Below are 115,343 nucleotides of genomic sequence, written 5' to 3'. Positions count from 1 at the left end.
CTCAATGTGCCAGGCCTCGACGGTGTCAACGAATTCCTTCCACTCGCTCCCCCTCGCCCCGTTGCCGTCGCACCGGGACTGCATCCGCAAGCGGCCAATGCTGCCCCTAATGGGGGTGGCGTAATACGCACTGTCGTTGACAGTGCGCAATGGGTTGGCGGTGCGCTCTACGATCATAAAGGGATGGCCATCACGGCCGCTCTGATCGCTGTTGGAGTTTATTGCTTAGCAACGCAATCAGAAGCAAGGACCGCAACACTGGACGTGTTAGAGGACGCAGCACATTCTGCGCATGACATGTTAGACAACGCAAAAGCCTCCGCGTACGACATGTTGGGCAACGCAAAGAGTTCCGCGTATGACACGTTGGTACAGGCAAAAGATTCGACATACGGCGCCTTGGTGAGCGCCACACAGTCTGCATATCACGGATTGGCGAAAGCAAAAGAATATCTATGGAGCTCGAGTGAAGCAACATCACCAGCAGAGTCCCGTGAACCTCGGGAAACCTCAACGCCAAAGATAGAGAAAAACGTCGACGAAACGGCTGTTCAACATTCTGGCACCGACGCCGTGGTGTCGGTGAATAACGTGCAAGAGGTCGACGATAAGACGTCTCAGAGCCACGCGGAGCCGGGTAACCCATCCGGTCCGACGGGCTCGGGGGAGCAGAATGCCGGCGAACCAAACTCCGACAATCAGGACACCAGCATCCTGAACTCAGCCAATCGGACCAACGTCACGCCAGACACAGTTAATCAGAACCCCGCCACACCGGATGAACGCGATCGGGATACCGAGACGCCAGAGCCTGAGCAGAAAGGCGATCTGAATACCGAGACGCCGGACGCCGAGCAGGTCCAGTCCATTGGGGAAGTACAAGCGCCTGTCGCCATACTGAAAGCACAGCCCTCCGTCGGCAACACCGCCATCCGCCCGGCGGCAGGCTCGTACATGAGCAACGCCTGGGCGGCCAATACGATGTTCCAGATGAATCTGAACGATCGTCTAGGCAGCTATTACCAGGGTGAAACCAGCCCCCATCAAGGCAGCGCATGGATCCGCTACAGCGGCTCGCGCGGCCACCTGAAAGACACCACGGGTGAACTGCGTACCGCCGGCGACAAAAGCACCGTCATGATGGGTGTCGACATGCTGGTGCAATCGACCAATGCTCGCGATCAATTCACGATCGGCATCATGGGCGGCTATGGCCACTACAGCGGTCATACCCAAGCGAACGGCTTTGACTATTCCACCAAGGGCAAAGTCAATGGCTACAGTGTCGGTCTGTACGGCACCTACCAAAAGGACGTCGCTACCCAGCACGGTTTCTACGCCGATAGCTCGCTGTTGTGGAACCAGTTCGACAATCGCGTCAAAGGTGGCGACCTGCCGGCTGAAAAATACGACGCCAAGGGCATGACCGCGTCGCTGGAGCTGGGCTACAACATCCCGCTGGCCGACCGCAATAACGTGAAGTATGTGCTGCAACCCCACGCACAGGTCATGTACCAGAATGTGCGCAGCGAGAACTTCCGTCAGGTCGATGGCACCAATGTCGATTTCATGAACGGCTCACATGTGCAAACGGCCCTAGGCGTACGCGCTGCCGCACACATTACGACTGGCCTGACCTCCGTCATCACACCGCACATCGAAGCCAATTGGCTGCATGCAAACAAAGGTTATGGCGTGAAAATGGACAACGTCGATGCAGCCATGAACAGCGGGCGCAATATCGGCCAAGTCAAACTGGGCGTACAGGGCGACATGAACCGCCACGTGTCGCTCAACGTCGAGCTGTTCCACAATCAAGGCAATGCGGGCTATCACGAAACCGGAGGCAATGTGACCGCGAAGTATCGTTTCTGATGCCGCCATGCGCAGCGAATCAACCGCTGCATATAGCAATCCGCACCATCGTCAAGCACCTGCCGCCATTCCCGGTCTACATCCCTATAATGCAGGCATTTTTTATGCGCGTCAGAATGAACGAAAATCTGATCGCGGCAGTGCTTTGTGTCCGATTTACGGGAGAATCTCAGCGGTAAAACCTTGCCAGCGTATGTGGGTAGTACTTATCTCTTTTGACAGTAAAGGAGACAAGTACATGAACAAACTTTCTACACCCTCATCTATCCGCCGCAAGCATGATCGTGTCGTGTCGTCGAACTTGACGAAAAACCGCAGCGCTAAAACCTTCTCGGCGACCGTACTCGGTTTAGCCCTTGCATCGCTGGTGCCGACTGCAGTAGCAGACACCAATCGCTCCCATCAACATCAAGCTATAAAACAGGATCAGAACCGTGGTTCATCCGATTCCTATTTGAATTATTTTACCTCTGGCAAGATGGGTACCGCTATCGGCACTATTACCGCTGCCGTTACCACGTATTTCGTAACCCGTTACATCCAATACGCTCGCCATAATGATGCGGCTCCCGCCCAGGCTCCCCGCAGGCCGGGTGATTATAACGTTGGCGCAGTTATTACTCCGGGAAGTGTCACCACGGCTGCTGGCGCCGCTTATTTGGCTGGGGCAGGGCTTTATCAGTCTGGGATGTTGAATAAGCTATGGAGTGCAAAGGAAGAAACACAGCAGTCCGGGCAGGACGCGGTAAAAAATGATGGTCTCGATACAGACAAGGTCAAAGAGGACGACGACACGGCGTCGGAGACAGACACGCCCGGGTCGACGAACGAGGATGGCGGCGAGCCACGATCGGCTATTCAAAGCCCCAACCCAGCGAACCCCACCAATGAATCCCGCGTCACGCCAGGCGAAGACGACCAGGAAACAGGCAAACCCAGCACGGATAGCAAAATTCTCGATACATCGGACGACAGCAATCAAAAGACAGAGACGTCAGACTCCGAACAAGCTCAGTACTGGGATGAACTGCAAAAACTTGTCAGCTGGCTGGAAGAATCGTTATCCACTCGCAGCGCCACCATCCGCCCGGCGGCAGGCTCGTACATGAGCAACGCCTGGGCAGCCAATACGATGTTCCAGATGAATCTGAACGATCGTCTAGGCAGCTATTACCAGGGTGAATCCAGCGCCCATCAAGGCAGCGCATGGATCCGCTACAGCGGCTCGCGCGGCCACCTGAAAGACACCACGGGTGAACTGCGTACCGCCGGCGACAAAAGCACTGTCATGATGGGTGTCGACATGCTGGTGCAATCGACCAATGCTCGCGATCAATTCACGATCGGCATCATGGGCGGCTATGGCCACTACAGCGGTCATACCCAAGCGAACGGCTTTGACTATTCCACCAAGGGCAAAGTCAATGGCTACAGTGTCGGCCTGTACGGCACTTATCACAAGGACGTCGCTACCCAGCACGGTTTCTACGCCGATAGCTCGCTGTTGTGGAACCAGTTCGACAATCGCGTCAAAGGTGGCGACCTGCCGGCTGAAAAATACGACTCCAAGGGCATGACCGCATCGCTGGAGCTGGGCTACAACATCCCACTGGCCGACCGCAATAACGTGAAGTATGTGCTGCAACCCCATGCACAGGTCATGTACCAGAATGTGCGCAGCGAGAACTTCCGCCAGGCCGATGGCACCAATGTCGATTTCATGAACGGCTCACGTGTGCAAACGGCGCTAGGGGTACGCGCTGCCGCACACATTACGATTGGCCTGACCTCCGTCATCACACCGCATATCGAAACCAATTGGCTGCATGCAAACAAAGGTTATGGCGTGAAAATGGACAACGTCGATGCAGCCATGAACAGCGGACGCAATATCGGCCAAGTCAAACTGGGCGTACAGGGCGACATGAACCGCCACGTGTCGCTCAACGTCGAGCTGTTCCACAATCAAGGCAATGCGGGCTATCACGAAACCGGAGGCAATGTGACCGCGAAGTATCGTTTCTGATGCCCCCATGCGCAGCGAATCAATCGCTGCGCATCGCAACAGCGACAGCGCCCCGCACCATCGTCATGCCACTTGCCATTGGGATTGGCCGCGAGTGATATCCCCGACGGTGCGTGCCAACTCATCCAAGACAGCGCAAGGCACGATCAGCGTCAGCATTGCGCCGTCGCCATCGAATTGTTCCGCGTCGATCGTTGCACCCGCTTGGCTGATACGCGCCTTCATCAACGGCAACTCTGCGTAATTGCACCGGCAGGTGACCGTACTGGTTGCGATGATCGGCGTTCGCAGCCCCAAGCGCAAACACTGCGCTGCGCAGCCGCTGTAGGCACGCACCAGACCGCCCGCGCCGAGTTTGATACCGCCGAACCAGCGCACGACCAGAACCGCGACACGGTCGAGATCCTGACCTTCGATGGCCTGCAAAATAGGCCGGCCAGCAGTGCCGCTCGGCTCTCCGTCGTCGTTGAATCGGTAGGCCTGACCAATGCGATAGGCCCAGCAGTTGTGAGTGGCTGCCGGATCGCTATGCTCTGCAAAAAAATCCATCGCTTCGCTGACGCTGGTCACGGGAGCAGCGTAGGCCGCGAAACGGCTTTTTTTGATGTCCTCTTCGTGGGCGCAAGGCGCGCTTAAGGTATCGCTCATGGGCCGCAATTGTAGACGAGCATGATCGGGAGCCGTGTGTGCCGTTGGAGGATGCGGCTTAACCCACGAAATACTCGTGCGATCTGCTCATGATCGTCCGTTCATTCGTTGCGGACACCAACAAGGCCCATGACAACGCTGCCGCCACCCTCTTCCACCGCGCCGCTTTTCAACCGTGGCAGTCTGGGACCTCTTGATCCAGATAGACATCGAATGCGACGTCGCGCGCCCATTTGTCGACCATGCCCCGGACGACACCTTCACGGCGCCATTGCTGCATAGCATCGGTCAGCCAGGCTGTTGTGGCGCGATCATTCGCGGCTACTAACCAGACGCGCTCAACACGCGGGCCCGCTTCGTTCAGCGTAGAAGAAAATTTCTTCCATTCGGGAAATTTCATGAGCGGAGCCCACGCAAGGTCATCAATGAGCCCGACGTCGCAGCCCCCCTCTCGCACCGCGACCAAGGCATCTGACGGCACACGGTATGGCCGCACCGTCGCTCCCCACTGGGTTGCTAGCGCCTGGGCTTGGAAAGCGGCGCTAGCCATACAAACGGTCAGCCCTTTGACGTCTGGCCAGTGGCGCAGCTTGGTATCGCTGCGGATGATGGCCTTTGGCCGGGCAGCATAGCCTGTGGAGATAGCGGTCGAGCCCGCACCGTCTGATGTCGCGGGATTCAGGCTTGACTCGGCCGACTGTGTGCTCGACATCGCACTACTCGCAGCCGCTTGAAGGTCCCCGGAACGCTTTGCCGCGCCCGGATCGGCTACGCGATCAGCAATCAGCACGTCCACCTCGCCATCGGCCAACGCCGATAACCGCCGCGCGGGATCGACTTGTACGACTTTTACGGGCAGCCCCAGCTGCTGACCCAGACGATCGGCCATCACCGTGTCCAGACGCTCGGGGGTACGAACCTTCGCGCCAGCGGCAGGCTCGGGCGCCAGATAAGGCACGCCCACGACCAAGCTACCTCGCACGCGTGCCCTGGAAAAAGCATCCTCCGACTGCGATGAAGCCGCACTGGCAGTCTGAGCGGAGGCGATCATCGGCACCCATAAACAGGCAATCATCGGCCCCCATAGCGCAGCCACCTGCGCACAACGGCCTGCGCGAGAAAGAACACTCCATGCCTTCATGAGCCCAGATGCGAGCGGGCCACTGCCCGCCCTCTCCCTTTATACGTACTGATAACGCAACAAGCGATGTTTGAGGTTTTCGAGTACGAATTGATCAATCAGTGCAGCGAGGATCGCAATAACCAGGATATTGGCCATCACGCCCGTCATATCGGCGATCTCGCCCGAATAGGCCAGCGAACGCCCCAGGCCTTTGCCGAAACCAATCAGCATTTCCGCCGAAATCAGGGCGCGCCAGGCATTACCGAATGCGAGCTGCGCGCCGGTAATCAATTCAGGCATGACCGCAGGCAGATACACGCGCTTGATCAGGCCCCACGGGGTGGCCCCCATCACACGCGCAGCCGACACGTGGACACGCTGCACGGATTCTGTCGCGTTCATCACGCTGAGCGCCGCCGGGAAAAACGCCGCCAGCGCCACGACAATGATAATCGGCGCACTGCCAAAACCCATCACGATCAGGAACAACGGCACCCAGGCAATAGACGGAATCGACTGCAAAATGACGATGGCGCTGCGCAGGACTTCGCGAAAAAAATACAGCACCGCCGCGATCAAGCCAAAACCCACCCCGGCCAGCAAGGCCAGCCCATAGCCTGCCCCCAGGCGTCCCAGCGTGCCCACCAGACTCTGATGAAAAGACGACTCGCCCAGCTCATTGAACAAGCGCTCAACGACGGCCGGCACGCCCGGCATCAGAAAGTCTGGCAGCGCCCACGCAGCTGCCTGCCACAAGAACAAAATGAAGACTACGCCAAGCACCCCCGCGAGGTGCTTGCGCAGTCCCGTTACACGAGTCGATGAGGTCAAAGCTTGCGAGCCTCTTGCCAGGATAGATCGATGATGCTGGACACGTCGTACGGCTTGCCGTCACGCGTCTTCAGCGACCCCTGAGCTTGCAGAATATCCGCAATCTCCTGCATGCGGGCTGCGTCCTTGTCGGTCAGCTTGGCAGTAAAGACCTGTGTCTTGATCGCGTCGGTGATGACGGTTTCGCGCGGCAGCTCGCCTTGTTTCAGCGTTTTCAAGGTGGGCTCGGCGATGAAGTATGACGCAATCAGCTTGGAGGCTTGCTCCGGATGGTCTTTCAGCAGATCGATCGCCGCTTTCTGTGCATCCAATGCTTTCCAGACATCATCTTTGCGTTTTTCGAGTACATCCCCCGAGGTAATCACGACCATGCACGGGAACGGCCACGATTCGCCCACTTCGTAGATCTGTTTGACCGGAGCAACCAGTTGCGCAATGCGATCATAGGGCTCGAACAAGAAGGCAGCGTCCACGCGCTTGCCTACCAACGATTGCACGGCTACAGCAGGGCTCACGCCCATGATGTCGACATCCGTGGGTTGCAGATTACCCTCTTTCAACACGACGCCTTTCAACACCACGTCGGCCGTACTGCCCTCTTTTTGCGAGGCCAGCGTTTTACCTTTGAGGTCCGCGATCTTGTCGATGCCCGCATCATCGCGGACGACAAGCGAATGATAGCCCTGCTGTGCGCCACCGACGACCTTCAGGTCTGCTCCCTTTGACGCCCAAGCCACCGCGTTGGTAAAGCCCAATACGCCGATATCGGCCTGGCCGCCCACAATGGCTTTGATCAGGTCAGTGCCTGATTTGAACTCGATCAGTTCGGTGTCCAGACCCGCCTTTTTGTAGAACTCTCCTTCTTGGGCAACGATGGCCTGCGCGTCGTCCATCACACGTAGATAGCCCACACGCAATTTCTCAGCGGCCAGCGCCGGAGCCGCCGCCACCAACGCCGCGACCAGCGGCAAGGACAACCATTGCTTCAATCTCATTTGTGCTCCCGGATTGGGGTATAGGTATTGATAAATTCGAATGACACGTCACGTCTGAACAGACGTATGACATCAGGCTGCCAACGCGATATCGCCCCCGTTGTCGTCGGCGCTTTCGGCGACCTGGATGCCCAGCAGGCTCAGGATTTCGCGTTTTTCTGCAGCCAGGTCCGACAGGTCATGGGTCTTGCGCCGCTGCGTCAGATTGAATTCGCGCAGCACGCGCGCCGGGCGCGGGCTGAACACCACAATACGGTCGGCCAGGAACAACGCCTCATCCACATCGTGGGTCACCAGCAGGACCGTGGGTTTTTCCTGTTTGATCAACTGCCGCAAAACGTCTTGCAGACTCAGCCGCGTCAAGGCATCCAGCGCGCCAAAGGGCTCGTCCATCAGCATGGTTTGAGGCTGCGCAATGAACGCGCGAGCCAATGCGGCACGCTGGCGCATGCCGCCGGAGACCTGTTGCGGATAGTAGTTTTCGAATCCCGCCAACCCGACGCGCGCCAACCAGGCCACGGCCTTGTCACGCGCCTCGGCTTTCGGGATGTTTTGAAACTCGAGCGCCAACGACACATTGTCGCGCAGCGTCAGCCACGGATATAAGGCGTGCTCTTGAAATACCAGCGTGCGGCTGGGATGCGGCCCGGCGATGGCTTTGCCGTCGGCCAAGACTTGGCCTTGGGTCGGGGATTCCAGTCCTGCAGCCATGTGCAACAGCGTGGATTTGCCGCAGCCTGAGGGGCCGACCAACGCCACCAACTCGCCCGTTCTGAACTCGCTGGAAAAGCCGTCGACGACATGCAAAGCGCCGAAGTTCTTGTGGACGTGATCGAAGGTCAGATTCATAGACAGGCTCGTGCAACGCAGGCGTAGGGTAAGTAGCTCCTAATCTAACAATTCGTTATATGAACTCAAACTATATTTTCATAATTGATAAATTACTTTTAGCTATAAACAGCGTTCATCGACAGCGTACGTTGGCCTGGTAGGAAATCGCTCGGGACAAACTTACACCATGCTGACACTCACATGAAAATCGGACCAATATCGAATAATGTCTTTTTATTTCATTAAATATTAAAACAAGTCCATTAATTCGGTATTATCGATGCATCGTGTGCCATAAAGCTCCCATTTGACCGGCACGACATGCCTACGGGCGAGCCATGGGGGCCATTCCGTCCTTGAGCAAAGCTTTCCATATGGGAGAAAGACCAATGCTATCGCCCCACTGACCCGCCCGATCGACTGCTGTCCCGCGATCACGTCTCCTTTTCGTCCTTTAACGATTGAACGGCTAGCGCCGCTCAAGGGGACGCTTTACGCCTATTTCAGTGCCTATCATTAATTGGAACCCTTGGTTATGACTACCCACAGCATCACGTTGTCCGACGAGACAAAGACCCTCTCTCCGAGCAACCCGGAAAATGTTCAGAACGGCGACACCGTCGACCTGAAGGTGATAAGCGGCTCCCAGCTCACCGTCGAATCTCTGGATATCGACCTCGTGGTTGACGCCACCGGCAGCGACAGCTCTGCGCCCAACGTCGTTGCCTCCGAACAGGGGGCGGATCTCACGATCACCGGCGTCACGCTCAAAGATAACCAGACCATCAAGTACGAGATTGACCACCAGTCGTCGATGACCTACATCGTCCAGGCCGGCCAGACGTCGGCGCTGAACTCCACCACGTTCCACTTCCAAGGCACCGGTGGTGAGGGCAACCCGGGTGATCTGAGCGAGTCTGTACTCAAATTCGTCATCCCCTCGGCGCTGGATAACTCGATGAATCCTGCTATTACCAATTTGCAGGTGGGCGACAAGATCCTTCTGGAGATCGACAATGGCGACGGGACATTCAGCGTGCCCGACGGCTATGAGTTCGTCTCCACGCCCGCGGGCAGTTTTCTACAACTGAGCAAGGATGGCCAAGTACAGGTCAAGTTCGCTCTGCCCCAGGGTTATACCCCCGGATTGGATTACCAAATGCAGAACGGCACCTTTGTCGTCGCGTGCTATTTGCGCGACACACTGATTGCCACCCCCGAAGGCCAGAAACCCGTACAAGATCTGCAGCCTGGCGACAGCGTCTTGACCGCCAGTGGCCGTGTTGCGACCGTGAAATGGCTGGGATACCGCAAAATGCACGCCAGCCGTATCCCGGCCGACCAGGCGATTCGTGCCTACCCCGTGCGCATCGCGGCAGGGGCACTGGCACCCAATGTGCCGACACGCGATCTGTACATTTCGCCCTATCACCATATGTACTTCAACGGCCAGCTGATCCCCGCGATGCTGTTGGTGAACGGCCAGACCATTACTCAGGATTTTTCGCGCCGTTCGTTCGAATATTTCCACGTGGAATTGGATCGCTTCGATATCCTGCTGGCCGAGGGCGCCGCGGCTGAATCCTATGTAGATACCGGCAATCGCTCGATGTTCCAGAACGTGAACGTAGTGACAATGCAAGCGGACTTTGGCCCTCCCGAGGGCCGTCAAGAGATCGAAGGCATGGAAATCGTGCGCAATGGTCCGAAAGCCGAAGCGATCCGCAAGCATTTGCTCAAACGTGCCGAAGCGTTGACAAAAGCGAAACGCGTGTCTGATCCAGACCTGCGTATCGAAGTCGACGGTCGGGAAATTCGTCCCGAGGCCACCGATCAGGCCGAAGGCGTCAAGCGCTTTGTGTTGCCGGCAGGCGTTCAAGCCAGTGACGTACGCATCCTTTCTCGCTCGTCCATCGTACGCGACACCGCGGTGCATGCGCGCCGAGACTTGCGCCGCGTAGGCGTTGGACTGGCTCGCATCACCATCGAGGATGCTGCTGGACGTCGTGAGATCGACCTGCGTGATGATCGCCTGCGCGGCCTGCAAGGCCTGCAGGACGTACACGGCGTCGCGATGCGCTGGACAACGGGCACGGCGGTTATTCCGGCCACGTTGCATGCTGCCCAAGGTCCTGCAGTGCTAGAGCTGCATGTGCTGCGCACCTACTCGTACTGGAGTCAGCCCCAACAACTCGCTGCGTAAATACTGTCACGAGAAAACGACGATATAAAGAACCCCGCGCCTGGATAGCGAATCCAGGCGCGGGGTTCTCTTTTTAGAGTGCTGCGGTATGTCCTCGGCGGTGTTCCCGGCGCGGGATCAGCCCTCGATGCCACGCGAGGACAGGTAGTCCTCGTAGCCGCCACGGTAGTCGACGATCTCGCCATCAGGCAGGACTTCGATGATGCGTGTCGCCAGGCCAGACACGAACTCGCGATCGTGCGACACAAAAATCAGGGTGCCCTGGTATTTCTCGAGCGCGAACTGCAACGACTCGATGGATTCCATATCCAAGTGGTTGGTGGGCTCGTCGAGCAGCATTACGTTATGGCGACCCAGCATCAAGCGGCCAAAAGTCATGCGGTTTTTTTCGCCGCCTGACAAGACCTTGGGCGCTTTGGGCAAATCATCCGCCGAAAACAGCAAGCGGCCCAGCACGGAGCGAATGGATTGATCGTCATCGCCTGGTTGGCGGTAGTCGCTCATCCAATCAAACAAATTGATATCCGTTTGTTGGAATTGATCGGACACGTCCTGCGCCATGTAGCCGAGATCGGCGTTATCCGACCATTTCAGCGAGCCCGAATCCGCTGCCAGATCGCCTGCCAACATGCGCAACAGCGTCGTTTTACCCACACCGTTCGCGCCGATAATCGCAATCTTTTCGCCTGCGTCGATCATCGCGGAGAAATCGCGGATGACCGGCGCATCGTAGGACTTGGAGAGCTTTTCAATGGTCGCCGCCAAGCGGTGCATGACCTTGTTCTGCTCGAATCGAATGTAGGGGTTTTGGCGCGACGAAGGTTTGACCACGACCTGTTCGGCCTTGATACGGTCAATCTGCTTCAGACGCGAGGTGGCCTGGCGGGACTTGGACTTGTTGGCGGCAAAGCGGCGCACAAAGTCCTGCAGTTCGGCCACACGCTCTTTGGCCTTGGCATTGTTGGCGACCAAACGCTCGCGCGCCTGGGTCGAGGCCAGCATATAGTCGTCATAGTTACCCGGATAAATGCGGATCTCGCCATAATCCAGGTCGGCCATGTGAGTGCAGACCTGGTTCAGGAAGTGACGATCGTGACTGATGATGATCATCGTGCTCTGATAGCCGTTGAGCACATTTTCCAGCCAGCGGATCGTGTTGATATCCAGGTTGTTGGTCGGTTCGTCGAGCAGCAGCACGTCAGGATTCGAGAACAGCGCCTGCGCCAGCAGCACACGCAGTTTCCAGCCCGGCGCGATCTCGCGCATGGGCAGTTGATGCTGGTCTACCGCGAATTCCAGGCCCAATAGCAGTTCGCCCGCGCGCGCCTCGGCGGTGTAGCCATCGTACTCGGCGAACTTGGCCTCGAGCTCGGCCGCACGCATGTAATCGTCCTCGGTCGCCTCAGGATTCGCGTAGATCGCATCGCGCTCGGTCATGGCGGCCCACATTTCGGTATGGCCCATCATGACGACGTCCAAGACGCGCAGGTCTTCGAAAGCAAACTGATCCTGGCGCAGCTTGCCCAGGCGCACGCCGGGTTCGAGCGAAACGTTACCTGCGGACGACTCCAGGTCGCCGCCGATGATTTTCATAAAGGTCGACTTGCCCGAGCCGTTGGCCCCGATCAAACCATAGCGGTTGCCTTCCCCGAACTTGACACTGACGTTCTCGAAAAGGGGTTTGGGACCGAATTGGATAGTGAGATTGGCGGTAGATATCACGGCTTTGTATAGGGGAAGACGCCCGCGAAAAGCGCGAGGCTAAACCGGATAGTGTACCAATTCCGCGTTACCGGCGCTCTCGCACGCCAGATGGCGCGCACTAGGCCGAAACCCTACACGGGCGAGCGTCAGCCGCGATAGCCCAACCGTTGAAGTATCCACCCCGACACAGCCGGATGGATAATGGACAGCAGAAAACAGCCCAAATTCAGGGGAAACGGAAAACTGATGCGCGCGCGGTTGCGGGTGAGGCCCCGCCGGATGACGCGAGCCGCCTTGGCGGCAGGCCACAAAAAGGGTTTGGGGCCGGGCATGTCGAAGCACATTTGCGATTCGACGTAGCCGGGCATGATGACATTGACCTTGACCCCCTGCCCGGCCAAGAGATCGCGCATCGCCTCGCCGTAGACTTTGACAGCCGCTTTGCTGGCGCTGTAGCTAGGGGTCTCGGGAAGGCCCCGCCACGCAGCGAGCGAGCTGATCAAGGCAATCTGCCCACTACGACGCGCCAGCATCGCCGGCAAACTGGCATGCAGGGTGGCCATGGCGGCCTTGATATTGACATCGAAAAGACGATGCATATCGTCCCAGCTTTCACTCTGTTGTTGGGGGCCGGTATTAATGTTGACGCCGGCGTTGGCGATCACCAGATCGGGGGCTTCGGTTTGACCGATCTGCATCAGCCACTGCCGCAGCGCGTCGTGGTCCCGTACATCCAGTTCGTGCACGATCACGCGCACGCCCATGGCGCCGCAATCCTGAGCCAACTCATCCAGGCGCTGACGATTGCGCCCCTGCAGGATCAATGTCTTTGTACCGGCACGGGCGTATTCCAGCGCCAATGCGCCACCGATCCCCCCTGTCGCACCGGTGATCAGGACAGACGCGGGAACATTAGCGGATAAGCCGGATGATTGAGTCATGCAGACGAGTAGATGGGTAAAGGACAAAAGGCGCCAGAGCAATCACGCGATGGCATGAATCAAAACGACACCGGCCTCTCTGGTGAGAAGCCGGCGTCATTGACTATGGAACGCAAGATCACGATTACTCGAGCAAGCTGCGCAACATCCAGGCGTTCTTTTCGTGGATGTCCATGCGTTGGGTCAACAAGTCAGCGGTGGGCTGATCGTTGGCGCTGTCGGCCTTGTCAAAGGCGGCGCGAGCGGTTTTCGAGACGGCTTCGTTGCCTTTGACCAGCAGGCGTACCATCTCCAGAGCATTGGGCACGTCGGCCGGCTCGGAAATAGAAGACAGCTTGGCGAACTCGCGATAGGTGCCCGGCGCATGGACGCCCAACGCACGAATACGCTCGGCGATATCGTCCAGCGCAGCCCATTCCTCGGAATACTGCGTCATGAACATCTGATGCAGCGTGTTGAACAGCGGGCCCGTAACGTTCCAGTGGAAATTGTGGGTCATCAGATACAGCGTGTAGGAATCTGCCAGCACCTTGGAGAGCTCGGCCGCGATTGCCTCGCGGTCTTTGTCCGAAATGCCGATATTGATGCGAACAGCGGCGGTACTACTTGCTTTGGACTTTGCCATGTAGTGCTCCTCGTGCAGGTTGTAGACGGAATAAGAATACCACTGGATTGATATAGATTGTTTATAGCCTGAGAGCCCTGCTCAAGCTCTCGCAAAACTGAAAAATATCAACTTTCTACCGCAGTCTCGTGATCCAACATGGTCACGCCCGGCAATCCACATTCGTAGACGGCTTGGGCCAGCGCTTCGATGGCGGCCAGACGCGGGAAACTGCGGCGCCACGCCAGCACCACGCGCCGCTCTGGCGGACGACCCTCAAAAGGCAAATAGCGCAATAGTGCTTTGGGCGGCGGGGATTCAGGAATGGCGGTCACCGGCAGGACGGTCACGCCTATGCCGGCCGCGACCATATGACGGATGGTCTCTAACGACGATCCCTCAAAAGTCCGCTGAATACCGTCGCTCGCGGCAGAAAAGCGCGAGAGTTCGGGGCAGACTTCCAAGACCTGATCGCGGAAACAGTGGCCCGTGCCCAGCAGCAGCATGGTCTGCTGTTTCAGGTCTTCGGAACTGATGGCTTCTCGGTCGGCCCACTCATGATCGCGCGGCACCGCGACGATAAAGGGTTCATCGTAAAGCGGTTGCGTGATCAACCCCGCCTCGGGCAAAGGCAATGCCATGATGGCGCAATCGATTTCCCCTTGCCGCAGCAGCTCGACGAGACGCAAGGTAAAGTTTTCTTGCAGCAGTAATGGCATCTGCGGCGTACGGGCAATCTGCGTCGGCACCAGATGCGGCAACAGATACGGCCCGATCGTGTGAATCACGCCGACGCGCAGCGGCCCGGCCAGCGGATCATGGCCTTGACGGGCGATTTCCTTGATGCTGGCACTTTCCTCGAGCACCTTTTGCGCCTGGGTCACGATGCGCTGACCGATAGCGGTCACGCCGACTTCGACGCCACCACGTTCGAACAGCGTCACGCCCAACTCATCCTCCAGTTTGCGAATCGCCACGGACAAGGTGGGCTGACTCACGAAGCAGGCTTCGGCCGCACGGCCAAAATGCCGTTCGCGTGCGACGGCGACGATGTATTTGAGTTCAGTCAGAGTCATCTTCTGCTCCGGGAAACCGCGGCATTCGTACCGGGAAGGAAAGGGGCGATGTTTGCCCTGAGGCGGGCCAGCCGACAAAAGCGAAGCATGAAAGATTGCATGGCGCAAAGGATTTGCATAGGTAGGCTCAGGTCCGCAGAAAGTCTTCGCGTCCACGCATCCAGCGTGCCAAGTGCGCCGCCACCGCGTCGGGATGATCGGCACGCAGCCATGCGGCGGCCTCGCGCGCCTGCTCGGCAATACCGACATCGCTTTCGAGATCGGCAAATCGCAAGAGCGCCATACCCGATTGGCGCGTGCCGAGAAACTCGCCCGGGCCACGCAGTTCCAGATCGCGGCGCGCGATTTCGAAACCGTCATTGGTCTCGAACATGGCCCGCAGCCGTTGGCGCGCAATCTGCGACAGCGGCGTCTGATAGAGCAGCACGCAAACGGACTCGGCACTGCCCCGCCCTACCCGGCCACGTAACTGATGCAATTGCGCCAAGCCAAAACGCTCGGCGTGTTCGATCACCATGAGCGATGCCTTGGGCACGTCCACACCGACCTCGATGACGGTCGTGGCCACGAGCAAATCGATATCGCCATCGCGAAAGGCCTGCATGACCGCGGCCTTTTCGGTTTGCGCCAGGCGGCCATGCACCATGCCAATCCGCAAGTCGGGCAGATCCGCGCACATGGCGTCGTACGTGTCGACAGCGGTTTGCAGTTGCAGAGCTTCGCTTTCCTCGACCAGCGGGCAGACCCAATACGCCTGCTGCCCCTGACGTACAGCGTTGGCGATATGCGCGATGACCTCCTCGCGGCGATTGTCGGACACGAGCTTGGTCACCACAGGCGTGCGGCCTGGCGGCAGCTCGTCAATGACGGATACGTCCAGATCGGCAAAAAAAGTCATCGCCAAGGTACGCGGAATCGGCGTAGCGCTCATGTTGAGCTGATGCGGGATCGTGGGAATCTGTTCTGCTTGATCAGGCGAGACCTCGCCTTTACGCGTCAAGGCCAATCGCTGACCCACGCCAAAGCGATGCTGCTCATCCACGATAGACAGACCTAGACGCTGAAACTCGACATGATCCTGAATCAGCGCCTGTGTGCCGACCAACAGTTGAATACTGCCGTCGGCCGCGCCGGCGGCGGATTCGCGCCGGGCCTTTGCCGTCTGGCTGCCGCTCAGCCATGCGACGTTCACACCCAAAGGCTGCAGCCATGACACCAGCTTATGGAAATGCTGTTCAGCCAGGATTTCTGTGGGCGCCATCAATGCCACCTGAGCGCCGCAGGCAATGGCCTGAGCGGCTGCGACAGCGGCGACCACGGTCTTGCCGCTGCCGACATCGCCCTGCAATAGACGATGCATCGGATACGGCTGTGCCAGGTCGGCCGAGATTTCCTTGATGACGCGCTGTTGTGCCGCGGTCAGGGTAAATGGCAATGCTCGATACAGGCGCGCGACCAAATCGGCAGCGTCGGAGGGACTGGCCTGTAGAGGCAATGGCACAGCCCGAATGCTGCGTCTCGCCGCGCGCGCAGCGGCCAGCGACAACTGCTGAGCGAGCAATTCGTCAAATTTGATGCGGTGCCAGGCAGGATGGCCACGTTCGATCAGGTCTTGCTCGGATACGCCAGGCGGTGGCGCATGCAAGAGGCGGATGGCTGGCGCAAACGGCATCAGCGTGTAACGTTGCAGGGCTTCGTCGGGCAGCGTATCGCTCAGATCCGCCTGATCGAGGGCCTGGGCAATGGCCTTGCGTAATGAAGGCTGGGTCAGCCCTTCTGTGCTGGGATAAACCGGGGTCAACGCCTCGGGCAAGGCGGCATCAGCACTGGTCATGCGCGGATGCACCATCTCGCGTCCAAACAGACCGCCGCGCACCTCGCCCCGGGCACGCAGACGGCGGCCCGGCGTCAGTTGTTTTTGCTGGCTGGGATAAAAATTCAGCCAGCGCAATTGCAGTTCGCCGCTATCGTCTGCCATCACGGCAGTCAACTGGCGGCGTGGACGAAACAACACCTCGCTACGCAGGATTTCGCCCTCGACCTGCGCAGGCGCACCGGGGCGCAGCGAACCGATCGGAACAATGCGCGTCTCGTCCTCGTAACGCAGCGGCAGGTGCAAGATACAGTCGTTAGGCGTGACCAGGCCGAGGCTATGCAGCTTGCGCTGCACATCGGTCAGCGACCGGGCCGGCCCCGATTTGGCGCCGGATTTCGTTTCGGGCCGCACGCTGGCCGCGCTATCGGCAGCCGCATCCACACCGGCACGCTTGAGCGCACCGGTACGATTGCGGGCAGCAGCAGTCGCCGGCATATGCGAGAAAATCAGGCGCCTTAGGCCAGAACCAGAATCGCCTCCACCTCGAATTGCGCGCCTTTAGGCAGGCTGGCCACACCGACCGTCGAACGGGCCGGGAACGGCTGCGGGATCAATTCGGCCATGATGGCGTTGGCGGCGGTGAATTTGTTCAGGTCAGTCAGGAACAAGGTCAATTTGACGATGTCGTTCAGCGTCCCGCCTGCCTCCTGGATGACCGCGGTCATGTTCATAAAAGCCTGGCGCACCTGAGCGTCGAAGTTTTCCGACACGAGATCGCCCGTACCCGGTTCCAGGCCAATCTGGCCAGACAGATAGACCGTCTTGGTACCGGTCACGGCAACGGCCTGCGAATAAGGACCAACGGCGGCCGGGGCCGCATCGGTATGGATGATTTGCTTGCTCATGAGCCGGATCCTTGAAGAATAATCGATCGTAATACTGGACTATTGAAGTTTAAACGGCAATAGGTATTTGCGAAAGCGAGGCGGACCACGTTGAGCCGCCCGGCTGACTCGGACATTGTCGACAGCGATATGACAAGAATAGTGGCGTTCGCCGCTTTTTGGCTAATTTGGCTTGATGTGGGCGCCATCAAACTCCCAATTCATTCACGTGCTCTCGCAGCAGGTCATACAGCGTTTGGGCAGCGACCGACAAGGCGCGGCCTTCGCGGCGCACGAGGTACAACGGTCGTGTCAAGGGTTTCCCTGCGAGGGGCTTGATCGCCAACTGGTCGCGCTGAAAATGAAACAGCGTCATGGCGGGAACCACGCTGATGCCCATACCGGCCAGGACCAGCCCGGTTACCGTGGCCAGATGCTCGACTTCGAGCAGGGGCTGGGGCGATTTCGGCCCGAGGGCCTCGTCGAGATAGCGGCGCACGCTGCTGCCGCGCGCCAATTGAATCAAGGGCCAGCGCGCGAGATCACGCAGACGGACCTCATCGCGTCCGGCCAAAGGATGATCCTTTCGGCAAACGAGGAAAAACCTATCGGCATGGAGAAATTCGCTCTCCAGGTCGGTCATATCTGCCCGTTGCGCCGCGACGGCGAAATCCGCCGCACCACTTTGCACCATATCCAGGCACGGATCCAGCAGAGCGTCGCGCAATTGCAAGGTGATCCCCGGATAGTCCTGATGAAAACGGGCCAATAGCGCTGGCAGCCACCCGGCGGCCAATGACGGCAAGGCGGCGATAGTGACGTGCCCGCGGCGGCGCGCGGCGTAATCGCGCAGATCCTCGACGACAAGATCGAGCTCGCCCAACAATCGACGCGCGGACGCATCCATCACCCTGCCCTCGGCCGTCAGTTCCACGTTACGGGTGTTGCGATCGAACAGACGCACCCCGGCTGCGTCCTCCAGTGTGCGGATGAGCGCACTGAACGCCGGCTGGGTCAGATGGCAACGCTGCGCGGCGCGAGTGAAATGCTTTTCATCGGCCAGGGCCACGAATGCGCGAAGTTGGCGGGTAGACAGATTCATAGAAATATTGGATGAATCGATCTTTTATTTCTATTTCACTTATTAAGCAAGCCTACCTATAGTGAGCGCCATCGGCTGCATGCCATGCCAGAGGCGCGATGGTCTCACCGTCATCAACGACGACAGCTCATCGCGACGCTGCTTTGCACGATGGCCGCACAAGAACGACAACTCATACCGGGACAAACATGACGGCTGCACCCTTTTTGATCGGCTGTGCCACCGGCTTTTCTGGCGACCGCACGGACGGGGCATTGCCCATCGTGCACGCGCTGGCCGCGCGCGGTGGGGGCACGCTGATTTTCGAAACACTGGCCGAGCGGACACTTGCACTGGCCCAGTTGGCGCGCAACGCCGATCCGGAACGCGGCTATGAACCGTTGCTGGACGACTTACTGAACCCCATCCTGGCACACTGCCTGCGGCACGACGTGCACATCGTCAGTAATTTCGGGGCCGCGAACCCGCCTGCGGCGGCGCGTCGAATTGCTGAACTGGCGCGCGCGCAGGGGCTGCCGGCGCCGCGCATTGCTGTCGTGCACGGCGACGCATTGACGGCGCCAGCGCAACATGACTTGTTGCGCGAACGCCTGGGTCCTGCCTTTGACAGCATGGATGTCGTCAGCGCGACGGCTTATCTCGGTGCAAATGAGATTGCTGCCGCATTGCGCGAAGGCGCGCACATTGTTGTGGCCGGACGGGTGGCGGACCCCTCATTGACCTTGGGCCCCGCTTTGGCGCATTACGGCTGGGCAGAGGACGATTGGGCGCGATTAGGCCGCGCGACGATGGCGGGCCATATGCTCGAATGCGGCACGCAAGTCACAGGCGGTTATTTTTGCGTGCCAGGGCTCAAAGACGTGCCGGATATCTATACAGCGGGCTATCCGATCGCAGAGATCGATGCCGATGGCGGGTTCGTGATTACGAAGCCTGACGGCACCGGAGGCGTGGTTGACGCGCGCACGGTAAAAGAACAATTACTTTACGAGGTACATGATCCGGCGCGGTACTTGACGCCGGACGTCATCGCGGACTTGAGCCAAGCCCGCGTCCAACCGATTGGCCCCGATCGCGTAGCCGTCACAGGCATTACCGGCCACCCACGCCCTGACGAACTGAAGGTCAACGTATGTCACCGCGGCGGCTGGCTGGCCGAAGCCGAGATTTCCTATGCAGGCGTGCAAGCCGAGGCGCGCGCCCGTCTCGCGGCGGACATGGTGCAAAAGCGCCTGGGCTCGGCGTTGAAAGTGCGTATGGATTTGATTGGCGTGGTCAGTATTCTGGGAGACGACAACGGTGGCATGTTGTCCGCGCGATCGCTCGGACACGCTCGCGACGTGCGCTTGAGATTGGCCGCCGAACACACGGACGCAAGCACGGCGGAACGATTGCTGCGCGAAGTGACTGCGCTCTATTGCTGCGGCCCTGCAGGAGGCGGCGGCGTCCGGACCTCGCTGCGGCCGCGGTTGAATATGGTGTCCTGCACGATTCCACGAGATGCAGTGGCAAGCGGCTGGACGATGCTGGAGGCGCAACAATGACTTCCATACTGTCTGCCAACCCGCCCGCCGCCACGGTCTCGGTACCGCTCTATCGGCTGGCGCACAGCCGCTCTGGCGACAAGGGCAATATTTCCAATCTCAGCCTGATTGCCTGGGATGAGGCGTGCTACGACGTGCTCGTCGAACAGGTCACGGACATGCGCGTGGCGCAATGGTTTGATTATCGCCATCCGACTCGCGTCACACGCTATGAGATTCCGACGCTGCAGGCCATGAATTTCGTGCTGGAGGGGGTTCTGGACGGCGGCGTGAACGACGCACTGAATCTGGACACACACGGCAAGAGCCTGTCGTTTCATCTGCTGGATCTGCCGGTCGAGGTCAGTGTAGAACTGGCGCGACGTCTGCCCGACGTGCCTGGCGACGCTTTATCGACGGCATAACCGGTGGCCTGGCCTGGCCTGGCCAGGGCCTTAACCCACCTCGGCGGTGTCTGCGGCAATGCTTTGTTGTCCACGCACCTGCCGCTTTCTGCAGCAACACACGTTTCACCACAAACCACTTAACAACAACACACGGAGACTACGATGCGCTTGACCCCTTTACGCATGATTGCCGCACTATGCACTGCCTTGCCCTTGACGGTAGCGGCCCAAAACTTCCCGAGTAAACCCATCACGTTCATCGTGCCCTTTGCCGCAGGCAGCGCCACCGACCAGATCGGCCGCGCCATCGGTCAAGGCGTCACCGAACAGACCGGGCAATCGGTGGTCATCGAAAACCGGGCTGGCGCCAGCGCGATGATCGGTGCGCAAGCCGGCGCCCGGGCTCCCGCTGACGGCTATACGGTACTGATCACTACCAACACCACGCACGCCGCCAATGAACATTTGTACAAAAGCCTGCCCTACGATCCGGTGAAGGATTTTTCGCCGGTCACCTTATTGGGTAAAGGCGGCCAGATCATGGTGATCAACCCTTCGTCGTCCGCAAAAACGGTGGGCGACTTTCTCGCGCTGGCCAAGCAGTCGCCGGGCAAGCTGAGTTTTGGCAGCGGCAGCTCCAGCAGCCGCATCGCGGGCGAGTTGCTGCAGCAGATGGCCGATATCAAACTGCTGCATGTCCCCTACAAAAGCAATCCCTTGGCCGTGACCGATTTGTTGGGTGGCCAGATCGACATGATGATCACCGACACCGCCACCGGCCTGCCGCAAGTCGCCTCGGGCAAACTGCGCGCACTCGGGTTCACCGGCAGCGAGCGTTCTCCTCTCGCTCCGGATCTGCCCACCATCTCGGAGGCCGGTGTCCCCGGATATGAAATGGGCTATTGGTTCGCCGCCTACGTCCCCGATGGCACTCCCGATGACGTCGTCGCCAGACTGCACGACCTGTTGGCCAAAGCCACAGAAGGCAAAGCCGCCAAACATTTCTACGAATCCACCGGCACCGCGCCCGCCACCTCGACACCGAAAGAACTCGCCGAGTTCCAGCACGCTGAGTCAAAGAAATGGGGCGAGATCATTCATAAGGCGGGGATTACGCCGGAATAATCCAGCCGGCAACGTGTCAGAGGCGGGCCAACGCATAACGACCGTAAACGAACAAGGTGCGCAGCGGCCGTGCGTGCGATGGGCGATGGGCGATGGGCGATGGGCAATGGGCAATGGGCAATGGGCAGACAAATGTCTGCCCATTTGCTTGTGGCTGAACACCGCAGGAGGGATATCGGCAGTCCGGAACGAAACATGATGCTTCGTTACTTACATAGCCAAGCCGCCCTCACGCAAACGCTCACCATGGAATCTGGCGGCAGTCCGGCGGCTGCTCTAGGAGATGCCGCACCGCGTTTGCCCTTCGAGTACCGTCCTATGCCGAACGACATTCATCTTTCTCAGAATCTGACCAGCTTAATGCCGGTCGATCACCCGCCCGCCAATCCCGCCCCGTCGGAAGCTGGCGGGCGATTGCTGCAGGCCATACAGACAGACGACTTGGAGACGTTCTATGCGCTGTTTAACGACGATACGGCAGATTTCGGGCAAGAGTACTACGAGAACCATGAGAATGCCCTCCATATTGCCGTAAAGTCTGGCAGCCATGCCGTCGCGATAGCGTTGGCTGAGATGTCCCATGAGATGGACCTGGATCTCCTTGACGGCCGGGACGATGCCGGATACACGCCGATCATGTATGCAGCCCAATCCGAAACCGACGACGTTGAACTGATCAACGCGTTGCTCAATTCTGGGGCTAGAGCCGGTCTGGACGAAGCCCTGAAATTCGCCGCACAGCGAGGTCACGTGGGGATGGTGGCACGCCTGATCGACAGTGACGTTGATTCAGTCCAAGTCCTGGCCGAAATCGCTCAACACGATTCCAGCGACGGCGGCGTGAGCGCTGCGAAGCTGTTGATATCAACGGGAGCAGATGCGACCAACGCATTGATCTACGCGTCTGAAAAAGGTTGGCGCACTGCGGAATCCGCGTTGCTCATGCTCGGCGCCAACGGCTCAGCTGCTTTAGTGTCAGTGGCGACGCAGGAGGCAATCAGAGGAACTTCCTCCATGTTCACCTTCGGCGGCACGAACCGCCTGATTGCCATGGGCGCCGACGCCGCCACCGCGCTGATTCAGTTAGCACAGAGTCCCCGTAGCGAAGTCAATAGCAAGGCGGCACGCGTCTTGATCGGAGCAGATCGGGACCCCGGCTCTTACTACGAACCCACTCCTGCCGAGGGGATTGCGCTGTCGCGGCTAATACGAAGCAGAGACACTGCGGCGTTGCAAATGTGGATTCCACTGCGTCCCGCTGTCCTCATTAGCGAGTTGGCAAAAGCGGGGGAAGTCGGCACACTAAAACCATTCATCGCCTCTCACCCAGACATAAGCGAACAAATCCTGCAGCGGGCTATCGAAGGCAAGAATCTGTTGCTTGCGAAAACAATGGTCGCCGCCGGCACGTCGACCTCAACGTTAATACACTCGCTGCCCGTCCACAGGGACAACCTGCCTGCATTACGCTTGGCAATCCTAGCCGGCGCCCCACGTTCCGGCCTGCCGGAGGAGGCCAGAGCAGACTTCGCCAAAAGGGAAATAAGGGTCTCGCAGTATTCACCTACCCAGAGACAGGCCGCGCTTCTGTCTGCCTTGTGGTGGAATGACGTAGGGGATGTCGCGATTTTGCTCAACACAAAGGTCGATGTCGGGGACGCGCTGAGGAAGCTGCGTGAAGATGCCAATTACCGGGGACTGAGGACATTGTTCGCCTCGGGATTACGCACGTCTGACGTGATGCTCGAAAGCGTGCGCGCGGGGGACATGAGGACCGCAAAATTCATGACCGAGAGCCGGGAGACCGATGCATCGACCGAAGTTCTCCGCGAGCTGATTGCATACGACCAACGGGAGCCAGCACGCGCGCTCCTTGGCCTGTTGAATGACAGAGGCCGGCAAGCCCTGACACACGCAGCAGCGAGTGACGATATCCCATTCGCCGTAGCCCTCATGGAACTAGGCGCCGATGGGCCAGGCGCCTTAATCGAATTGTTGAGCGACCAACACCGTGCAGCAGCACTCAGACTGATCGCTGCAGGGGTAAATATTCATACGACCCTGACGAAAACGGCCGAGATGTATACAGGGACCACACGAGATAACGTCGTGAGAGATCTCGTGACAGCCGGCGCGGATTGGCTCGTTGCACTACAACAGGCGAGTGAGCTTGACGATAAAGAAGCTATAAAGTCGCTAGCCACACGAGCTGAGCTAGGCCAAAAAATGGTGTGGGTGCTGGATCACGAAACGATGGCTACTGAGGAAAAAACGGAATGGCTGCGACTGATGATTCAGTCCGGGGTGCCGACCGACACCCTAGCAGCGACACTCGCCGAAAACGCAAAAAATGCCGGAAAATTGAGATTATTAACGGCCGCGGGAATGCGCACAGACGACCTCTTGGTGCAGATGTCCAAGCAAGGCAATCGCATAGACGCAAGGAACCTCATCCTCGGCGGTGGAAATTACATCGAGGCAATGAGATCGCTGCGGGCCGACAACCAACACCAAGCAATAACCGTGTTGGGCTTAGCGCTGACGGAGGCCAGGGATAGGATGATGGCGCCGTAGCGAGATTGGTTCACTACGCCGTCAGTCAAGCAAAGGGCATGCATCTCGTGATGCATGCCCTTTTTCATTGCATATCATAGACGGCGACACGGCCGCTCGCGCATTATTTTTCGACGAATGCGCGCTCGACCACGTAGTCGCCCGGCTCGCCTACGCCCGGTGAAACCTGGAAACCGCGAGAGTCCAGCATCGCACTGATGTCGGCCAGCATGTGAGGGCTGCCGCAGAGCATGGCGCGGTCGGTTTCGGGGTTGATCTGCGGCAGGCCGACATCGGCGCAGAGCTTGCCATTTTCGATCAACTGCGTGATGCGGCCCTGGTTGCGGAACGGCTCGCGCGTGACGGTGGGATAGTAGATGAGCTTGTCGCGCACCACATCGCCAAAGAACTCGTTGTTGGGCAGCTCGTTTTCGATGAATTCGGCGTAGGCCAGCTCGCTGACCCAACGCACGCCGTGCACCAGGACGACTTTTTCGAATCGCTCGTAGACGTCGGGGTCTTTGATGATGCTCATGAAGGGCGCCAGGCCGGTGCCTGTGCCGAACAGGAACAGGTTTTTGCCGGGCTTGAGGTCGTCGACGATCAACGTACCCACCGGTTTACGGCTGACGAGGATGGAATCGCCCTCTTTCAGGTGCTGCAAACGAGAGGTCAAGGGGCCGTCCTGGACCTTGATGCTCAGGAATTCGAGGTTTTCCTCGTAGTTGGCACTGGCGATGCTGTAGGCGCGCATCAGGGGCTTGCCTTCGACTTCCAGGCCAATCATGACAAAGTGGCCGTTGTGGAAACGCAAGGCCGAGTCACGCGTGGTGGTAAAGGAGAAAAGCGTATCGTTCCAGTGGCGCACGCTGAGTACGCGTTCGGTATTAAAAGCTGCCATGTCGTTGAAAAAGTGCAACGCACCAGGTGCGCCGAGTGAATTTCCGCGCTGTGCAAAAGGCTTGCAATAAGCTGGCGCGGGGCTCAGGGTTTTCCCGATTTTACCAAGACTACTTGATAACTCATCTCATTATTCCGTAATTCTCTTATAACTTTTTGGTAGAACCCCGGTTCAAGCCCGGAAACAGGGCTGTAGCTGACGCTAAGTTGAATGGTTGGGCGGTTCCTGGTATTGTCGCACCCACTTGATAATAATTTTCGTTAACGGGTTCTGCCCTGCCCGGCGCCACGCTCGGCCCGGGTCGAGCGGTGCCCGAGACAAACGGCATTTCAGCCAACTATTTAACGCTATATCGGAGCCTGGCCCTCTATGTCGACCCGACGCTTTTCCTTGTCCCCCCTCTTTGGCGCGCTGGCGCTCGCGGGCGCCGTGCTCGCCACGCCGGCCAATGCGGCCGAAGAAGTCAGCCTGTACACCACGCGCGAACCCAAATTGATCCAGCCGATGCTGGATGCCTTTACCAAGGAAACGGGCATCAAGGTCAACACGGTCTTTGTGAAAGACGGGCTGCTCGAGCGCGTCAAGGCCGAGGGCGCACAATCGCCAGCGGATGTGCTGATGACGGTCGATATCGGCAACCTGATCGATCTGGTCGACGGCGGGATTACGCAAGCAGTCCAGTCGGAAACGCTGAACAAGGTCATTCCGGCAAATCTGCGCGGTGCGGATGGCAAATGGTATGCGCTGTCGCTGCGCGACCGTGTGCTATATGTGGCCAATGACGTCAAGCTGGACAGTTTCCACTACGAAGACCTGGCCGATGCGCAATGGAAAAACAAGGTCTGCATCCGCTCGGGCCAGCACCCGTACAACACCGGCCTGGTTGCGGCGATGATCGCGCATGACGGGGCCGAGGCAACGGAAAAATGGCTGCGTGGGGTCAAGGCCAACTTGGCGCGCAAGGCTGCAGGCGGCGATCGTGACGTGGCGCGCGACATTCTGGGCGGGATTTGCGATATCGGTATCGCCAACGCCTACTACGTCGGCCATATGAAAAACGCCGAACCCGGTACCGACGCCCGCAAATGGGGCGACGCGATCAAGGTGGTGCGCCCGACATTCAAGAATGGCGGCGACGGCACGCACGTGAACATCAGCGGCGCGGCCGTTGCGGCACATGCCCCGCAAAAGGAAAACGCGGTCAAACTGCTGGAGTTCCTGGTTTCCGAGCCGGCACAAGCCCTGTACGCGCGCGCCAACTACGAATATCCCATCCGTCCCGGCGTGACGCTGGACCCCGTGGTGGCGAGTTTTGGCGAACTGAAGATCGATTCGCTGCCGGTGGCGGAAATCGCAAAGCATCGCAAGCAAGCCAGCGAGCTGGTGGATAAGGTCGGGTTCGATAATTAAACGGTATTGAGGTAATAGGCTGAATCAAACATGATGCAGGGCCGGGGCTGAACGACACACCATCGCCGGCCCTGTTACGGCACCAGCGGTATATCCGAATCATGTCTAACCGGTCTGAGACCTAATCAATCATCACGCCAGCACTGCCCGTTTCCGTGGCGAGTCAGCAATCCGTGTCAGGCACCGCAAGGGGCCTGACATTTGCTTTTTTCACCGGACGGCGATAACGCCGCCGGTGCAGCGTGAGGGTCTTTTTTTCTTAGTATGCAAACTGATTCTTTGCCGCGCCCCTGGCGACTACGCGGCCCCGAGCGCGGAGCGGGATGGCTGCTGGGCGCAGTCCTGATCGCATTCGCCGTGTTGCTGCCTCTGGGGGCGTTGGCGTGGCAGGCCCTGGACGCCGATCTGTCGCACTGGTCGCACTTGGCGACATACGTCCTGCCTCAGGCGCTGGCCAATACCGCCATGTTGCTGCTGGGCGTCGGGATATTGGTCACGATGCTGGGCACCGGCGCGGCCTGGCTGGTCACCGCGTACGATTTTCCCACCAGGCGGATATTGACATGGGCGCTGCTGCTGCCCCTGGCAGTGCCCACCTACATTATCGCGTTTGCCTATCTGGACTTGCTGCATCCGATCGGGCCGATTCAGACGGCGATACGTACGATACTGGGCTATGACAGCCCGCGGGATTTTCGCTTGCCGGATTTGCGCTCGATTTACGGTGCCATTTTTGTCCTGGGTTTCGTGCTGTACCCGTATGTTTACTTGAGCACGCGTGTGATGTTCATGACGCAAGCCGCGAGCCTGCTCGAGGCGGCACGTACGCTGGGCGCGGGTAAAGTCGGTGTCTTTGTCCGCGTCGCCCTGCCCCTGGCGCGCCCTGCGATCGCGGTGGGTGCCAGTCTGGCCTTGCTGGAAACGCTGAACGATATCGGCGCATCCGAGTTTTTGGGCGTGCAGACGCTGACGGTGTCGGTGTACACGACGTGGGTGACACGCTCGGACCTGGCAAGCGCAGCGCAGATCGCGTTGACGATGTTGGCCATCGTGGTGGGGCTGATTTTGCTGGAACGCCACGGCCGCAAACGGCAACGTTACGCCAACACACAGCGCATGCGGCCCATGCAGGCGCGGCGCTTGCGTGGCAGCGCCGCGTTGCTGGCCATCGTGCTGGGCTGGGTTCCGGTGTTGCTGGGGTTTATCGCGCCGGCCTGGTATCTGGTGGTAGAGACGTCCAAGCGCCTGCATCTCGTGGGCGGCGTGTCTGATCAGTTGATCAATGGCCTGACCAACACGGTCACGGTCGCGTTTGCAGCGACAGTCGTCACGCTGGGCTGCGGGCTGATCGTGGCGTGGGCGGGACGGACGCTACGGGAAAGTGCACGACTGAATCCGGGCCGTGCATGCGCCCGGATTGCCAGTCTCGGTTATGCCGTACCCGGGACCGTGTTGGCGATCGGTTTGCTGATGCCGTTTACCTGGATCGATCGTCAACTGGGCTCGGTGTTTGGTACGCAGGGTTTGCTGCTAATGGGATCGACAGGTGCGCTGGTATGCGCCTATACCATGCGTTTTCTGGCGATTTCGGTGGGCGGGATCGAAGCCGGCCTGTCGCGCATTCCGCCCTCTTTGGAGCAAGCCTCGCGATTGCTGGGTGAAAATGCGAGCGGGACGCTGCGCCGGGTCCATTTGCCCTTGCTCAAGCCGGCGTTGGCCACCGCGGCGTTGCTGGTGTTTGTCGATACGATGAAAGAACTGCCGGCCACACTGCTGTTGCGGCCGCTGAATTTCGAGACGCTGGCGACGTGGCTTTATGCGGAAGCCGCACGCGGCACGTACGAGGAAGGCGCCGTCGCGGCCTTGGCCATCGTGGTCGCGGGCCTCGTGCCGGTGATTTTGCTGGCACGTACTAATTTGAAAATGGGACATTGAACGTGGCCGATTTGCTTGAACTCGACCGCATCCGCCTGGCCTACGATACGCCGCAAGGCCTGCGCCCGGTGGTGCAGGATCTGTCGCTGGCGCTGCCGGCGGGCCATATTGGTTGTTTGCTGGGCCAGTCCGGCTGCGGCAAGACCACGATTTTGCGCGCCATCGCGGGCTTTGAGCCGGTGCGCGCCGGGCATATTGCACTGGACGGCACCATCATTTCATCCGAGTCCGTGCTAGTCGCACCGGAACACCGCCGTGTAGGAATGATGTTCCAGGATTACGCGCTGTTCCCCCATCTGACGGCCGCAGAAAATGTGGCGTTTGGGCTGCGCAAGCTGATGAACAAGGCCCAGCGTGCGGCGCGCGTCAAGGAAATGCTGGATCTGGTCGGTCTGTCGGCAGCGGCCGATAGCTATCCGCACGAGATTTCCGGAGGACAGCAGCAGCGTGTGGCGCTGGCCCGTGCGCTGGCGCCCTCGCCTGATCTCTTGCTGCTGGACGAGCCGTTTTCCAATCTGGATGTGGATACGCGCGAGCGCCTGGCGTTCGAGGTGCGCGATATTCTCAAATCCACGGGCCACACCGCCATTCTCGTCACCCATAACCAGGCCGAAGCCTTCGCCATTGCCGATCGCATCGGCGTCATGAGCGAAGGCAAGGTGGTGCAATGGGATACCCCTTATAACCTGCATCACCGCCCTGCGACGGATTTTGTACGGGATTTTGTGCGACGCGAGGCCTTGGTGGAGCAGCGGCAGCAAGCATACGCGCGCGGGCGTTGATGCGCGTTTTCATGTTCCCGTAGACAGCATCGTTGCGCAACGCATGTGCGCCCTCACCGAGAGGGTAACGGCGGCGGCTGTCGAGCAGCCGCCGCCATAGTTACCGTCACCGTCTCGGGATCAACAGGTCATCATCATCACGCCTTTGGCGCGGGCAGCGGAATATATTCCGTTTCGTCCCCCGGCACGATCTGGCTGAAACGATCACGCTGCCAGTCTGCTTTGGCCTGCTCGATGCGGTCTTTGCGGCTGGAGACGAAATTCCACCAGACAAAGCGCGGACCATCCAGCGGCTCGCCACCCAGGATGGCAAAGCGGACCTCATCCACGGCCCGCACCGTGACGGGTTGGCTGGCGACGAACACGATGAGCTGTCCGGGTTGGTAAACCTGCCCGTCAACCTCGACGGTGCCGCGGCTGAGATAGGCGGCGCGTTCTTCGTATTCGGCGGGAATCACCACGGTGGAGCCGGCCTTCATCACGATGTCGCCAAAAAACAAGGGCGATAGCGTACGTACGGAAGAGGTTTTGCCGAATAGGGAACCCGCGACGACCTGGGCACGCACGCCCTCGCCTTCGACCACAGGTTGCGCGTCGAGGCCGTAATGCACGAAACCGGGATCGGTTTCCTCATGTTGGCTGGGCAAGCCTACCCAAAGCTGCAAACCCGCAATACGCTGGCCGGCGCTGCGTTGTGCATCGGGACTGCGTTCGGAGTGGACGATCCCACGGCCGGCCGTCATCCAGTTGACTTCGCCAGGACGGATCTCCTGGACATTACCCGCGCCGTCGCGGTGCATCATGGCCCCCTCGTAGAGAAAGGTCACGGTAGATAAACCAATGTGCGGATGAGGACGTACGTCCATTCCCGCGCCCGGTTCGAACGACACCGGACCCATCTCATCCAGGAAGACGAACGGGCCGACAGTGCGGCGTTGCGCCGACGGCAAGGCGCGGCGGACGGTAACGCCGTCACCCAGATCGCTGGTGCGTGGGACGATGAGCGTTTCAACTAGGGACATGCGGTTCTCCTGGGGTGTCGCGCCGCGCGGGCGTGGTTAAAGCATTTTGGGGGATTACAGCCCGCATGGCTATCGCGGATAACCATGCGGGGACGTACCGACGGGTCCAGCTTGACCCGGTCCTGCAGCGGCCTCAGGCCAGATCGAACACCAGCACATCGGCCTGTTTGCCATCACTGATGCGTACGGCGCTCTCGTCGGTCAGGGCCAACGCGTCGCCGGCCTTCAGGGCTTGGCCATTGACGGTCACTTCGCCACGCGCCACATGCACCCAGGCACGACGGCCGGTGGCCAAAGGCAGTTCAGCAGTTTCCGCACCATCGAACAAGCCGACATACAAGCGTGCGTCCTGGTGAATGCGCATGGAGCCATCGGCGCCATCGGGCGAGATGACCTGGCGCAGGCGACCACGCTTTTCGGCTTCAGGCACCGCCTGCTCTTCGTACTCGGGCTCGATACCCGTGACGTTGGGCTCGATCCAGATTTGCAGCAAATGCGTGGCCTGGTCCTCCAGCGGGTTGAATTCCGAGTGCAACACGCCGCGGCCGGCACTCATACGCTGCACGTTGCCCGGGCGGATGGTCGAGCCGCTGCCCATGCTGTCCTTGTGCGCCACGGCGCCGTCGAGCACGTAGGTGATGATCTCCATGTCGCGGTGGCCATGGGTGCCAAAACCACGGCTTGGGGCGATACGGTCGTCATTGATGACGCGCAGCGAACTGAAACCCATGTGAGCCGGGTCGTAGTAGTTCGCAAAAGAAAAGGTGTGATAGCTGTCGAGCCAACCGTGATTGGCGTGGCCACGTTCATTGCTACGGCGCAGGGTCAACATAGTGAGCTCCTTTCGATAATCAGAATGATTCAGGGCGAGACGTTGTTGTCTGATCACCCTCCATGAAACGTATTGTGCGCGGATCAGATAGGCTTGAGACTGAATTGGTTTGATGAGATCATTCAATTTATTTGAATGACTTTTCGCCATGCAAGCCATCACCCCTGAACTGCTTTATATGATCGACGCCATTGCGCGTCATGGCAGTTTTGCCAAGGCGGCGCGCGAGCTGGGCAAAGTGCCCTCAGCCGTGACCTATGCCGTACGCAAACTCGAGGACGCGCTGGATGTGCTGTTGTTTGATCGCAGCGGCCACCGCGCTCACCTCACGCCGGCGGGGGAAACACTGCTACAGGATGGCCGGCAGGTGTTGCAATCGCTGGATGCGCTGGCGGGACGGGTCAAACGGGTGGCGACGGGATGGGAGCTGGATTTGAAGGTGGCAGTCAGTGCCGTATTGCCCTTGGCGCCGCTGTATGACTTGATTGCCGAGTTTCGCGAGTTGGCCTCGGTCACGACGTTGCGGCTGTCTACTGAGGTGCTCAGCGGGAATTGGGACGCTTTGGCGTCAGGGCGTGTAGATCTGGTCATTGGCGCGGATGCGGCGGGAGTGCCCTCTGGGGCCTATTGGTCACAGCCCTTAGGCGAACTGCAGTTTGGTTTTTGCGTCGCGCCGCATCATCCGCTGGCGCAGCTCAATCGCCCACTGACAGCGGCCGATATCGCGGCCCACTGCGCGATTGCGCTGGCCGATACGTCGCGCGATCTGCCGCCACGCACGCGCGGCCTGCTGAATCAGCAGCCCTTCGTCATGATGCCGACCATGCAAGCCAAGATCGATGCGCAGGTGCGCGGCCTGGGATGCGGCTACCTGCCCCTGTCGCTGGCCGCGCCCTACATCATCCGAGGCCAATTGGTGCAATGCGCCACGGATGACGTGGTGCCGATTACCGAACAACTGGTTTACGCCTGGCGCGAGCCGATGCCGGGACAGGCGTTGAAATGGTGGCTGCAAAAGCTGCGCTCGCCCCGATTATGCGAAAGCCTGCTAGGGGTGTGACTCCCTGTCAAAAGCCCTGCCCCTCGATGCCACTTTGCTGTCAACGGGGCAATCGCACATCATCACATATGTTTCGAGGCGCCACCGCCTCGCCCGTGGGCGGGCGGGATAGCGCCCTGCCCAGGGGGCTCGACTTAACGAGACTCCGTGCTGTACTTCAACAAATCGATCAACGCCGCATAAGGCTCTGCAACGGGTTCCACGACGAATTCCGCCATTCTGCCCGCGAGGCGGGCGGGCTGCAGGTAGCGTTCGACCACATGATATTCAGGCCGGTCCACATAATCGTCGAACAAAATGACGCAGCCCGGCGGCGCCATCAACATCGTGATCAGGAAAGACGCGACGCGGAAACGCCCATCGATCAATACCAGGTCGGGCCGCTCGCCGGTTTTGAGCAATTTTGTCCAGGGCGCGGTGCAATAACAGGGCCAGTCTCTGGCGTGGGATTCGTCCACCGGCCTGCCCCATTCCTTGGTGGCGCCGATGTCCGCATAGATGGGGATGTAGCGACGGCGCGGAATGCCTTCATCCAGCAATCGCTGCCTGACGGCTTTCAAAAACTGCTTGTCGGTATCGACGGAATAAATGCTCTTGACGCCTGCCTGAGCGACCATCAACGAGCTGCCGCCCGAACCATATTCCAGAAAGACTCTGATCCCCGTCAGGTGTTCGCCGAGCAGCGCGATGCCTTCCGCCTCCATGTGAGGCAGATCGGGAATCGTATCGGCCGACCAGACCTGCGTCGATGGCTCGGCGGCAGAGTTTGGTTTGGTCCGCTTGACTCTGGTTTGCTTGGTTTTTTTGGCGCCGGAGTCTTTTGCTTTGGCGCGCTTGGGCGTGACGTCGGCGCCTTTTGCTTTGCCGCTCTTGACCTTGATACCGCGGTCCTTTGCTTTGGCGTCTTTGGCCTTGACGTCTTTAAGCTTGAGCCCTTTGGCCTTCGCCTCTTTAACCTTGGCAGCTTTGGTCTTGGTCAACTTAACCTTGCTTGCTTTAGCGTCAGTTTGCGCGGCTGCGGCCTGTGTGGAGGCCGAGACTGGTTCAGGATGTTTGCGACGAACAACTTTAGGCACTGCGAACTCCCACAAGTCCGAAGCCCTTATTGCACCACATTATCTATACAGTCCCAAGACACTCGCCCCTGCCCTGTAAACACGGGCGAGTGCGGCATTAATCTTCAATGCCAAGTTCCCGCAGTTTACGGGTAATCGTGTTGCGGCCGATTCCCAGCCGCGACGCCGCCTCGACCCGCCGGCCTCGACTGGCGTCGAGTGCCGTTTGCAGCAAAATGCGTTCAAATTGCCGAGTCAACGTGGCCATGACCGCCGGCTCGCCGCGTTCCAGGCGTTGTTGAGTTTCACGCAACAAGGCCCCTTGCCAATCCGGGACACCGGGCACCGCCGGCATCACTGGTGCCGATGCTGCATAGGCTGGTGCTGGAGCAGTGGTTGGAAAACCGCCTCGGCCCGCCACCCCCGCTGCCATCGGAGCAGCCGCACCGCCGTTGATCACGGTGGGCGCCGCCGCACCCCCATGGTGCGGCGCCTGATGCTCCAACTCGATGGCCCGGATTTCAGGCGGCAAATCGGTTCGCTCGATAATCTGGCCCGGCGCCATGACCGTCAGCCAATGGCAAAAATTTTCCAATTGCCGGACATTGCCCGGGAAATCAAACCGGGTCAGGACGGCTATCGCGTCCGGGGTCAAGCGTTTGACCGGAACCCCCAACGAGCGCGCACTGGCAGCCAGAAAATGATTCGCCAAGGCCGGAATGTCCTCGACACGCTCACGCAACGGCGGCAAGCGCAGGCGAATGACATTCAAACGGTGAAACAAGTCCTCGCGAAACTGGCCTTGTTCGACGCGCTGCTCGAGCGGTTGGTGTGTGGCCGCGACGATGCGTACATCGACACGTACCGGTTGAGCGCCGCCCACCCGATAAAAACTGCCTTCGGCCAGGACACGCAATAAACGGGTCTGCAGCTCGATCGGCATATCGCCGATCTCGTCTAAAAACAGCGTGCCACCGTTGGCTTCTTCGAAACGGCCGCGACGCAAGGTATTCGCGCCGGTAAAGGCCCCACGCTCGTGGCCGAAGAGCTCGGCCTCGAGCAGATCGCGAGGAATCGCCGCGGCGTTCAATGCCACGAACGGGCCGCCTGCTCGCGCACCATGGCCATGCAAAGCCCGTGCGACCAACTCCTTTCCGGTACCAGACTCACCGGTGATCAATACGGTGACTTTGGATTGAGACAAACGGCCAATGGCACGAAAGACTTCTTGCATGGCGCTGGAGGCCGATTGCGTCATCATCCAGCGCTCGTTGTTTTGCAACGGGTCTGCCCCCTCGCCAACAACGGTTTTTTCCTCAGGTGCAGATTCGAGCACTGCGCGCTCGATCAAGGCAACCGCCTCGTTTACGTCGAACGGCTTGGCCAGATAATCGAACGCGCCGCCTTGAAATGCCGACACGGTGCTATCCAGATCAGCGAAGGCGGTCATGACGATGACGGGCAGACGCGGATGGCGTTCTTTGATTTGACGCAATAAGTCCAGCCCGCTGCCGCCAGGCATGCGGATGTCCGAGACCAGGGCGGACGGCGTTTCGCTTTCCAGCGCATCCAGCACATCGGCGGCCTGGGAAAAACTGCGCGTTGGCACGTCAGCGCGAGCGAGCGCTTTTTCCAGGACCCACCGAATGGCCTGGTCATCATCAACGATCCAAACAGGTTTGCTCACTGTGGCTGCTCCATCGGTAAGACCAGACGGAATTCTGTATGCCTGGGGCGGGATTCAAATTCGATAATGCCTCCGTGCTGCTGCACGAAATCCTGGGCCAGGCTCAGGCCCAACCCTGTCCCGCCTGGCCGTGCGGTGACCAGGGGATGAAAAATACGATCGCGGATCGCCTCGGGCACACCCGGCCCATTGTCGATGATCGCCAGTTCGAGCGCCAAACGATGTTGGCGATGGGCCAGCATGACCTGCCGAGCGACACGCGTGCGCAATGTAATCTGCGGCGAAGGCACATCTGCCTCGGGTTTTTGCAGAGACAGCTCCTGGGCCGCGTTACGTGCGACATTCAAGACTGCCTGCATCAGACGAGCGGCATCGCCCTGCAAATCAGGCACCGACGCGTCATAGTCACGCACCAGCGTGATCTTCTCGCGGAACTCGGCCTGGATCAACGCGCAGACGCGCTCGCAGATCTCGTGAATATTGACGGGCCGCGCATTCAAGGGAACACGTTGCGGACCGCTGAGCCGATCGACCAGGACTTGCAGGCGATCGGCTTCGGAAATAATGACCTGGGTGTATTCGGCCAGCGCCGCATCGGGCAACTCGGCCTCGAGCAATTGCGCTGCACCACGCAAGCCCCCCAACGGGTTCTTGACCTCGTGCGCCAGGTTACGCAACAACTCGCGATGCGCTTCGATTTCCTCGACCAGGCGATGATTGCGATCGGCCAGCACACGCTGTTCGATCTCGCGCGCCTCGATCAGGACGGGCCAGGCTTGGCCGCTCAGTGACACCGTTGTGACGGTGACCTCGACACACTCGCCCGCTCGGCGCAACGAAGACAATTGGCGCACATCGGCAAAATGGCCGGATACAGCACGGTCGATGGACGACTGTACGGCCTCTGGATGGCCAAACAACGTCGCGGCAGAGTGGCCGTGCAGTTGCCTGCGGGACCGACCGAAGAGGTCTTCGGCTGCAGCATTGGCCCATTCGACATGTCCTTTTTCGTTCAACAGCAGGACAGCCGTGGCCAGTAGATCAAACGCATCAACATTTATCATTTGCAGCACCGGGGTGGACGGGCCGGCGGGCCGCCCCGTCCGCCCCAACTAAGCCAAAAACATCACAGGCTGTAGTACATGTCGAATTCGACAGGGTGCGTGGTCATACGCAGACGCTGGACTTCACCTTCTTTCAGAGCCAGGTAGGCATCGAGCATCTCGTTGCTGAACACGCCACCACGGGTCAGGAACTCGCGGTCCTTGTCGAGCGCTTCCAGAGCCTGGTCGAGCGACGCGCAGACGGTCGGGATCTTTGCATCCTCTTCCGGCGGCAGATCGTACAGGTTCTTGTCGGCGGGATCGCCGGGGTGAATCTTGTTCTGCACACCGTCCAGACCGGCCATCATCAGTGCCGAGAAAGCCAGGTACGGGTTGGCCAGCGGATCCGGGAAACGCGTTTCGACGCGGCGGCCCTTGGGGTTGCCCACGTAAGGGATACGGATCGAGGCCGAACGGTTGCGTGCCGAGTAAGCCAGCTTGACCGGGGCCTCGAAGTGAGGAACCAGACGCTTGTACGAGTTGGTGCCCGGGTTGGTGATGGCGTTCAGGGCACGAGCGTGCTTGATGATGCCGCCGATGTAGTACAGGGCGAACTCGGACAGGCCGGCGTAGCCGTTGCCAGCGAACAGGTTTTGGCCGTCTTTCCAGATCGATTGGTGCACGTGCATGCCGGAGCCGTTGTCACCGACGATGGGCTTGGGCATGAAGGTCGCGGTCTTGCCATAGGCATGGGCCACGTTGTGGATCACGTACTTCATGATCTGGGTCCAGTCGGCGCGCTGCACCAGCGTGCTGAACTTGGTACCGATTTCCAATTGGCCGGGGCCTGCGACTTCGTGGTGGTGGACCTCGACGGGCACGCCCATTTGCTCGAGCAGCAGGCACATTTCCGAACGCATGTCCTGGAACGAATCGACCGGGGGCACGGGGAAATAGCCGCCCTTGACAGCGGGACGGTGACCCAGGTTGCCGCCTTCGAATTCCAGGGCGCTGGACCAGGGGGCTTCTTCGGATTTGATCTTGACGAAGGTGCCCGACATGTCGGTGTTCCAGGTCACGCCGTCGAACACGAAGAATTCGGGTTCCGGACCGAAGTAGGCGGTGTCGCCCAGGCCGGAGGATTTCAGATAGGCTTCGGCGCGCTTGGCCAGCGAGCGCGGGTCGCGGTCGTAGCCTTTCAGGTCGGACGGCTCAACCACGTCGCAGCTCAGGATCAGCGTGGGTTCTTCGCGGAACGGATCCAGGTTGGCGGTGCTCAGATCGGGGATGAGCAACATGTCCGATGCTTCGATACCCTTCCACCCTGGAATCGACGAACCGTCGAAGGCTTGGCCGCTTTCCAGCTTGTCTTCGTCTACGACGCTCGTAGGCACGGACACGTGGTGCTCACGGCCCATCGTGTCGGTAAAGCGGAAGTCTACGAATTTGACTTCGTTGTCGGCGATTTGCTTCAGGATGTCTTTCGGGCTTGCCATGTCATCTCCATTAGATAAAAGCGCCGGGGGTCTAAGCCTGGCTCCGGCTGGCATAATCAGTAGAAAGCAATATGTGTGCCAGGTTCCATTACGGGGCATAGCCACATAAAGCATCCATGGCGGGGCATTAATGCACTATATTAGTGCATAACATGGTGCAAAAAAGCACCATGTTGGTGCTTTTTGTTTACAGGAACATTTCCTGTAAGTCATTCAAAAAGCGCCAACCCAGTGCAGTGGCCTTTAATCGCGTGGGATCCGTGTCCAGCAGTCCCTTGGCACTGGCGGTTTGCAGCGAGCGAGACATCGCGGCCAAGGACAGGCCGGTACGTTCCTCAAAGGAGGCCGCGGACACGCCCTCTTTCAGGCGCAACGCATTGAGCATGAACTCGAACGGCAACTCATCGGGGCCCACCTGACGGCTCTCTGCGATATGGCTGCCGTCGCGCGCCATGGCCCCCGTCGTCCAGGTGTCGGGATTGCGCAAGCGCGCCTCTCGCACGATACGGTCATGAAATGACAGTTTTCCGTGGGCGCCTGGCCCCAGCCCCAAATAATCGCCAAATTCCCAGTAATTCAGGTTATGACGGCTGCGCGCGCCGGGTTTGGCGTAAGCCGACACCTCGTAGCGCTGCAACCCCGCCGCTGCCAAGCGCGCCTCGACCGCGTCCTGCATCGCAGCGCTGGTGTCGTCATCCGGCAACTCGGGCGGATATTTGGCGAACACCGTGTTCGGTTCCAATGTCAGGTGATACATCGATAGATGCTCTGTCCCAAAGGACAATGCCTGTTCAACATCGAGCATACAGGCCGCCAGATCCTGCGCCGGCAAGGCAAACATCAGGTCGAGATTAACCCGCGACACTGCCCGCTGCGCCATGTCGATGGCCGCCCGGGCCTGGTCCGCATCGTGAATACGGCCCAGTTTTTTCAGTTGGACATCGTCAAAACTCTGGATCCCCAGCGACAGGCGATTGACGCCGCTGGCCGCATAGTCGCGAAAACGCTCGGCCTCGGCAGTACCTGGGTTCGCCTCCATCGTGATTTCCGCGTCGGGCCAGAGATTGAGATAGGCACGCAGCATGGCCAGAATTTCGTCCATCGCCGCCGCCGACAACAGGCTGGGCGTGCCGCCGCCAAAAAATACCGAGATGACTTGTCGGCCCCAGATCGAGGGCAACGCCTGCTCCAGATCGGCGCGCAACGCATCCAGATAAGCCCGTTCGGGGATCTCGGCGGGCGCCGCATGCGAATTGAAATCACAGTACGGGCATTTGCGCACGCACCAGGGCACGTGGATGTAAACCGAGAGCGGCGGCAGGCTGGTCAGCGTGGCGCCCGGCGGCGTCACGACACGGGACGGATTGCCTGCGCCAGCGGCGCGAATGGGAATGGTGATGGCCAAGATAGAGACTCAAAATACGAAAAACGGTGATTGCAGCTCTCACACAAGACAGCGCGCCCGCGCGCAAGACACACCACGCTCATCATCGTGCCAGCGGACACAGCGTACTAGCGCGGCGCCAGCTTGCTCAAAAGCTGCTGCAACGCCCGGGCACGGTGGCTGACACGGTTCTTCTCGGCGGGATCGAGTTCCGCCGCCGTGCGGCCCAGATCAGGCAGCAAAAAATACGGGTCGTACCCAAAGCCATGATCACCTCGCGGCGTATCGACAATTTCACCGTGCCACAGCCCCTCGCCGATCAGAGGCCGAGGATCATCATGCGTACGCACCAATACGAGCAATGCCACATACCAGGCGCTACGGTCGGCCACGCCGGCCAAATTATTGACCAGCAAGGCGTTGTTGGCACTATCGCTGCGGGGAGCGTCAGGATTGGTCAACTGCGCGTAACGGGCAGAATACACGCCTGGCGCACCACCCAGGGCCGCAACGCACAGCCCGGAATCGTCTGCCAGCGCAGGCAGGCCTGTCAGCTCGCTGGCATGGCGCGCTTTGGCCAAGGCATTTTCGACAAACGTTACATAGGGCTCTGGCGCCTCGGGCACGCCCAGCTCGCCTTGCGGGACGAGTTCGATACCCAAGGGGGCAAACAAGGCCGAAAATTCGCGCAATTTGCCAGCATTGTTCGAAGCCAGCACTACTCGGCTCAGAGAGGGATGAATCGTTGTAGAGGTCATAGCCCCCATTGTATGCCGCGCTGGTTTTACTTGGCCTCGGGACGGATTTCCCGTTCGATCTCGGGAACGTCGGCCACCAGCATATCCACCAGCTCTCTCGCAAACGCCGGCAAGGCCTCTCGACTACGCACGCAGATCTGGAGCTTGCGCACTGCCCATTCGTCGGTCAGCGGCACGATGGCGATTTTCAATACCCGGGCAAAACGCATGGCGACGGATTCGGGAATCACGCCGATCCCCACTCCCGTTTCGATCATGCGGCAGACGGCTTCGAAATTGCCGACCTCGATACGGAATTTGAAGGTACGTCCCAGCGCTTCGGCTGCCTGCACTAGAAAGGGGTGAATTGCGCTCCATTCGGACAGCCCGACATAGTCGTTGCTCAATGTATCGGCAAAAGCCACCGCCGCCTCTTTCGTCAGAGGGTGATTGCTGGCGGCAACCAGCACGAGCCGGTCTTTCCGATAGGGAATGAATTCCAGATTCGGATCTGCCGTGCAGCCCGCGACGATGCCCATGTCCGCTGACCCCTCGGCCACCGCCCGCATGATCAAATAGCTGAGCCGCTCGCGCAGTTCGACGTTGACGTCCGGATGGGCCGCAAGGAATTTACCTAATACGGCAGGCATGAATTCCGTCATTGCCGTGGTGTTGGCCAATACGCGCACGTGGCCCTTTACCCCACGGGCAAACTCCTGCATATCGCCGCGCAGTTGCTCAACCTGGCGCATCACCGTGCGCGCATGACGGGTCAACGCCTCGCCGGAGGGTGTGAGCGTGACGCCCTGACTGGTCCGGTACAACAACTGCGTTCCGAAGTGCTCCTCCAGGTTTTTGATGCGCGTGCTGGCAGCCGGCAACGATAGATGAGTCTTCTCCGCAGCACGCGTCAGGCTTTGACGGTCGCCGATATGGACGATCAGTTGTAGGTCTGTCAGATCAAAATGCCCTGCCATGGTTTCCTCTGTTCTTCGGCAATTGCAAACCCGGTATTAAGCAATCATAAATTGGCAAGGGTACCCGGGTTGCGGCAAAGTGCCGGTGTTGTTTTGGCCGCCGGGCCGCCTCTAATCATAGGCGCGGCGCGGCAGGCCGTTATCTTTATTGGCGTCATCATAGACATAGAACCTGAACCATGCCCAATACGAATCACGATTTCCAGGACATCCGCGAAGCCGTCCGTGACCTGTGTTCCCAATTTTCCGGTGAATATTTCCGCAAAATCGACGAAGAACGCGGGTATCCCGAGGAATTTGTGCGCGCGCTCACCGAGGCCGGGTGGCTGGCTGCGTTGATTCCTCAGGAATACGGCGGATCGGGTCTGGGCCTGACCGAAGCCTCGGTCATTATGGAAGAAATCAACCGCAGCGGCGGCAATTCGGGCGCCTGCCACGGTCAGATGTACAACATGGGCACCCTGCTGCGCCATGGTTCGGACGCGCAAAAACGCGAGTATCTGCCCCGTATCGCGAATGGCGAACTGCGTTTGCAGTCCATGGGGGTCACCGAACCTACAACGGGCACCGACACCACCAAAATCAAGACCACGGCGGTGCGGCGCGGAGATCGCTATGTCATCAACGGCCAGAAAGTCTGGATCTCACGCGTGCAGCACTCGGACCTGATGATCTTGCTGGCCCGTACCACGCCGCTGGAACAAGTCACCCGCAAATCGGAGGGCATGTCGATTTTTCTGGTGGATCTGCATCATGCGGTGAAACACGGCATGCAGGTGCGCCCCATCCCCAACATGGTCAACCACGAGACCAATGAGCTGTTTTTCGACAATCTGGAAATCCCGGCCGAAAACCTGATCGGCGAAGAAGGCAAAGGCTTCAAGTACATCCTGGATGGCCTCAATGCCGAGCGCACGTTGATCGCTGCAGAATGTATTGGCGATGGCTATTGGTTTGTCGACAAAGTCTCTGCGTACGCCAAAGAGCGCATCGTATTCGGCCGCCCGATCGGCCAGAACCAGGGCGTGCAATTTCCGATCGCGCGTGCGCATATCAACGTCGAAGCGGCCAGCTTGATGCGCTACGAAGCCTGCCGCCTGTTCGATGCCCATCAGCCCTGCGGCGCACAAGCCAACATGGCCAAGCTGCTCGCCGCCGATGCCTCATGGGAAGCCGCCAACGCCTGCCTGCAATTCCACGGCGGTTTTGGTTTTGCCAACGAATATGACGTCGAGCGCAAATTCCGCGAGACCCGTTTGTATCAAGTCGCGCCTATTTCGACCAATCTGATTTTGTCGTATGTGGCCGAGCACGTGCTGGGTATGCCGCGCTCATTCTGATCAGCTCGATACTTTTATAAACCATCCATGACCGCTACTACTCATCCAAGCGCCGTCCTCGCCGAATTCGCCGTCAACCTGCGTTTTGAAGACATTCCGGCGCCCGTACTGCGCCGCGCCGAGGACTTGTTCCTGGACTGTCTGGCATCGATCCTGGCTGGCGCCGATACGCGCCCTATCCAGGCCATCGAACGCTATGCTGTCGCCATGGGCCCGGCCGATGGCGGTGCAGAGGTCCTGATTTCCCGTCGCCGGACATCTCCCTTATTTGCCGCGATGGTCAACGCAGCCGCAGCCCATGTGGTCGAACAAGACGATGTCCATAATGGGTCCGTATTCCACCCCGCTGCTGTGGTGTTCCCCCCTGCCCTGGCCGTTGCGCAGGCTTTGGGGCTGTCCGGCAAAGAGCTGCTGGTCGCGGCCGTAGCGGGCTACGAGGTGGGCATCCGTATCGGTGAATACCTGGGTCGTTCGCACTACAAGATCTTTCATACCACCGGGACCGTCGGCACCCTGGCCGCCGCCGTCACCGTGGGCAAGCTGCTGAATTTGAACGCCGAGCAAATGCTGCATGCATTGGGCTCTGCGGGCACGCAGGCTGCCGGCCTGTGGGAGTTCCTGCGCGATGCCGCCGATTCCAAACAGTTGCATACGGCCAAGGCCGCTGCCGATGGCATGACTGCTGCATATCTCGCCAAAGAAGGCTTTACCGGCGCTCGCCGCATTCTCGAAGGTGCACAAGGGCTGGCCGCAGGCATGTCGACGGACGCAGACCCCGCGCGCCTGCTCGATCGGCTGGGCGAACGCTGGGCCTTGTCCGAGACGTCGTTCAAATATCATGCCTCGTGCCGCCACACCCATCCCGCGGCCGATGCGCTGCAACAGGCGATGCGTGAATACAAATTGCGCGATACCGATATTGCTGAAGTCATCACGCATGTGCACCAAGGTGCGATTGACGTACTCGGGCCCGTGGTCGACCCCAAGACCGTCCATCAATCCAAATTCTCGATGGGCACCGTGCTAGCCCTGATCGCACGCGAAGGCCGCGCCGGCCTGGCCGAATTCGACGCAGCACCGGGCAACGCCGATGTGGCTGCGTTGCGCACTAAAGTCCGCATGGAACTCGACCCCGAAGTCGATGCTGCCTACCCCGAACGATGGATCGGCAAAGTGACCGTGCGTACGACTGATGGCCGCGTCCTGCATGCGCGCGTGGACGAGCCGAAAGGCGATCCGGGCAACACGCTCAGCCGCGACGAAATCGAAGAGAAAACGTTGCGGCTAGGCGTATATGCGCAAGCGGCCAACGAAGCAGAAGTCCGCGATGTGATCAACAGCGTGTGGAATCTGGAAAATGCCGCTCGCGTGACAGCACTATTGCCCAAGCGCTGATTCGATACTGAGGCGCGCTGCTCTGCAGTCGACGGACAGGCATGGCCTGTCCGTTTTTTCTTTACGGCGCGAGAGCGCAGAAGACATTCAAAACCGCCTCGCGCTGGCGGTTTCGACGTTGCACTCGCTCTGTGACGCTGAGTTCTCGCAAATCTGCTGCTGCGCTGTGCGCTGATTGCGGCATGCTCCTTGCGTGTGCTGCAGCCACGCGCGTAAGACAGGCCGCTTGTCGGCGCGCGCATACTCGATTTTCAATGCATCCAACTGTGCCTCGATTTGAGGCGCGTCCGTCCCGGCATCAATACCTCGCGCGATCACACCAAACACATCTTGCACTCGCCGCTGAAGCGGAGTCGGCTGCTCCGCGGTCAGACCTTCCAGCACGCCAAAATGGCTCCAATTCAGGCCAAAATCCTCGGCATACAGGAGATGAGTCTTGGCATGATCCAGCACCTTTCGCGACACGGACGTAATGCTGGTCCGCAATGCCGAGCCCTCTTCGGACACGAGTACAAACATTTGCCCCAGATAAGGCGAATTCATATCCAGTCTGTCCCCCACCGAGGTAAACGAAGCGGGATCGATCACGATGGGAAAATAGGATAACTGCCGGCCCGACATCTTTGCGGCGCGCGCCGTGGCGGCCACGCTGCGCACCATCAGATCCGCGCTGCCGCCCATGCTGTAGTGCAAACCAATGAAACGCGTGCCAGGATCGCGGGCCATTACCTGGGCCATACGCTCAGGGTCGCGATCGTTCAGCTCGAAAATCCGTGCGGCATAGCCTTGCCGCACCAGCCATTGCCCGCCGTCCACGGCCAAGCCTTTATCCCAGCGCGCACTGGACCACAACATGCCCGGGTGCACGAAGACGGTGTTCTTGTTGCTATTGGCGGTACTGGTACTCGACGTAGCGCTGCCAGTCGATACCATGCGGTTAGTCGAGGCAACGGGAGGACTCGATGCGGTGCCATTATCTGAGACTGCCTGCGCCACAGGCACCGCACAGGTGCCGTCGGCCAGGCTGGCAGATACCGTCGCGTCCGCTGGCGAAACTGGCACCATCAGGTCGGGGCGAGAATAATAACGGCCGCTCGAACACGCCGCCAGACACAGCAAAGACGTGACGCATAGCAGCATACGCAAGCCGCTCATCCCCTATACCCCTGATTGCAGAAACAAGAGGGTTATATCAGTGGAAATTGACTTGCGACCGCCTAGGCAATGCTATCTTTTACATCGTGACCCTTCGCAACATTCTTGTGACTTTTTAGCAGAGGATCGAGGCTAGATCCCTGATTTCAGCGCGGCGCGCTGCGCTTGCACCAATTGTGCAATACCCTGTTCCGCCAGTCCCAGCATGGCATCCAACTCCGAACGCGTAAACGTCGCGCCCTCGCCGGTGCCTTGCACTTCCACAAAAGCGCCGGCGCCTGTCATCACCACGTTCACATCAGCGTCGCAGGCCGAGTCCTCCTGATAATCCAGATCAAGCACGGGCCTGCCGTCGACCATGCCCACCGACACCGCGGCCACCGCATCACGTATCGGGTTGACCGCCAGATCGCCGCGCTGCATCAACAACGCCACCGCGTCTGCCGCGGCCACCCAGGCGCCTGTGATGCTCGCGCAACGAGTCCCGCCATCGGCCTGCAGCACATCGCAATCCAGATGCAGCGTACGCTCGCCCAAGGCCTGCATATCGAACACAGCACGCAAACTACGGCCGATCAGGCGCTGAATTTCCTGGGTGCGGCCGCTTTGTTTTCCGCGCGCGGCCTCGCGATCGCCGCGCGTATGGGTTGCACGCGGCAACATGCCGTACTCAGCGGTGACCCAGCCCTCGCCTCGGCCTTTCAAAAACGGCGGCACTTTATCCAGCACACTCGCTGTGCACAGCACATGCGTGTTACCAGCGCGCACGAGCACCGATCCCTCGGCATAGCGCGTAAAGCCACGCTCGAGACTAAACGGTCGCAGTTGATCAACCGAGCGGCCGGACGGACGAGAAACGGTGGCAGACGAGGACACAATGGGCTCCAAACAAAATTAGCAATTCGCCGCATTGTACGGGGCTTGCCCCGCGCATTCGAGAAAACGCAACGGACTCATATATTCAGGGCCCCCTTGGCTCGCCGACAACGCATCGGTGCTCGCCGTCAGCGTCACCAGGGATCTTTCACAAAGCGCCGTCGATCTGCTTGAGTTATCCTGCCGGAATACGGCTCCTGGCAGCCAGTTTTCTAGATTTCATCAGGACACCCCATGATTCGCAGCATGACCGCCTTCGGCAACGCCCGCGTCGATCTCGAGCAAGGCACTTTGGCGCTGGAACTGCGCAGCGTCAACAGCCGTTATCTGGATCTGTATTTCCGTCTGCCCGACGAACTGCGGCACGCGGAAACCCCGCTGCGCGAATTGCTCACCACCAATCTGGGCCGCGGCAAAGTCGAAGTGCGAGCCTCATTTGCTCGCAGCGCGGGCGCTGAACTGGCCACGCTGGATCCCGCGTGGCTCCAACATCTGGCCACGCAACTCGAGGCCGCCCGCAGCATTCTGCCCCAGATCGAAGCCCCGCGTCTGGCGGAGCTTTTCAACTGGCCCGGCCAGCGTGGCAATGATGCGCTGGACCCTCAGGTCTGGGGAGCAGCCTGCATCCAGGCCGCCAAACAAGCGTTGACCCAGCTCCAGGAAGGCCGCGAACGCGAAGGCCAACGCCTGGCCGCCATCATGCTCGAATGCGCCGATGGTGTTGCCGGTATCGTGGAATCGGTCGAAACGCATCTGCCACAGCTTCTGGAAGACCATCGGGAAAAACTGGCCAACAAACTGCGCGAATCCATGGAAACCGCCTTTCCCGGCGGATTCACGCATATTTCCGGCGCAGAACTCTCCGAGCGCGTGGCTCACGAGGCCAATCTATTCGCCCTGCGCATCGATGTCGCAGAAGAACTCGCCCGCTTACGTTCGCATCTGGAAGAACTCCGTCACCTGCTAGGCGGCGGGGAAGGCACAAGCACCAAGAAAGGCAAAGCCGACGGCAAACGCGGCCACACCAGCGGCAGCGCCGGCAAACGGCTCGACTTCCTGTTCCAGGAAATGAACCGCGAAGCCAATACATTAGGATCCAAAGCCGGCAGCATGGACGTCACGCGAGCCGCGATGGATTTGAAATTGCTGATCGAGCAGATGCGGGAGCAGGCGCAGAATATTGAGTAATTGAAGCTAGAACGAACAAGGGCTCCTGGATTAACCCGGGAGCCCTTTATCCATCCTGATACTCAAACCTCAGCCTTTCGTGCAACCCATCACCGGATCATCGAACTCGTGCGTATTCTGATGCGTGTTTTGCCAGTACCGCACGATCGACCCTTTGCCGTGCTGGACGATCTCCGCCACATGCGCGGGCCCGATACGATCAGGGTCTTTGGTGTAAAGCCGTTGTCCGCCAGGTATGGCGGACGACTCCACTGTTGCCTGCAATACCCAGGCGCTGTTGATGCAGTCAAGCACATCGCTCATCGAGCGAGCCGATTCAATCGTAGCTGAGGGCGGTGAATCAACGGTTTCGTCCAGAGTCGTGCAGGCAGTCAATATCAGGCTGGCGGATAGCGTAGCAATTAATTTCATGGAGTCTCCAATCGTGTGGCAGCTATGTCGCACGATTCGGCCCGCCGAGTCAAGCACTACCGCACTGATCTGCCCTACGCCTGCTTGCCCCCGATCAACGCGGAGTGCTCCATCCAGTCGCGTTGCGGATAAAAATTAAATAGGAATGCCTGCTCCGCCAACGTATCGATCAGCGGGCGCGCAACAGGCACGCGTACCGCCGGACAGCCGAAACTACGCCCCAGCCGCCCGTGCGTGCGTATCATCTCGGCACTCACATACGGCGCGCCATGAATGACGATGGCGCGATCAAAGGCCAGGTCGTTGAACCCCGGCTCTAATCCGTGCAAACGCAAGGAATAGCCGTTCTTTCCCGTATAGATCTCGCCCGCCTGATAAGCCCCCAGACTGGACATATGGCTTTCCGGGCGATTCGAGAACTCGCGCGCGAAATTGTCGCCGGTGTTGCGGCCGTGGGCGACCCATTCCTCGAACAGGACCGCATGACTATTCAAATCGAATACCCACAACCGCTTGGCAGTGGAAGGCAGACTGAAATCCACCAACGCCAGCACGCGCGGGTTGCCGCCGGGCAAGGCCTTGTCGGCACGAGCACGCTCCAGCGCCTCGGTCGCGAGTTGCACGGCCAGCATCGACGCATTGGGTGCTTTGGCAGCCAGCGACAACGCCAACTCGTTGGCGGCCGTACGGGCCTGGGCCGCGCTGGACGAGCCATTACGGCAGAACTCGCTGCCGGCGTGCGCCCCGCCAGCACTTCGCGCCTCACATGGCAACGTGGAAAGGGCCGAGGTCTGCTTGAACGCGGCCTCAGAACGCGCAAACGCAGCGGGCACCGCCCCACCCAAAGCCAGGCCGGCCAAGGTACGCAAAACACGACGACGGGAAGGATGATCAATCATGGGCAACTCTGACTTTCTCAAGGACACAACGGGAACCCGTGTCTCCTTGCCCCTAGCGGGGATGGCGATTCCTTGCCTCCTGTGGGAGCTCGGCCAGATGCGGCCGGGCCGCAAGGAATGTCTATCTAAAAAATGCCGGGCCAACGCCGGCATTATGTCCCCTCTTTCAGGCGGGCCATGTCAAGCCCAGGAGACATTAATCAACGTCAGATTCTAATACACGTTCCGTCTGACCCGGTCCAGGGACGTCAGGCGCCGGCCTCACCGCAGGCACGCTCGTGATCAGCATGGTGGTTCCAGGCTTGAGCAAACTGTACACACGGCGGATGAATTCAGGCTGTGCTTTGATGCTGTTTTCCAGGCTACTCAAAGACGGCGGCGAGCCGAACAATGTATAGCTGGCCCATTGATGCCGCAGCTGCGTAGGATCAAAAGGACTAGGCTCATTGACCGTCCCCGCCCCCATCACCAGCAGCAGCGCACCGTCAAAATGGGCGCCTGAATCAGCATGCAACCATGACGAACCAATCGCGATCCCGTTGCGCAGGACGTAAAACCGCTGCTCGCTCAAGCTGACGACAATACTCAGCGGTCCTGAGGGTGAAATACTCTCATCCCAGAAGTCTCCCTTGCCACGCTGGGCAATCTGGTCAACGGGAGACACCTCCGCCCCCGGCGCTACCGGCGCCAGCAACGCGGGAAAGGCAATCCGGGAGGGATCCACCCGGGCATCGGCCACCACCACCGTATCGCCGTTCTTCGTCTCTGCAAACAACCGTTGCGCAAACGCATTGGGCAGCCTCACGCAGCCATGCGAAGCCGGATGGCCCGGAATCGCCCCGCCGTGCAATGCGATCCCGCTCCAGGTCAGCCGCTGCATATACGGCATGGGCGCATTGTTGTAGATATTGGACCGGTGATCACGGTCTTTTTGCAGGATGGTGAACACGCCGGGAGGCGTCTCATACCCTGGCTTGCCGGAACTGATGGTCGACACCCCTATCGCCACGCCATTGCGGTAGACGTACACGCGCTGCTCGTCCAGGCTGACCAGGACGACCAATGGGCCCGCAGGCGCCGCCTCGGGATGCCAGATGAAATCACCTGGGCTCATGTCCTTCACATTGATAGCCAGCGCGTCCGCGCTGGCAACAAGAGCGGTCGAAAAGCACACGCCAAGAAAAGCGCGACGCGAATACACGGCATTCGATGTCAAAGGCATAGGGACTAAGAAACCGTTAAGAAAACACAACTCCCACTGTAGCCCGTTTATTCAGTGCAAGTGAGCGTTATCCCGTTATCGGGAAAACCATGATTGGAACTTTAGTTTCATAGAAATATAGTCTTGAAACTATAGTTTCACAAACATCACTATGACCCAGTCCCTGCACGACCGAATCCTCGGTCTACACGACCAGTTGACAGACAGCGAGCGCCGCCTCGCTGAGATCATGTTGGAGCACCTGAGTCAACTCGCCGCCTACACAGGCGCCGAACTGGCGCAAAAGGCGGGGGTGTCCAAAGCCACGGCAGGCCGGTTCTTTCGCCGCCTAGGTTACGACAATTTCAATGAGATACGTGCCGTGGTGCGTGAACAGGCGGATCTGGGCTCGCCGTTGCAACTGCTCGCGGGCGCAAATGCCGAGTCTCCCAGCGACGATGCGCTGGCTCAGCATCTGGCGGGCGATCTCCAGAACCTGGTTCATACCTTCGAACGCATCGAACGCAAAACGATAGACGAGGCGATTCAACTGCTGGGCCGCACGCGCCGCGTTTTTGTAGCAGGGTTCCGCAATGGCCGAGTATTGGCCCAGTACGCCTGGGCCCTGCTCACCCAACTGCGTGATGGCGTGGCACTGGTGCCCGGCGCGGGGCTGAATCTGGCAGAAGATCTCGCTGATCTCGGTCCGGACGACCTGCTGCTCGTGATGGACTTTCGCCGTCGCGTGGCACTGCTGCGCCCCATGGTGGAACATGCCAATCGCGCCGGCGCGAAAGTCATTACGCTCACCGATCCCACTGCCACGGAGCTGCCTGCGCGCTCCGACGTCGTCCTGCGCTGTACGACTCAGGGCGCACAGATTTTCGACTCGTATGTCGCACCCATCAGTCTGATCAATCATTTGTGTTCCAGCCTGGCCGCGACGCTGGGAGCCACGGCACGTAAACGGCTGGAAAACATCGAATCACTGCATAACCATTATGGCGATCTCCATCGCTAAACTTTCTCGGGAGACCGGCTTGAACACACCTCTTTCCAACGTAAAGCTGCAGTACACATTGAATCCGGCAGCCCGACCCGATGCTCCCTATGGTGCAGAACAACAGTCCGTGCTCGGCGGCGCCGCGTTCACGCGGGCGGCCACGCAGATCCGGCAATGGCCCGGCTACGCCCCTACCCCGCTGCACGATCTGACGGGCCTGGCGCAGGCGGCTGGCGTCGCGCAGATTCTGTATAAGGACGAAGCCGACCGGTTCGGATTGGGCAGCTTCAAAGCCCTCGGCGGCGCTTATGCCGTCAGCCGCTTGCTATTGAAAGAGATCGCAGCGCGTACGGGCGAGCAGAACGCGACAGTAGAAGACCTGCTCTCGGGCCGCTACGCCGCCATCACGCGCGACGTCACCGTCACCTGCGCGACCGATGGCAATCATGGCCGCTCGGTCGCCTGGGGCGCGCAGCGATTCGGCTGCCAATGCGTCATCTACATTCACGCCACCGTCAGCGAGGGGCGCAAGGAAGCGATCGAGAAATACGGCGCACAGGTGGTGCGCACCGCCGGCAACTATGACGATTCCGTACGCCAGGCCGCCCGCGATGCCGAGCGCCTGGGGCGTTTCGTCGTATCGGATACCTCGTACGAAGGGTATATGGACGTACCCAAAGACGTGATGCAAGGCTATGCGGTCATGGCCGACGAAGCCCTGCAGCAGATCGGCGCGGACCCGTTGCCCACCCACGTATTCCTGCAAGGTGGCGTCGGCGGCCTCGCCGCGGCCGTATGTGCGCATTTCTGGGAAACCTTGGGCGCCAAGCGGCCGAAATTCATCGTGGTCGAACCCGACAAAGCCGCCTGCCTGTATGAAAGCGCACGCGCCGGCAAACCCGTCGCCGTACATGGTGATCTGGACACCATCATGGCTGGCCTCGCCTGCGGCGAAGTCTCGCTGCTCGCCTGGAAAGTCCTGCACCCAGGCGCGCAGGCGTTTCTCTGCATCGATGACGACTCCGCGTTGAATACGGTGCGCTTGCTGGCCGAGGGCGGTTATGGCGATACGCCTATCGTCGCCGGTGAATCGGCAGTGGCCGGCTTGGCGGGCATGCTGGGCGCGATGAACGATCCGCAAGCTCGCGCTGCGCTTGGCCTGGATGCCAAGAGCCGTATTCTGGTGTTCGGCAGCGAAGGCGCGACAGATCCCGAGCTGTATCAACGCATCGTCGGTAAATCGGCACAGGCCGTGCGCGAATCCAGCAGGACCCCGGCATGAGCGACTACACATCACCTCAATCGGCGGCGGCGCCCGCGTCAGAGCACGACCCGTTGCGCATCAACACGCAACGTCTGCTGGGCCGCATCGCAGAGTTGGGAAAAATCGGCGAAATCGATGGTGGCGGCGTATGCCGTTTAGCGTTGACCGACGAAGACGGCCTGGGACGAGACCAAGTCTGCAACTGGATGCGCGAGCTAGGGCTAGACGTGACCGTCGATGCCATCGGCAACGTCGTCGGCATACGCCGAGGCAGCGAGGATCTGCCTCCCGTCATGACTGGATCGCACATCGACACCGTGCGTACCGGTGGCCGCTATGACGGCAATCTCGGCGTGCTCGCCGGCCTCGAAGTCGTGGCGACACTGAATGACGCCGGCATCACGACACGGCGACCGCTGGCCGTGGCCTTCTTCACCAACGAAGAAGGTGCGCGCTTTGCGCCGGACATGATGGGCAGCTTGGTCTTTCAAGGCGGCTTGCCGCTGGAAACCGCCTTGAACACAACAGGGATCGACGGCACGACGGTGCGTGAAAATTTGCAGCGCATCGGTTATGCGGGCTCCTATCCCGTAGCCAGCAGACCCGTCCATGCCTTTGTGGAATTGCACGTAGAACAAGGCCCGGTGCTCGAGCACGAGAATGTGACCATCGGCGCGGTCACCGGCGTGCAAGGCATCCATTGGACCGAATTCACCATCGAAGGCACATCCAACCACGCTGGGACGACGCCCATGCGGCTGCGCCATGATGCAGGCGTGGTCGCCGCCCGCATCGCCTGCTTTGCGCGCGATCTGGCGGTCGAACTGGGCGCGGGCCAATTAGCCACTGTCGGGCATATTCAGATTGCGCCGAACCTGGTGAACGTCATTCCCAACCGCGCCGTCTTCACTCTGGATTTGCGCAACACCGATGGCGATGCCCTGGCCAACGCCGTGCAACGCGTTTTCGAATTCGCGCAACAGGCCGCCGACGCAGAAGGCGTACGGTTGCGCCATCGATCGCTGGCGGACTTCGAACCGGTCAGCTTTGACCCTCGCATCATCGAGCGTGTGGAAGCCATCGCGCGTCAGCATGGACACCGCGTGCAGCGCATGCCTAGCGGCGCAGGCCATGATGCACAGATGCTGGCGCGCATGTGCCCATCGGGCATGATTTTCGTGCCCAGCGTCAAAGGGCTGTCGCACAACGTCGCCGAATTCACCCACGACCACGATATCGAAGCCGGCGCCAACGTCCTGTTGACGTTGCTGACTGAGCTTGCAGAACAACACTAGGAGACCACTTTGTCACGATTCATCAATGTCGCTGCTGCTCAACTCGGCCCCATACAACGCAGCGATACACGCAGTGAAGTCATCGAGCGTCTGCTGGCCCATCTGCGGCAAGCCCACGCCATGGGTTGCCAGCTGGTGGTGTTTCCCGAGTTGGCATTGACCACGTTTTTCCCGCGCTGGTACATGGAAGACCCGGCCGAAGTCGACGCGTTCTATGAAAAAGAAATGCCCGGACCGACCACCCGCGTTCTGTTCGACACCGCGGCCAAACTAGGCATCGGTTTCTACTTGGGCTACGCAGAACTGACGATAGAGAACGGCCGTGCGCACCGCTACAACACGTCCATCCTGGTCGGACAAGACGGCAGGATCATCGGCAAATATCGCAAAGTACATCTGCCCGGCCATGCCGAAAACGAGCCCTGGCGTGCCTTTCAGCACCTCGAAAAACACTACTTTGAACCCGGCCAGTCATTCGATGTGTGGCGGGCGTTTGGCGGTGTCATGGGCATGGCGCTGTGCAACGACCGGCGCTGGTCCGAAACCTATCGCGTGATGGGCTTGCAAGGCGTAGAGATGATCATGCTCGGGTACAACACGCCCGTGCATAACCCGCCCGCGCCCGAGCATGACGACCTGTCGATGTTTCACAATCAGCTCGTCATGCAGGCAGGCGCCTACCAGAACGGCACATGGGTGGTGGGCGTGGCCAAGGCGGGTGAGGAAGAAGGCTGCGAGATGATCGGCGGCACCTGCATCATCGCGCCCTCCGGTGAAATCGTCGCGGCCTGCTCTACCAAGGGCGATGAGCTCGCGATAGCCCGCTGCGATCTGGACCTGTGCCATTCCTACAAGAGCACGACCTTCAACTTTGAGCGTCATCGACGCCCCGAGGCCTATGGATTGATCACCTCGCGTCGCGGCGCCATCGCGCCAGCCGACGTGGAGATGTCCCCAGCTTAACCCCGCGCTTCCCTCTTCTGGCTAGGTTACAGGATGCCGGCGTTTTCCGGCATCCAAGGGGAGTGTTTGCCTTAAATTTTTTCGAGGTGCATGCTAATGAACACAAGTTTGGCTCCGGCTCACGCCGCAGATGCAGTATCTCCGATCCAATCCGGCAGCAAGGACGACGCTCTCTACCGCAAGGTCGCGTTCCGTCTGCTTCCCTTTTTAATGCTGTGCTATATCGCGGCGTTCCTGGATCGCGTCAATGTCGGCTTTGCAAAACTGCAAATGCTCGACGAACTCGGTTTCAGTGAAGTTGTCTATGGGTTGGGCGCGGGCATTTTCTTCATCGGCTATTTTCTCTTTGAAGTCCCCAGCAACCTCCTCATGCATCGTATCGGGGCAAAGAAAACCCTGGCGCGCATCATGATCCTGTGGGGCATCATCTCCGGCGCCATGGCCCTGACGCAAACCCCGACCCAGTTCTACATTCTGCGATTCCTGCTGGGTGCTGCCGAAGCCGGCTTTTATCCCGCCATCATCCTCTATTTGACCTACTGGTTTCCGTCTCGCCGCAGAGGGCAGATCGTCGCGATTTTCATGACGGCGGTGCCGTTTGCCGGCATCATCGGCGGCCCATTGTCGGGATACATCATGGAGGCATTCCATAATGTGCATAGCCTGTCCGGCTGGCAATGGATGTTCCTGATCGAAGCCATCCCGTCCGTCGTGCTGGGCATTTCCGTTGTTTATTATCTGGATGATCGCATCGACGATGCGAAATGGCTCAGCGCCTCGGACAAGGCCCGCATGAACGCCAATCTGGACGTGGATCGGTCTGCCAAAGTCGAACACGTCTCGCTATGGACGCTGCTCAAGGACAAGCGCGTCATTCATATGGCGCTGATCTGTTATTGCACGGTATCCAGCCTATCCGGTTTGGCCTTTTGGATTCCCTCTGTCATCAAATCCACCGGCGTTGACTCGCTGTTGTCGGTCGGGCTATTGACGGCGGTGCCCAACATTTGCGCGGTGATTTCGATGGTGTTGGTGTGCCGTCATTCAGACCTGAGCCGCGAGCGCCGCTGGCATATGATCGTGCCCTTTCTCATCGGCGGCACGGGCCTCGTGTTAAGCACGATGTACAGCCACAACCCGCCGTTCGCGGTGCTGATGCTGTCCGTGGCGGCTGCGGGATGCATGGTGTGCTCACCGCTGTTCTGGAGTTTGCCCACCGCGTTTCTAAAGGGCCGCAGCGCCGCTGCAGGGATTGCTGGCATCAACTCTTTCGCCGGCTTGGCGGCCTTTGTCAGTCCGTATGTTATCGGCTGGATCAAGAACGCGACAGGATCGACCGATTACGGCATGTATTTTCTGTCCGCGTTCACGGTGCTGGGCGCCATTCTGGTCTATCTCGTCCCCAAAGACCTGGTCAACCGCTGACAGCTGCTCGTTTGATGTGTGCCCGCCCTGCCCTGGCCGCATCGCGCGCCATGGCGGCCCTTTCTGATTTGCAGTGGAGTGAATTACATGACTAGCGATGTCATCCAATTGACCCAGGACATGGTGCGCATACCCAGTCTTTCCGGTCAGGAAAGCGCGATGGCCGACCTGATGAAGCAACGCATGCGCGAATTCGGGTTCACCTCGGTCACTATGGATCGAAATGGGTCTGTCCTGGGCTTGATCGGACCCGACGACGCGGACGTCGCGTTGCTGTTCGATGGCCACATGGATGTCGTGCCCGTATCCGGCGAATGGCGCTTTGATCCTTTCGGCGCGACGATTCACGAAGGCCGGCTGTACGGCCGCGGCAGCACCGACATGAAAGGCGGTATCGCGGCGGCGATTTGCGGCGTGGCCGCCGCCGCACGCGAAGGCACGCTCAAACGCCGCGTCGCCGTGTCAGCCAGCGTACTGGAAGAAGTCATCGAAGGCCACGCGTTGGCCAGCGTACTGGATCAATGCCAGCCTGCCGCGGTGATCATCTGCGAACCGTCAAAACTCGATATCAAGATTGCACAGAAAGGCCGGCTGGAGATTCTGTTGACGTTCAAAGGCGTGCCCGCACATGCCGCCTCGCCGCACCTGGGCCGCAATCCGCTACATGCCGCGGCCCGCGCGTTGACCGCATTGGCATCGCTACCGCTGCCCAGCGACCCTATCGTGGGCGATGCGCTATTAGTGCCCACCGATATGATTTCGTCGCCCTATCCGTCTATCTCGATGATCCCGTCGTCGACCACCATACGCTTTGATCGCCGCACGCTCGGCGGCGAAACCGAGGAAAACGTGCTGGCCCAGATCGATGCCTGCCTAAGGCAACACGGGCTATCGGATTACACCTTGACGACAACCTGCGACAGCGTCAGTACCTTTACCGGGGAACGATCCGAGCCGGCCCGATGGCTGCCGGCGTGGCAGCAGACTCAGGACCATCCTTTGGTGACCAGCACTGTCGAGGCCGTCAAACGCAGCGGCCGCGAGCCGCGCATCGGCGTATGGCCCTTCTGCACCAATGGCTCGGAGTCTGCCGGCAGACGGCATATCCCGACCGTGGGACTGGGCCCCGGGCGCGAAGAAGATGCGCACATCATCGACGAGTCCATCGCGCTGGACCAACTCGAGGGTGCGCGCGAAATATACAAACAGTTGACGTTGATCGCGGCGGCGTAAGCTCTCGGCGCGCGGTTCGAGACCAGGGCGTGGCCTGCGACCAATGGGCGGCCCGTTCGATCGCTGTCTCAACGCATGCCATCACAACAACCACTCGATCCGCAGCCAGCCGACCATCGTGACGATGGCCCGCTTGAACCAGCCCGCGCCGAGTTCTTGCTGGTGGATCTCGGTGCGGCCATCCGCGAGCTGTTCATACCAAATTCAGTTGTCGCGGCCGCCATCAGCGCACCGATTTCACCATGGGATGCGCATGAAAATGCGCCAATAGATTTTGTTTTTGACGAGCGGTCAGCTTGGCTTGTTCGATCAGTGCAGGCCATTGCGCGTGCGCAGCTTTTACGCAATCGCTCACTGCCTTGGCGGCGGGCTTTTCCGGAATACGCAGGTGCGCGCAGAAAGCGCGCAGCATCGCAGGAGACAAGGCGGGTTTCAGTGACGCCTTGGCGCTCGATGGCACGTTGCTGGCGCCGATCGTTGGCTGCTGAGTCCCGGATGTGAGAGCTTGTGCCTTTTCCGGCGCAGTTTGCCCTGTGCCGGATCTGCCGGGACGGCGCGGCTCCAATCCCTCCGGCATGATGCGCAGCGCGTGTCCCTGACAAGGATGATAGGCCGCATAGGCCACGATATCGTATGCGGGCGCCAGCTGCGGCGTATGCCCATCCTCGTAGATCAGGCCGATGTTTTTCAGATGCATATCCGGATTGCCCAGCATCTCATTGACAGCCATACGCCGCAGCAACTCATGCACCGCGGGCTCGCCTAACGACGGAAACGCCATCAATACCGCCGCCACATCCAGATAGGACGCGGCTTGATATTTTTGCTCGGGCATTGCGCCCAATACCTGAGCGAAGTCTTCGCAATGAATACGCCGGCCCGGCTGACGGTCATAACGCACGACCGCCAGGAACTGCGTACGCGCATCCGCGTCACCCAAATCATAGCCATGCTCGGCCGCCAGATGCTCCAGCGGTTCGAGATAGGCCTCGCAAATATTCACGCCGGCCACCTGCGCCAACTGCAGCGACAGCGCCTCCAGTTCCGGCAACAGCGGCTGCCCCACTACCGGCAGCTTCGCAATGATATGGGTGTCGTGATCCCGCGTACGTCCCACATAACGTTCGCCCTGTTTGATCACGCCCAGCTTGGGCTGAACACCGGACAGTGACACGCCTTGTTCCATTGGGTCGGCCGTAACCGTCATTTCCAACGCGTCCTGGTCCTGTGTGACATAGTGCGCCAACTCGTCGCGAGACAGCTCGACCGGCCGCGCATAGACATTTCCGGGTAAATCTCCCCCACAGGCCGCCAACATCTCGAAATGATCTTTGGGATCGCAGCCCCGCACGCGGGCCACATGGTCGCGAAAAACGCCCTCTGGCAGCAGATTCTGGAAAAATGCCGGCAATAGCCAGCCATTTTGCGGGGAATAGCGTCCATTTAACGGCTCGCTCCGAATGTCCGCCCAGAACGCCGCCTGATCCTCGGGAGAGTTCGCCACATAGGCGGCCGACACTACCGGCGCATCCCACTGATGCGCGAAAGCGTCGTCGGCAACAAAGCGAGTCACCACGTCCGCCCCCTGCATGCGGTACTGGAACAGCACGCCAACCCGCGCAGCGCCGATGAAAATGGCCAGTGCTTGCACGTTCATTTTGTCTCACCCAGTTGTCGGCGTGCGACCTCGATGCGGGTGGGAATCTTGGGCTTGACCGCGTCCCCCGCGTCCACCGCAGCGGCTGCCCCTTTGGGGACCAATAACATTTCCAGCCCCAAGCGATCGGCCAGTGCCAGCAATGTGCTGACTTTGAAGTCCTGTTCGCCGCTCAGGACATTGGTCAGCGTGCGCTGTGCAATCCCCGCGGATTGGCGTAATTGAGCCTGCGTCTGGCCCTGCTGTTGCAAGCGCCCCCGCAGAATGTCGGCGATATCCGATAGGCTGTTCATGGTGGCAAATAGTAGCAATAAAGTAGTGTTATAAGAATAATAACTACTATATTGCTACTAAACAAGCCTTTATATAGCATTAAAGTAGTTTGTCAAAAAAATAAACTACTTTAATGCTACTGAAACGCCGTCTCCATAAAGGTGCGCAGTTTGCGGGAATGCAGACGCTCTGGCGGCATATCCCGCAAGCGCTCCAGCGCCCGTATCCCGATTTCCAGGTGCTGATTCACTTGGTCCCGGTAAAACGCGCTGGCCATGCCCGGCAATTTCAATTCGCCGTGCAAGGGCTTGTCCGACACGCACAGCAGAGTTCCGTACGGCACGCGGAACCGGAACCCATTTGCCGCAATGGTCGCTGACTCCATATCCAATGCAATCGCCCGCGACTGCGTGAAACGCTGCACCAGCTCAGTGTGATCCCGCAGCTCCCAATTGCGATTGTCGATGCTGGCTACCGTGCCGGTGCGCATGATGCGCTTCAGTTCCCAGCCTGATAAGCCCGCCACCTCCTCTACCGCCTGCTCCAGCGCCACCTGCACCTCGGCCAAAGGCGGAACGGGTACCCATGTGGGCAGATCGTCGTCCAACACGTGGTCTTCGCGCACATAACCGTGCGCCAGCACATAATCCCCCAATCGCTGGGAATCGCGCAGCCCGGCGCAATGCCCCAGCATCAGCCAGGCATGGGGGCGCAGCACGGCGATGTGATCGGTGATGGTCTTGGCATTCGAGGGGCCCACTCCGATATTCACCAAGGTAATGCCCGAATGATTGGAACGTACCAGGTGATACGCCGGCATTTGCGGCAACCGCACGCCGCCGGCCGGCGGCGCCGCAGCTGTCTCGCCACGGTGAGTCATGCGGTTACCCGGCTCGACCAGCGCATCGTAATCGCCCCCACCCTCGGCCATCAGTGCCCGGGCCCGTGCGCAGAACTCATCCACATAAAACTGATAATTCGTAAACAGCACGAAATTCTGAAAATACGACGGCGCAGTCGCCGTATAGTGCTGCAGGCGATGCAGCGAATAATCCACCCGCGGCGCAGTAAATGGCGCCAGGGGACGCGGCTCACCGTCTCGGCCATGCCAGGAACCATTGACGATCGCATCGTCCGTCACCGCCAAGTCCGGCACATCAAACAGATCACGCAATGGCCTGCGCATGCCCGACAGGCGCTCACCCTCGACATAAGCCCCTTCCGGGAAGGCGAAATGCAACGGAATGGGGCTATCCGATTCGCCGACCTCGACCGCAACGCCGTGATTCTGAATCAGCAGGCCGATCTGCTCCAGGTAGTAGTCACGAAACAGCGTCGGCTGGGTCACCGTAGTTTGATATATCCCCGGCTCGGCGACATGGCCGAATGACAGACGACTGTCAATCAGGTCATAGGTATCCACCCTGATGCGGATCGCGGGGTAGTACGCCCGCACCGGCCCGGGCAGATCCCGGCCATTCACCACATCCTGAAACGCCGCCCGGATAAAGGCCGTATTGCGGCCGTAAATCTCCGTCAGGCGCTCAACGGCGGCTTGTGCTTGGTGAAAAGCCTCGAACTCCAGAGAAGGCGGAGAACTGTGGGAACCAATCGAAAAGTCAACAGTCATTTTTTAGATTTCCGTAAAACGGCACGCCTACACAACATATGCTTATCATGCATTAACACGATGACAGCACCAAATGCCCCTCAACCCGCCATCATTTGTTTCGATCAGGTTAGTAGTAACCCCAAAATGCAAAAAATCGTCAATGGGTTACAATGCCCCGTGGCTGCGTTGTATTGCCGCCACATTTTCGCCGGCTTGACGTAGTCAGCCATTCCGCCCCACTCCGAAAGTTGAAGTGTCGCAATGACTCCACCGACGCGAAAAGTCCGTCCTAATTTATTCGTACTCCCCTCATTCCTGGCCGCGCCGCTTTTGGCTCTCGGCCTCAGTTGGCTCCCCACCGCTCACGCCACAAAGACTCCCGAAGCGATCGCTTCGATGCAAGGGCTGCGGTTGATTGATCCCCTTACGGTTCCCAGCCTGTCCGACATGGTCGTGCGTGCTGGGCTGGAGACCATCGGTACCCCTTATGTCTGGGGTGGCGAGGATCCCAACGCCGGTTTCGATTGCAGCGGCCTGACGCAATTCATCTATCGCGAGATCGTCGGCGTGGAATTGCCGCGCACGGCACGCGAGCAGCGCCTCGAGGGCACCGGCGTCAAAAAAGCCGAGCTCAAACCGGGCGACCTGGTGTTCTTTGCGACGATGCGCCGTCGCGGCGTCTCCCATGTGGGCATTTATATCGGTCAAAACCAGTTCGTCCATGCCCCTACGCGTGGCTCGAAAGTCCGCGTCGACAGCCTGGACAACAGTTATTGGTCGCGCCACTACGTCGCGGCACGGCGTTACATTGAGCCGAACACTGCCCCTCAAGGCCATCTGATCGCCAAGGCCGATACGGGCCAGTAACCCCGCCAAAAGCCGCCACGACGGAACATCAAAGGGAGCCCGCGGGCTCCCTTTGATGACATCGACGCGGACGAATCCCGGCGAATCAGCCTCTGCCCACAAACGGCATATTCGTCGCCATGATCGTCATGAACTGCACATTGGCGTCCAACGGCAGCTTTGCCATTGAGACGACGGCATGTGCCACGTGCCCGACATCCATGCGAGGTTCCGGCCGGCGGTCGCCGTTGGCCTGCAATACGCCCTCTGCCATGCGCTGGGTCATATCCGTGGCTGCGTTACCGATGTCGATCTGTCCGCATGCAATGCCGTAAGCACGGCAATCGAGCGAAATGGATTTGGTCAGGCCCGTCACGGCATGCTTGGTCGCGGTATAGGCGATCGACAAGGGCCTGGGCGCGTGCGCCGAAATGGATCCGTTATTGATGATGCGCCCGCCACCGGGTTGTTGAGCCTTCATCAATCGAATTGCCGCTTGCGCGCACAGGAACATGCCCGTGAGGTTGACATCCACAACCTCGCGCCATACGTCCACGGGCAGGTCCTCGATAGGCACCGCCGGCGAATTGCGCCCCGCGTTATTGAACAGAACATCAAGCCGCCCGTAATCCCGCTGTATTGCATCGAACAGCTCGCGCACGGCCTGCTCGTCGCTGACATCCGTAGGCACCACCAAAGCGCGCGCACCGTCTTCGCCAGCCGCGGTACGGGTCTGCTCGAGCTGTTCGCGACGGCGGCCTGCCAGCACCACTCGATAGCCCTGCGCCAAGAACTCCAGCGCGACGGCACGGCCAATGCCGCTGCCTGCGCCTGTCACCAACGCCACTGGCGAAATACTTGCCTGCTCATTTGACTGCATTTTTTTAGTCTCTCTGTATGGATCTGCGTCGCGTAATCCTAAAGCAATCGCGCGACTAGCGTTGCAAACAACTGTGATAATCCTGCGTCACTCCGGGGACACCAGCGCCGTTGTCTTCAGGCACGAGGACTCGGGCTCGGAGACCAAATATAATAGTTAAAAGCGTAATTTTGTTATTCTTCGCGTCCCGTATCCCGTTTGTCGATCTGATTTATGTCAAAACGCCCCGGTAATGTGTTCATGGTGGTTGCGCCCAGCGGCGCTGGCAAGTCCAGCCTGGTCAAAGCCCTGCTCGACCATGACAAATCACTGGTCTTGTCGATTTCCTGCACCACGCGCGCACCGCGCAGTGGCGAAGTTGACGGGCGCGAATACCGCTTCATCACCAAAGACCAGTTTGAAACTCTGCGCCAGAATCAGGCGCTGCTCGAATGGGCAGAGGTGCACGGCAATTTCTACGGCACTCCCCGGGATCTGATCGATCAAGCCACCGAGGACGGGCGGGACGTACTGCTGGAGATCGACTGGCAAGGCGCCCGTCAGGTCAGGCAACGCTTTCCTCAGGCTATCGGCATTTTTATTTTGCCCCCGTCCATCGAGGAACTCGAACATCGCCTCAAGGCCCGCGGCCAAGACGCCCCCCAAGTCATCGCTCGTCGATTGCTGGCGGCCGGCGGTGAAATCGCGCACGCGCCGGAATGCGAATATGTTATTATTAATCAAGAATTTAGCGTAGCCTTGGCGGAACTGTCGCAGGTGATCAGTGCCGCCCGGCTACGTTTTTCGTCTCAGGCCGTTCGCCATGCTCCGCTGTTCGCCCAGCTGGGCATTCCGGCCGATCACTGAGGCGCTCCTCCTTTTCACAGCCCGTTCCAGGTATAACTCATGGCTCGCATTACTGTCGAAGACTGTCTGAATCAGATTCCCAACCGCTTCAAGCTCACGCTGACCGCTACCTATCGCGCTCGCGAGCTGGCGCAGGGCCACGCCCCGCGTATCGACAGCAAAGACAAGCCCACGGTCACCGCCCTGCGCGAAATCGCCAGCGGCCATACCGGCCTGGAAATGCTGCGTAAAGTCCCCACCTGATCCAGTCCAGGGGGCGGCAACATGGCTTTTCCCCGGCTGAAGTACGCTTCTACGGGCCTGCTTGCTGCCTTGCGAGCAGGATCTCGGCTCGGACGCCGTTCCGACAAAAAAAACTCGCCTGTCGAGCTTTCGAGCACGACCGCTAACGGCACGCTTTCAGATACTCCCGCCTCTCCTGTCGCCTCGCTCGCACCGCTGACCGAGATCATCAGCAGTTATCTCGACAAAAAAGACGTCGAGCGGGTGCGCGAAGCCTATCGCTTCGCCGACCAGGCGCATCTGGGTCAATTCCGCGCAAGCGGTGCGCCCTACATCTCGCATCCGATCGCCGTCACAGAAATCTGCGCGGCCTGGAAACTCGATGCGAACGCGCTGTCGGCAGCCCTGCTGCACGACGTCATCGAAGACCAAGGCATTCCAAAGCAAGAGCTCGCCGAAAAATTCGGTGTGCAGGTCGCCGAATTGGTCGACGGCCTGTCCAAGCTCGATCGCCTGGATTTCGCGACCAAGGCCCAGCAGCAGGCCGAGAGCTTTCGCAAAATGCTGCTGGCCATGGCGCGCGATGTGCGTGTCATTCTGATCAAGCTGGCCGATCGCCTGCACAATATGCGCACGCTGGATGCCGTCAACCCAGAAAAGCGCCGCCGCATCGCTCGCGAGACGCTGGACATCTATGCGCCGATCGCGCATCGTCTGGGCTTGAACGTGCTGTTCCGCGAACTGCAGGACCTGTGCTTTGCGGCCATGTACCCCAATCGCTATCAGGTACTGTACAAGGCCGTACTGGCTGCACGCGGCAACCGGCGCGAGGTCATAGGCAAGATCAGCGACGCGGTACGTGCCGCCCTGCCCGCCGCCGGCATAGAGGCCGAGGTCTCCGGCCGTGAAAAAACCCTGTTCGGCATCTACACCAAGATGGTCGAACAGAAAAAGTCTTTCTCCGAGGTGCTGGACATCTACGGATTCCGCGTCATCGTGCACACACTGCCGGAATGCTATCTGGCCTTGGGCACGCTGCACCAGCTGTATCGTCCGGTACCCGGCAAGTTCAAAGACTACATCGCCATCCCCAAGGTCAACGGATATCAATCCCTGCACACGACGCTGGTGGGTCCCTATGGCACCCCCGTCGAATTCCAGTTCCGCACGCGGGACATGCATCACATTGCCGAGGCAGGCGTCGCATCGCACTGGCTCTACAAGGGATCCGATGTCACGCTGAACGATCTGCAAAAGCGCACCCACCAATGGCTGCAATCGCTGCTGGACATCCAGAGCCAGACGGGCGATTCCGGCGAATTCCTCGAGCATGTCAAAGTCGACCTGTTCCCGGATGCGGTCTACGTATTCACCCCTCGAGGCAAGATCATTTCCTTGCCGCGCGGCGCCACACCGGTAGATTTCGCCTATGCGATCCACACCGACATCGGCAACCAGGCGGTGGCGACCAAGGTCAACAACGAGTTCGTGCCGCTGCGCACCGAGCTCAGCAGCGGCGACGTGGTCGAGATCATCACCTCGCCTGCTTCGCGTCCTAATGCGCAATGGCTGAACTACGTGCGCACCGGACGCGCCCGCTCCGAAATCCGCCACTATCTGCGTACGGTCAAATACGAGGAATCGGTCGCCTTTGGCGAGCGGCTGCTGGAACAAGCCCTGCAAGAGCTGCATCTGAACCTGCCTGCGCAGGACGACCCGGCGTGGCAGAAACTCGCACGCAGCACGGGCGCGAGCTCTCGCGACGAGATCCTGGCCGATATCGGTCTGGGCAAGCGGCTGGCTGCCGTCGTCGCACGACGCTTTGCGCCCGAACACCAGTTGGTCGCCACGACGGCCGCCGCCGTCGACGAGATCACATCCGCGCGCAGCGCCCCCATTCTGATCCAGGGCAACGAGGGTCAGGCGGTACAACTGGCCTCCTGCTGCGGCCCATTGCCCGGTGACCCCATCGTCGCAGGCCTGCGTCTGGGTCAAGGCCTGGTCGTACACACGGCCGATTGCCCTACCGCGACGCGTCTACGGGCCCGCGAACCCGATCGCTGGGTCAACGTCGCATGGGACACACATACCGCCAAGCACCTGTCTACACGCCTGGACGTCATTACACGCAATGAACGTGGAGTCCTGGGCCGGCTCGCCGCCGAGGTCACCGCCGCCGATGCCAACATCGTACAAATCACCATGCACGATGATGCCATCTCAACGGTCTCGCTGCATCTGACGATCCAAGTCGACAGCCGCAAGCACCTGGCTCAGGTCATTCGTTCGATACGGCATGTGCCGCAGGTTCAAAAAATCGTTCGGGTCAAAAACTGAGGGACATCGCGTCAAGCCACGTGCTGCAAAAAGTCTTTCAAGCGCTGGCTTGGCGGACTGGACAATAGTTCCGCCGGCGGTCCGTCATGGGCAACCTTGCCGCCGTCGATGAAAATCAATCGGCTGCCGACTTTACGCGCGAATTCCATCTCGTGCGTCACCACCACCATCGTCATCCCTTCTTCGGCCAAGTCTCGCATGACTTTGAGCACCTCGTGCCGCAGTTCCGGGTCCAGCGCCGAGGTCGGCTCATCAAACAGCATGAGTTTGGGTTTGATCGCCAGCGCGCGCGCAATGGCCACGCGTTGTTGCTGCCCGCCTGACAGTTCCGATGGATAGTGATTCATCCGCTCGCCCAGGCCAACCTTGCGCAACAGCTCCTCGGCCTGCGCGCGCGCCTCGCGGCGCGGCACCCCTCGCGTATGAATCGGCCCAAACATGACGTTATCCAGCGCCGACATCTGAGGGAACAGATTGAACTGCTGGAACACCATCCCCGCCTCGCGCCGGATCTCGCGGACCTGTGCGGAGGGTCCTTTCACGCTCAGGCCATCGACGAGCAAGTCACCGCCCTCGATCGTTTCCAACACGTTGATGCAGCGCAGGAACGTGGATTTTCCTGAGCCCGAGGGCCCGACCACGACCACCACCTCTCCCGCATCAATATTCAGCGTAATGCCGTTCAGTACAACAGAATCGCCAAAGCGTTTGATGACATCGTGAAATTCGACCATGCTCATAAGATGCGCATCCTTTTTTCGACCAAGCGCAGCGCCAAGGCCAGCGCTCCAGTCAGAATCAGATAGATGATCGCCACTGCGGACCAGATCTCGACGGCCCGAAAATTACTGGCCATGATTTCCTGACCCTGGCGCGTCAGTTCGGCCACGCCGATCACGATAAACAGCGATGAGTCTTTCAAGCTGATGATGCATTGATTGCCCAACGGGGGAATCATGCGGCGAAACGCCACCGGCCCGATGATGTGCAGCAGAATCTTGTGAAACGGCAGGCCCATGGCCTGGCCGGCCTCTTTCAGGCCTTTGTGCACCGACAGCAGCGAGCCGCGCACGATCTCGGCGATATAAGCGCCCGAGTTGATAATCAACGTGGCGATCGCCGCCCAGATAGCGTCTACGCGCAACCCCGGGATCATCAACGGCAAGGCAAAGTAGATGAACATCACCTGCACGACGATCGGCGTACCGCGAATGATCGACACGTAAATCTGGGCAATGCCCGAGAGAATCGCGGGCCCGTACGCTCGCGCGACGCCAGCCAGTGCCCCGAGCACAAAGCCCCCCACCAGCCCCCAGAACGTGATTTTGACGGTCATCAGCGTACCGTCGAGCAAATTGGGCAAGGCAGCCCAGATGACAGACCAGTCGAATTGCACGGCCTTCCCCTTCGTTGTGATGGCGCGGGCCAGTCTGGCGCCGCACGTCGTTTGCTGTGCGGGTGCGAGCGGTCACGCCCGCGCCCAGCCTGCTCAACCAACTATTCAGGGTTTTTTACCAAACCACTTGGTATAGATCTGGTCGTATTGACCGTTGGATTTCAGCGTGGCCAGGGCCTGATTGACCTTGGCCGTCAGATCGCTGCCCTTGGGGAAAGCGATCCCGTAGAAATCGCCGCTCTTGACCGTGCCGGCGACTTTGACTCGGCCCTTGCCCGCTGTATTGGCGTAGTACTGCACGTTCGGCGTATCGTGCACGGCGGCATCGACACGGCCGGTCGCCAACTCGAGATACGCGTTGTCAATGTTCGGGAACAGCCGCAGCTTGGCGTCCGGTACCTCTTTTTTCATAAAATCGACAGTAGCGGTGCCAGTCTTCACTGCGACACTTTTGCCCGCCAGGTCGGAGGCGGCCTTGATGTCGGTATTGTTCTCAGCCACCAGAATGGCCAGGCCGCTCTCGTAATACGGATCCGAGAAATCGATGACCTGTTTCCGATCATCTCGTATCGTGATCCCCGCCAGCGCTGCGTCGATATTTTTCGTCTGCAAACCGGGAATGATCCCGTTGAAATCCATGGGTTGCAGCTTGTATTTCAGGTTGAGCTCTTTGGCGATGGCCGCCCAGAGATCGATGTCAAAACCGGTGTAGGTACTACCCTGCTTGAACTCAAACGGAATAAACGCCGTATCCGTGGCAACGATCAACTCTTTATCCTGGGCCGCGGCGGTGGACACTGCGCCGATCAGGCTCAACCCCATCAGCACGGCGGCAAATTTGCGTTTCATCATCGATCTGCTCCTGTAGAGACAACCGGCCTCTGGGAAACCCAGATAGGCCAATAAACACATTGCAACGGGTAGCTGCATGCCTGTAATCCATCTTAACTCATGCGTCCCCATGAGCGTATAAGGGACGACGCCAATTCCCAATCCGACCCCAAAATGTAACGTGACTGGAAATATCGTGGAGACCTAGCGGAAAGTATCCTATGGGTGTAATCAGTTCCTCGATGACGCTCTACGCCGGAGACGACTCATGCCGTTCAAACCTGTACGCATCACAGGCACTCGCCGCCAAGTCGGCTTCGCTTTAGGAAAGCTCGCCCGCCCGCTGATGTCGGTCTATCTGGATCAAAGCACGACGTGGCGAGCATTACGTCCCTGGCGCGGTCACGCCTATCTGCAGGAGCTCGCCGCACACATCCAGCGCAATCTGCCCGAACTCTGGCAAGAGTTCGAAGGCATGGTCGAGGGCGTGCAAATGCCCGCAGAGGATTTGCTGCTGTGGAACTGTCGTGGCGACCTGTTGCATCAGACGACTGACGGCTGCACCTCTGTGGCGATACACGGCCCCGATGGCGCTCGATGGATCGGCCACAACGAGGACGGCGATCCCTACCTTTATGGGCGTTGCCATGTGGTCGACGTGCAGCCGGACGATGCGCCAGGTTATGTCAGTTTCTATTACCCGGGGTCATTACCGGGGCATACCTTTGCTGCCAATCGCGCGGGGATTGTTCAGACCATCAATAATCTGCGTACGCGCACCCGGCGTGCCGGTGTACCGCGCATGTTTTTGGCGCGCGCCGTGCTGGACTGCACGACCCTGGATCAGGCGATCACACGCTTGCACGACACGCCACGTGCGGGCGCGTTTCATCACACCTTGGGCGCAGCGGGCGACGATCGATTGTTCAGCGTAGAGGCTATGCCTGGCCTATGCTCCATCGAGCCTGTCCAGCGTCGATATGGACATGCGAATCACCTCGTGCATGCGGCAACCAAAGACGTTGCCCAGATCGTCACTGACTCATCCCGCGCACGTCAAAGCCGCATCGAAAGCCTGTTGGACAGCTGGCACGAAGACATCACAGAAAGCGACATCGTCGCCGCCTTGCACGACAAAGAAGGAAACCTGCCCATCCTGCGCGGCGCAGCGGACGATCCCGATGAGGAAAACACCCTGGCAACTGCGGTATTTACCCTGGACGATGCCCACGTCGCCCTGAAGGTTTACGATCGGAAAGCGACGGCGGCACAAAGCCTCGCCATCAAATGATGAATCGAGCCGACACTGACCGTCCTGGCATTGTGGTGTACTTCACTGCGCAAAAAAGCCGTCAAGATCAACGATGATCTTGACGGCTGACTACGCGGCTCGGATGTAATGCCCTATCGCGTGGATCAATAGCGATACTTCGCCATCAGGTTGCCGCCGGTCTCGTGATAACCCGCAGTTCCCTGGTTATGGAACACCTCGACATTGAGCGAGAGGCGCTGATTGAGGTTGCCTTCCACGCCCAATTTCAACTGGCCGGCATCGCGCCCGCTGTTCATCTTGGCATCGGCATTGTTCATGCGAACACCGTAGCCCTTGGTGGTATGCAGCCAGTTGGCCTCGATGTGAGGCGTGATGATAGACGTCAGTCCCGTAGGAACATGCGCAGCGGCGCGCAGTCCCACACTGGTCTGCATGCGCGACCCATTCAGAAACTCGATCCGGGTACCATTGCCATCGGTGAAATTATCCGAGCGCACATGTTGATAGATCAACTGCGCATGTGGCTGCAGCACGTACTTCACGTTATTGTGCTCGGCGATCTTGGCGTTGTAGCCTAACTCCAGCGACGCGGTCATACCTTTTGACTTGTATTTCTCGCCCGGCAGATCGTTACCCTTGACGTGGTTATCGAACTGGTTCCACAGCAGCCAGCTGTCCACGTACACGCCCTGCTGGGTTTCGGCATTCTGCTGATAGGTCCCATACAGGCCCAGACCATAGCCATCGACTTTGCCCTTGCTGCCAAAACCGGCCAAGCTCGAACTGGTTTTGCCATCATAGTGGCCATACCCGCCCATCACACCGAGCGTCACCTGATCGCGATCATTGGTCGAATCCACCAGCATGTCGATACCCATCATGACCGTATTCTTGTCACCTTTGGTACGCAACTGCCCAGACTCGTCTTTCAGGGCGCTGTGCGAACCGCTGTACCGGATCCAGGCACTGCCCTGATGCGGATGGCCTTCGCCCTGAAAATAGCTGCCCAAGCGATCGTTCAGGTTCATCCGGAACATCGTGTTGGCTGCCCAGGCGTTGCTGTTGTACGAGCCTGCCTTCGGTTCGAGCACAATCACGCCCGTCTCCGCAGGCAACGGAGTCACGGCGAGGGCGGACGCGGCACTGGAATTTTCGACGTTGATTTCGCTCTGCTCACTGGACGAATCGTTCGAATTTTTTTCTTCACTCGACTCTTCTTCTTCGTGGACAACAACCGGTGCCGTCGACGAGGTATCCTCAACAACCGGAGTGGATAGATCGGGCGCATCACCGCCACCATCAACGGCGGACGCCTTCGACGAGGTATCCCCAACAACCGGAGTGGATAGATCGGGCGCATCACCGCCACCATCAACGGCGGACGCCTTCGATGAGGTATCCCCAACAACCGGAGTGGATAGATCGGGCGTATCACCGCCACCATCAACGGCGGACGCCTTCGACGAGGTATCCTCAACAACCGGAGTGGATAGATCGGGCGTATCACCGCCACCATCAACGGCGGACGCCTTCGACGAGGTATCCCCAGCAGTCATAGCGGACCGACCGGACGTATCACCATCAATAACACGGATGGCCTTCGTCGAGGTTTCTTCTACACTCGCGCCGGGGACATTAGGCGTAGCGTCGTCACGAAAAATAGTGGGCACCATGGACACAAAGGGCGCCATGGACGAGGGATTCTTTCCACTCGTGGCGGAGTGATCAGGCGCATTACGTTCGTCTTGGCTGCTTTCTGACGAACGTTCTTTGTTCTTCGCTGCACCCGTACCCACCAGATCATCCACACGCGTATGCAGTATCTCATCTGCCTTCGACGCCCAGCGCTCAACAGTCCCCGTGGCGCCTGAAGCCAGAACCTCATGCATAGGACGGGACCTACGCACGGCCACCCCAGACTCGGGCTTTTCGATTGGGGCATGGCCTGCACTATCGAGCCTATCCGAAGGCAATTGATTCGTATCCGTCGCAGTCACCTTCAACGGCATCGAAATGGGCACTGTTTCGTTTTTCAAAACGGATGAGGATGGAGCCTCAATCATCGGTGTCGTATTGGAAAGCGTGGGCCGAATATCAACGTGCGAATGCGCCAGATTCGGCAGGAGCAACGAACCCACCAACATACAGGAGGCAATTACGGAAGAATTTTTGCCTCGACTTTTCGTCAGCTCTGACGCCACTACCCAGCAGTGCAGACTGCGATTCCAAATCAGCTTAAAGACCTTATTCATTTATTCTCTTTCTCTCCCGACAAGGCATGTATCCTGATCGAGATGTCAATGCGAAGATGACAAGGGACGTGTCCCCTTGCCCTCCTCAGTTCAAGGATTGTGGTGATTCAAAATTTCTTCTGTCGAAAAAATTTCGCGAAATTTAGCCACACCGAATTGAGAAACGAAATTTCAGCAATAGGAAAAATGAAGTTATGCCGCGCTCTTGGCCGAATTGAAGGCCCTTTATTTTTTCTTTATTTTTCAAAAGCCTATAAACAAAAAAAACGGACTCGAAGAGAATGTCCTCCTTGGCAATTTGATATCTCAGCAAGAAAAAAAAGGACGATTCCTACGTCTAAGAAGAAATCATGCTAGAGATTTGGCCACGATCAATGCCGAGATGAAATGCCGGCCGTTTGAAAAAACCACGTATAAATCGCGTCGGATTATCGGTGGCGAAATCTCAATTTCTCGCTATTTTTAAGGGGTCTCATGCCATCCAAACCGGATCCCGAATGGACTTAGATATCTAAGAAAACCCATCACAGGAAAATCAGACTATCCCTATGCCTCCTACAACGTTGAGGCCGTCGTACACCGTAAAAGTCGTGCTGCTGTCGTTGAGACTCGACTTCTGTAAAACATCTTTCCAAGCCTTAAGCGAATCCATCGCCTTGGATCGTCGCCCTCCTCGTCCTTCATAGGAGGCGGAGCCTGGTCTATGACAGCGCCGAGACAGCACTCGACCCAATCTGCAAAATCTGCAATACAACAATGCATCGCTGTCAAAAAAATGCCTTTTTTCAGGCCTAGACTTCCGCCCCTGACGGTTGCAATCCGACCCTGTTTTTGAGCTGGCTTATCAACGTGCGCACTCTCGCCTGATCACCGCGGGCACGCACATTCTTTCCAGGCGATACGAAACGATGATGCGAAGTAACACTGAGGGACGGCCCTATACGCGCAAGCTGGCATGGGCACTGAGCCTGTCGTTGGCCGTCTTGCTGGCGGCTTGCAGCAATAGCGACTCGGACGATGACGAGACGACGCCTCCTCCTCCGGGCGGCGGCACCACCGAGTGCACCGCCGACGTCCATTGCGCGCCCGCGCCCTGAACCCCTCTCTCATCCACGATACGTACATACCCAACATGTCATTTGATCCCTCCAAGCGCGGGTTTCTGCGTGCTTCGCTAGGCACCACCGCAGCATTGACTGCCCTCTCTACCTTGCCGTTGTCCATCCGGCGCGCGTTGGCCATCGAGGCGAACTCCGCCACAGGCACCTTGCAAGACGTCAAGCACGTGGTGCTGCTGATGTTGGAAAACCGTTCGTTCGATAGCCATTTCGGGACGTTTCGCGGCGTGCGCGGGTTTGGCGATCGCCATCCGATCCCATTGGCCAACGGCAGCCACGTGCTTTATCAAACAGACGCCAACGGCAATACGGAAACGCCCTATCACCTGGACGGCAGCAAGGGCAATGCACAGCGTGCGGGCGGCACACCGCATACCTGGCTCGACGCGCAGGCAGCTTGGGACCATGGTCGCATGAACCGGTGGCCTGTCGCCAAACAGCCGCTGTCCATGGCCTATATGGAAAACGCCGAAGTCCCGTTTCATCGCGCGCTGGCCGATGCCTTTACGCTATGCGATGCGTATCACTGTTCCATGCATACAGGCACGATCCCGAATCGTCTGTTCTACTGGACCGGCACGAACGGCCCGTCGGGCGACAACTATGCAGCCATCATCAACCAGTACAACGGCGGCAACGATGTAGGACCATCGACCGAAGGCTGGACATGGACCACGTACGCCGACCGCCTGGAACAAGCCGGCGTCAGCTGGAAGGTCTACCAAAGCCTGGACGATAATTTCGGCTGCAACCAGCTCATGACGTTCCGCCATTGGCGCGAGGCCATGGAGGCCATGCCCGCCGACCGCCGCCCCGTAGCGTTGCCCGCCATTTCACCGGCCTACGATCCCGCCATCGACGATGCCCTCAGTCCGCTGGCCAAGGGCTTTGGCAACACCATGCCCGACGGCCTGCTGCAGAGCCTGCGAGACGATGTGAAAAACGGCACGTTGCCTGCGGTGTCATGGGTCATTCCTCCGTCGACGTACAGCGAACATCCCGGCCCCTCCAGCCCTGCCCAAGGCGGGTGGTACATGCAAGAGGTCCTCGATGCATTGACCTCGAATCCCGAGGTGTGGGCCAGCACCGTCTTGCTGATCAACTACGACGAGAACGACGGGTTTTTCGATCATCTGCCGCCGCCGTCTGCCCCGTCGGTGCGTGATGACGACTCCTTGGCCGGTAAGACGACGCTGAGCGACGAGGAGATGGCTTTCGAATACTACAACTACGCTCCTGCCTCGTCGTCACATCCGGCACAGGACGGCAAACCTTTTGGTCCGGGTCCGCGCGTGCCGATGTGGGTGGTGTCTCCCTGGAGCCGTGGCGGCTGGGTGAATTCCCAGGTGTTCGATCACACGTCGACGCTGTTGTTTCTGGAAAAACGATTCGGCGTACAAGAGCCCAACATCAGCGCCTATCGCCGCGCGATATGCGGCGACCTGACGACGGCGTTCAATTTCGCCAATCCGAACGGCGAAGCGCTGGCGACGCTGGGCGGCAGCACGACGAAAGAGGCAGCGGCCGAACTGGTCGCTCAACAGGAATCCGCCGCGGCGATTCCAGTGCCGGTGGATCCTGCCTTGCCGCACCAGGAAACCGGTACAAGGCCTTCGCGTGCGCTGCCGTACGAGTTGCACACCACAGCCAGGCCCGACGCCAGCAAAGGAACCGTTACGTTGGCGTTTGCCAATAGCGGCCAGGCCGGTGCGGTCTTTCACGTGTACGACAAACTGCACCTGAGCCAGATTCCGCGCCGCTATATGGTCGAAGCCGGCAAGGAACTCGATGACGCGATCGACGTCAGCGTGGACAATGGCCGATACCATTTCTGGATACTGGGACCCAACGGCTACCATCGCGAGTTCATCGGCGATCTGCGCGATACGGCAACATCGGGATTGGAAATCCAGGTCTGCTATCAATCGTGCGAGCCCGCAGAGGTCCAGGTCAAGCTGTATAACCGTAGCAGCAGCGCAGTCACCTTTAGCGTGACCGCGCAAGGCTATCGCCAGGACGGTCCGTGGACGAGCCAGGTCGAGGCCGGAAAAATCGGCGAACTCAGCTGGGCGCTGGGTGACAGCGGCAATTGGTATGACTTTGTCGTGAACGCGGGCGACTCCAAAGTCTGGTCGCGCCGCTTTGCCGGTCATGTGGAAAACGGCAAAGACTCGGTCTCGGATCCCGAGATGGGTCAAGGCTGATGAGGCCGGGGCGAGACGCCGTGACGTATCGCCCCGGATGTAGATCGGATGCCATTTACCCAGCCTGCCCCTGGCGTGCCTGGCATGGCCGATCAGGCCGCGTCAGACCCGGACTGGCCGTTTACCGCCATAAACAGATCATCGACATGTACCATCAGGTCGCGGACTTGGCGTAACAGTGGATATTGACGTCGCACCGTGTCCCACCGGGCGGATGTCAACAACTGTTCCCAGACGGACGCCAGGCTCTGCCTATCGCCTGGGGCTGCACCTGCCAAACTGCTGGCATATGCCACGCTGCCAGGTGCGGACAAGAGTTGCATACGCGTGGCGGTACTGAGCAATTTCGGATAGGCATCAGCCACGGCATCGCAGCAATAAAGAACACTGCCTGCCACATGGGTATCCTCAGCGGCGAATCGCTTTAGCGACGAGCCGCGCAATTGCACACGTCCTTGATGAGTGTCAAACGCATACGTTGTTTCGGCCTGCGCACTGGCCAACAGCCGCAGGCCTCGCAACAGGCGAGGCAAATCGGTAGTCGCTGCATCGACGGAGGCTTTTGCCTCAATCAGCAAACAGACGTCAAACGTCGGCGTATCGCCATCCGAAGGAGTCTGCTGCAACAGCACGGCATCCCACTCACTCTTGGCATAGTCGGCATTCCCGGGCAGCGACGGCGAGGCACGCATCGACGTCACGACGCGATAGGGGATTTTGTTCTCCGCTTGCGCGTTCAGCCGTTGAGCCAACACCTCTAGCGCCTGCGCCGCGCGAGCTTCGACTGCCGCGCCGCGCTGCTGCGACGCAGCGCCTTGTTCCATCGCCACGGCACTGCCTGCACGAGGTCCCTGCTGGTCCCATAGCGAGCGGTAGCGCTGCACCAGCGGGTCGGATACCAACACCGACAGACGTCGCAACCGTCCCAGCGCCGGGCTGCCAGACAACCGGTCCATGCCGCGTGTGACTGCCGAATCGGCTTCGGCCTGTGCCAGAGGCAGGACTTGTTCCGCACAGACACACAGCGCATGCCAGTCTTCCGCGGCCGCAAAGGCCTGCAATTGCGTCAGCGCCGCACGCAGCGCCCCTGTGGGCATGCGTTGCAGTTTCGTCGGATGAGCGACGGTATTGACCGCTGCATGGACTTCACGCCGATCCTGATTTGCGTGGGCAGCGAGCGAGGCATACTCGCGCACCGCAGCGGTTTGATGACGCAAGACCATGGCCTGAAAAGCGGTGTCTCCGCGCGTTGGCTGCACCGCCTCTCGAATCAAACGATCAAGAGCATCGAAGAACCGGCGTTTCAGGGCATCGTCCGGCGTATCGCCAGCCTCCAGCAAGACTCGAACCTGTTCCAGCACGATGGCGAGCGCTGTCGATGGATTCTCACTTTGCGTGCGAGACGACGCCGCCGGCATCGCGGGCAGCCGATATCGGCGCCTCACCGTGCGCAGTATGTCTTGCAATAGGGACGAAGGCTGCACGCGTTGCACTACGCTTGACGTTGAAACGGCGCCGGCGCAGTCGCGGTATCCACGAGTCTCAAGAACATATGTTTGTCCGCGTAAAGTTTGCCATCGATGCATAGCGAATCAGGTTCTTCGCCACACAGTTGAAAGCCCAGGCTTGAATAGAGCTGAAACGCCGCCGCGTTGGACGCTGTCACGTTCAATGTGATTTGCCGAATCCCCGGCAGTTTGCGGGTGTGGGCGATAGCCGCCGTCATCAACGCCCTGGCTGCCCCTTTTCCCCTCAGATCAGGATGCACATACACGCCCCATATTGTGGCCTTGTGCATGGCCTTTTTGCCCCGATGCCTGAATACGCCCGCACTGCCTTTGAGCTCGCCTGCGACAAATGCGCCGATGATCAAGGCGCCGTCGTTGGGGCCAACCCGGGCAGACCAATCCGCCTCTGACAATACAGCCTCATCCTCCAGGCTGCTCATGAACGATTCGGGCGAGTCTGCGAGCATCTGCGCGCGCAGTACACGGAAGGCTGCGACGTCTGCGTGATTCAGCAATCGGTATTCCACCCCGTTGGCGACGGGTTCCTGTTCGAGAGACATGAAAGCTGGGACCTCCAAAATGTAAATTTTGACACAGCACGACCCTAGGACTTTCCCCTATGTAGGGGTTTCCTGGGGCAATCGGCGTTCTTGGCCCCGTAGAATTGCAACGCTTATGGCACCGCAATGCTTGCTCGCAGTGTTTCTGTGATACGCCGGGCTCATCGCCCTCTCTATGCGAAGAAGGATCTCTCTGATGAAAAAGACCCTCCCCTTGCTGGCTGGCAGCTTTGTGCTGGCTTTCAGCGCCAGCGCTATGGCTCAAACCACGTGGGATCTGCCCAGCGCCTATCCTGCCAGCAATTTCCATGTCGAAAACCTGAATACGTTTGCCAAAGACGTGGAGTCGCTCTCCGGCGGCAAGCTGAAAATCACGATCCACAATAACGCGTCGCTCTATAAGGCGCCCGAGATCAAGCGCGCCGTTCAAGGCAACCAGGCTCAGATTGGCGAAATCCTGCTGACCAACTACGCCAACGAAGATCCGATTTATGCCCTGGACGGCTTGCCCTTCCTGGCAACGGGCTATGACGCCTCGTACAAACTTTATCAGACGCAAAAACCGTATCTGGAAAAGAAACTGGCCTCGCAAGGCATGACGCTGTTGTTTACGGTTGCCTGGCCCCCGCAAGGCATTTTCACCAACCGTGACCTGAAAACCGTCGACGATCTGAAAGGCCTGAAATGGCGCGCCTATAGCCCTGTCACTGCCAAGATCGCGGAACTGGTCGGCGCTCAACCCGTCACGGTCCAGGCTGCCGAGCTGTCCCAGGCGATGGCTACGGGCGTGATCGACTCGTATATGTCGTCGGCCTCGACCGGCTATGACACCAAGACCTACGAGTACATCAAAAAATGGTACGACACTCAGGCTTGGCTGCCCAAGAACGCGATCCTGGTGAACAAGAAAGCCTTTGACGCATTGGATCCGGCAACCCAGGAGGCGCTGAAAAAAGCCGGCGCTCAAGCCGAAGAGCGCGGCTGGAAGCTCGCCGAGGAAAAAGGCGAGTGGTACAAAAAAGAGCTCACCAAGAACGGCATGGCTATTGTGCAACCCACACCTGAGCTCAAAGCAGGCCTGAACAAGGTCGGCGAAGTCATGATCAAGGAATGGGAGGATCGTGCCGGCGATGACGGCAAGGCCATCATCGAAGCCTATCGCAAGATGTAATCCCCATGCGCCGTTTACTCGATACTCTGTACGGCGCGGCCGGCCTCTTGGCCGGCCTGTGCATGATAGGTGTGCTGATTTCAGTACTGATTTCCATCATTGGCCGCCAGATCGATTGGCATGTAGCTGGCATGGACGCCTATGCGGGCTATTTCATGGCCGGTGCCGGTTTTTTGGCATTAGCCAGTACGTTCAAACACGGTGAACACATTCGCGTCACGCTGTTGCTGAATTCGCTGGCAGCGCGCGGCAGCCGGCGCCTGGATATTTTTGCGCTGTGTGCAGGCACCCTCCTCGCGGCCTCTTTTGCGTTCTTCAGTATCAAGCTGATGCTGGACTCGCATACCTATAACGATGTATCCACGTCCAACGATGCCACGCCATTGTGGATACCCCAGATCAGCATGGCTGTCGGGACCGTGTTGTTCCTGGTGTCGCTGGTCGACGAATTGATCCGCCGCTTGCACGGTCTGCCTGCTCCTACGTCACAGCAAACCCATGAATGAAGTCCTGGTCATTACCCTATTAGTCGTCTCTATTTTCGCACTGCTGGGCTGCGGAGTCTGGGTAGGTCTGACATTGGCAGGCACGGCCTGGATCGGCATGGAGATTTTTTCCAGCCGGCCTGCCGGCGATGCAATGGCAGTCACCATCTGGGGCGCAGCCTCGAGTTGGACGTTGACGGCGCTGCCCTTGTTTCTGTGGATGGGCGAAATCCTGTTCCGCACGCGATTGTCAGAGGATCTATTCAAGGGGCTCGCGCCCTGGCTGAATCGCCTGCCTGGCCGTCTGTTGCACACCAACGTGATCGGCTGCGCGATCTTTGCCGCGGTATCGGGTTCATCGGCCGCAACTTGCGCGACGGTCGGCAAGATGACGATCCCCGAGTTGAAACGGCGTGGCTATCCCGAGAGCAAGGTGCTCGGCACACTATCCGGTGCGGGCACACTGGGGCTGCTGATTCCTCCCTCGATCATCATGATCGTCTATGGCGTGGCGGCAGATGTCTCGATCGCCCGCCTCTTCATCGCAGGCATTGTGCCAGGCATCATGCTGGCTGCGCTGTTCATGGGCTATATCGCCTGGTGGGCCATACGCAATCCTAAGGAAGTGCCCGCCTCGGACGAGCACATGACGTTGCGGCAAAAACTCTATCAATCTCGTCATTTGATTCCCGTGTTGCTGCTGATCGCAGCGGTGCTGGGATCAATTTACGCGGGGGTCGCAACAGCGACGGAGGCTGCAGCGATTGGTGTGGTGGGCGCGTTGATTCTGTCGGCACTACAGGGGACGCTGAACAAAACCAGCTTTTGGCAATCGCTGATGGGCGCGACCCGGCTGTATTGCATGATCGCATTGATCCTGGCCGGCGCACAGTTCCTGACGCTGTCCATGGGCTATATCGGCCTGCCGCGTGCGCTGGCCGAATGGATCGGCGGACTGGGACTGTCGCAGTTCGGATTGATCATGGCGCTGATGGTCTTTTTCATCGTGTTGGGTTGCTTTCTGGATGGCATTTCCATCGTCGTGCTCACGATGGGGGTGCTGTTGCCGACGGTGCAGGCGGCTGGAATCGATCTGATCTGGTTTGGTGTTTTTGTCGTGTTTGTCGTCGAGATGGCGCAGATTACGCCGCCAGTCGGGTTCAATCTTTTTGTGCTGTCGGGGATGACGGGGCGAGAGCTGCCCTATATTGCCAAGGCGTCGCTGCCGATGTTCTGTTTGATGACGTTGGCGGTGCTGTCGTTGTATGTAGTGCCGGGGATAGCTACTTGGTTGCCGCAGCATATGAAGCTGTGATGTCGGACTGACGATCGACACGCGTGGGTTCAGTTGGCGCCGTCTGCAACAGGTAGACGGCGCCAATTTTATTGGGACATGCCTGTTAGGACGTGCCTGTTAGGACATGCCTGTTATTGAGTCTTGATGGCGGGGTTTCCCGGCAGCTTACTCACGACGTTCGCCCCGCCCCTGTGCGACAGGGATTTGCCACCATCCAGGCAATAACGCCTGCACCTTCGCCCTGCGATAGCGATCGTCGATGAGATAAACCGTGCCACTATCGTGCTCGCTGCGGATCACGCGGCCAGCGGCCTGTACGACCTTTTGCAGCCCGGGGTACAAGTAGGCGTAGTCATATCCCTGGCCGCCGCCATAGAGTTTTTCCATGGCGGCCTTCATCTGCTCGTTGATTGGATTGACCTGAGGCAGACCCAGTGTCGCGATAAAAGCGCCGATCAGCCGTTTGCCCGGCAAATCGACAGCCTCTGAAAATGCGCCGCCCAGCACGGCAAACCCGACGCCAGAGCCCGTTTCGGTGAACCGGGCCAAAAATTCCTCCCGGCTGGCTTCGTTCATGGCACGCGTTTGTTTCCAGAGCGGGACGTGCGGATGGCATTGGCTCAACAGATCGGCCACCTGCTCCAGGTATTCGAAGCTGCTCAAAAAACTCAAATAGTTGCCTGGGCGTTCAGCATATTGTGTCGCGATCAGGTCGACGATGGGACGCAATGACTGTTTGCGGTCCCGATAGCGGGTAGAAACGTTGCCCGCGACATGCACGGCCAATTGTTCCGGCTGGAAAGGCGCGGCTACCTCGATCCAGGCGGTACTGTCCGGCAGACCGAGCGTGTCCCGGTAATACTGTTGCGGATTGAGTGTGGCGGAAAACAATACCGTTGCGTGCGCCGCCGCGTAACGCGACGCCAAGTGCGGCGCGGGCACGACATTGCGAACGCAAAGCGTCGATGAACCCGTCTGGACGGCGGGATCGTCGGGCCGATCTCGCGTGACATCGAACAGCGCGTGCGGGCCGAATTGCTCTGCCAATCGGGCAAAGCTCAGCATCTCGAAATAGAACAGCAACAGGGGATCATCCTGGGCCAAGGGCGCCTGTCCCAGGTGTTCCGCGACGGCAGCTGTGGCCTTCTGTACCGCGGCGAGCACGCCAGCGGGGACGGCGTCGTAGGGCTGATACGCGGCGGTCTGTTTGCGGTTTAACGCATTCCATGCCCGATTCAAGCCATCCAGCGGTTTACGCAGCGCCTTGGGCGCAGCCTGGCGTGCTCGCTTGAGTGCAGGTTGCGACAGCGTACTGCTGTACATGTGACGCGCGCGGTCCACGAGATTGTGCGCTTCGTCCACCAGCACCGCTACGCGCCACTGATGAGCCTGAGCGAGCGCGTACAAAATCGCATTGCTATCGAAGTAGTAGTTATAGTCGCCGAGCACTACATCGCTCCAACGCGCGAGTTCTTGCGACAGGTAGTACGGACATACACCGTGTTCCTCAGCGACGGTGCGTACGGTTGATCCGTCCAACCGCGTATGCGTCAACGCGGCGGCACGAGCCTCGGGCAAACGGTCATAAAAGCCGCGGGCCAATGGACAGGACTCGCCATGACAGGCCTTGTCGGGGTATACGCAGACCTTATCGCGCGCCTGCAGATCGAGCACTCGCAATCCGGGTTGAGCGGCCGACTCGTTGAGACGGTCCAACGCCTGTTGCGCTATCGCCTTGCCTGCGTTCTTGGCCGCGAGGAAGAATACCTTGTCGATGCGCGTATCGGGTGCGGCCTTGAGTAGCGGAAACAAGGTGCCTAGCGTCTTGCCGATGCCCGTGGATGCCTGCGCCAATAAACAGCGTCCATCACGGGCCGTACGATATACCGATACCGCCAACTCCCGCTGTCCCGCGCGAAATTGACCCAGCGGGAAATCCATTTGCGCCAACGCGAGGTCGCGCGCCTGGCGATGGGCGAGCTCGGCGGCCGCCCACGCCTGAAAACGCGCACATTGCTCTTCGAAAAAGGCCTGGAGTTCGGCCGCGTCGTAGTCGCGAGGAAATAGCGTTTCTTCTTCGGTAGCCACATTGAAATACACGACAGCCACGCGCAGGCGACTAATGCCTCTCGCCTGGCAAAACAAGTGGCCGTAGATGCATGCCTGCGCCCAATGCAGTGCACGATGGTTGTCGCGCACACTCCTCAGTTCGCCTCGGTAGGTCTTGATCTCCTCGAGTTGATTCGTGCTCGGATCGTATCCGTCGGCGCGACCGCGCACGAACAGGTCGCGGTACTGCCCCGACAACGCAATTTCAGACTCATAGGCCGCGCAGCGACGATCCACTACCGCAGCATGCCCCGCTACCCCTTCGGGGCCGGTCGGCGCGGGCGTGAAACGCAGATCCAGATCCCCTGCCCTGGCGGTGAATTCGCACAGCGCACGCACTGCGACCGAATAACTCATGCCTGGGCCCCATACCGGCAGGCTGCATCGGTCAATACATGCCACGGGCGCGTTGCGACCGAAGAATTGCTCATGCCTCATCCTCGCGCCATTGCACATGGCACACATGCGCCGCAATGCCATGCTCGGCGCAATATTGCAGCCAGCGAATCTGGTTGTCCTGCAATTTGTCGCCTGGCCCCTTGATTTCGATCAGTTCATAACGCTCTTCGCCGGGCACAAACCGGATCAGGTCGGGCAAGCCCGTGCGGTTTTGCGTGATGTCTTGCAGCATCCGCGTGAAAAATAGCCTCAGATGATTCGCGGGCAGGCAGTCCAACGCCAGACGCAACAACGGCTCGGATAACGCTCCCCAGAACACAAAAGGCGATTGCAGGCCGGCTTTTTCGGTGTAGTGCCTCCATATCGTGTCACGGTAAGCGCCCGATTCCAGCTGCGACAGTGCTGCGGCAAATAGATCAGCACGGCGTGAAACAAAGTCCGGCGCAGACAAGTCCGCAGGCTCGCGCTGAAAGGGATGAAAGAAGGCACCTGGCAATGGCGCGAAAACGGCTGGCCAACACAGCAAGCCAAATAACGCGTTGATCAACGTGTTTTCGACGTAATACACCGGCGCAGCGTCGCAGTGCAGATGATCGCGTGCGACAAGCTCCACAGACTGCGGTTCAACGGGGCGCAAGAGCGCCAGATCGCGCCGTACCGGAGCCGCGATGGCAGCTCGCGCGAGCGCAGGCAGCCCGGCGTTGCGCCGCAGGCGCGGCAGCATTCTCGCCAGAGCCTGGGTTTCCGCCTCGCTTTCCGGGGCTTGCCGAGCATGCAGGGCCAGTCCTAACGCGTCGTCATGGCGTTCCATGCGCTCGAGCATTCGAATACGGCGGTGACGAGCCCCCGGATAAGCACATTGCTCATACACGCGATAGGCCATATCCCAATGCCGCGCGCGCTCACAGGCGTGACCGATGCGCAAGAGCACCTTGGCGCGGCGTTGCTCCAGCCAGGCGTTCGTGCTGGCGCAGGACTGCACGACATCCAACAGATCATCTATCTCAGGGTTCGTATCCAGCGCCTGGCGGCATGCATGCAGCGCCAGGTACCTGTCGATATCGGCGCGTGTCTGGAATGCACGCGACGCCTGGTCGAACGCGACGGATTCGTAGCGGAACACCCCCAGATCGGCCAACACGAACTCTGACCAGTCCTGCCGCAGATTACCGAAAAACATCAGGCGCAGCCGGTCGCAATGATCTCCCAGCATAAAGCGCCAGGCCGGCTCGGGCGACGCGGGGCACCACTGGTCGTAGGATCGGGCCTCATCATGCCGCTCGCGCAATACGGCCAGCCATTCCGACTTGCGCAGCCCTGCCATGACAGACGCCGGGAACAAACCACGCAACTCTGGCAAGGTGCAGATATCGAATAGCTCATCCAACGCCATCGGCGCCCGGGCGTCGAGCCAGCCCAACGCCGCCAAGGGCGCAGCGGCCGCAAGCAGATCGGGAATTTCTTCGTACGCCAGGCGGCTGGCACGAAACCACGGTCCCCGTCTCATCGCCATGCGCACGAATAGCGCGCGCGACATCTGCGGCAAGCGGTCAAAATCGTCGAAAAACGCCCGCTCGCCCTCATCGAGCAAATCGGCATAACGATCGGCCACGACCTCCAGCGCACGCTGAAAGTTATGCAGATAGTAGTAGCGGTGCGGGGGCAGCATTTGGTAAAAACTGGATGTTTATCCAGTAATCATATCAAATCCCGGCTGGGCAGTATCTCGCTCATGGGACGCAGCCTACCCGGGTATGCGACTTGCAGCGCAACGTCCACCAAACCTAGGGGATGCCATGATTTCAGAACGATTGAAACGGATACGCCATCTGGCCGAGTTTGTCATTGAACGCAGCGGCGACTATCTCGAACTGGCCGGCATGGAGCTGTCGCTATACCGCTCGGCCTTGGTCACTACATTGATCAGCAGCGTGGCGCTGCTGTTTTGCGCACTCGGTACACTAGCCTTTATATCGGTAGCGACCATCGTGAGTTTCTGGGACACGGATAATCGGCTGCTCGTGGCGTGGTTGGTGGCTGGCGCGTGGTTGCTGATTACCCTCATCGCGCTGACCATTGCCGCCCGCAACGCGCCGAAAAACGCGCTTTTTTCCGAACTCAGCCACCAGGTGCGCCTCGATGCCGCCGCCGCCCGGAGTCATTATGCCCAAGACGACCACACAAGCTGAAAAAGACGCCTTGCTGGCGAAGATGGAGCGCGATAGAGCTGAGCTGGCGGACGCCTTTGCGCGCGTGGCCAATCAGACAAAAACCTCCAGCGGATGGGCCTCCACCACGGCGCTGGCCGCCGGAGCCGTCATCGGATGGCCCCGGTTTTTAAAAAAACCCATGCGGGCGATGGCGGCCATAGCGCTGCGCGACCGGGTCGCCAACGCCCTCAAGCGCCGCCACCAAAGACGTGCCAGCCCGCCAGCGGCCAACGCTGAAGTCGACCGCCTGGCCCAATTGACAGCGGATCTGCGCCAAGCGATAGAACGTATAGCGCCCGCGGAAGAAGTCGAGCACATACGGCGGGAACTTGACGACCAAGTGCGACGCATCCGCGAACTAAAGGCGCTCGAAGCGACCCCCGGGCAAACCCTCTCCCGCTAAAGGACAGGCCGACCGATTTTCGGTATAGACTTGCGACCTGATTCCTCGGTCGTCTCACATCTATCCGCTGTGAGGCGGCCATATTTAATTCCGACTACGAGTCGGATCTCAGGGAGCGAGACAATGAAGAAAACCGCTATGGCGTTGCTGGCGCTGAGTGGATTGGCTGCGGGAACAGCCGCCGCCGAATCGAGTGTGACCTTGTACGGGATTGCAGATGTCAGTATTCGATATCTGAATCGCAGCAGCCAGGTCGACGGCAGCCACATCGGACTGGCCAACGGCGCCATCTCCAATAGCCGTTGGGGCCTGCGCGGGGTCGAGGACCTCGGCAACGGGAATAAAGCATTCTTCCGATTGGAGAATGGCTTCAATGTGCAGAACGGGAATGGCTCCGATCCAGACAAGACGTTCAGCCGCCTGGCCTACGTCGGCCTGGACGGCGGGTCGCTCGGTGTCCTGACGCTGGGCCTGCAGAACACGCCCATGTTCAACCTGCTGGCCGATCATTTCGATCCCCTGACCGTCGGCAACTACGATCAGAACGCCTGGTTGCCCGCAGCCATGTCGCGCGTGCGCACGGGCAATATGTTCACCTACGCCAACACGCTGGGCGACCTGGCGCTGGTGCTCTCCTACGCCAACGGCGAGGACTACGACGACCACAAAGTCGGCTCGCAATATGGCGCATCGCTGCGCTATACCTTTGGCCAATTTGCAGTGGGCGGCGCCTATCAGCAGACCTATTCGGAAACCAGCTCGGATTATCGCCAACGCGTCTGGAACCTGAACGCGTCATACCAGTTCGAATCCGCCAAGGTCTTTGCCGGCTACTTCAACGGCCGGGACGAAACCGGATTCGTCAATGCCGTCATGGGCGGCAACCCCGTCGCAGGCCTGGACCGCAAGGACAACGGCTATTTCGCCGGCGTCACCTGGCAAGCCACCCCCAGTTGGGCCCTGACCGGTGCAGCCTACTATGACCGCAGCGAAAACGTCGTCGTTTCTGGCGACAAAGGCAAGCGCTACGCCCTGGTCGGCGTCGCCGAATATGCCCTGTCCAAGCGCTCCCAAATCTACGTGACCGTTGACTACAACAAAGTCAAAGACGCCGCCAGCGACGAAATCGCAGGCAGCGGCAGCCAACTAGGCGCCGCAGTAGGATTCCGCCACATCTTCTGACGGTCTCCACGCCAATAGCATAGGCCTCGCCCCTATGCTATTGGCAGCCCGCAACTGGCCAGGCATTCACAGCACTGCCATCCGGCTGTTCAACAGATCAGTAATCAACATGTGCCCCGGCGCATGCGTAATGCAGAACTCCGGCTGTACCGCGGCAACGACCGATTGAGGGGTAACGCCGCAGGCCCAAAACACAGGCACCTCGCCCGGGCGGATCTCGACCGCGTCGCCATAGTCCGGGCGGTTAATGTCCATAATGCCAATTTCAGCAGGATCGCCGAAATGCACAGGCGCGCCATGTACAGAGGGGAATCGTGAAGTCACCTGGATGGCACGGATCGCGTCGGCGGCTTTGAGTGGGCGCATGGACACGACGAGCTGTCCATGGAAAGGCCCCGCGGGCACCGTCGGAATCGAGGTGCGATACATCGGCACGTTGCAACCCTGCTCGATGTGACGGACAGGCAAGCCGTTATCCAGCATGGCCTCTTCGAACGAAAACGAGCAGCCGATCAGAAAAGACACCAGGTCATCACGCCATATGTCGCGGACATCGATGGGTTCATCAACCAGTTGTCCATTGCGCCAGACGCGATAGCGCGGCACATCGCTGCGGATGTCGATGTCATGCCCCAGATCGGGCAAGGCCGGACTGCCGGGCTCAGACATCGCCAGCAAAGGACAGGGCTTGGGATTGCGTTGGCAGAACCGCAGAAAATCCGCAGCCAGGTTCGATGGCAAAATCGCCAGGTTGGCTTGCACGTAGCCCGGCGCGATATTGGCGGTGGGACCAGTCAGCAGGCCGTCACGCGCATCGAGACGCGCACGATAGGCAGGATGGGTATCAGCAGTGTAGGTCATGATTCTATGCGGCGCTCCCTTGATTGCAAAGGAGCCGCCATCTCTCTAAAAATGCCGGCATCCGAATGAGCAGGGCCGGCGTTGCGTTACGAGCGCAACAGGTCTTCGATCGCCATCCCTATGGACAGGACTCGAGTGTCTGCGCCGTTAGATCCCGCGATCATGAGCCCAACGGGCGCGGTGTCCGCAGGCTGACACGGCACCGATACTGCACAACCATCGAGAAAATTGATCAATGTGGGATTACGCAGAATCAGTCCATTTGTGGCGTAGTAGACCTCGTCGCTGGCGGTGACCTCTGCGATGGTCGGCGCGGTGATAGGCACGGTCGGCATCATCAAGGCATCGTAGCCTGCAATGCGGTGATCAACCGCCGCGACCCAAGCCTCGCGCGCGTCCAGCAAGTCCAGATAGTCGGCCGCGGACATGCCTTCGCCTCGACGGATGCGTGAAACCACGCGCGGATCATAGCGGTCGCCTGCAGTAGCAATCAAATCACGATGCCAGGCCCAAGCCTCGGCAGCAGTAAAACCGCCTTTGGCGTTGATAGCCGCCAACTGGTCAAACTCCGGAATCTCGATTTCATCGACCAGCGCCCCGGCAGCGGATAGCCGGCTGATGGCCGCAGAAAAAGCGGCTGCGACGCTGGCGTCCATACCATCCAAGGCCAAAGTCGTTGGCACCGCCAGACGCAGGCCACGCACAGCGGCGGGTTGCCAGGATGGAATCGCGCTGTCGATATCGTCGCCCGCCAGGATCGCATCCAGAGTCGCGCAACAGCGGACAGTGGGCGCCAACGGGCCGATGGAATCGAGATTGGCGGATAAAGGCAACACGCCAGCCATGGACACTCGCCACGCGCTTGGCTTGAAGCCGGCCAGACCACACAAGGCTGCGGGAATACGTACCGAGCCGCCGGTATCGGAACCGATCGCACCCAGGGCCATCCCATCTGCGACGGACACGCCTGCCCCCGAGGACGAACCGCCCGGAATACGGCCGCTAGCGCGGTCCCAGGGATTGAGCGGCGTACCGTAATGCGGATTGACGCCTAAGCCTGAGTACGCGAATTCGACCATGTTCGTACGGCCAATGATGACCGCCCCCGCAGCCAACAAGCGCTGAACCACGACCGCGTTTTCCTCGGCAGCGGGAGCCCCCTGCAAAGCGACAGAGCCCGCCAGCGTCGTTTCCCCGGCGACATCAAACAGGTCCTTGATCGAAATCGGCAGCCCATCGATCGGAGAACGCGACAGGCCCGCGGCCCGCAGGGTGTCGGAGGCCTGCGCCGCTGCGCGGGCCTGTTCGGCATAAATGCGCGTAAATACTCTAGCGCCCTCGCCTGCCGGATCGGTAGCACGCGCCAGTGCAGTTTCGGTCAACTCGACGGCGCTCAGGCGGCCTTGTTGCAAGGCCGTAGCGGTGTCATGCAATGTGGAAAGCATAAAGTCCTCGTGGCCGCCCGGGCGGCGCATCTATGATGATCTGGTGCCGGGTGCTGTGATGAAATCCAGATATGGTCTACATGTTGACGCTGTTCAGCGTACCGCCCCACCTGTATGGTGCAGGCCATGCAATCAAGCGGATTTCATGCTCAAGCAACCTCCGGCAATACCTCTACATCATACCGATGACGCAGCGACCGTTGGCGACGCGGGTCGAACAGTTCCATGATGAATGTGGTCGACGCGCGAATGCCGCCGATAGCCCCTACAGTGCCACAGGTCATGCCGGTGCCATCGGGCAAACCTGAGCCACCGGTATAGCCGGCGATCAGCTCCTGAGGCGTGCGCAACGCATCCAGTGTGCCCTCTTGGTACACGACCTCAGCGCCGTTCTCGATGATGCGGGAACGAATCACAAGTTCATCCCAGTACTCGGCGACATCAGAGAGACGCCATGCCGTCGTCCCTACCGGTTTCGCGCAGACCTGCTTGGACAACGCCACACTATGCGACTCGAGTTTGCGGTCAGTATGGTCGGAGGCAATACTGACGTAGAGCTCACCATCCAGGGCAAAAACAAAGGTCTCGACTTCGCCTGACGAGGCGTCGCCGACCGCCTGAATACGATCAGTCTGCGTCAATTGATTATCCGCGATGCGGTAGTACAGCGGTACGCTGGTGGGACGCGGCACGCCGATCGCGGCGAGTTCTTCGATATGGTGCTCGATGGCCGCGCGATCGCGGCCTGCCCAACCTGCGACGACCAGATTGCGAATATCGACTTCGATTGCGCTGACGCTATTATCGTTAGCGGATTCGACTTGGAATACGGCTTTCATTTGTTGCTCCGAGAAACCTCGGCATCCATGCCAGGAGGGGAAAAGGCGCAGCCGCGAGGCTGCGATTAAATTCAATACATCGCCACGGCATCAGCCGAATGCGCGTGGCAGCCATAGAGCCAGATCTGGAATAAAGGCCAGCAGCGCCAACAGGACGAACATGGCGGATACAAACGGCAATGCGCCGACGATGACCGCGGTCATGTTTCCGCTCTTGCGCAGACTCTGCACTACGAATAGATTCAGGCCCACGGGCGGCGTAATCAGTGCGGCCTCGACCAGCACGATGATGACGATGCCCAGCCAGATCGGGTCGTAGCCCAACGCAATCATGATCGGCGCCACGATGGGGATGGTGGTGATCATCATGGAGAGCGTTTCCATGAAGCAGCCAAGGACCAGATAGAACACGACCACAATCAGCAGCATCCAACCGGGCGACAGGCCAAGCCCCGTAATGGACTGGGTCAACGCATCGGTGATGCCCGTCGCCGCCAGAATGAAATTCAAGAAGCTGGCAGCAATCACGATCAACATGATCATCGCGGTGGAACGCATCGTGCCTTCGATGGCATCGCGCAACATGGTGAACGTCAGCCGGCCATAGCACGCTGCGAGCACCAATGCGCCGAGCACACCGAGGGCCGCCGCCTCTGTGGGCGTGGCCAAGCCTGCATAAATCGAGCCAACCACCAATAGAAAAATCCCCAACGGTGGCGCCAGATGTGTCAGGCTGACAATGCGTTGCCCCCATGTCGCATGGATTTTGTGCCCACCCCACGCCGGTTTGATCACGCAAGCGATCACGACAGTCAGCATGAAGAGTGCCGCCAAACCTAGGCCCGGGATGATCCCCGCCAAGTACAGCTTGGGCACGGACGAGTTCGTCAACACGCCGTAGATGACCAGATTGATCGACGGCGGAATCAGTATCCCCAGTGTGCCGCCCGCAGCGAGACTGCCCAAGAACAGCGGCTCGTTATAGCCGTACTTCTTGATCTGCGGCAGCGCGACCGTGCCAACCGTGGCGGCCGTGGCCACACTGGACCCGGAGGTCGCGGAAAACAAGGTCGATGCACCGATATTGGCATGCATCAATCCCCCCGGCAACCACGACAGCCAAAGGCTCATCGCGCTATACATGCGTTCGGCAAATCCAGAGCGCAACAGGATTTCGCCCAACATGATGAACAAGGGAATCGCCACGAGCAGAAATTCGTTATTCGTGCTCCAGGAGACTTCTCCCATGGCGCGCGTGAGCGGCAGCATCGAATACAGCGGGTCCAGGATCAGACCCAGCACGCCCAACGCCGCACCGACCGGAATCGAAATGCCGATGAGCACCAACAGTAGTGTCAGAGCAGTCGTGATCATGCTGCATCCCCTTTCACCATACGCTCGCCGGCGGCGGCTTCTTCCTCGGCCTCTTCTCGCGTGGAGCGCACGCCGCAGATGGATTTGACCAACGCGATGTCACCCGTCACCAGCGCCAGCGAGGCACGCACCAGCATCAGGGCTACGGTGATGCACATCCACACCAGCCCGAGCCACCACAACCCCTGAGGAATCCAAAGCGGAGTCGCCAACGGCGTATTCGCAGCGGAACGGCTGGTCCATGAGGTCTGCACGATCTCGAGGGCGTAATACGTCAGATACGCCATGAAAATGCCCAACGCGACCAATGCAATCCAGTCAAGCAAGGCCGATACGCGTACCGGGAAGAACTGATACAGAACGTCCACACGCACATTGGCGCGTTGCAGGGTGGCAAACGCCAAGGCCCACGTCGTGCTGATCGCAAACGCGTAGCTGGACAACTCGTCTGCGCCGCCCGTCGTAAAGCCAAAGAGCTTGCGTGCCACGACGTCGAATGAAATCAATAGCACGCTGGCCAGAATGAGCGCGCCTCCAGCCCAGACGGCCGCTCGCGAAAAGGACTCTGCACAGCGCAATAGCTTGCCCAGAGCTCGAAAATGTTCGGATGAGGTCATAAATATCTGCCTTCGTTGCCGCGCATCAACGCGAGCGTCATCTCACGTGCGATGCACGACGTGTATTGCGATGACGGCGCACCTGTTCAGCGCGGCCATCTAAACGATGTGTCACCATCGTTTGACGACATGACTACCCAGAGCGCCAGGCGCTATGAGGTAGTCATGTATCAGCCATTATTTCTTGGCCACGACGTCCAGCTCTTTGCCGATGGTCGCGTTGAAGTCCTCGACGCATTGCGCCGAGCAGCGTGCCGCCCATTTCGGCAACACGGCTTCAGCCAGGACTTTCTTCAGCAGTTCGCGATCGGCGTCCGTAGGCTGGACCAACACCATCTTGCCCTTGACGGGATACGGACATGCGGCTGCGCCCGTATTGCAGTCATAGCCTTCTTGCGTCTGACGGGCAGCGGCGTCCCAGATATCGTCGACCAATTTGTCGATGTTGGTCTGCAGGAACGTCTGCACCTTGGGATCCAGCTTGTCCCAGGCTTTTTGGTTCACTGCATGAATCTGCTGATTCCAGTTGATGGGCAAGGCATACAGGTGCGTGGACACCTCGTACCATTTCGCGGAATAGCCGGACAGCGAGCCGGTGATTGCGCAATCCACGACCTTGTTTTGCAGCGCAGGAACCACCTCGCCAAATGCCATGGTGACGCTGGACCCGCCCAGGGCCTGCACAAATTCGGCGGTCGTGCGGCTGCTGGTGCGGACCTTTTTGCCTTTGATATCGGCCAGGCTCTTGATGTCGGCATTGCAGAACAGCACTTGGCCAGGATAGGTCGAGATGCCCAGCAGCTTGACGTTGGCGCCCTCGCCATAGACCTTGGCATAGACCGGCTCAAAGGCATTCGTCACCGCACGCGCGGTTTTGACATCTGGGGCCAGGCCAGCCAGATCGATCGCCTCGTTGATCGGATTGTCGCTGGCAAAATAAGACAGCGTGGCGGTGCCGAATTCGATCACGCCCTGTGACATCAGTCGCAGCAGCTCAGGGCCTTTCAAACCCATTTCGTTAAAGCCTTTGATGTCCGCCGTCACCTGGCCTTTGGATAGCTCGGGAATGGTCTTGGTCCAGAATGGTTTTTCGTAGTCGTTGTAGGCGGTCAGGTTGCTCAGGCCACCGACGACTTTCAAATGCGTCTTGGGCAGATCCTGAGCATGTGCGGCAGTGCTCAACAACGCTGCGGCGATGGCAGCAGTGATCAACGGCTTCTTCATGGAGGCTCTCCTTGCAGGCGGGATTCGATACGCGCCAGGCCCCGTTACCCGATGACGCGCTGCGATCAGCAAAACGACCGCCGCAGATTGTCTGCAGCCGGCCTTGCTCTCGCACGCATTCCACCGGCTGGACATAAACCTGTCCAATCGTAAGTTGCGATGCTGAGATATAAATATTCTTTATGTCTCTGTGCAGAACAGAAGACCAATCGGCGCAAAGCCAATAACGGCGCGGGTTTGCCGCCAGGTAGCCACAAAGCGCATCAGGACGTTGAATGCGGCTGAACAGCTGATCAATCGCAAGGCATCAGGGAAAGCCCTAGCCCATTTAGCATCCAACCCGGCCCTCACCGCCGTAGTCAATAGTGCTCCAACAGGTACGTTGTCCCGATGCGATTGCGGGGTGCGGTAAATTACGAGCCCGCTATCCCGCTCTGCGGCAACGGCTGCAATTTTCCTTCGGCCGCTTGCTGCGCCAGCAACGCAATCGTGCGGGCCACATGGCTGTCCGGTCCTTGTACCCACGTCGCAGTAAAGGCCAGATCGGGCAAGGGATCGGCCTGAACATTCAGGATGCGCAACTCGCCATTGGCAAGCTCTTTATCCAGAAATACCGGCGCGATGACACTGGTGCCGATGCAATCCAGCGTCATGCGCACCACCATCGACAGCGAAGCACTGCCGTACATGCGTGGGGCTTGCACGCCAGCGCGCGTCAACATGTCACGCACCATTTGATAAGGCCGGCTGCTCGAGGGATACGTAATCAGCGGCAGCTTGCCTATGCGCTCCAGCGTCAGCGGCTCTGGCCCCAGCGCCAGACGCGGGCTGGCCACCCACGCCAACGGATAGGCGCACAGTGGCAGATTCTCGAACCGCGGCTCGAGGATCGGCCCCATCAAGAAAGCCAGGTCAATCTGACGCGATGTCAGGTGGCTATGCAGGACGGATGTCGTATCGACCTCGATCTGCAGCACCAGCGCCGGATAGGCGGCATGCACGTGCTCGATCAGTAATGGCAACCAGGTCTGGACAATGGTCTCGGCCACACCCAGACGCAATGGCCCGCGCATCACGTTCTGTTCGCGCGCCGCTCGCAACATATCGCTGCGCAGCTGCAGCATGCGCTCGGCATGTGACAACAGCTCTTGCCCTTTGCCAGTCAGCGTCACACCCCGGGCGTCACGTTCAAACAGCCGAACTCCCAGGTCGCCTTCCAACGAGGCGATCCGCTGAGAAATAGCCGGCTGCGTGGTGTTGAGTTTCTCCGCCGCCGCCCGAAAACTGCCCAGCGTGGACACCCAAAAGAAAGTTTCGATGTTGCGTAGATCGATCATGGTCCGCTCATCATAGCCGCCACCTCCGTTTCCTAGGGATAGGCGTATTATGTTGCGTTTTACCGAGCCGGCCTTGCGCCGGCTTGCGTTTGCCCTGTACTAGAACCAAGGAGACTCGCATGCACCGGGCCGCCGCCGGATCCAGACCGGCAGCTTCGCCATTGCCCTCTGCGCCGCGCGCCCCGTCTGCGCGCCCCGTGTTAGGCATTGTCCTGTTGATTTTGTCGGCCTGGACGCTCACGTGCCTGGATGCCAGCGGCAAATGGGTGATGGAGGCAGGCGTACCCTTGTGGTTTCTGTGCTGGGTACGTTATATGGTGCATCTGGTGCTGGTGCTGGGACTGGTGTTGCCCAAACGGGGCATGGGCATTTTGCGCAGTACACGCCCGCGGGAGCAGCTCATCCGTGGCGGCGCGATGCTGTGCGCAACCGCGGCTTTCTTTACCGCACTGAGCTATATGCCGCAGGCCGAGGCCACGGCCATCAACTTCCTGGCGCCGTTGCTGGTCTTGGCCCTGGCCCCCTGGGTGCTGAAAGAACCTGCCCGCATGTCGCGCTGGGTCGCGGCCGCAGTCGCATTCTGTGGCGTGCTGATCATCATCCGCCCGGGCGGTGGCCTGCATCCCCTAGGCGTGCTCTTCGGCCTGTTGACGGCTTGCTGCTTTACCGCGCAATACATCGCCACGCGCCGCATCGCCGGTGACGACCCGTACACCTCGCTGATCTGGAGCGGCGCCGTGGGCGCGGTCTGTCTGACCCTGATGTTGCCCTTGATCCTGCCGACTGCGCTTCCGGTACTCAGCAATCTGAGTCCCGGTAATTGGATGCTGCTGATTTCGACCGGGTTCTCAGGCGCGTTGGGCCATCTGCTGCAAATCGGGGCCTATCGCAATGCGGCGGCGTCAACGCTGGCGCCATTCGTCTACCTGCAGATCGTCAGCGCGACGACGGTGGGTTGGCTGGCGTGGGGGCACTTTCCCGATGCGCTGACATGGCTCGGGATTGCGATCATCTGCGCCAGCGGTATCGTGACGGGGCTGATTGAATGGCGCCGGGGTCAGGTCACTGCACGCCAAGTACGGCAGGCTTGACAGGCCATGCGGCCCATCAAGCGTCGAGTATGCGCCCAGCCGATAGCACCAATTGCTGGCCACACCGCGAGGCCAGTTGCGGGTCATGGGTGACCAGAATCAGCGTCGTCCCCTGCTCGCGATGCAAATCGAACATGAGGTCTATCACCGTCTCACCCGTCGCGGCATCGAGACTGCCGGTGGGCTCGTCGGCAAATAGCAGATCGGGCTGCACCACGAACGCGCGCGCCAATGACACGCGCTGCTGTTCGCCGCCAGAGAGCGTACGAGGATAGTGATGCAGGCGTTCTCCCAGGCCGACGCGTTGCAACATGCTCTGGGCGGCCTCTCGCGCCGGCTGGCCGGCGAGCTCTAGCGGCAACATGACATTTTCCAGGGCCGTCAGATTGGGCAGCAACTGAAAAGACTGGAACACGAATCCCACATGCCGGGCACGCAACTGCGCACGGCCGTCCTCGTCCAGGGAAAACAAGTCTTGTCCCGCCAGCCGGACCGTGCCCGACGAGGGAACATCCAACCCCGCCATCAGTCCCAATAAGGTAGATTTACCGGAGCCGGAACTGCCAGTGATCGCCAAAGCGCTGCCGGCAGCCACCGTAAAATCGATATTTTGCAGGATCGACAAGGTACCCCCGGCATCGGAAACCTGTTTGCCCAGCCCTGAGACTTCAATCGAGACCTTACTATCCATGCGTATGCTTTTCCGTTGTTTTGCCATAGGCGCGTTGGCCATTTCCGCGACAGCCTTCGCTCAGACCCCCAATCCCGCCGCGGGTTCCGCAACACACACCTTACTCGTCGTTGGTGACAGCTTGTCGGCCGAGTATGGCTTGACGCGCGGATCCGGTTGGGTGGACTTGCTGGCCAAGCGAATGTCAGAACAATACCCTAACTATCAGGTTGCGAACGCCAGCATCAGCGGCGACACGACGAGCGGGGGGCTCGCCCGCCTGCCAGCACTGCTGCAGCGCCATCATCCAGATATTGTCGTGATCGAACTGGGCTCGAATGATGCGCTGCGCGGCCTGTCGCTACAGATGACCGAGCAGAATCTGCGCACGATGACACAGAACGCGCAAAAAGCCGGGGCCCAGGTGCTATTGGTGGGCATGCAGATCCCGCCGAACTATGGCCGGGATTACACCCAGCGCTTTGCCAGCATCTTTCCGGCGGTCGCCAAATCCGAGCAAGCTCATCTGGCGCCCTTCCTGATGGAAGGCATCGCCACGGACCGCACGCAGTTTCAGGCAGATGGCATTCATCCCAATGAGCAAGCGCAACCTGCCCTGCTTAAAAACGTATGGGCCGCATTGCGGCCCATATTGGAAACAACAAGCAAAACGGCTAAACAGCCTTAGCCTGCGGCCGATTCGGGGTCATCCGACCCCTTGATCGCATTCGCCGCCTCGGGCAGGATCTTGACCTGATATTGCTCGCGCAGCATTTTCATGATGGCAGCGGACTCGGCGTCGCCCCAGGCGGCGCTGAGTTGCCGGCTAAAGAGCTCGGAGTCAGCGGCCTCGACTTTGCCGGGCTCGACCTTGTCCAGGCGCACCACCACATAATCATTGCCGTCGACAGCGCCTGCATACGCGGGCACAGGCTGCGAGGGCAAACGCATCGCGGCCTGCAACACGGGCGCAGTCAACTGTTGCGGTTGTTCGCGCGTCACGGTGATGCTGGCGCCAAAGCCCTCGGGCAGGCTGGCCGCATCGGCCGACCAGGTTTTCAGGGCCTCCTCGCCTGCCTTGCGGGCAGCCTCGGCCGCTCGCTCGTTGGTGAGGCGATCACGGATGGAGTCGGTGACCTTGTCCAGCGGCGAAACGTGTTGCGGCTGAACCTCTGCCGCCCGCACGACGAGCAAGGTGTCAGACGACAGCTCGATCACGCCGGAATTCAGCTTTTCACGCAACGTATCGTTCGAGAACAGGGATTCACGCACGCGCGGATTGTCCAGCAAGGCCGCATCGCTGCTGGCCGATGCCGGATTCGCACCGACAGTTTTATCCGCGGGCAGCAGCCCCTGGCGAGTAATGCCGCTGACGCTGCGAATCTTCAGGCCCAGCGCATCGGCGGCAGGCTGCAGGCTGTCGCGCTGGTCATAGACGATCTCGGTCAGCTTGGTCGCCATCTCCGCAAATCGCGTCGCCGCGATCTGCTTGCGGATCTCGGCCACGATCTCGTCGCGAACCTCGGCCAGGGGCTTGGCGCTTGCCGGCTGGATGTCGGTCACCTGGATCACGTGAAAGCCCGACGGGCTCTCGACAACCCCGGACACCTGGTCCTTGTTCAGGCTGAAGATGGTCTTGTTCAGGTCGCCGGTCAGCATGCCGGAGGCCATCCATCCCAGATCGCCACCCTTTTGGGCCGAGCCTGCGTCCTGCGAGTTGGCTTTGGCCAGATCGGCAAAGCCAGCCGGATTGGCGGCGGCCTGCTGGGCCAGCGACTCAGCCTTGGCACGAGCCGCCTGGCGATCCGCATCCGAAGCGCCGGCGGCCACCTGAATCATGATGTGGCTGGCGCGTCGGCGTTCGGGCTGGCCAAAACGGTTCTTGTTCTGTTCGTAATAGCCGGTGATGTCCTCGTCTTTGACTTGGATGTCTTGCGATGCGGCAGCCTCGTCCAGCACCAGGTATTGCGCGGTGACTTGCTCAGGAACCGTCAGCTGCTGTTGATTGGCGTCGTACCAGGTCTTGATGTCCTCGGGGGACACGGATACCTGAGTACGGTAATCAGCAGCCGCAAAGCGGCGCAATTGCACGGTGCGTTCCTGGGTCAGGGCCGACTCCAGCGACGCCGTCACGGCCGCAGGCGCAGTAGCGGACTCCGCCACGGGCTGCAGCACGCGTCCGATCGCCAGATCGCTGCGCAAGCCGGCCTCGTACATCGTAGGCGTCATTCCCTGGCTGGCCAACACCTGGCGATAGCGCTCAGGCGAGAAACGGCCGTTATCCTGGACCTGGGGAATAGAAGCGATGGTGTTGCGCAGCGTGCTATCCGAGACCGAAAAACGGTTGTCCTGAGCCACCTGGGCCAAGAGGCGCTGGTCGATCAACTGGTTCAAGAGTTGCTCACGCATAGCCGGCGTATCGACCAGTGCGGGGTCATAACGGCTGCCCAGGCGTTGGCGGAAATTCTCGAGCTGATTGCGGTGCGCATTGTCGAACTCGCCGCGCGTAATGGGTTGCCCGGCGACCGTGGCCAACTCCGGTTCACGGTTGATAAAGCTGTCATAGCCCTGGATGCCGACCAGGAAAAACGACGGCACGATCAAAATCAGCAGAATGAACTGCATCCAGCGACGGTGATTGCGTATTAGTTCGAACATGGAATCCTTGTTTGCCCTACGCGGCGCCCGGCAAAAACGGACCCCGCGCCGCAAAAAAACGCATCAAAACAGACCGCAACGCCAATCTCATGAATGGCATTATCCCGAGACACATGTTTTGTCTCGCGATGGCCCGGCACAAATAAATACGCCACGCTTGCCACGGCGCGGCGGCGCTGCCCAAAAGGGGCTCCCCTGAGGGAAGGCTTTCCCATCTGCGGCCGATGGCACATCACCCTCCACCCGCCGACAGGACACCCCCGACGGGATGTTTTTGCCTTGAGGCAGCCGGGGCAAAAAAGGGCGAACCGATTCGCCCTTGCCACTGCTGTAACCGCACTAGGTTAGCCGCCGGAGTTTACCATTGTCAGCGGGATATCAGACAAGCAGTTTGGCAGCGTCCGGCAGAGGGGCGACTTCGACCGTCAAGTGACGGATTTCATCGATAGACGCGAGTTTGGCGCGAATCTCGCCTGCGGTAATACCAGCCGCCGCCTTGACGCAGACGATGGCTGCCCGCGCCTGCGGGCCGATCTGCCAGACGTGCAGGTCAGTGATGGTCGTGCCGGCGCATGATTCAAGGGCGTCCCGGATTTCCTCGGCGACGTGATCATCCGTGGCATCCAGCAGGACGCTGCTGGTATCGCGCATCAGTGTCCAGGCCCAGCGCGCGATGACGGCCGCCCCGACGATGCCCATGACAGGATCGAGCCATACCCATCCGAGATAGCGGCCTGCCAGCAAGGCCAGAATAGCCAATACCGAGGTCAAGGCATCGGCCATCACATGTAAGTAGGCCGAGCGCAGGTTGTTGTCCTGGCCGTGGCCATGACCGCTGTGCTCGTGAGTGTTGTCGTGGAGATGATGGTCGTGACTGGCATGTCCGTGGCTGTGCGCCTCATGGCTACCGTGGGCCCGGTGACCGTGCGAGTGATGAGGGTGCCCATGGTGATGCCCGTGCCCGCCCGAGAGCAACATCGCGCTCACGATATTGACCAGCAATCCGATGACCGCAATAACGGTGGCCTCGCCGAACGCCACCGAGCTCGGATTGACCAATCGGAGTGCCGATTCCACCCCGATGGCCAGCGCCACGATGCCCAGAATCAGCGCGGAGGCGAAACCAGCCAGCTCCCCGACCTTGCCCGTCCCGAAGCTGAATGCACGGTCATCCGCATGACGTTTGGCGTATCCGTATGCCGCAGCTGCGATGCCCAGCGCCCCAGCGTGGGTCGCCATATGAAAACCATCGGCCAACAAGGCCATGGAGCCCGTGACATAGCCGGCGATGACCTCCCCCACCATCATGACGAACGTCAGGGCGACGACCCAGGTCGTCCGCTTTGCGTTGGCGTCGTGGTCGCGGCCGAGGAACGAATGTCCATGCTGGTCTGCTGACAGATTGTCGCTCGTATTCATTGTGTCACTCAATAGGCCCGGATTACCGAGACGGAAAGAATGCAACGGCAAGGCCGCAGGATCGGCTGATACCTGTGTCTGATGTCATGGACGGTCAACGGTCCACTATTTGGAATAGCGCCGGATGGCCGTGACCAGCGCCTCGACCCCCTGCTGCCGTTCGTCTGCACTCAAATCCGGATGAGCGACATGCTCTCGGGCATGGGCCTCCAGCAGTTCATCCAACAGGCCATTCAGCGCGCCTCGGGTCGCTGCGACCAGATGCAGGATTTTGTCGCAGTCGGCCTCGTTTTCCAGAGAACGCTGGACGGCATGGACCTGCCCAGCGATCCGTTGAACGCGCTTGAGCAGCTCGTCTTTGTGCGTCGAGATGTGCGACATAGGATACCCCCCTTAGGTATAAAAAGATTAACACGAAGTCTGATAAAATCGCCGTTCTCTCTGGGGAGTAGCTTCCTTTCAGGATTTTCTGAAAGAGGCTTGCGTCAACATTCTTGGCCCGACGGCCATGGCGCAAGCGGCCTGTGTGGCTTGGCGAGACCATAGATCCTTCACATTGCGCCGGGCGTGTGAATGGTCTGTGCTGTCTATGCCCGGTTGATTAGGTCAACATGAACGCACTTTCCACGCTCGTGCTCGCCCTGGCGATGTCTACGGATGCTTTTGCCGCCGCTGTCAGCAAAGGCACCGCCCTCAAAAACCCCAAATTCCCCGAGGCCCTCAGAACCGGCGTCATCTTTGGCGTCATCGAAGCGATCACTCCGCTCATCGGATGGGGCCTCGGCTCTGTCGCCGCCCAGTATGTGCGCGAATGGGATCATTGGATCGCCTTCGCCATGCTCTGTATTTTGGGGCTGATGATGATCCGCAATGCCTTCAAGCTGGAGAATGAGGAAACAGCCCCGGTAAAACGCCATTCTTTCTGGCTATTGGCCGCCACGGGTTTTGCCACGAGCATCGATGCCATGGCCGTTGGCGTCAGCCTGGCCTTTATTGACAACAATATTGTGGTCACCGCCATTGCGATTGGCTTGGCCACGACGCTCATGGTGACAATAGGCGTGCTGGTGGGCCGAATTCTGGGCAGCATCGCGGGCAAGCGCGCGGAAATCCTGGGCGGAATTGCGCTAATCGGGATCGGCTCAACGATTCTTTACGAGCATCTCACGGCAGCCGGGCTCTGAACGGTGTTCCAGGCCATGGCTATGCAACAGCCTCAGGGCCGTGCAGATCAAGCGGCTTTCGACAACCGCTGTGCCGAGGCCAGCATGTCCGCCCGTTGCGCAATACGGCCATGGATCGCCGCGATCTCCTGAGCCTGACGCAGCGCCTTGAAGCCAGGCCGATCCGCCATGCGGCGGCGTTTATCTTCAGGGCGCAGTGCGGTGACATCGACGTTCTGAAAGAAATCGCGATTACCGCCATCCGCCCACGACTCGGAATAGACGCCATGGGCCAGCACCACATCGAACTGGTCCAACTCAACGTGGTAGTACGACACGCTTGTCACCTGCTCTTCCTGCGTGATCGTGATGCCATTGATCAGATCATGCGCACGCACCAGCACGCCATCGACGTACAGATGATGCCAAGGTGAGACGAGCAGATCCTGTGCCGGTTGGTTGTCGCCCAATGCATCCTTGCGAATACGTACCGGTGCGCAGCGGGCTTTTTGTCCGGGGGTACGCAATCCAAACGCGCCATAGTTGCGCCACCCTATCCACTTGACCGTACGCCATCCCGTGCTGCCACGGACTTGGCAGCCCGGCTCGAGGTCTTCGATGGCTACTGGCCCCAAGAGGGTCTCAATCAACGTGCCACGCACAAAACATACTGGAAACACGTCCGCGGGATCAGTCGAAAAAGGAATCGTGTCGCCGACTTCGTAGGACTGGCTGAAGTCAGTGGTCAGATAGGATAGATAGGGCGCGCCGGCCATCTGCGCCACGATACCTGTACTCGTAGTACCGACAATCGTCACGTCCTCGAAGAGTTGTGTCTCTCCATTGCTAGTGGTCTCGACCGTCAAGGTATCCCCGATCGCGAAACTGCCATCATCGGACGCTTCGGTGACGCGGTAGGTCACATTCGATGTCACGGGTATCTTGTAAAGCACGACACCCGCGTTGTCTACGAGATAGCCATGACTATCACCCGGGTACTCGAACGTAAATGATTGGCTCACTGCGATTCCTTTTAATCAACCGAGCGCCAGAAGCGTTCACTGCTAACGCAGCCAGACACACCATGACAATAAATGCTGTTTTCTGTTTAAAAATATAGCATTTGATGGTCAAAATGTGATCAAAAAGAATCGGCAGCAATAATCAGAAACAGTTAGCCAGGATGACACAATCGGCCCGCTGCGCAAGACGGCCATGGATCGCCGCGCTCTCGCGCGCCCGACGCAGCCTCGCAGCCTTGAAGCCGCAACGAGCGGCGATGCGGCGTTGCTTATCCTCGGGGCGCAAAAACCAGGGCGACGAACAGCCCGGCCTGCCCTGCGCCTCACCCACGCCGCGCGGCCTCAATGGTAGCGATATCGATTTTTTTCATCGTCATCATGGCGTCGAACGAGCGTTTTGCGACGGCCGGATCAGGATCGGTGATGGCTTCGAGCAGAACGCGGGGCGTGATCTGCCACGACAACCCCCAGCGATCCTTGCACCAGCCGCAGTCGCTTTCCTGCCCCCCATTACCAACGATGGCATTCCACAGCCGATCCGTTTCCGCCTGATCTTCCGTGGAAATCTGGAACGAAAACGCTTCGCTGTGCTTGAAAACCGGGCCACCGTTCAGACCGACGCATGGAATACCCGCGACGGTGAATTGCACCATCAAGACATCGCCCTGTTTGCCATCGGGATAGTCGCCCGGGGCGCGGAGAATATCCCCTACCGAGCTATTGGGAAAGGTTTCGGCGTAGAACGTCGCAGCATCCAACGCGTCGCGGTCGAACCATAAACAGATTGTGTTCTTGCTGATCATTGCGCGTCTCCTCAAAGAAATACCAGGTCATCTACCCCCTCAAAGTAACGCAAATCGTCCCCAGCGCGAATCCCGTATCGGTCATGTGAACCATAAAAAAGGCGCCCGCAACATGCCGGGCGCCGAATGTCACACGCGTGCAGAACAATCAGTCTTTATAGACCTTGATCTGATCGCTCTTGAGCACGTCCGCATTCAAGCTCTTTTCAATCCAGCCCATCGACGTTTCCTCAACGCCCGGGGTCACCAGATCCGCCGGCACGATGGTGATATCCGACAGCACCTTGAACGGATACTTGTCGCTCTTTTTGGTCACGCCAAAGAGCTGCGCCTCCAGGCTCTGTCCGTCGACGCGATTGAGCGTCAGCTCACGCCCAAAGCCTTTGAACTTGATGTCGTGCATTGCCGCGGCCACCTGCTCCGGCGTGGGCCATGCGCCGCCGTTGTCCTTGATGGCCTTTTCGTAGCCCGCTTTCAGGCCATTGAGGGCTTGCACCATGTGGTACACCGAGTAAATCGGATAGGCGCCGGTCTTGTCATGGAATTTCTTGATGAATGCCTGGTGGGCGGGATCATCCTTGGTTTCCGGGTGCAGGAAATAGTGGTCGCCGCGCGCCCCGATGTAGACGCCTTCGGGCAGTGCGTTGCCCAGCCGCTCGAGCGAGCTTTCGGCCAGCGACAGGACGAATGTCGAGTTCTTGAACAGGTTACGCTGCGAAGCCTGGCGCACGAAATTATCCAGATCGCCGCCCCACGAGGTCGACAGGATCACGTCCGGACGCAGCGCCTGCAAACGGCTGATTTCCGTGGAAAAGTCCGCCGCGCCGAATTTCGGGAACATCTCGGCGACGACTTTCACGTCGGGTTTGAATTTCTTCAGCGCTGCCATGAAGATGTCGCGCGAGTCGCGGCCCCAGGCGTAGTCCTGGTTGACGATGGCCAGCGTCTTGAAGTCCGGCTTCACCTTCATCAGGTACAGCACCTGTGCCACCATCTCGGTGGTGGCGTTGGCCTGGGTACGAACGACGTATTTGTATTTCTTGCCCTCCAGGGCCTTTTCCGTGCCGCAGTCCCACAGCACGTTCAGGACTTTCAGGTCCTCGGCCACGGGCGCCACGATGTTGCAGTGGCCGCTGGAAATCGCCGACAGCATGACCCGCGTGCCGCCCTCTGCCAGACGGCGATACTCGGTCAGGAGCTTTTCGCCGCCGCCGCCCTCGTCGATATAGCTGGGCACGATTTTCACGCCATCGATGCCGCCATTGGCATTGATGTCCTGGATCAAAATCTCGGCAGCATCGCGGGCGGGAATGCCGAACACCGAGGCCGAGCCCGACAAATAGGTCGAGATGCCGACACTGAGCTCTTTGGGTTTGTCGGCGGCGTGGGCGAATGCCGCCACGCTCGATAGCAGCACGGCGCCCAGCAAGGGGGTCAGCCTGGAAAGTTTCTTCATTGTGTTGTCTCCTGTCCAACAGTTCATAAGATTTATCGATTGACCAAGCAGGCCACTGGCCCACTTGGTCGATGCGGTGTCAGGTCCGTTGATTCGTCTGAGGTTTTGGACAAGACACCCCTCTCGATCCCATCAGCGCATTCAGCCTGAAATCTGGCCGTTAAAACACAATCGCGTCGCGCAGATTGCTCCCTGTCGCCAGCTCGTCGAAGCCCTCGTTGATCTGATCCAGCGTAAAGGACTTGCCCATCATTTTGTCTACCGGCAATCGGCCGCCTTTGTATAGATCGATGTAGCGTCCAATATCGATGGCAGGAACGCCCGAGCCTAAATAGCTGCCGCGGATTTCACGCTCCTCGCCCACCATCTGAGAAAGTGACAGCGAAAAACCCAGTTTGGGATTCGGCAGGCCCGAGGTGATGGTCGCACCGCCCCGCCGGGTGAGTTTGTAGGCCGTTTCAAACGCGGGCACCGCACCCGCCATATCCAGCCCATAATGCACACGGCCGCCGGACAGGTCATAGAGATCGTCATCGCTCTTGACCTGCTTGGGGTTCACCGTATGCGTGGCGCCCAGCTCACGCGCCAACGCCAGTTTGTCGTCGGAAAGATCCACCGCCACCACCCGGCGCGCGCCAGCTGCGACGGCAGCGAGCAAGGCGCTCAGCCCCACGCCGCCCAAACCGACAATCGCCACATCGTCGCCCGCCTTGACGCGAGCGCGGTTCAACACCGCTCCCGCCCCGGTCAAGACAGCACAACCGAATAGTGCCGCCTCGCGATGGGACAGTTCGACGTTGACCTTGACGCATGAACGGCGTGACACGACGGCGTATTCGGCAAAGCACGACACACCCGTGTGGTGATTCAAATACTCGTCACCGACATGCAAGCGCCGCGCGCCGCTCAACAATGTCCCTTGCGTATTTGCGGCCGCCCCCGGTTCACACAGTGCCGGCCTGCCCTCCAGGCAGGGATGGCAGCAGCCGCAGCTGGGGACGAAGACCATGGCGACATGATCGCCGGCTTTCAGATCCGTGACACCGGCGCCAACCTCGACGACCTCGCCCGATGATTCATGGCCGAGCACCATAGGCAGGCTGCGCGGGCGATCCCCATTGATGACGGATAGATCTGAATGGCAAAGGCCCGCAGCACGGATACGCACCAAGACTTCGCCGAAGCCTGGCGGGTCCAGTTCGACTTCGGTGATTTGCAAGGGACGGCTGTCTGCATACGGCGCGGCCAGGCCCATATTACGCAAAACGGCAGCTTTGATTTTCATCGACAACTCCGAAAAATCTGAACGCATGGCTGCTGCGAACGGCTGCAGCAAAGACACATCTATGTAAAACGTCAGGCACCCAGTTACACGACAGCCTCCCAATACGAATTGCTAAACGCCGGGCTGCAGGACTACGTCCTTCAATGGCGCCACACAGGATCGCATGACTACGCCCGTCAACGCACGCCGCTGTGCATCAAATCGTGCGGCCGCCGTCCACCGGGAACTCGACGCCAGTGATGAACTCTGCGGCATCGCTGGCCAGATAAAGCGCCGCTGCGGCGACATCCGACGGTTGGCAGAAACGGCCCAGTGGAATCGTGGACGAAAATTTCGCGCGGTTCTCCGGCGTGTCCGGCAATCCCATGAACAATTCGAACATCCCCGTCACACCCATCACCGGGCAAATGGCGTTGACACGGATATTGTCGGGGCCCAGTTCAACCGCCATCGATTTGGACAACACGTTTACCGCGCCTTTGGAGGCGTTGTACCAGCTCAACCCGGGACGCGGCCGGATGCCGGCGGTGGAACCGATGTTCAGGATCACACCGCGTTTTTGCTGGCGCATATGCGGGATAACGGCCTGCGACATGTGATAGATGGATTTCACATTGATCGCGAACATACGATCAAACATTTCCTCATCCACATCCAGCATGGGCTGGTTCTTATGGGTGATGGCGGCGTTGTTCACGACGATGTCCAGTCCGCCAAATGCCTCCAGGGTATGCTTGACCATCGCGTCGATGTCCGCGCGGCTGGAGACATCCGTCTGCAGTGATAGCGCAACGCTGCCGATCTCGCCGGCCACACGATCAGCGGCTTTTTTATTGATGTCGGCGATCACCACCTGAGCGCCCTCTTTGGCGAAAAGCTTGGCGATGCCTTCGCCAAAGCCACTGCCTGCGCCCGTGATGATGGCGACTTTGCCTTGTAATTGACCCATATCTCTCTCCGTCTTCTGCCTGGGGTTACTTACCGTGTTGCCAAATAGTCTTCAGTGGCGAGAACACTATTCACTGAGGGCCACCCGTATTGGGTTTACCTGCGCCCGTGTCATGAAGGTTCCCTTCAATTCAGTGCGATCGCGCCACGCTCGATGGTCCAGATCTGGTCCGGGATATCGCCGAGCAGTTTGACGTTGGACTCGGTAATCACCACACACAGATCGGGTTGCAAGTCTTTCAACCGGGCCAGAGCCTCGGTGTAGTCGCGCGCGAGCTTCGGCGCCAGCCCCTGAAAGGGCTCGTCCAGCATCAACAGGCGCGTGCCCACCATCACTGCTCTGGCGAGCGCCACCATCTTGCCCTGCCCGCCCGACAACGCCGCCCCGGAACGCGCCAACATGGGTTCCAGCTGAGGCACAACCTTCAGCACCGTGTCGATACGTTGCCGGATCGCTTCATTCGATTGTCCCTGTACTTCGCAAGGCAGACGCAGGTTCTGCTCCACCGTCATCGTGGGAAAAATCACGCGATCCTCGGGGGAATAGCCGATCTGGTGTGCCGCTCGCAGATGTCCCGGCAGCGCCGAGAGCTCAATGCCGTCGAACTCGATACGCCCGGATTTCAGCCGAGTCAGACCCATGATGGTGCGTAATAGCGTCGTCTTGCCCGCGCCATTGCGGCCGACAATGCCGATCGTTTTCGCCGCCTCAAATCGGGCAGTGACATCACGCAGAATGCGGTTGCCGGCGAGGTCTACGTTAATGGCCGATAGATTCAACATGGCTCATACCCCCAGGACTTCGCTCTTGATTTGCGGATGGTTCAGGACGTGCTCGGGCGAACCGTCGGCAGCGACCTTGCCGGCGATCCACGCCGCCACGCGCGTGGCGTAGCGAGATACGATATCCACGTCGTGTTCCACAAACCAGCTCGTCACCCGGCGCTCGTCCAGGGCATGCATGACGGTTTCCATCAAGCCGTGCTTGTCCTCCGAGGCTACGCCACTGGTGGGCTCGTCCATGATCAGGAGTTTGGGTTGCAGGGCCAACGCCATGGCCACGTCCAGCAGCTTGCGTTTGCCCTCCGGCAGCTCAATGCAAAGCGCCTCGGCGTCCGGCAACAATCCCACCAGATCCAGCGTCGCATCGACTTCCCGACCATCTATGGTGTGCTCCAGGGCACGGAACCAGCTCAGGTCTTTATTGCGTCTCGCCGCAGCAATTTGCACGCATTGGCGCACCGTGTGCTCTGTAAACAACTGCGGCAGTTGAAACGAGCGCCCCAGGCCAAGCCGCACGATCCTGCGCGGTGCCATGCCGGTCACGTCTTTGCCGTTGAAGTAGACCTTGCCCTTTGAGGGCTTCAGGTATCCGGTGCAGATGTTGATGAACGTGGTCTTGCCCGCACCGTTTTGCCCGATCACGGCAAGGCGTTCGCCCTCATGCAGCTCAAAATCAATATTGTCCGCCGCCACGACGCCGCCAAAGGCGAGCGTCAGGCCGGTCGTCTTCACTAACGGTTCCATGCTCAGTTCCTTGCCGGTTTGGAGTTGGCCATGCGCTTCATGATCTGACCGACAAAGCCGGTCGGGAAAATAAAGATCACCAAGATCAACGTCAGCCCCAACAGGAACTGCCACAGCCCGGGGAAATAGGCGGCCGAGGCCAGCTTGACGAATTCGAACGCGGCGGCTCCCAGGAATGCGCCAGCCGCGTGGCCCGCCCCGCCCAGAATGGTGATAAAGACGAACTCCCCTGACCGTAGCCAGGAACCCAGCTCAGGCGTGACCAGCCCCTGCATCAAGGCAAGCAAAGCACCCGATATACCCACCACCACAGCCGACAGCAGATACCCTTTCCACATGATCAGATATGCGGAAAAGCCCAGGTATTCGATGCGAGTCTCATTGGTCTTGATGGCCGACAATGCCTGCCCGCTACCCGAACGGAAATAACGTTGTACCCACCACGCCAGCAGCAGCGACAACACCAAGGTCAGCACCAGCAGACCACGCTCAAAGGCCGCGCGTTCCATAACCATGCCGAACAAGGTGGGACGCACAATGCGCAATCCATCCGAGCCGCCCGTCAGGTGATAGAGCTTGCCCAGCAACGCAAACAGCACCATGCTGAGCGCGAGGTTCAACATCCCGAAGAAAATCCCCCGGTAACGCACCACGAACGAGCCGACGATCAATGCAGCGGCGAAACTGGCGACCACACCCGCCACGATCAGCAGCAATGCATCTGCGCCGGGCATGGCCCGCGCCAGGAATGCGACCGTATACGCGGAGATGCAGGCATACATGGCATGACCAAACGACACTTGCCCAGCCCGCGCCATGATCGAGACTCCCAGGGCCGCGATCGCGTACGTCAACCCAATCACAATCGGCGTGATGGTCCAGGAAAAGCTATAGCCCACGATGAGCGTGACGATCGCGGCCAATACGCTGAGGATAGGAACGCTCATCAGATCCTCCTTGTTTGAGCCACGGTGAACAGGCCATGCGGCCGGATGATCAGCACGAGCACCATGATGATGTACGGGACGGCGACCTCCAGTTCGGGCGCGGTGTAGACCGTCATGGCGCGGATAATGCCGATCAACAGCGAAGCAATCAGCGCACCCGTGATTTGCCCCAGGCCCGCCGTCGCCACCACAGCAAAGGACAACACTGTCATATCGGTCCCGGCGCCGGGCACGAGCGAGGTCGTCGGCGACGCCAGCGCACCGCCCAAAGCCCCCAGAATCGTCGCGATCACGAAAGTCACCAGGCCGATCTTCTTTGCGTTGATGCCCAAGGACGTGGCGACCTCACGATGGTGGGTCATGGCCACGGTCTGCTTGCCCAGCTTCGTGTGCTTCAGGAAAAACTCCAGAAACACATAAGCCAGTAAAGCGGTCACCGGCACGATGATCAACTGATACGTCGTGTAGGTGATGTCGCCCAACTCGATATTGCCCAACCGGTTTACCACTTCGCTGGCGCTATAGGGCTGTGCGCCCCAGATCATGCGCTGGATGTCTTCCAGCATCAGAAACGCGCCAAAGGTCAGCAGCAGTTTGAGGATGGGATCGTAGTTCTGCGCGCGGCGGATCAGCAGAAACTCCATCACGCCGCCCAACACCAGCCCTACGACAATCGCGGCCGCGAACAGGGCCGCAAACAACAAAATGGGAGATTCGCTATGTGGCGCGAGCGCCATGACAAAAGTGGCCGCCGCATAACCGCCATACGCATAAAACGCGCCGTGAGCGACGTTCAGTATTCCCATGACGCCAAACACCAGCGTCAGGCCCATCGAGACCAGAAATAGCAGGCTGGCATAAGCCACACCGTCTACCAAGGCCAAAGGCAGTAGATCCCAGGTCAAACCTTGTCTCCTTCTTTATGGAATATCACTGGAACGTGGGACCTTGTACCGCAAGCAAAACAAGACCGTGCACGCACAGCGATAGGGAATTACCCGGGTGTGTGTCACACCCTTCTCTGTTGTGGTGACAAAGTATAGGGATGCCCTTCGGTCAGGGGCTATTAAATTTTCTGGAAACCCAGCTTAATGAACCCTGAAGGGTTATTCTTGCAACCTCGACCTTTATTCGGTCTGGTTTTCACTATCTCACGATCATCCCTATGTCCGCTTCCTGGCCATATCCTACTCATATTGCCCATCGCGGCGGCGGCCGCCTGGCCCCCGAAAACACATTGGCAGCGATGCGCGTGGGCGCAAAGCACGGTTTTCGCATGGTCGAGTTCGACGTCAAACTCAGTCGCGATGACATCGCCTTTCTGTTGCACGACGACGACCTGGATCGCACCACAGATGGTTGTGGCCCTGCTGGCGCCCTGCCCTACACGGAACTGGTGTTGCTGGACGCGGGAGGCTGGCATTCACCGGCCTATGTTGGGGAACCTGTTGCCAGCTTTCAGGCCGTAGCCCGCTACGCGATCGCCAATCACATTGCCTGCAATGTCGAAATCAAACCCAGTCCCGGCCGCGAAGCCGAAACCGGCACGGCAATAGCGTTGGAAGCGCGCGCGCTCTGGCAAGGCGCCACCGTCGCCCCCTTGCTGTCCTCGTTTTCCGAAGCCTCGCTGGCCGCGGCCCAGGCCGCCGCACCGGAATTGCCCAGGGCCCTGCTGGTCGAACACGTGCCCGCCGACTGGCGCGAACGCTTGGCCAAGTATGATTGCGTCGCCCTTAACATCAACCAGCGTGATGCCACCCCTGAGCTGATCGAGGACGTACACGCAGCGGGCTACCGCATTGCCGCCTGGACCGTCAACGATCCGGCGCGCGCGCAACTGCTGCTATCCTGGGGCATGGACGCCATTTTCACCGACGAGCTGGCCAGTATTCCCCCTATTGCCTGACGACAGGAAATTATTTTGTTTAGTTATCGACACGCTTTCCATGCCGGCAACCATGCCGACGTGTTAAAGCACGCGCTGCTGGTTCAAATGCTGGAATATCTGAACCTTAAGGACAATCCCTACTGGGTCATCGACACCCATGCTGGCGCAGGCTTATATGCGCTCGATAGCGAATGGGCCAACAAGAACGCCGAGTTTGCCGACGGCATCGGCCGTTTGTGGGATATGAATGATCTGCCGCCACTGCTGGCGGATTACGTCGCCCAAGTCCGGCGCTACAACCCCAATGGCCGCTTGCGCCATTATCCAGGCTCACCCTGGTTCACGCTGGACGCATTACGCGATCGCGACCGGCTGCGCTTGTTTGAAATGCATCCGAACGAATCGGGAATCTTGGCGAGCAATCTAGAAAAACTCGACCGGGTCGCATTACGTCAAACCACCATTTTTGCCGCAGATGGCTTCGAAGGAATGAAATCGCTGTTGCCCCCGCCGACACGTCGGGGCATGGTGCTGATCGACCCCTCCTACGAGGACAAACAGGACTACAAGCGCACACTAAATGCCGTCAAAGAGGGTCTCAAGCGTTTTGCGACCGGCACGTACGCTGTATGGTATCCGCTCGTTCAACGACGCGAGGCAACCGAAATGGCCCGCCATCTCGAGAACCTGCCGATCAAAAACTGGCTGCACGTATCGTTGACGGTAAAACGACCCGTAGCCGATGGATTCGGCCTGCATGGCAGCGGCATGTTCATCGTCAACCCGCCCTGGACCTTGCACGCGGCATTGAAAGAAACGATGCCCGTCCTGACCAAATTACTAGCCCAAGACGACCGCGCTACCTACAGCCTGCAGCATCGGGCAGACTGATAAACCGTCTGGCAGTCTGCAGCTTCTCCTCATACGATTAGCTCGTCGCAGGGGGCAGGATCCGCGCTCAGCCGATTGGCTAGTTGGTGCTGAATGGGCGTGGCGAGGGTGGCGTGCTTATGGACGTCGAGCCGAGGCAATCGGGCCGTGAGGGCTTCACAAAGCCGGTCCGGCGCGCGGGCGCCGGACACCGTGTTCGCTCGTCTCGTCCGCGCCTTCGCGCTCCCTTCGACGTCCGCTCCACTCGGCTTTGAGGCGCCCTCCCGGCCCGATTGCCTCGGCTCGACTCGCAGCAATTCAAGCTCATCACATCGCTGGCACGGTTGTCTTGCTTGGCGTTTTTCTGTCGCCGTGTTGGTAAAGAGGAAGATCTTGCAGGGCTGCCATTTTCGGGTGCCCTGCACCCCCGAAAATGGCGATCAGTCCGGGCATGCAGCGGGGTGGCGTGGTGCTGGTTTGGAAGATCTGCTTGGCTAGAGTTGACGCGTGCGGCGATGATGCGTAGTTCATCTCTAGGTATAACGAACTCGTAGCTCGAGAGATCTTCTGCTTATCTCCAATGCCAAAGCCATGGCATGCAGATCACGAACGCTATTCATTGGCGCGCCCGTAGGCGCCAATGAATAGCGGCCCTGCAAGATCTTCATCCTTGCAAACGCCAGTTCCTACGAAGCCTAAGAAAACCACCCGTGCCAGCGACGAGGGAATCAGAGATGCTGCGAGTCGAGGCGGGGCAGTGACCGTGTTGGCGCGCCTCGTGGCCGAGCGAGTGGAAGTCGAAGGGAGGCCCGAAGGGGCCGTACGAGACGAACGAAGCGGTGTCGGCCGCGCAGGCGGCCGACCGGCCACGTGAAGCGCCAACACGGTCACTGCCCCGCCTCGACGTCCAATAGCACTCGATCCCCCGTCCTGCCCGATCCCTTTACCGCCGCAACATCGCCCACAAACTCGCCAACAACAACACCACAAACAAACTCAAGCTCCAGAGCGCATACTCCACCCCGAGCACTTCCACCATCGCATCCATGCAGCTGGCATAAATCCCGAACAGCCACGGCACCGCCCCATCCAACCCCGACGCACTCATGAACTGATCCGCGAACGTCTGATCGCAGGAAAACATATGCGCCGCCACATCATATTGATACCAAGCCGCAGCAATCCCGCCCGCGCTCAATATGGCCGCCAACCCCGCGCACAACCGGGCCAGCAGCCCCACATTGGCACCGATCAAGGCAATCACGCCGATAGTCAGATAGATCAAGCGCTGTAACACACACCATGCGCAAGGCGGCATGTCATACACATGCTGCGACACCAGGGCAACGCCCAACGCACCAAAGCAGAAAATGGCGATCAGCCATAACAGGCGACGAGAAGATTGCATGTAATTGGACCGAGGTAAAAAAACATGATGCCGGGCCATACCACTGCCCGGCATCGTTACAGAAAGGAAAGGCCGATCATGCGCCGTATCAGGCGTCGTTCGACGAGAATCCCATGTTGAACTGCAGCCCGCCGGTAGACTCATCGCCGTCTGAGTCGCCACGCGATTGGCCCAGACGCTCGAGGTATTCCGCCGTGATATCGCCGGTCACGTACTGACCGTCAAAGCAGGACGACTCAAAACGGGTCAGAGCCGGATTGATGTCCGTGACCGCGCGCTGCATATCGCTGAGATCCTGATAGATCAATCCGTCAGCGCCGATCGTACGCGCGATTTCCTCGTCAGAACGGCCCGTGGCGATCAGCTCGCTTTGCGTAGGCATATCGATGCCATACACGTTCGGGAAACGTACTGGAGGCGCAGCGGAAGCGAAGTAGACCTTGTTCGCGCCAGCGGCACGCGCCATATCGACGATTTCGCGGCTGGTCGTGCCACGCACGATGGAATCATCGACCAGCAGTACGTTCTTGCCCTTGAACTCACTGCCGATCGCATTGAGTTTCTGGCGCACGGATTTACGGCGCACCGCCTGGCCTGGCATGATGAACGTACGGCCCACGTAGCGGTTCTTGATCAGGCCTTCGCGATAGTCCAGCCCCAGACGTGCAGCCAACTGCATCGCCGCAGGACGCGACGAATCCGGAATCGGCATCACCACATCGATGTCGCCCAGACGCATATTGCGCGCCACCTTGTCGGCCAGATATTCACCCATGCGCAGACGGGCGTCATACACCGACACGCCATTGATCATCGAATCGGGACGTGCGAAATACACGTACTCGAAGATACAAGGAACGAGTTGCGGGTTGTCGGCACATTGGCGGCTAACCATGCGGCCATCCAGATCGACAAAAATCGCCTCGCCCGGCTCGACGTCGCGCACAAACGCAAAACCGCTGCCCTCGAGCGCGACGGATTCCGAAGCGACCATCCATTCCGCGCCCTCCTCGGTTTCCTGGCGGCCGATACACAGCGGGCGTATGCCATGCGGATCTCGGAATGCCAGCATGCCATAGCCGGAAATCTGGGCCACGACAGCATAAGCGCCACGCACCCGTTTGTGCACGGCCGATACCGCACGGAACAGCGTGTCGTCGTTGAGCGACACGCCCGTGGCGGCCGACTGCAGCTCATGCGCCAGCACGTTGAGCAGCACCTCGGAGTCGGAATTCGTATTGATATGGCGGCGGTCATCGCGATACAGCGACTCACGCAGCTCGCGCCAGTTGGTCAGATTGCCGTTATGGGCAAAAGTGATGCCGAACGGGGCGTTCACGTAGAACGGCTGGGCTTCTTCTTCGCTGGCGCTGGAGCCCGCCGTGGGGTAGCGCACATGACCGATACCGCTGGTACCGGGCAGCGACCGCATGTTGCGGGTGCGGAAGACATCCCGCACCAGGCCGTGGGCCTTGAACATGTTGAAGTGGCTGCCTTGGGACGACGTCGCAATACCTGCCGCGTCCTGGCCACGATGCTGCAGCAGCAGCAAACCGTCATAGAGCAGCTGGTTGACCGGCCCGCGCCCAATGACCCCGATGATTCCACACATGGTGATTTCCCGTTAAACGAAACTTAGTAGGGCAGCCACGTCGCCAACGACGGGGGCAACCACAACTTGATATGCCTGACGGCCTCGGTGGCCGAATGCGAAAACATGGCGTTCTGCCACCAGGGCTCTTGCGGCAACGGCGTATAGCCGCCCAACGCCACCAATACCAACACAAACAATAAACCTCGTGCCAGCCCGAACACCGCCCCCAGGCCGTGATCTGCCGGCGACAGGCCGGTCGTACGGATCAGGGCAGCCAATGTCATATTGAGCAGCCCTACCCCTAGCAACACCAAAATAAACACCGCCGCATACGCAATACCCATACGCAGCATGGGGGTCTCTATATAGGGTTCAATCCAGCCATATACAGAGGGGCCCCACCAGATCGCTGCCACGAAGGCCAACAGAAACGCCATCAAGGACAGGATTTCTTTCAGCAGGCCGCGTACCAACCCCAGCAGACCGGAGGCTGCCAGGATGGCCAACACGACGAAATCGAAACCGGTCACTGGCTGGCGATGAAGCCGTTGTCATAACCCAGCGTGCGCAGGCGTGCCTGAGCAGCCTGGGCTGCCTCGCGCGACGGGAACGGCCCCACGCGCAGGCGGTACGACTGTTTACCTCCAACGGAAGCTTGTTCGACAAAAGCGTTGGTAACACCGGCCTGATGCAGTTTGGTACGTCGCGACTGGGCATCCGCCTGGGCGCCATAGGACGCGATCTGCAAGACGAAATTGCCTTTGGCGGCGGGTTTGGGCGCGGCCGGCTTGGGTGCGGCTGGCGCGGGCGTATCCGACGGGGAACGGCCCTCCAGCAGCGCCAACGCCCGGGCGCCATCGTCGTCGCGCGGCTTGGGCGGCGTGACTGGCGGTTTGGTCGCCGGCGGCTTGGGCGGAGTCACTGCGGCAGGCGGCGTCTCGGGCCGCTGAGCGGTGGCAGGCGGCGGCGTCTCGGGTTGCGTAGACACGTCAGGCGGCGTAGGAACAGCAGGCGGCTCTACGGGAGGCGTCGCAGGCGGTGTGACCGCGGTGCCCTCTGGCGTGGTACCCGTGGCAGCATTGCCCGCATCGGCCACGGCCGGCGGCGAAACCTGCGGTTGGTAAGGGGTATTGCGATCCGGCAAGCGGATAGGAATATCGTCCGCCACCGGTACGGGCTCGGAGTCCAATACCATCGGCAGCACGATAACAGCTGCGAGCACCAGCGCGACGGCGCCGGCTAACCGCCGGCGCGCACGCCCACGGAGTTCTGCCGCCTGGGCTTCGCTCGATACCGACGGACGCGGTCTAGAGGGCGATGCCTGAGAGGCGGAGTCTTTGCGAGTGAAAAATCCCATGGGCAGGAATTCCTTGCGACCTGACCGGAGCCTGCGCCCCGACTGCCGAAACCTTAAATTTTGCGACCCAGTGCCTGCAAAACCGCGGCAACGGTGAGAAACGAGCCAAACACCACGATTCTATCACCCTCGCCTGCCCGCTCGCGGGCCGCGGCGAACGCTGCGGCGGGGTCAGCGTACGTTTGCACGGTAGGCCCGTCGGAACCGGCCGGAGCCGTCTCGATTGCAGACGA

The 115,343-nt window shown here is 59.6% G+C and carries 102 protein-coding genes, 1 pseudogene and 1 riboswitch (1 of these 104 only partly in view); of the genes and pseudogenes, 38 read left to right on the top strand and 65 right to left on the bottom strand.

Annotation, left to right across the window (positions count from 1 at the left end; all coding sequences use genetic code 11):
* Positions 1–297: 297 nt before the first annotated feature.
* Positions 298–1,875, top strand: coding sequence for an autotransporter outer membrane beta-barrel domain-containing protein (locus ACYVIT_RS12835; RefSeq protein ID WP_415804933.1), 1,578 nt, complete (start codon positions 298–300; stop codon positions 1,873–1,875).
* A 7-nt stretch (positions 1,876–1,882) separates the two neighbouring features.
* Positions 1,883–3,901, top strand: coding sequence for an autotransporter family protein (locus tag ACYVIT_RS12830; RefSeq protein WP_415804932.1), 2,019 nt, complete (start codon positions 1,883–1,885; stop codon positions 3,899–3,901).
* A gap of 63 nt (positions 3,902–3,964) precedes the next feature.
* On the opposite strand, the gene ACYVIT_RS12825 is transcribed toward ACYVIT_RS12830, so the two are convergent.
* The 5 genes from ACYVIT_RS12825 to ACYVIT_RS12805 form a co-directional block, all read right to left on the bottom strand.
* Positions 3,965–4,549: an IMPACT family protein gene (locus tag ACYVIT_RS12825; RefSeq protein ID WP_415804931.1), complete on the bottom strand. Its 585-nt coding sequence runs from the start codon at positions 4,547–4,549 to the stop codon at positions 3,965–3,967.
* A 169-nt stretch (positions 4,550–4,718) separates the two neighbouring features.
* Positions 4,719–5,600 carry a transporter substrate-binding domain-containing protein gene (locus ACYVIT_RS12820; protein ID WP_415805270.1) on the bottom strand — a complete coding sequence of 294 codons (882 nt, stop codon included), beginning with the start codon at positions 5,598–5,600 and terminating at the stop codon, positions 4,719–4,721.
* 129 nt (positions 5,601–5,729) lie between these two features.
* On the bottom strand, positions 5,730–6,503 hold the full coding sequence (locus ACYVIT_RS12815) for an ABC transporter permease (protein WP_415804930.1): 774 nt from the start codon (positions 6,501–6,503) through the stop codon (positions 5,730–5,732).
* On the bottom strand, positions 6,500–7,498 hold the full coding sequence (locus ACYVIT_RS12810; protein WP_415804929.1) for an ABC transporter substrate-binding protein: 999 nt from the start codon (positions 7,496–7,498) through the stop codon (positions 6,500–6,502). The genes ACYVIT_RS12815 and ACYVIT_RS12810 overlap by 4 nt, the downstream gene beginning before the upstream one ends.
* Before the next feature lie 72 nt (positions 7,499–7,570).
* Positions 7,571–8,347, bottom strand: coding sequence for an ABC transporter ATP-binding protein (locus tag ACYVIT_RS12805; RefSeq protein WP_415804928.1), 777 nt, complete (start codon positions 8,345–8,347; stop codon positions 7,571–7,573).
* 517 nt (positions 8,348–8,864) lie between these two features.
* Here ACYVIT_RS12805 and ACYVIT_RS12800 point away from each other — a divergent pair.
* The gene (locus tag ACYVIT_RS12800; RefSeq protein ID WP_415804927.1) at positions 8,865–10,532 is read left to right on the top strand and encodes a Hint domain-containing protein; all 1,668 of its coding nucleotides are present in this window, start codon (positions 8,865–8,867) and stop codon (positions 10,530–10,532) included.
* A 117-nt stretch (positions 10,533–10,649) separates the two neighbouring features.
* Here ACYVIT_RS12800 and ACYVIT_RS12795 read toward each other — a convergent pair whose 3' ends face one another.
* The 7 genes from ACYVIT_RS12795 to ACYVIT_RS12765 form a co-directional block, all read right to left on the bottom strand.
* Positions 10,650–12,254 carry an ABC-F family ATPase gene (locus ACYVIT_RS12795; protein ID WP_415804926.1) on the bottom strand — a complete coding sequence of 535 codons (1,605 nt, stop codon included), beginning with the start codon at positions 12,252–12,254 and terminating at the stop codon, positions 10,650–10,652.
* 128 nt (positions 12,255–12,382) lie between these two features.
* Complete coding sequence (locus tag ACYVIT_RS12790; RefSeq protein WP_415804925.1) at positions 12,383–13,177, bottom strand: SDR family NAD(P)-dependent oxidoreductase; 795 nt, start codon at positions 13,175–13,177, stop codon at positions 12,383–12,385.
* A gap of 124 nt (positions 13,178–13,301) precedes the next feature.
* The gene (locus tag ACYVIT_RS12785; protein ID WP_415804924.1) at positions 13,302–13,802 is read right to left on the bottom strand and encodes a Dps family protein; all 501 of its coding nucleotides are present in this window, start codon (positions 13,800–13,802) and stop codon (positions 13,302–13,304) included.
* 107 nt (positions 13,803–13,909) lie between these two features.
* Positions 13,910–14,857 (bottom strand): LysR substrate-binding domain-containing protein, encoded by a 948-nt coding sequence (locus ACYVIT_RS12780; RefSeq protein ID WP_415804923.1) that lies wholly within the window; start codon positions 14,855–14,857, stop codon positions 13,910–13,912.
* 127 nt (positions 14,858–14,984) lie between these two features.
* On the bottom strand, positions 14,985–17,000 hold the full coding sequence (gene recG / locus ACYVIT_RS12775; RefSeq protein ID WP_415805269.1) for an ATP-dependent DNA helicase RecG: 2,016 nt from the start codon (positions 16,998–17,000) through the stop codon (positions 14,985–14,987).
* A gap of 188 nt (positions 17,001–17,188) precedes the next feature.
* Positions 17,189–17,578 (bottom strand): Rid family detoxifying hydrolase, encoded by a 390-nt coding sequence (locus ACYVIT_RS12770; protein ID WP_415804921.1) that lies wholly within the window; start codon positions 17,576–17,578, stop codon positions 17,189–17,191.
* A 187-nt stretch (positions 17,579–17,765) separates the two neighbouring features.
* Positions 17,766–18,659 carry a LysR family transcriptional regulator gene (locus ACYVIT_RS12765; RefSeq protein ID WP_415804920.1) on the bottom strand — a complete coding sequence of 298 codons (894 nt, stop codon included), beginning with the start codon at positions 18,657–18,659 and terminating at the stop codon, positions 17,766–17,768.
* Positions 18,660–18,847: 188 nt separating this feature from the next.
* Between ACYVIT_RS12765 and ACYVIT_RS12760 the strand changes: the two genes are divergently transcribed.
* From ACYVIT_RS12760 to ACYVIT_RS12745, 4 genes are all read left to right on the top strand, one after another.
* Positions 18,848–20,203: an acyclic terpene utilization AtuA family protein gene (locus ACYVIT_RS12760; protein ID WP_415804919.1), complete on the top strand. Its 1,356-nt coding sequence runs from the start codon at positions 18,848–18,850 to the stop codon at positions 20,201–20,203.
* On the top strand, positions 20,200–20,607 hold the full coding sequence (locus ACYVIT_RS12755) for an AtuA-related protein (protein WP_415804918.1): 408 nt from the start codon (positions 20,200–20,202) through the stop codon (positions 20,605–20,607). Before ACYVIT_RS12760 ends, ACYVIT_RS12755 begins: the two co-directional genes overlap by 4 nt.
* A gap of 144 nt (positions 20,608–20,751) precedes the next feature.
* Complete coding sequence (locus ACYVIT_RS12750) at positions 20,752–21,714, top strand: Bug family tripartite tricarboxylate transporter substrate binding protein (protein ID WP_415804917.1); 963 nt, start codon at positions 20,752–20,754, stop codon at positions 21,712–21,714.
* A 195-nt stretch (positions 21,715–21,909) separates the two neighbouring features.
* Positions 21,910–24,288 (top strand): ankyrin repeat domain-containing protein, encoded by a 2,379-nt coding sequence (locus ACYVIT_RS12745; RefSeq protein WP_415804916.1) that lies wholly within the window; start codon positions 21,910–21,912, stop codon positions 24,286–24,288.
* A gap of 103 nt (positions 24,289–24,391) precedes the next feature.
* Here the strand turns inward: ACYVIT_RS12745 and ACYVIT_RS12740 are convergent, their stop codons facing one another.
* Positions 24,392–25,168: a ferredoxin--NADP reductase gene (locus ACYVIT_RS12740; RefSeq protein WP_415804915.1), complete on the bottom strand. Its 777-nt coding sequence runs from the start codon at positions 25,166–25,168 to the stop codon at positions 24,392–24,394.
* A gap of 369 nt (positions 25,169–25,537) precedes the next feature.
* On the opposite strand from ACYVIT_RS12740, the gene ACYVIT_RS12735 reads away from it, so the two are divergent.
* The 3 genes from ACYVIT_RS12735 to ACYVIT_RS12725 all read left to right on the top strand — a co-directional run bounded on the left by ACYVIT_RS12735 (position 25,538) and on the right by ACYVIT_RS12725 (position 29,295).
* Positions 25,538–26,578, top strand: coding sequence for a Fe(3+) ABC transporter substrate-binding protein (locus tag ACYVIT_RS12735; RefSeq protein ID WP_415804914.1), 1,041 nt, complete (start codon positions 25,538–25,540; stop codon positions 26,576–26,578).
* Positions 26,579–26,842: 264 nt separating this feature from the next.
* Positions 26,843–28,513, top strand: coding sequence for an ABC transporter permease (locus tag ACYVIT_RS12730; RefSeq protein ID WP_415804913.1), 1,671 nt, complete (start codon positions 26,843–26,845; stop codon positions 28,511–28,513).
* 2 nt (positions 28,514–28,515) lie between these two features.
* Entirely contained in the window at positions 28,516–29,295 is a 780-nt protein-coding gene (locus ACYVIT_RS12725) for an ABC transporter ATP-binding protein (protein ID WP_415804912.1), read from the top strand.
* A gap of 137 nt (positions 29,296–29,432) precedes the next feature.
* Here the strand turns inward: ACYVIT_RS12725 and ACYVIT_RS12720 are convergent, their stop codons facing one another.
* On the bottom strand, positions 29,433–30,317 hold the full coding sequence (locus tag ACYVIT_RS12720) for a pirin family protein (RefSeq protein WP_415804911.1): 885 nt from the start codon (positions 30,315–30,317) through the stop codon (positions 29,433–29,435).
* Between the two features lie 133 nt (positions 30,318–30,450).
* Positions 30,451–31,149, bottom strand: a complete 699-nt coding sequence (locus ACYVIT_RS12715) for a pirin family protein (protein WP_415804910.1) — start codon at positions 31,147–31,149, stop codon at positions 30,451–30,453.
* A 148-nt stretch (positions 31,150–31,297) separates the two neighbouring features.
* Between ACYVIT_RS12715 and ACYVIT_RS12710 the strand changes: the two genes are divergently transcribed.
* Positions 31,298–32,209: a LysR family transcriptional regulator gene (locus ACYVIT_RS12710; RefSeq protein WP_415804909.1), complete on the top strand. Its 912-nt coding sequence runs from the start codon at positions 31,298–31,300 to the stop codon at positions 32,207–32,209.
* Positions 32,210–32,343: 134 nt separating this feature from the next.
* On the opposite strand, the gene ACYVIT_RS12705 is transcribed toward ACYVIT_RS12710, so the two are convergent.
* From ACYVIT_RS12705 to ACYVIT_RS12675, 7 genes are all read right to left on the bottom strand, one after another.
* A complete protein-coding gene (locus ACYVIT_RS12705) occupies positions 32,344–33,189 on the bottom strand; it encodes a class I SAM-dependent methyltransferase (protein WP_415804908.1) in 846 nt (281 codons plus the stop codon).
* A gap of 193 nt (positions 33,190–33,382) precedes the next feature.
* Positions 33,383–34,951, bottom strand: coding sequence for a nitrogen regulation protein NR(I) (gene ntrC / locus ACYVIT_RS12700; RefSeq protein WP_415804906.1), 1,569 nt, complete (start codon positions 34,949–34,951; stop codon positions 33,383–33,385).
* Positions 34,948–36,015 carry a nitrogen regulation protein NR(II) gene (gene glnL / locus ACYVIT_RS12695; protein WP_415804905.1) on the bottom strand — a complete coding sequence of 356 codons (1,068 nt, stop codon included), beginning with the start codon at positions 36,013–36,015 and terminating at the stop codon, positions 34,948–34,950. The genes ntrC and glnL overlap by 4 nt, the downstream gene beginning before the upstream one ends.
* Positions 36,016–36,077: 62 nt before the next feature.
* Complete coding sequence (gene glnA, locus ACYVIT_RS12690; RefSeq protein ID WP_415804904.1) at positions 36,078–37,490, bottom strand: type I glutamate--ammonia ligase; 1,413 nt, start codon at positions 37,488–37,490, stop codon at positions 36,078–36,080.
* Between the two features lie 187 nt (positions 37,491–37,677).
* The gene (hemW, locus tag ACYVIT_RS12685) at positions 37,678–38,895 is read right to left on the bottom strand and encodes a radical SAM family heme chaperone HemW (RefSeq protein ID WP_415804903.1); all 1,218 of its coding nucleotides are present in this window, start codon (positions 38,893–38,895) and stop codon (positions 37,678–37,680) included.
* Positions 38,896–39,002: 107 nt separating this feature from the next.
* Positions 39,003–39,632 carry an RdgB/HAM1 family non-canonical purine NTP pyrophosphatase gene (gene rdgB / locus ACYVIT_RS12680; RefSeq protein ID WP_415804902.1) on the bottom strand — a complete coding sequence of 210 codons (630 nt, stop codon included), beginning with the start codon at positions 39,630–39,632 and terminating at the stop codon, positions 39,003–39,005.
* A gap of 26 nt (positions 39,633–39,658) precedes the next feature.
* Entirely contained in the window at positions 39,659–40,588 is a 930-nt protein-coding gene (locus ACYVIT_RS12675; RefSeq protein WP_415804901.1) for a LysR family transcriptional regulator, read from the bottom strand.
* Between the two features lie 179 nt (positions 40,589–40,767).
* Here ACYVIT_RS12675 and ACYVIT_RS12670 point away from each other — a divergent pair, with 179 nt between their 5' ends.
* Both ACYVIT_RS12670 and ACYVIT_RS12665 read left to right on the top strand, forming a co-directional pair.
* The gene (locus ACYVIT_RS12670; protein ID WP_415804900.1) at positions 40,768–41,928 is read left to right on the top strand and encodes an acyl-CoA dehydrogenase family protein; all 1,161 of its coding nucleotides are present in this window, start codon (positions 40,768–40,770) and stop codon (positions 41,926–41,928) included.
* 27 nt (positions 41,929–41,955) lie between these two features.
* Positions 41,956–43,323, top strand: coding sequence for an MmgE/PrpD family protein (locus ACYVIT_RS12665; protein ID WP_415804899.1), 1,368 nt, complete (start codon positions 41,956–41,958; stop codon positions 43,321–43,323).
* Positions 43,324–43,410: 87 nt separating this feature from the next.
* On the opposite strand, the gene ACYVIT_RS12660 is transcribed toward ACYVIT_RS12665, so the two are convergent.
* Both ACYVIT_RS12660 and rph read right to left on the bottom strand, forming a co-directional pair.
* Positions 43,411–44,478: a hypothetical protein gene (locus tag ACYVIT_RS12660; protein WP_415804898.1), complete on the bottom strand. Its 1,068-nt coding sequence runs from the start codon at positions 44,476–44,478 to the stop codon at positions 43,411–43,413.
* 132 nt (positions 44,479–44,610) lie between these two features.
* Complete coding sequence (gene rph, locus ACYVIT_RS12655; protein WP_415804897.1) at positions 44,611–45,354, bottom strand: ribonuclease PH; 744 nt, start codon at positions 45,352–45,354, stop codon at positions 44,611–44,613.
* 234 nt (positions 45,355–45,588) lie between these two features.
* On the opposite strand from rph, the gene ACYVIT_RS12650 reads away from it, so the two are divergent.
* The gene (locus ACYVIT_RS12650; protein WP_415804896.1) at positions 45,589–46,542 is read left to right on the top strand and encodes a YicC family protein; all 954 of its coding nucleotides are present in this window, start codon (positions 45,589–45,591) and stop codon (positions 46,540–46,542) included.
* 69 nt (positions 46,543–46,611) lie between these two features.
* Here the strand turns inward: ACYVIT_RS12650 and ACYVIT_RS12645 are convergent, their stop codons facing one another.
* The 3 genes from ACYVIT_RS12645 to ACYVIT_RS12635 form a co-directional block, all read right to left on the bottom strand.
* Positions 46,612–46,953 (bottom strand): hypothetical protein, encoded by a 342-nt coding sequence (locus ACYVIT_RS12645; protein WP_460478205.1) that lies wholly within the window; start codon positions 46,951–46,953, stop codon positions 46,612–46,614.
* Between the two features lie 74 nt (positions 46,954–47,027).
* Positions 47,028–47,852: a murein L,D-transpeptidase catalytic domain family protein gene (locus tag ACYVIT_RS12640; protein WP_415804895.1), complete on the bottom strand. Its 825-nt coding sequence runs from the start codon at positions 47,850–47,852 to the stop codon at positions 47,028–47,030.
* Between the two features lie 196 nt (positions 47,853–48,048).
* Positions 48,049–49,074: a L,D-transpeptidase gene (locus ACYVIT_RS12635; RefSeq protein WP_415804894.1), complete on the bottom strand. Its 1,026-nt coding sequence runs from the start codon at positions 49,072–49,074 to the stop codon at positions 48,049–48,051.
* A gap of 151 nt (positions 49,075–49,225) precedes the next feature.
* Here ACYVIT_RS12635 and ACYVIT_RS12630 point away from each other — a divergent pair, with 151 nt between their 5' ends.
* From ACYVIT_RS12630 to ACYVIT_RS12605, 6 genes are all read left to right on the top strand, one after another.
* Positions 49,226–50,074, top strand: coding sequence for a MurR/RpiR family transcriptional regulator (locus ACYVIT_RS12630; RefSeq protein WP_415804893.1), 849 nt, complete (start codon positions 49,226–49,228; stop codon positions 50,072–50,074).
* A 19-nt stretch (positions 50,075–50,093) separates the two neighbouring features.
* Complete coding sequence (locus ACYVIT_RS12625) at positions 50,094–51,338, top strand: diaminopropionate ammonia-lyase (RefSeq protein WP_415804892.1); 1,245 nt, start codon at positions 50,094–50,096, stop codon at positions 51,336–51,338.
* The gene (locus tag ACYVIT_RS12620) at positions 51,335–52,615 is read left to right on the top strand and encodes a M20 family metallo-hydrolase (RefSeq protein WP_415804891.1); all 1,281 of its coding nucleotides are present in this window, start codon (positions 51,335–51,337) and stop codon (positions 52,613–52,615) included. Before ACYVIT_RS12625 ends, ACYVIT_RS12620 begins: the two co-directional genes overlap by 4 nt.
* 9 nt (positions 52,616–52,624) lie before the next feature.
* On the top strand, positions 52,625–53,578 hold the full coding sequence (locus tag ACYVIT_RS12615) for an N-carbamoyl-D-amino-acid hydrolase (protein WP_415804890.1): 954 nt from the start codon (positions 52,625–52,627) through the stop codon (positions 53,576–53,578).
* 96 nt (positions 53,579–53,674) lie between these two features.
* The gene (locus tag ACYVIT_RS12610; protein WP_415804889.1) at positions 53,675–55,003 is read left to right on the top strand and encodes an MFS transporter; all 1,329 of its coding nucleotides are present in this window, start codon (positions 53,675–53,677) and stop codon (positions 55,001–55,003) included.
* 87 nt (positions 55,004–55,090) lie between these two features.
* Positions 55,091–56,236, top strand: a complete 1,146-nt coding sequence (locus ACYVIT_RS12605) for a YgeY family selenium metabolism-linked hydrolase (protein WP_415804888.1) — start codon at positions 55,091–55,093, stop codon at positions 56,234–56,236.
* A gap of 223 nt (positions 56,237–56,459) precedes the next feature.
* On the opposite strand, the gene ACYVIT_RS12600 is transcribed toward ACYVIT_RS12605, so the two are convergent.
* From ACYVIT_RS12600 to ACYVIT_RS12590, 3 genes are all read right to left on the bottom strand, one after another.
* Positions 56,460–57,893 (bottom strand): type II toxin-antitoxin system HipA family toxin, encoded by a 1,434-nt coding sequence (locus ACYVIT_RS12600; protein ID WP_415804887.1) that lies wholly within the window; start codon positions 57,891–57,893, stop codon positions 56,460–56,462.
* Positions 57,890–58,186 carry a helix-turn-helix domain-containing protein gene (locus tag ACYVIT_RS12595; RefSeq protein ID WP_415804886.1) on the bottom strand — a complete coding sequence of 99 codons (297 nt, stop codon included), beginning with the start codon at positions 58,184–58,186 and terminating at the stop codon, positions 57,890–57,892. The genes ACYVIT_RS12600 and ACYVIT_RS12595 overlap by 4 nt, the downstream gene beginning before the upstream one ends.
* 116 nt (positions 58,187–58,302) lie before the next feature.
* Complete coding sequence (locus tag ACYVIT_RS12590; protein ID WP_460478204.1) at positions 58,303–59,796, bottom strand: AMP nucleosidase; 1,494 nt, start codon at positions 59,794–59,796, stop codon at positions 58,303–58,305.
* 243 nt (positions 59,797–60,039) lie between these two features.
* On the opposite strand from ACYVIT_RS12590, the gene ACYVIT_RS12585 reads away from it, so the two are divergent.
* Positions 60,040–60,645, top strand: coding sequence for a C40 family peptidase (locus ACYVIT_RS12585; protein ID WP_415804885.1), 606 nt, complete (start codon positions 60,040–60,042; stop codon positions 60,643–60,645).
* A gap of 85 nt (positions 60,646–60,730) precedes the next feature.
* On the opposite strand, the gene ACYVIT_RS12580 is transcribed toward ACYVIT_RS12585, so the two are convergent.
* Positions 60,731–61,504 carry an SDR family oxidoreductase gene (locus ACYVIT_RS12580; RefSeq protein WP_415804884.1) on the bottom strand — a complete coding sequence of 258 codons (774 nt, stop codon included), beginning with the start codon at positions 61,502–61,504 and terminating at the stop codon, positions 60,731–60,733.
* A 213-nt stretch (positions 61,505–61,717) separates the two neighbouring features.
* On the opposite strand from ACYVIT_RS12580, the gene gmk reads away from it, so the two are divergent.
* From gmk to ACYVIT_RS12565, 3 genes are read left to right on the top strand one after another with little or no spacing between them, the layout of a single operon-like run.
* Entirely contained in the window at positions 61,718–62,350 is a 633-nt protein-coding gene (gene gmk, locus ACYVIT_RS12575; protein WP_415804883.1) for a guanylate kinase, read from the top strand.
* Positions 62,351–62,389: 39 nt separating this feature from the next.
* A complete protein-coding gene (gene rpoZ, locus ACYVIT_RS12570; RefSeq protein WP_094821324.1) occupies positions 62,390–62,593 on the top strand; it encodes a DNA-directed RNA polymerase subunit omega in 204 nt (67 codons plus the stop codon).
* Positions 62,594–62,614: 21 nt separating this feature from the next.
* On the top strand, positions 62,615–64,909 hold the full coding sequence (locus tag ACYVIT_RS12565) for a RelA/SpoT family protein (protein WP_415804882.1): 2,295 nt from the start codon (positions 62,615–62,617) through the stop codon (positions 64,907–64,909).
* An 11-nt stretch (positions 64,910–64,920) separates the two neighbouring features.
* Here ACYVIT_RS12565 and glnQ read toward each other — a convergent pair whose 3' ends face one another.
* The 3 genes from glnQ to glnH all read right to left on the bottom strand — a co-directional run bounded on the left by glnQ (position 64,921) and on the right by glnH (position 67,157).
* Complete coding sequence (glnQ, locus tag ACYVIT_RS12560) at positions 64,921–65,649, bottom strand: glutamine ABC transporter ATP-binding protein GlnQ (RefSeq protein WP_415804881.1); 729 nt, start codon at positions 65,647–65,649, stop codon at positions 64,921–64,923.
* Entirely contained in the window at positions 65,646–66,305 is a 660-nt protein-coding gene (gene glnP / locus ACYVIT_RS12555; protein ID WP_415804880.1) for a glutamine ABC transporter permease GlnP, read from the bottom strand. Before glnP ends, glnQ begins: the two co-directional genes overlap by 4 nt.
* A gap of 105 nt (positions 66,306–66,410) precedes the next feature.
* Complete coding sequence (glnH, locus tag ACYVIT_RS12550) at positions 66,411–67,157, bottom strand: glutamine ABC transporter substrate-binding protein GlnH (protein WP_415804879.1); 747 nt, start codon at positions 67,155–67,157, stop codon at positions 66,411–66,413.
* Between the two features lie 247 nt (positions 67,158–67,404).
* Here glnH and ACYVIT_RS12545 point away from each other — a divergent pair, with 247 nt between their 5' ends.
* The gene (locus ACYVIT_RS12545; protein ID WP_415804878.1) at positions 67,405–68,427 is read left to right on the top strand and encodes a C45 family autoproteolytic acyltransferase/hydolase; all 1,023 of its coding nucleotides are present in this window, start codon (positions 67,405–67,407) and stop codon (positions 68,425–68,427) included.
* 125 nt (positions 68,428–68,552) lie between these two features.
* Here ACYVIT_RS12545 and ACYVIT_RS12540 read toward each other — a convergent pair whose 3' ends face one another.
* Together ACYVIT_RS12540 and ACYVIT_RS12535 are read right to left on the bottom strand one after the other, a co-directional pair.
* Entirely contained in the window at positions 68,553–70,100 is a 1,548-nt protein-coding gene (locus tag ACYVIT_RS12540) for an autotransporter outer membrane beta-barrel domain-containing protein (RefSeq protein WP_415805268.1), read from the bottom strand.
* Positions 70,101–70,538: 438 nt separating this feature from the next.
* Positions 70,539–70,661, bottom strand: a pseudogene (locus tag ACYVIT_RS12535) (ESPR domain-containing protein); the annotation flags it as partial.
* 908 nt (positions 70,662–71,569) lie between these two features.
* On the opposite strand from ACYVIT_RS12535, the gene ACYVIT_RS12530 reads away from it, so the two are divergent.
* Together ACYVIT_RS12530 and ACYVIT_RS12525 are read left to right on the top strand one after the other, a co-directional pair.
* The gene (locus ACYVIT_RS12530; protein ID WP_415804877.1) at positions 71,570–71,758 is read left to right on the top strand and encodes a hypothetical protein; all 189 of its coding nucleotides are present in this window, start codon (positions 71,570–71,572) and stop codon (positions 71,756–71,758) included.
* Positions 71,759–71,793: 35 nt separating this feature from the next.
* Positions 71,794–73,983, top strand: a complete 2,190-nt coding sequence (locus ACYVIT_RS12525) for a phosphocholine-specific phospholipase C (protein ID WP_415804876.1) — start codon at positions 71,794–71,796, stop codon at positions 73,981–73,983.
* Positions 73,984–74,075: 92 nt separating this feature from the next.
* On the opposite strand, the gene ACYVIT_RS12520 is transcribed toward ACYVIT_RS12525, so the two are convergent.
* Together ACYVIT_RS12520 and ACYVIT_RS12515 are read right to left on the bottom strand one after the other, a co-directional pair.
* Positions 74,076–75,401 (bottom strand): 3-deoxy-D-arabino-heptulosonate 7-phosphate synthase, encoded by a 1,326-nt coding sequence (locus ACYVIT_RS12520; RefSeq protein WP_415805267.1) that lies wholly within the window; start codon positions 75,399–75,401, stop codon positions 74,076–74,078.
* A gap of 74 nt (positions 75,402–75,475) precedes the next feature.
* A complete protein-coding gene (locus ACYVIT_RS12515) occupies positions 75,476–76,051 on the bottom strand; it encodes a GNAT family N-acetyltransferase (protein WP_415804875.1) in 576 nt (191 codons plus the stop codon).
* 196 nt (positions 76,052–76,247) lie between these two features.
* Between ACYVIT_RS12515 and ACYVIT_RS12510 the strand changes: the two genes are divergently transcribed.
* Genes ACYVIT_RS12510 through ACYVIT_RS12500 form a run of 3 tightly spaced genes read left to right on the top strand, consistent with a single transcriptional unit; the run spans position 76,248 to position 79,022 of the window.
* A complete protein-coding gene (locus ACYVIT_RS12510) occupies positions 76,248–77,222 on the top strand; it encodes a TRAP transporter substrate-binding protein (protein WP_415804874.1) in 975 nt (324 codons plus the stop codon).
* Between the two features lie 5 nt (positions 77,223–77,227).
* The gene (locus tag ACYVIT_RS12505; protein WP_415804873.1) at positions 77,228–77,728 is read left to right on the top strand and encodes a TRAP transporter small permease; all 501 of its coding nucleotides are present in this window, start codon (positions 77,228–77,230) and stop codon (positions 77,726–77,728) included.
* On the top strand, positions 77,721–79,022 hold the full coding sequence (locus ACYVIT_RS12500; RefSeq protein WP_415804872.1) for a TRAP transporter large permease: 1,302 nt from the start codon (positions 77,721–77,723) through the stop codon (positions 79,020–79,022). Before ACYVIT_RS12505 ends, ACYVIT_RS12500 begins: the two co-directional genes overlap by 8 nt.
* A gap of 147 nt (positions 79,023–79,169) precedes the next feature.
* Here the strand turns inward: ACYVIT_RS12500 and ACYVIT_RS12495 are convergent, their stop codons facing one another.
* On the bottom strand, positions 79,170–81,470 hold the full coding sequence (locus ACYVIT_RS12495; protein ID WP_415804871.1) for an ATP-dependent DNA helicase: 2,301 nt from the start codon (positions 81,468–81,470) through the stop codon (positions 79,170–79,172).
* 70 nt (positions 81,471–81,540) lie between these two features.
* A complete protein-coding gene (locus tag ACYVIT_RS12490; protein WP_415804870.1) occupies positions 81,541–83,181 on the bottom strand; it encodes a VRR-NUC domain-containing protein in 1,641 nt (546 codons plus the stop codon).
* A 127-nt stretch (positions 83,182–83,308) separates the two neighbouring features.
* Between ACYVIT_RS12490 and ACYVIT_RS12485 the strand changes: the two genes are divergently transcribed.
* The 3 genes from ACYVIT_RS12485 to ACYVIT_RS12475 all read left to right on the top strand — a co-directional run bounded on the left by ACYVIT_RS12485 (position 83,309) and on the right by ACYVIT_RS12475 (position 85,307).
* Complete coding sequence (locus tag ACYVIT_RS12485) at positions 83,309–83,701, top strand: phage holin family protein (RefSeq protein ID WP_415804869.1); 393 nt, start codon at positions 83,309–83,311, stop codon at positions 83,699–83,701.
* Positions 83,676–84,125: a hypothetical protein gene (locus ACYVIT_RS12480; RefSeq protein WP_415804868.1), complete on the top strand. Its 450-nt coding sequence runs from the start codon at positions 83,676–83,678 to the stop codon at positions 84,123–84,125. The genes ACYVIT_RS12485 and ACYVIT_RS12480 overlap by 26 nt, the downstream gene beginning before the upstream one ends.
* A gap of 123 nt (positions 84,126–84,248) precedes the next feature.
* Positions 84,249–85,307, top strand: coding sequence for a porin (locus tag ACYVIT_RS12475; protein WP_415804867.1), 1,059 nt, complete (start codon positions 84,249–84,251; stop codon positions 85,305–85,307).
* A gap of 66 nt (positions 85,308–85,373) precedes the next feature.
* Here the strand turns inward: ACYVIT_RS12475 and ACYVIT_RS12470 are convergent, their stop codons facing one another.
* The 7 genes from ACYVIT_RS12470 to ACYVIT_RS12440 form a co-directional block, all read right to left on the bottom strand.
* Positions 85,374–86,168, bottom strand: a complete 795-nt coding sequence (locus ACYVIT_RS12470) for a putative hydro-lyase (protein ID WP_415804866.1) — start codon at positions 86,166–86,168, stop codon at positions 85,374–85,376.
* 86 nt (positions 86,169–86,254) lie between these two features.
* On the bottom strand, positions 86,255–87,613 hold the full coding sequence (locus ACYVIT_RS12465) for an amidase (protein WP_415804865.1): 1,359 nt from the start codon (positions 87,611–87,613) through the stop codon (positions 86,255–86,257).
* Between the two features lie 149 nt (positions 87,614–87,762).
* Positions 87,763–88,452 (bottom strand): DUF2848 domain-containing protein, encoded by a 690-nt coding sequence (locus ACYVIT_RS12460; RefSeq protein WP_415804864.1) that lies wholly within the window; start codon positions 88,450–88,452, stop codon positions 87,763–87,765.
* A gap of 90 nt (positions 88,453–88,542) precedes the next feature.
* Positions 88,543–89,826, bottom strand: a complete 1,284-nt coding sequence (locus ACYVIT_RS12455; protein ID WP_415804863.1) for a TRAP transporter large permease — start codon at positions 89,824–89,826, stop codon at positions 88,543–88,545.
* The gene (locus ACYVIT_RS12450; protein ID WP_415804862.1) at positions 89,823–90,443 is read right to left on the bottom strand and encodes a TRAP transporter small permease subunit; all 621 of its coding nucleotides are present in this window, start codon (positions 90,441–90,443) and stop codon (positions 89,823–89,825) included. The genes ACYVIT_RS12455 and ACYVIT_RS12450 overlap by 4 nt, the downstream gene beginning before the upstream one ends.
* 177 nt (positions 90,444–90,620) lie before the next feature.
* A complete protein-coding gene (locus tag ACYVIT_RS12445; RefSeq protein WP_415804861.1) occupies positions 90,621–91,667 on the bottom strand; it encodes a TRAP transporter substrate-binding protein in 1,047 nt (348 codons plus the stop codon).
* A 413-nt stretch (positions 91,668–92,080) separates the two neighbouring features.
* On the bottom strand, positions 92,081–93,004 hold the full coding sequence (locus tag ACYVIT_RS12440) for a LysR family transcriptional regulator (protein WP_415804860.1): 924 nt from the start codon (positions 93,002–93,004) through the stop codon (positions 92,081–92,083).
* A 119-nt stretch (positions 93,005–93,123) separates the two neighbouring features.
* Between ACYVIT_RS12440 and ACYVIT_RS12435 the strand changes: the two genes are divergently transcribed.
* The gene (locus ACYVIT_RS12435; RefSeq protein WP_415804859.1) at positions 93,124–94,095 is read left to right on the top strand and encodes a DMT family transporter; all 972 of its coding nucleotides are present in this window, start codon (positions 93,124–93,126) and stop codon (positions 94,093–94,095) included.
* Between the two features lie 16 nt (positions 94,096–94,111).
* Here ACYVIT_RS12435 and ACYVIT_RS12430 read toward each other — a convergent pair whose 3' ends face one another.
* Positions 94,112–94,786 (bottom strand): ABC transporter ATP-binding protein, encoded by a 675-nt coding sequence (locus ACYVIT_RS12430; protein WP_415804858.1) that lies wholly within the window; start codon positions 94,784–94,786, stop codon positions 94,112–94,114.
* Between ACYVIT_RS12430 and ACYVIT_RS12425 the strand changes: the two genes are divergently transcribed.
* Entirely contained in the window at positions 94,785–95,453 is a 669-nt protein-coding gene (locus ACYVIT_RS12425; RefSeq protein ID WP_415804857.1) for an arylesterase, read from the top strand. The two genes, ACYVIT_RS12430 and ACYVIT_RS12425, sit on opposite strands and share 2 nt — an antisense overlap.
* Here ACYVIT_RS12425 and ACYVIT_RS12420 read toward each other — a convergent pair.
* The 3 genes from ACYVIT_RS12420 to ACYVIT_RS12410 form a co-directional block, all read right to left on the bottom strand.
* Positions 95,450–97,423 carry a SurA N-terminal domain-containing protein gene (locus tag ACYVIT_RS12420; protein WP_415804856.1) on the bottom strand — a complete coding sequence of 658 codons (1,974 nt, stop codon included), beginning with the start codon at positions 97,421–97,423 and terminating at the stop codon, positions 95,450–95,452. The two genes, ACYVIT_RS12425 and ACYVIT_RS12420, sit on opposite strands and share 4 nt — an antisense overlap.
* Positions 97,424–97,801: 378 nt before the next feature.
* On the bottom strand, positions 97,802–98,842 hold the full coding sequence (dmeF, locus tag ACYVIT_RS12415) for a CDF family Co(II)/Ni(II) efflux transporter DmeF (RefSeq protein WP_415804855.1): 1,041 nt from the start codon (positions 98,840–98,842) through the stop codon (positions 97,802–97,804).
* Between the two features lie 105 nt (positions 98,843–98,947).
* Positions 98,948–99,223, bottom strand: a complete 276-nt coding sequence (locus tag ACYVIT_RS12410; protein WP_415804854.1) for a metal/formaldehyde-sensitive transcriptional repressor — start codon at positions 99,221–99,223, stop codon at positions 98,948–98,950.
* A gap of 50 nt (positions 99,224–99,273) precedes the next feature.
* Positions 99,274–99,450: riboswitch (yybP-ykoY riboswitch) on the top strand.
* A 3-nt stretch (positions 99,451–99,453) separates the two neighbouring features.
* On the opposite strand from ACYVIT_RS12410, the gene mntP reads away from it, so the two are divergent.
* Positions 99,454–100,026, top strand: a complete 573-nt coding sequence (gene mntP / locus ACYVIT_RS12405) for a manganese efflux pump MntP (protein WP_415804853.1) — start codon at positions 99,454–99,456, stop codon at positions 100,024–100,026.
* 47 nt (positions 100,027–100,073) lie between these two features.
* On the opposite strand, the gene ACYVIT_RS12400 is transcribed toward mntP, so the two are convergent.
* The 9 genes from ACYVIT_RS12400 to ACYVIT_RS12360 all read right to left on the bottom strand — a co-directional run bounded on the left by ACYVIT_RS12400 (position 100,074) and on the right by ACYVIT_RS12360 (position 108,898).
* Positions 100,074–101,027, bottom strand: coding sequence for a Hint domain-containing protein (locus ACYVIT_RS12400; RefSeq protein ID WP_415804852.1), 954 nt, complete (start codon positions 101,025–101,027; stop codon positions 100,074–100,076).
* A 323-nt stretch (positions 101,028–101,350) separates the two neighbouring features.
* Positions 101,351–101,830: a VOC family protein gene (locus ACYVIT_RS12395; RefSeq protein ID WP_415804851.1), complete on the bottom strand. Its 480-nt coding sequence runs from the start codon at positions 101,828–101,830 to the stop codon at positions 101,351–101,353.
* Between the two features lie 148 nt (positions 101,831–101,978).
* On the bottom strand, positions 101,979–103,286 hold the full coding sequence (locus ACYVIT_RS12390; protein WP_415804850.1) for an ABC transporter substrate-binding protein: 1,308 nt from the start codon (positions 103,284–103,286) through the stop codon (positions 101,979–101,981).
* A 160-nt stretch (positions 103,287–103,446) separates the two neighbouring features.
* The gene (locus ACYVIT_RS12385; protein ID WP_415804849.1) at positions 103,447–104,571 is read right to left on the bottom strand and encodes a zinc-dependent alcohol dehydrogenase family protein; all 1,125 of its coding nucleotides are present in this window, start codon (positions 104,569–104,571) and stop codon (positions 103,447–103,449) included.
* Positions 104,572–104,767: 196 nt separating this feature from the next.
* Positions 104,768–105,520 carry an SDR family oxidoreductase gene (locus tag ACYVIT_RS12380; protein ID WP_415804848.1) on the bottom strand — a complete coding sequence of 251 codons (753 nt, stop codon included), beginning with the start codon at positions 105,518–105,520 and terminating at the stop codon, positions 104,768–104,770.
* Between the two features lie 125 nt (positions 105,521–105,645).
* Complete coding sequence (locus ACYVIT_RS12375; RefSeq protein WP_415804847.1) at positions 105,646–106,302, bottom strand: ABC transporter ATP-binding protein; 657 nt, start codon at positions 106,300–106,302, stop codon at positions 105,646–105,648.
* Between the two features lie 3 nt (positions 106,303–106,305).
* Positions 106,306–107,046 carry an ABC transporter ATP-binding protein gene (locus ACYVIT_RS12370; protein ID WP_415804846.1) on the bottom strand — a complete coding sequence of 247 codons (741 nt, stop codon included), beginning with the start codon at positions 107,044–107,046 and terminating at the stop codon, positions 106,306–106,308.
* A 2-nt stretch (positions 107,047–107,048) separates the two neighbouring features.
* The gene (locus ACYVIT_RS12365) at positions 107,049–107,993 is read right to left on the bottom strand and encodes a branched-chain amino acid ABC transporter permease (RefSeq protein WP_415804845.1); all 945 of its coding nucleotides are present in this window, start codon (positions 107,991–107,993) and stop codon (positions 107,049–107,051) included.
* Positions 107,993–108,898: a branched-chain amino acid ABC transporter permease gene (locus ACYVIT_RS12360; protein WP_415804844.1), complete on the bottom strand. Its 906-nt coding sequence runs from the start codon at positions 108,896–108,898 to the stop codon at positions 107,993–107,995. The genes ACYVIT_RS12365 and ACYVIT_RS12360 overlap by 1 nt, the downstream gene beginning before the upstream one ends.
* A 260-nt stretch (positions 108,899–109,158) precedes the next feature.
* Here ACYVIT_RS12360 and ugpQ point away from each other — a divergent pair, with 260 nt between their 5' ends.
* Together ugpQ and ACYVIT_RS12350 are read left to right on the top strand one after the other, a co-directional pair.
* A complete protein-coding gene (ugpQ, locus tag ACYVIT_RS12355; RefSeq protein WP_415804843.1) occupies positions 109,159–109,899 on the top strand; it encodes a glycerophosphodiester phosphodiesterase in 741 nt (246 codons plus the stop codon).
* 15 nt (positions 109,900–109,914) lie between these two features.
* Positions 109,915–110,772 carry a 23S rRNA (adenine(2030)-N(6))-methyltransferase RlmJ gene (locus tag ACYVIT_RS12350; RefSeq protein WP_415804842.1) on the top strand — a complete coding sequence of 286 codons (858 nt, stop codon included), beginning with the start codon at positions 109,915–109,917 and terminating at the stop codon, positions 110,770–110,772.
* Positions 110,773–111,694: 922 nt separating this feature from the next.
* Here the strand turns inward: ACYVIT_RS12350 and ACYVIT_RS12345 are convergent.
* The 5 genes from ACYVIT_RS12345 to folC form a co-directional block, all read right to left on the bottom strand.
* The gene (locus ACYVIT_RS12345) at positions 111,695–112,159 is read right to left on the bottom strand and encodes a disulfide bond formation protein B (RefSeq protein WP_415809000.1); all 465 of its coding nucleotides are present in this window, start codon (positions 112,157–112,159) and stop codon (positions 111,695–111,697) included.
* Between the two features lie 88 nt (positions 112,160–112,247).
* Positions 112,248–113,771 carry an amidophosphoribosyltransferase gene (gene purF, locus ACYVIT_RS12340; protein ID WP_415809001.1) on the bottom strand — a complete coding sequence of 508 codons (1,524 nt, stop codon included), beginning with the start codon at positions 113,769–113,771 and terminating at the stop codon, positions 112,248–112,250.
* A 23-nt stretch (positions 113,772–113,794) separates the two neighbouring features.
* Complete coding sequence (locus ACYVIT_RS12335) at positions 113,795–114,283, bottom strand: CvpA family protein (RefSeq protein WP_415809002.1); 489 nt, start codon at positions 114,281–114,283, stop codon at positions 113,795–113,797.
* Complete coding sequence (locus ACYVIT_RS12330) at positions 114,280–115,110, bottom strand: SPOR domain-containing protein (protein WP_460478203.1); 831 nt, start codon at positions 115,108–115,110, stop codon at positions 114,280–114,282. The genes ACYVIT_RS12335 and ACYVIT_RS12330 overlap by 4 nt, the downstream gene beginning before the upstream one ends.
* A gap of 53 nt (positions 115,111–115,163) precedes the next feature.
* A protein-coding gene (gene folC / locus ACYVIT_RS12325) for a bifunctional tetrahydrofolate synthase/dihydrofolate synthase (RefSeq protein WP_415809004.1) crosses the window boundary here: on the bottom strand, positions 115,164–115,343 show its final stretch. 1,128 nt of this gene lie beyond the right edge of the window; the window shows 180 of its 1,308 coding nt (coding positions 1,129–1,308); its start codon lies beyond the right edge, outside the window; the stop codon is at positions 115,164–115,166.

This window comes from Bordetella muralis, assembly GCF_054781015.1.
Note: the sequence above shows the minus strand (reverse complement) of the source record. Positions and strands in the feature narration are given on the sequence as shown.

Coding starts and splice junctions, on each gene's coding strand:
- ACYVIT_RS12835 (WP_415804933.1), top strand. CDS start 298: ATGTTAGACAACGCAAAAGCCTCCGCGTACGACATGTTGGGCAACGCA.
- ACYVIT_RS12830 (WP_415804932.1), top strand. CDS start 1,883: ATGCGCAGCGAATCAACCGCTGCATATAGCAATCCGCACCATCGTCAA.
- ACYVIT_RS12825 (WP_415804931.1), bottom strand. CDS start 4,549: ATGAGCGATACCTTAAGCGCGCCTTGCGCCCACGAAGAGGACATCAAA.
- ACYVIT_RS12820 (WP_415805270.1), bottom strand. CDS start 5,600: ATGATCGCCTCCGCTCAGACTGCCAGTGCGGCTTCATCGCAGTCGGAG.
- ACYVIT_RS12810 (WP_415804929.1), bottom strand. CDS start 7,498: ATGAGATTGAAGCAATGGTTGTCCTTGCCGCTGGTCGCGGCGTTGGTG.
- ACYVIT_RS12805 (WP_415804928.1), bottom strand. CDS start 8,347: ATGAATCTGACCTTCGATCACGTCCACAAGAACTTCGGCGCTTTGCAT.
- ACYVIT_RS12800 (WP_415804927.1), top strand. CDS start 8,865: ATGACTACCCACAGCATCACGTTGTCCGACGAGACAAAGACCCTCTCT.
- ACYVIT_RS12790 (WP_415804925.1), bottom strand. CDS start 13,177: ATGACTCAATCATCCGGCTTATCCGCTAATGTTCCCGCGTCTGTCCTG.
- ACYVIT_RS12785 (WP_415804924.1), bottom strand. CDS start 13,802: ATGGCAAAGTCCAAAGCAAGTAGTACCGCCGCTGTTCGCATCAATATC.
- ACYVIT_RS12780 (WP_415804923.1), bottom strand. CDS start 14,857: ATGACTCTGACTGAACTCAAATACATCGTCGCCGTCGCACGCGAACGG.
- ACYVIT_RS12770 (WP_415804921.1), bottom strand. CDS start 17,578: ATGAGCAAGCAAATCATCCATACCGATGCGGCCCCGGCCGCCGTTGGT.
- ACYVIT_RS12765 (WP_415804920.1), bottom strand. CDS start 18,659: ATGAATCTGTCTACCCGCCAACTTCGCGCATTCGTGGCCCTGGCCGAT.
- ACYVIT_RS12760 (WP_415804919.1), top strand. CDS start 18,848: ATGACGGCTGCACCCTTTTTGATCGGCTGTGCCACCGGCTTTTCTGGC.
- ACYVIT_RS12755 (WP_415804918.1), top strand. CDS start 20,200: ATGACTTCCATACTGTCTGCCAACCCGCCCGCCGCCACGGTCTCGGTA.
- ACYVIT_RS12750 (WP_415804917.1), top strand. CDS start 20,752: ATGCGCTTGACCCCTTTACGCATGATTGCCGCACTATGCACTGCCTTG.
- ACYVIT_RS12745 (WP_415804916.1), top strand. CDS start 21,910: ATGATGCTTCGTTACTTACATAGCCAAGCCGCCCTCACGCAAACGCTC.
- ACYVIT_RS12740 (WP_415804915.1), bottom strand. CDS start 25,168: ATGGCAGCTTTTAATACCGAACGCGTACTCAGCGTGCGCCACTGGAAC.
- ACYVIT_RS12735 (WP_415804914.1), top strand. CDS start 25,538: ATGTCGACCCGACGCTTTTCCTTGTCCCCCCTCTTTGGCGCGCTGGCG.
- ACYVIT_RS12730 (WP_415804913.1), top strand. CDS start 26,843: ATGCAAACTGATTCTTTGCCGCGCCCCTGGCGACTACGCGGCCCCGAG.
- ACYVIT_RS12720 (WP_415804911.1), bottom strand. CDS start 30,317: ATGTCCCTAGTTGAAACGCTCATCGTCCCACGCACCAGCGATCTGGGT.
- ACYVIT_RS12715 (WP_415804910.1), bottom strand. CDS start 31,149: ATGTTGACCCTGCGCCGTAGCAATGAACGTGGCCACGCCAATCACGGT.
- ACYVIT_RS12710 (WP_415804909.1), top strand. CDS start 31,298: ATGCAAGCCATCACCCCTGAACTGCTTTATATGATCGACGCCATTGCG.
- glnL (WP_415804905.1), bottom strand. CDS start 36,015: ATGATAAATGTTGATGCGTTTGATCTACTGGCCACGGCTGTCCTGCTG.
- glnA (WP_415804904.1), bottom strand. CDS start 37,490: ATGGCAAGCCCGAAAGACATCCTGAAGCAAATCGCCGACAACGAAGTC.
- rdgB (WP_415804902.1), bottom strand. CDS start 39,632: ATGACCTCTACAACGATTCATCCCTCTCTGAGCCGAGTAGTGCTGGCT.
- ACYVIT_RS12675 (WP_415804901.1), bottom strand. CDS start 40,588: ATGGCAGGGCATTTTGATCTGACAGACCTACAACTGATCGTCCATATC.
- ACYVIT_RS12670 (WP_415804900.1), top strand. CDS start 40,768: ATGCCCAATACGAATCACGATTTCCAGGACATCCGCGAAGCCGTCCGT.
- ACYVIT_RS12665 (WP_415804899.1), top strand. CDS start 41,956: ATGACCGCTACTACTCATCCAAGCGCCGTCCTCGCCGAATTCGCCGTC.
- ACYVIT_RS12660 (WP_415804898.1), bottom strand. CDS start 44,478: ATGAGCGGCTTGCGTATGCTGCTATGCGTCACGTCTTTGCTGTGTCTG.
- ACYVIT_RS12650 (WP_415804896.1), top strand. CDS start 45,589: ATGATTCGCAGCATGACCGCCTTCGGCAACGCCCGCGTCGATCTCGAG.
- ACYVIT_RS12645 (WP_460478205.1), bottom strand. CDS start 46,953: ATGAAATTAATTGCTACGCTATCCGCCAGCCTGATATTGACTGCCTGC.
- ACYVIT_RS12640 (WP_415804895.1), bottom strand. CDS start 47,852: ATGATTGATCATCCTTCCCGTCGTCGTGTTTTGCGTACCTTGGCCGGC.
- ACYVIT_RS12635 (WP_415804894.1), bottom strand. CDS start 49,074: ATGCCTTTGACATCGAATGCCGTGTATTCGCGTCGCGCTTTTCTTGGC.
- ACYVIT_RS12630 (WP_415804893.1), top strand. CDS start 49,226: ATGACCCAGTCCCTGCACGACCGAATCCTCGGTCTACACGACCAGTTG.
- ACYVIT_RS12620 (WP_415804891.1), top strand. CDS start 51,335: ATGAGCGACTACACATCACCTCAATCGGCGGCGGCGCCCGCGTCAGAG.
- ACYVIT_RS12610 (WP_415804889.1), top strand. CDS start 53,675: ATGAACACAAGTTTGGCTCCGGCTCACGCCGCAGATGCAGTATCTCCG.
- ACYVIT_RS12605 (WP_415804888.1), top strand. CDS start 55,091: ATGACTAGCGATGTCATCCAATTGACCCAGGACATGGTGCGCATACCC.
- ACYVIT_RS12600 (WP_415804887.1), bottom strand. CDS start 57,893: ATGAACGTGCAAGCACTGGCCATTTTCATCGGCGCTGCGCGGGTTGGC.
- ACYVIT_RS12595 (WP_415804886.1), bottom strand. CDS start 58,186: ATGAACAGCCTATCGGATATCGCCGACATTCTGCGGGGGCGCTTGCAA.
- ACYVIT_RS12590 (WP_460478204.1), bottom strand. CDS start 59,796: ATGACTGTTGACTTTTCGATTGGTTCCCACAGTTCTCCGCCTTCTCTG.
- ACYVIT_RS12585 (WP_415804885.1), top strand. CDS start 60,040: ATGACTCCACCGACGCGAAAAGTCCGTCCTAATTTATTCGTACTCCCC.
- ACYVIT_RS12580 (WP_415804884.1), bottom strand. CDS start 61,504: ATGCAGTCAAATGAGCAGGCAAGTATTTCGCCAGTGGCGTTGGTGACA.
- gmk (WP_415804883.1), top strand. CDS start 61,718: ATGTCAAAACGCCCCGGTAATGTGTTCATGGTGGTTGCGCCCAGCGGC.
- rpoZ (WP_094821324.1), top strand. CDS start 62,390: ATGGCTCGCATTACTGTCGAAGACTGTCTGAATCAGATTCCCAACCGC.
- ACYVIT_RS12565 (WP_415804882.1), top strand. CDS start 62,615: ATGGCTTTTCCCCGGCTGAAGTACGCTTCTACGGGCCTGCTTGCTGCC.
- glnQ (WP_415804881.1), bottom strand. CDS start 65,649: ATGAGCATGGTCGAATTTCACGATGTCATCAAACGCTTTGGCGATTCT.
- glnH (WP_415804879.1), bottom strand. CDS start 67,157: ATGATGAAACGCAAATTTGCCGCCGTGCTGATGGGGTTGAGCCTGATC.
- ACYVIT_RS12545 (WP_415804878.1), top strand. CDS start 67,405: ATGCCGTTCAAACCTGTACGCATCACAGGCACTCGCCGCCAAGTCGGC.
- ACYVIT_RS12540 (WP_415805268.1), bottom strand. CDS start 70,100: ATGGCGCCCTTTGTGTCCATGGTGCCCACTATTTTTCGTGACGACGCT.
- ACYVIT_RS12530 (WP_415804877.1), top strand. CDS start 71,570: ATGATGCGAAGTAACACTGAGGGACGGCCCTATACGCGCAAGCTGGCA.
- ACYVIT_RS12525 (WP_415804876.1), top strand. CDS start 71,794: ATGTCATTTGATCCCTCCAAGCGCGGGTTTCTGCGTGCTTCGCTAGGC.
- ACYVIT_RS12520 (WP_415805267.1), bottom strand. CDS start 75,401: ATGCCGGCGGCGTCGTCTCGCACGCAAAGTGAGAATCCATCGACAGCG.
- ACYVIT_RS12515 (WP_415804875.1), bottom strand. CDS start 76,051: ATGTCTCTCGAACAGGAACCCGTCGCCAACGGGGTGGAATACCGATTG.
- ACYVIT_RS12510 (WP_415804874.1), top strand. CDS start 76,248: ATGAAAAAGACCCTCCCCTTGCTGGCTGGCAGCTTTGTGCTGGCTTTC.
- ACYVIT_RS12505 (WP_415804873.1), top strand. CDS start 77,228: ATGCGCCGTTTACTCGATACTCTGTACGGCGCGGCCGGCCTCTTGGCC.
- ACYVIT_RS12500 (WP_415804872.1), top strand. CDS start 77,721: ATGAATGAAGTCCTGGTCATTACCCTATTAGTCGTCTCTATTTTCGCA.
- ACYVIT_RS12495 (WP_415804871.1), bottom strand. CDS start 81,470: ATGAGTTATTCGGTCGCAGTGCGTGCGCTGTGCGAATTCACCGCCAGG.
- ACYVIT_RS12490 (WP_415804870.1), bottom strand. CDS start 83,181: ATGCTGCCCCCGCACCGCTACTACTATCTGCATAACTTTCAGCGTGCG.
- ACYVIT_RS12485 (WP_415804869.1), top strand. CDS start 83,309: ATGATTTCAGAACGATTGAAACGGATACGCCATCTGGCCGAGTTTGTC.
- ACYVIT_RS12480 (WP_415804868.1), top strand. CDS start 83,676: ATGCCCAAGACGACCACACAAGCTGAAAAAGACGCCTTGCTGGCGAAG.
- ACYVIT_RS12475 (WP_415804867.1), top strand. CDS start 84,249: ATGAAGAAAACCGCTATGGCGTTGCTGGCGCTGAGTGGATTGGCTGCG.
- ACYVIT_RS12470 (WP_415804866.1), bottom strand. CDS start 86,168: ATGACCTACACTGCTGATACCCATCCTGCCTATCGTGCGCGTCTCGAT.
- ACYVIT_RS12465 (WP_415804865.1), bottom strand. CDS start 87,613: ATGCTTTCCACATTGCATGACACCGCTACGGCCTTGCAACAAGGCCGC.
- ACYVIT_RS12460 (WP_415804864.1), bottom strand. CDS start 88,452: ATGAAAGCCGTATTCCAAGTCGAATCCGCTAACGATAATAGCGTCAGC.
- ACYVIT_RS12455 (WP_415804863.1), bottom strand. CDS start 89,826: ATGATCACGACTGCTCTGACACTACTGTTGGTGCTCATCGGCATTTCG.
- ACYVIT_RS12450 (WP_415804862.1), bottom strand. CDS start 90,443: ATGACCTCATCCGAACATTTTCGAGCTCTGGGCAAGCTATTGCGCTGT.
- ACYVIT_RS12445 (WP_415804861.1), bottom strand. CDS start 91,667: ATGAAGAAGCCGTTGATCACTGCTGCCATCGCCGCAGCGTTGTTGAGC.
- ACYVIT_RS12440 (WP_415804860.1), bottom strand. CDS start 93,004: ATGATCGATCTACGCAACATCGAAACTTTCTTTTGGGTGTCCACGCTG.
- ACYVIT_RS12435 (WP_415804859.1), top strand. CDS start 93,124: ATGCACCGGGCCGCCGCCGGATCCAGACCGGCAGCTTCGCCATTGCCC.
- ACYVIT_RS12425 (WP_415804857.1), top strand. CDS start 94,785: ATGCGTATGCTTTTCCGTTGTTTTGCCATAGGCGCGTTGGCCATTTCC.
- ACYVIT_RS12430 (WP_415804858.1), bottom strand. CDS start 94,786: ATGGATAGTAAGGTCTCGATTGAAGTCTCAGGGCTGGGCAAACAGGTT.
- ACYVIT_RS12420 (WP_415804856.1), bottom strand. CDS start 97,423: ATGTTCGAACTAATACGCAATCACCGTCGCTGGATGCAGTTCATTCTG.
- dmeF (WP_415804855.1), bottom strand. CDS start 98,842: ATGAATACGAGCGACAATCTGTCAGCAGACCAGCATGGACATTCGTTC.
- ACYVIT_RS12410 (WP_415804854.1), bottom strand. CDS start 99,223: ATGTCGCACATCTCGACGCACAAAGACGAGCTGCTCAAGCGCGTTCAA.
- mntP (WP_415804853.1), top strand. CDS start 99,454: ATGAACGCACTTTCCACGCTCGTGCTCGCCCTGGCGATGTCTACGGAT.
- ACYVIT_RS12395 (WP_415804851.1), bottom strand. CDS start 101,830: ATGATCAGCAAGAACACAATCTGTTTATGGTTCGACCGCGACGCGTTG.
- ACYVIT_RS12390 (WP_415804850.1), bottom strand. CDS start 103,286: ATGAAGAAACTTTCCAGGCTGACCCCCTTGCTGGGCGCCGTGCTGCTA.
- ACYVIT_RS12385 (WP_415804849.1), bottom strand. CDS start 104,571: ATGAAAATCAAAGCTGCCGTTTTGCGTAATATGGGCCTGGCCGCGCCG.
- ACYVIT_RS12380 (WP_415804848.1), bottom strand. CDS start 105,520: ATGGGTCAATTACAAGGCAAAGTCGCCATCATCACGGGCGCAGGCAGT.
- ACYVIT_RS12375 (WP_415804847.1), bottom strand. CDS start 106,302: ATGTTGAATCTATCGGCCATTAACGTAGACCTCGCCGGCAACCGCATT.
- ACYVIT_RS12370 (WP_415804846.1), bottom strand. CDS start 107,046: ATGGAACCGTTAGTGAAGACGACCGGCCTGACGCTCGCCTTTGGCGGC.
- ACYVIT_RS12365 (WP_415804845.1), bottom strand. CDS start 107,993: ATGAGCGTTCCTATCCTCAGCGTATTGGCCGCGATCGTCACGCTCATC.
- ugpQ (WP_415804843.1), top strand. CDS start 109,159: ATGTCCGCTTCCTGGCCATATCCTACTCATATTGCCCATCGCGGCGGC.
- ACYVIT_RS12345 (WP_415809000.1), bottom strand. CDS start 112,159: ATGCAATCTTCTCGTCGCCTGTTATGGCTGATCGCCATTTTCTGCTTT.
- purF (WP_415809001.1), bottom strand. CDS start 113,771: ATGTGTGGAATCATCGGGGTCATTGGGCGCGGGCCGGTCAACCAGCTG.
- ACYVIT_RS12330 (WP_460478203.1), bottom strand. CDS start 115,110: ATGGGATTTTTCACTCGCAAAGACTCCGCCTCTCAGGCATCGCCCTCT.